This is a genomic window from Paenibacillus sp. 453mf, assembly GCF_900116105.1.
Lineage (GTDB): Bacteria > Bacillota > Bacilli > Paenibacillales > Paenibacillaceae > Paenibacillus > Paenibacillus provencensis.
In genome coordinates, this window is record NZ_FPAC01000008.1 from 37,614 (window position 1) to 135,980 (window position 98,367).

A 98,367-nucleotide genomic window follows, 5' to 3' on the forward strand; every position below is an offset into this window, starting at 1 on the left:
TTGTTATGTATGTATACTCAACAATTCAACCGGACCTGGTTCTGAAGATCATTAAAGAGGAGGTATGTATCTCATGAGCGAAAATAACGAACCTCGCAAAATCAGTCTGGCTGATGCTGTAAAGCAAAAGCTCGCCCAGAAAAAAGAGCAAAACAACGGGAATCGCGGCGGCTTCCAAAATAATGGAACCAAGAAATTAGTAAGCCAAAACAACAAAAAGCCGAATAATCAACGTCGTCGTACTGGCGGGTCCTAATATTGGTTATCCTCCAATTAATCAACTGCCGGTGGCAAAACGTAAAAAGTCCGTATTCCGAATGAATTGTAACAATTCAATTCATGGAATACGGACTTTTTATATTTCAGGATTTTAAGCTTCTACTGGATACATTTGAGAACGCAGCTGCTTCACTTCATCATTCTCAAGGTATTCATCATAGCTCATTTGACGGTCAATAACACCCGCCGGGGTAATTTCAATAATGCGGTTCGCGATCGTTTGAATGAACTGATGGTCATGAGATGTAAACAGGATCGTTCCATCAAAATCAATCAGACCATTATTCAGCGCTGTAATCGATTCAAGATCCAAGTGGTTCGTAGGCTCATCCAGAATAAGCACATTGGCACCGTTCAGCATCATTTTGGCAAGCATACAGCGAACTTTTTCTCCACCTGACAGCACACTTGCTTTCTTGAGCGCTTCTTCTCCAGAGAACAGCATGCGTCCAAGGAATCCACGCAGGAATGTTTCTTCCTGATCCTTGGAATACTGGCGCAGCCATTCAACCAGATTCATATCTACACCTTCAAAATATTTAGAGTTATCTTTCGGGAAGTATGCCTGCGATGTCGTGACACCCCAAGTATATTCACCGGAATCCGCTCCGGTCTCACCCATCAGCACTTCAAACAGGGTTGACTTCGGCAATCCGTTAGGTCCAACAAAGGCAATCTTGTCGCCCTTGTTCACCACGATGCTGAGATCGTTAAGAACTTGCTCGCCTTCAACGGATTTGCTCAGACGATCAATCGTTAGAAGCTGTTTACCTGCTTCACGCTCAGCCTTGAAGTTGATGAACGGATATTTACGATTCGATGGACGAATATCGTCCAACTGAATCTTTTCAAGCTGCTTCTTACGGGAAGTCGCCTGCTTGGACTTGGATGCATTAGCAGAGAAACGCTGAATGAACGCTTGCAGCTCTTTCATCTTCTCTTCTTTTTTCTTGTTCGCGTCACGCTGCAGGGCAAGCGCCAGCTGACTGGATTCATACCAGAAATCATAGTTACCTACATACAGCTGAATTTTGCCAAAATCAATGTCCGCAATATGCGTACATACTTTGTTTAGGAAGTGACGGTCATGGGATACCACGATAACGGTACCTTCATAATCCATCAGGAAGTTCTCCAGCCATTGGATGGATTCCAGATCCAGATAGTTGGTAGGCTCATCGAGAAGCAGATTGTTCGGGTTACCGAACAAAGCCTGTGCCAAGAGGACACGCACCTTCTCGTTGCCGCTCAGGTCGGCCATTTTCTGCTCGTGCATCTCACGAGGAATTCCGAGACCAATCAGAAGCGCTGCTGCATCCGGTTCTGCGTCCCAGCCGTTCAGCTCCGCGAACTCGCCTTCGAGCTCACCTGCACGCAGACCATCCGCTTCGGTAAAATCAGCTTTGGCATAGAGCACATCTTTTTCCTTCATGATTTCATACAAACGAGTGTGGCCCATAATGACCGTCTCAAGTACCGGATACTCATCATAAGCATAGTGGTTCTGCTTCAGAACAGCCATCCGCTCGCCTGGTGTCATGTGTACTTCACCTTGGTTTGCTTCAATTTCTCCGGACAAAATTTTCAAAAACGTTGATTTCCCTGCTCCGTTAGCCCCGATAAGGCCGTAGCAGTTCCCTGGGGTAAACTTGATGTTCACATCTTCAAACAATGCGCGTTTACCGTAGCGGAGCGTTATGCCGCTTGTACTGATCATTCAACATACCATCCTTTATATATAAATTAAATTGTTCATAATTGGCCTGCATCAGCATCTTGCATCCGTTCATTCCAAGCCGTGATATAAAATCCTCGTACAACTGTCTATGATGGACTGGATAGTGAAAGCCTTTTTCTACCCGTATGGCAACATATTATAGCATAAATAACGTGGAAATTCCCAATAAACAAAGAAAGACCGTCAAAATGATGAAACCAGCCGTTTAATCCGTTACAATAATATTGTACAGTGATAATTTCATGCAAAATAGGAATGAAATATTTGGCTACAATAAATAAAGAACAATGAACGGAGGTCTTCGATCTATTTATGAAAATTACATCCATTGAACCTACACCGAGTCCCAATACGATGATGCTGCATCTTGACGAACAGCTTGAAGCAGGGATTCGTCGAACCTATACACTGGATAACGAGCGTTCTGCTCCTGCTTTTATCCGCCAGATGCTTCATATTCCAGGGGTCAAAAGCGTGTTCCATACGGCCGGATTTGTCGCATTGGATCGTAAAGGCAATGCAGACTGGTCTGCCATCCTCGGAGAAATTCAGGAGAAGCTGGGTCAGGAAGGCGCGCAGCTGCAGTGGGCTGAGGCAGATGCAGCAGACGGAGAACACTTCGGCGAAGCTCAGGTATTCGTGCAATTCTTCCGTGGAGTTCCAATGCAAATCCGGGTCAAAGCAGGCGCACAGGAAGAACGTATCTCTCTGTCTGACCGGTTTGTAAAGGCAGTGACTGAGGTTGCATCTGCGACGCTGATCAAGGAACGTAAGCTGACCGACTATGGTGTTCGTTACGGCGAATTGGCTGACATTGCCCGCGAAGTTGAACAGGAACTGGAGGCCGCCTATCCTCCGGAGAGACTCCAGAAAGTGATTGAGCAAGCCATTGCTCACGGCACCAACCAAGAGGAATTTATTGAGCAGCGCAGAGATCTAACTGACGAGGAAATCCGGACAGCACTGCAAAACGACGACTGGCGCGTTCGCTATGCAGCACTTGATCAGATGGAACCTACGCCAGAGCGTATAGACCTGATTCATACGGCCCTGAAGGATGACAAGATGCAGACACGCCGTCTTGCTGTCGTCTACCTTGGTGATCTCAAGACGCCGGAGGCTCAGGAATTACTATATGAAGCAATGCAGGATAAATCACCTGCCGTACGGCGGACTGCAGGTGATACATTGTCCGATATCGGGGATCCGGCAGCCACTCCGGTCATGATGACTGCGCTCAAGGACACAAGCAAGCTTGTACGCTGGCGTGCAGCCCGCTTCCTATATGAAGTAGGTACAGAGGATGCGAGAGAAGTGCTTGAGGTTGCAGCAGATGATCCTGAATTCGAGGTGAGTCTCCAGGCAAAAATGGCGCTCGAACGGATTGAATCCGGGGAGCAGGCGGCTGGAACAGTATGGCAGCAGATGGCTGGACGTAAGCGGGATTAATCTTCATTGAATCCTCACACAATAAGGAAGATTGTACCATTGCCATCCAAGCAGTTCTTGCTATATACTGAAGTCTGTTTTTAAGCTAATTGAATATAAGATACACCTCATCATACACAGGTGAGGTAGAGGTCGCGGTTACGATAAGTAAACCGGAAGAGGCATAAGAGCTGCCGTTTGGATTCCGTGTTGAAAGGCGTACCCGCCGAAATCTGCTTGAGTACTGCTCTATGAAACGTACTCCAGGTTGGGGCTGCTAGATCCGAAAGGAGCAGAACTGTCATAGCGTAAGCTATGTTGAGCTATCTTAATGTTTAGAGTATGGTGCGGATGTTAAAAATATAGACCGCCGGTACACAAGCCAGCGGTCTTTTTTTATTATTTCCCGGCATACGAATCCATTCCATATTTCCTTAAAGAGTTATGAAATGGATGCATACGTAAGACCAAATAGAAGGAGTGTACAGAAGAAATGCAGCATCAAGAGACAACGGGCCCTAGCTTGAACAAAGGCCTTAAGACAAGACATATGACAATGATTGCCCTCGGAGGCTCCATCGGTACAGGATTGTTCCTCGCCAGCGGTGGTGCTATCGCGAATTCTGGCCCAGGCGGTGCACTCATCGCTTATGCTGCGGTGGGCATCATGGTTTACTTCCTGATGACCAGCCTTGGAGAGCTTGCCACCTTCATGCCGGACTCCGGTTCATTCAGCACTTATGCTACGAGATTCGTAGATCCTTCCCTTGGGTTTGCCCTGGGGTGGAATTTCTGGTACAACTGGGCGATTACGATTGCGGCCGAGCTGTCAGCAGCAACGATTATTTTGAAATATTGGTTCCCGGACAGCAACTCAGCACTGTGGAGTCTCGTATTCCTGCTCTTGCTCATCGGACTTAATGTCTTGTCCGTTAAGGGTTACGGAGAATCCGAATACTGGTTTGCACTTATCAAAATTGTACTTGTCATCGTATTCCTCATTGTTGGTGTGATGATGATCTTCGGTATTCTGGGTGGAGAAGCAACCGGCTTTGAGAACTTTACCGTAGGGGATGCACCACTGCACGGCGGGTTCTTTGCGCTACTGGGTGTATTTATGGCAGCCGGGTTCTCTTTCCAAGGAACAGAGCTAGTCGGGGTCGCTGCTGGAGAGAGTGAAAATCCGCGTAAAAGTGTTCCACGTGCCATTCGGCAAATTTTCTGGCGGATTCTGATCTTCTACATCCTGACGATTCTGGTTATTGGTCTGATTATTCCTTATTCCGATCCAAACCTGTTGAACTCAGATCTGGAAACGATCAGCGTCAGCCCGTTTACGCTCGTATTTGAGAAAGCAGGATTGGCCTTCGCCGCTTCCGTTATGAACGCGGTCATCCTGACTTCTGTATTGTCTGCCGGTAATTCAGGGATGTTCGCTTCAAGCCGTGTGCTGTACGCACTGGCCAAGGATGGCAAAGCCCCGCGTATTTTTGGAAAGCTGAACAAACGAGGAATTCCTGTCTATTCCCTGCTCCTTACAGCGGCCATCGGAATGCTGGCATTCCTGGCTTCCATGTTTGGTGATGGTGTGGTTTATACCTGGCTGCTTAACGCATCCGGAATGTGCGGATTTATTACCTGGCTCGGAATTTCCATCAGCCACTACCGTTTCAGAAAAGCCTATGTCGCTCAAGGCAGAGATCTAAAGGATTTGCCTTTCAGAGCAAGATGGTTCCCATTTGGTCCCATCTTTGCATTTGTGCTCTGTATGATCGTTATTCTCGGTCAGGCCCTTACACTTGATCTTAGCGATGTAACCTGGGTCGACTTCGCAGCCACTTACTTTACGATTCCATTGTTCCTTGCGATTTGGCTCGGATACAAGTGGAAGCATAAGACTAAAGTAATCCCGCTGAAAGATTGCGACTTTAGTACAGATCAATCCGTTTCATAATCCCCTGAGGATTCAGATCAAGATTAAAAGCCTATCCTTGCTACAGCAGCAAGGATAGGCTTTTCTTTATGCATTGGACCCAGATCTTATTGCGAGCTTTATCTTACTAGCTTCCAGTTTACTTTCACCTTTAAATCTCCGGTATCCTCAAAATCAGATACATAATAGGATATGGATCTAATTCCGAGACTGTACAGCTCCTTAAGTGCTTGAAACAATTCATTCTCTTCACCATCATAACGGAATATAACGAAATTGGCCTCCTCATTCATCTTGGATTGAACCCGTTCTCTCAGCTCTGCTGATGTTTGAATAATTTCATCCTCATTGTACAAACCATAATTCAGCGTTTCGTACAGACGCTTATAAGCAGCATATTTATCATCATTTTTTTGCATCAGCACATGAATGGCTTCACGATATGGCGTCGCCGCGGCAGGATATTGCTCCTCCCAGGTATGGTCCTGCCCCATTTCTTCATCCGTCAGCAAATAGTAATTGTAACTGACCTTGCCCGGTTGATCCGGTGTAGGATCGTCCCAGGTTGTGTCCATGTGATACCAGACTCCATCCAATAACAGCAGGTTCCAAGCATGCAGTTGACCTCCAGCATGCCCTTCTATGATCCGATTCGTAATGCCTGCTTCTGTAAGCATTCGATAAGTAAGAAGCGAGTAGCCTTGACACACAGTGCTTCCCGTTGAAAGTCCGTCGTAAGCTGTATACTTCTGCATTGTTTCATCATACGCCAGATTCAGAACCACATAGTTGTGAATGGCCTCCACCTTCTCATGATCGTTCATGCCCGGCTTAATGATGTCAGCAAGTATTTGGTCCACTCGGGAATTAACATAGGCAGTCTGCTCTAAGGATTCCCTAAATTTAAACTCAATGTTTACTTCAGCTGAAGCGTTCGTTCCCTTGTAATGATAGGCATAGCTCTTGAGAGTGTACTGAATGTAAGAATCACTTCTCATCGCCTTCTCTATGGCTTCCTGCAATGTGGCTTTTAAGACTTTTACTTTACCTATATAGGTAAATTGAAATTGATCTGTCCTGTTTGCCATGGCAGTCGTAAGCACCTCATGTAATTCTTCCGAAGTGATTGCGTTTTCATTAGACGCGGCGTATAACGTATGCAAATGAACTGACCGGGGAATGGCTCCTATAAGCACGATACCTAGCAACATGACAATAAATAATCCAAATCGGCGTTTTCTCATTGATCATCCTGCCTCCCTTCCGGTAATCAACTTATGTCTGGCAGAAATATTGTAGCATAAACAAGCTTCTGCTCCATGTTCTTGTTTTGTCGACGAGACTCGAAAAAAGCTTCCCTTATCAGGGAAGCCTATTCTTATACATATTCACTTTGTCTCCATTTAGTTCTTAGCCATATTAAAAATTTAATAATATCGATACGACCACTTATCACTCGTAAAATAATCCAGTTTATTCTGGAGTCCAGCAAGCCGGTCTATCACCTCTGCAGCCTCTGACACGGATACAGGACGGTCCGGGAGAAATCTGCCTTCAATAAGAGGAAGAATGCCCAGTCTGATGGCCATGGAAGCGGCTCCTTTATTATCAATCTGTGCAGCATCTGCCACATTTGGCAAATCGGTTCCCTGCTGATAGAACCTAGCCAGCTTGTCGTACCCCAGCATGGCGATAATCAACTCAGACAGCTGACCTCTCGTGATTGAATGGTTTGGGGCAAAGGTTTCTTCTGCATCTGGCTCAATCCATCCCTGCTCTGTCAGCCGGCTAAGCACCGTATAGTAAGGACTGTCCATATCAATATCAGCAAACAGCTTCGCCGAGTTGTTTGAATAATAACCATTCGTCTGCACATGTGGATCAAGGGCCCGCGCCAAATACATATACCAGTCACCCTTCGTTATGTTCCGCTCCGGCTCGATCTTACCTTCAATATCAGGAACGAGCACTCCATGGGTAACCATCCGCTGCATGACGGCTTCCGCCTCATGTCCGGCAATATCAACCACCAGGTCATTGGCAGGATTTGTGCCAGACGAGTACATATCCCGGAGCTTGCCTGTTGTTCCATCAATAACCTTGGAGGCATATAGCTGAGCTTCTCCCTGAGACGGCATATATACCAGCTTAATCGGCGGGATCTCTTCACCCGTGTTATTGTAGTATCCGTAAGATGCTTGGTAACCAAGCACCATCTCAGTAGCGTCCAAATAGGATGTTTGTGCTTCGTCTTGAGTAATGCTGGCTTCCTTCGCCTCTGGCAGTTCGTTAGTCTCCGCACTTAAGGTTGTATAAAATGTGTTCACTTGACCGGACTTTGTCATAGATATATTCACGTTATCCCCTATGACCCGAAGCCCATTCAGATAGCGGCTATAAACAAAGTTATACCCGTCTTCCATGGAGATCATCTGGCTTAATCTAAGCTCTGTCACTGCGTTAGGAACAAGAGATAATACCAGATCAGCAGCTTGTTCTTTGGCAGCTTGCTCTGAAATCCCTTCGCTGGACGCACCCTGATTCTTACTGCTGCTATGATACCATTCATAATAGTCCGTCACTCGACCTGTTTCTGCATCGACTTGAACATTGATGTCGCTGGCTTCATTACCGCTTTGATTCGTAAATCTTACATTCCATACTTTCTTCACGGCTCCGCGCTGAGAATTCCGGTTAAGGGACACATCGGTGACCGTGTAATCTTTTAATGAAGGAAGTTTGTTCTTAATGAGGGCAACAACCTCATCGCGGGCTGGCGGATTCGCTGCAGGCTCAAAGCTTAAATTCTTCTTAGGCAGCGGTTCATCTAATAGAGATTTATCCGATTCCTCAGAAGTATACACATCGACAACCTTGCCCGTTGCTGCATCCACAATAAATTCCCCAGGAATAGAAGGCACATACGCCAAATAGTACTCCCTGCTGCCGCTGTTATTAGCATAATTTACGGGAACATAAGCCAGCTGCAGGTTGAGATGTTCTTCGAACCGTTCCTTGGCTTCCTCCTTCGTCACCTTAGGAACCGGAGAAGGATAATTGCTCTGTCCTGATGTGCGATTATAACTGATAACCTCACCGCTGTCGTTTACACTGACATAAACTACGTTTCCAACAGCAGGCAGGCCATTTACTTTCAACTGATATGAGAATGAATATTCGGTTCGTCCAAACAGAGGACTGATTCCCTGATCCATATTCACGAGAGATGTGTATTCTCCTTCCTTGAGATCAGGTATTGCTTCATGCAGGAATGCTTCGCTGATCTTAGCAGCCGCCTCTTCTGACATACGCTCTTCGGAATCGGCCCTCTGAATGAAATATTCAGGTAAATACGCTGATAATACCTCACCTGTCTGGCTGGATACGGAAGCGCTGAAGCTCGAGGTAGAATTCCCTCTTGTTACTGTATAAGACAGTTCCCATACCTTCTCTTCAGCAATAGGGGAGGTTCTGTTCAATCCCAATTGAACCGAAGTAATAGTTGCCTTTGAAAGTTTGGGAAATAGTTTAAGGATGCTTTTATGCGCTGCTTCGGAAGAAATTTTTGCTCCCTTGGGAATGGTGTTGTCCGTTATGCTCACTGCCGGTTCTTCACTAACGGATACTTGAGCAGCCGATACTTCCTGAATGGCTCCTTGTGTATGTACACTCAGCATTACAGCAGCAACCGCTGCCGCCACTCTCGTCATCGAGGGTGATTTTTTATTTTTATTCTGATTCAATCCTCTAACGCTCCTTTCTTATTTCCAATCTGTGCCATTATATCATAATACAATCTATGAAATTCCTGATTTACCCAAAATTAAAATTCAAACTTTTTTGACTATATAACGTTCCTTGCAAAAAAGAAAAGCCAGCAAAAAAGAAAAAAGGCTGAACGGCAGCCCTTCTTCCCTATACATGGCTTTATAGGTACGATCTCATCATCTTTACTGTAACATACAACTTATCTCACTCTACCATATCTTTTTCTAACGCAAAACCCCGTTCTGCAATTTTTCTTTCAAATACTGCTGATTATAGAGCATGCTCGGATGCGTGGGATGGTACCTGAGAGCCAGCTCATTATGGTAATTGGCCTGCTCGTGATCACCCAGACGGTCATAGCAGACACAGAGCTGCAGGTGCGGAATCCATGTCCATGATGGCTCATCGATGTTCGCTAACGGGTCTTCCGGCCGCTTCAGCGATACAGCCGTCTCAAACCAATGAATCGCTTTATTCCACTCCATACGCTCTGCAAACCAGGCTCCGATCCGGCAGCATGCTTCCGCGCGAGGAATCTCATAGGTAAATGACCTAAATAAGGCTGCAAGCTCCTGCTCCTTCATCCCCTAGCCTTCCCATACATTCGGCCAGCTTCATGCATGCCAACAAGTTATCTTCGATCCAGCCATGCCCCGAGTCGAGGAACCTCGTATACCATCGAACGGCTTCTTCATTCAAGCCATGATCTCGAAGCTCATTTGCATAATAATACTGATCTCTGGCAGTAAATGCCTCTCCCTGTTCTTCAAGTCTTTTGTATATCCGTAAATTACGGTCTGTATATTCCTTGTCTTTTTTGTGAGTTACCGCGATGTTCGTATGAATAATGTTGCCGGAGACAGCCAAATATTCATGCACAGCACCATGCCACTCAAAGCCTTTATCTCTTCGGACCAGACGATTTCTTCTCAGCTTATGGCTCACATTGCCGGATCCGTCAAAGGCCAGATGATATTCCATCGACAGTCCATCAATGGACGAATCAAGCCTTTCTCTCCAATCAAGCAGCTGCTGCCGGTCCTTCTCCTCAAACACATCATCCGCATCAAGCCATAAGATATACTCTCCTTCAGCCTGACTGAAGGCAAAATTTCGGGCATCCCCAAAGTGATCCTTCCACGCATAGTCTACAATTCTGCAATTGTAATCCTTCGCAATCTCGCGAGTACGATCCGTTGACCCCGTATCCACAATGACGATCTCATCCGCTATTTCCCTCACCGAATCGAGACATCGCGCCAGCGATTTTTCCTCATTCTTCACAATCATACACAGACTAATGAGAATGTGCTTGCTCCCCTCTGTTCCTTCTCCCGTATGCTTTGAGGCAGACTGAAGAAAGGCTGTGACCCCGTCCAAATCCGAATCCCGATAAATATGGTAAGCCGGGTAATGAGTATCCACATGCAGCTTGACTCCTAGCGCCTGAGCTCTCACACAGAAGTGACGGTCCTCACCCCAAAGCGTGAGATTCTCGATACGTGCAAATCGTACTCCCTTCTCAAGCGCAGATCTACGAATCAAGGTACAGGCTCCAAGCCCGCCTACTTCGTACCTTCCCTTCTTGCGCAGCCTTCGCATAAAATCGGCGCTTCGTCTCTGCTTCTCTTCTTCCGTAAGCTGCTCATTTCGACTCTCTTCATATAATGTATATTCATCTCGCAGCCATACCTGCGGCATTTCAATCGTTCCCGGCTGCCAACGGGTCCAGAAGAGGTTCGCCACAATTTCCTCCTCACCGTTCAAGAGCTGCGTCAGTGTGGCTGGATGAAGCACCAAATCGGAATCCAGCAGGAATAGGGCATCAAACGCTTCCTCTATTGCATAAGAAAGAATCCAATCCTTCAAGGCTGCTACCCGCCATATATATTCTTCAGGCCAATAATGACTGTATTCATTCCGGGTGTAGACCTGCGTATTCTCATTTACACGTGGGTCATCCTCTGCGGTTGAAACGGTCACAATGGATTCCTGTAAACTGGAGATTGATGCCTCCACCTTGGATATTTCTGTCCGTGGCGTCTCTACTATCGACATCTCCAGAGTACCTGCCGTATCTTCTGCATTTACTGATACAGATGCTGCTCCTGCTCGGCTCCGCTGGATCACTGTTTTTTTTGGCTTCTCGATCGCTTTTGCCTTTACCACTCTTCCGCCATGCTTCCGTACAAAGGCTCTTAACTGTTTAGACGAGGCCTGAACCTCATTGTCATCAATGAATACATAGCTTACCTCGATCTCATCCTCCCGGATGGAGAGTGAAGACAAAGAGCTCAGAAAGGCCTTTAACACATTCGGTGATTGACGTACAGGACTTGCGATCAGGATACGCTGCAGAGCTGACATAGAGCCTTCGTCCTCCTTTTAATGAGATTTCCATGCTACAAGGGAAGGGGCCGTATCCAGAATAGATTCATACTGCTCCTTCCATCCATATTTCGCCTCAGGGTCCAGCTTCCTGTACCGGACATATTTATGCAAACGGTCCTCCCGTCTGGCCCAGCCGAAATGCTGAATACGAGCTTGATGACATATGTAAGGAAATTCAAATATATTCAGCGGGAATCTTCCACAGTGCTGTGGAGTTTCTTTCCATCTATACATCAGAGCCGGGTTGAATTTGACTAGAAAAGGCCGATAGATCTGGTGAGCACGCCAATATAGGTCTTCCCGGTAATGCGTTTCGTCCCACATATCAAATAGTCGAAAATAAACAGCCTCATGAGGCCCCTTCGTTATCTCATGCAAGCCCTCACCCCATCGATCCTCCAATATTTCATCTGCATCCAGATTAAGAATCCATTCAGCTCCTGCCTGAGCAGCTGCCTCCCATTGCTGCTTGCGGAGGGATACTTCATCGGAGAAATGAGACTGCTTATTACGGATTAGGACAAGCTCCACTCCCTGAAGGAGCTCTTCACACAACTCCGGCGTTCCATCCGTGCTTCTATCATCAATGATGACCGCTTGATCAATCCAGGGACGGTGCTGTATCAAAGCACGTTCCAAATATCGATCTATCTCATTTCTCACGATCATGGACAACGTAATTTTGCCAATCACATGTTTCCCCTCCTACCCAGCCAAACTGCCTGTTGATTGTCCTGAACCAGTCAGCATCCTCCATTTCCAATTTATTCGTGAATTTCTGCCGATATTCGGCTTACTAGTATCAATTTCATAATACCTTTAGCTGCTTAGATTAAGGGTATATATAGATTCAAATTCACCTTTTTAATGAGTTGTGAAATGGTATCCCTATTACGAGAGAAAAATAAAAAGCCACCCGCCTTATAAAAGACAGATGGCTTGTGCTCAGCATATTCACAACTTTTATTATCTATACTCAGCAAGCTTCTCATTCAGCTCACGAGTTTGTCCATATACTTCCTGGTACAACGCAAAGAGTTTGTCGTAAGATGCCGCCGTTTCCGGGTTCGGCTCATAGGTTTTGGCTGGACGGATAAATTCTGCGGCAACCTCCTGCAGCGAATCAAACCAACCGCAGCCATATGCGGCAAGAATTGCAGCACCCATGGCAGGACCCTGTTCACTTTCGAGCTTGATGATCTTCGCATTAAAGATGTCGGCCTGCATTTGCAGCCAGGTCTCATTCTTGGCGCCGCCTCCGATGGAGATGACCTCGCTAATCGTCTTGCCAGCACCGCGGATAATATCAATCGACTCTCGAAGAGAGAACGTAATTCCCTCAAGCACAGCACGACCAAAATGCTGAAGCGTATGGCTTGCATCCATACCGATAAAGCTGCCGCGGATATTTGCATCAGGATGCGGGGTACGCTCACCAACGATGTATGGAGTAAACAACAGCCCGCCGCTTCCTGCAGGAATCTGGTCAATGCCTTGCAGCAGCAAATCAAATGACAAGTCCTTTGCGAAGGTTTCCTTGAACCAGGTCAGGCTGTAGCCAGCTGCCAACGTAACACCCATAATGTAGTAGGCATCCTTCTCGGAGTGATTGAAGAAGTGAACCTTCCCTTCAAAATCGAGGTTCTTGCGTTCCTCCTCATAGGATAGAACAACTCCGGAAGTACCAATACTGCTCATCGTCTTCCCTTCACTTAAGATCCCTGCACCAATGGCGCCGCAAGCATTGTCGGCTCCGCCGGCAAATACTTTCGTTTGAGGTGTAAGTCCCGCTTCTTCTGCAACCTCTGGCAGCAAAGTGCCAACCAGATCAAAGGACTCCACCAATTTCGGGCATAAGGAGAGCGGCAAGGAGAAGGCGTTCGCGATCTGTTTGCTCCACGATTTGGCCGCAGGGTCCAAGAGCAGCGTTCCAGCTGCATCCGAATAATCCATCGCATAATCGCCAGTCAACCGGTAGCGTACATAATCCTTAGGCAGCAGGAACAGCGCTGCTTGGCCCAGAATTTCAGGCTCATTCTCCTGCACCCACAAAATTTTAGGCAGTGTAAAGCCTTCAAGCGCACGGTTGCGTGCAATGGACAGCAAATCCTGACCTAGTGTATCCTCAATCTTGCGGCACTGTGCTGTCGTACGTGTATCATTCCACAGAATAGCCGGACGGAGAACGCTTCCTTCTGCATCCACAAGCACAAGTCCATGCATTTGTCCTGAGAAGCTGAGACCTTCAACTTCAGCCGGATCAATACCTGATATCTCCATCAATTTGCGCAAGGATACAATCGTTTGCTGTACCCAATCCTCAGGATTCTGCTCACTGTAACCAGCCTTGGGCTGATACAGCGGGTAAGCCTCCGATGCTTCATATAATACATGCCCGCTGCGATCGACTAGAACCGTCTTTACGGCGCTGGTTCCCAAATCTACACCAATGACATAACTCATCTTATCTCCTCCTCTTCTTCTAAAAAAAGAAACGTCCCCATGCCCTTCGCTTACGCCAAAGGCCGGGGACGATCCGAAAGTCTCTTTAAAACGTCCTATTGGCTCTTAAATGTTGCTTGTATAGCTTCAACCGCCGGGACGATTAGTCAGCCAAGATGTATTGGTTAAGAGTTGCCTTGAGCAGCTCTTGACGGCCGGATTCATTCTTGCGAGGTGTTTCGTTGTTCAGTGCATATTCAGCCAGGGAAGCAAGTGTCGCTTTGCCTTCAACGACTTCAGCACCGATGCCTTCACTGAAGCTGGAGTAGCGTTTCTCGATGAAATCATCGAATACGCGATCTTCGATCAGTTTTGCTGCAACTTTGAGACCTTTCGCATACGTATCCATACCTGCAATATGAGCCAGGAACAGATCTTCTGCTTCGAAGGAAGCGCGACGAACTTTCGCGTCAAAGTTCACGCCGCCTTTACCAAGGCCGCCGTTCTTCAGAACTTCGTACATTGTGAGTGTTGCATCATAGATGTCTACAGGGAACTCATCAGTATCCCATCCGATCAGCAGATCGCCTTGGTTTGCATCCAGGGATCCGAGCATGCCGTTGATGCGGGCAACACGAATTTCGTGGTCAAATGTATGGCCAGCAAGTGTTGCATGGTTTGCTTCAAGATTCAGTTTGAAGTGCTTGTCTAAGCCGTACTTTTGCAAGAACGCGATAGATGTAGCAGCATCAAAGTCATATTGATGTTTTGTCGGCTCTTTTGGCTTAGGCTCGATCAAGAATTGAGCATCAAAGCCGATTTCTTTGGCATAATCAACGGCCATATGGAACATGCGAGCGATGTTGTCCTGCTCCAGCTGCATGTCTGTGTTCAAGAGTGTATCATAACCTTCACGGCCGCCCCAGAATACATAGTTCTCAGCGCCAAGGCGTTTACCCACTTCAAGACCTTTCTTAACTTGAGCTGCTGCATGTGCATATACATCCGCGTTGCAAGTTGAAGCAGCACCGTGCATGAAGCGAGGGTTAGTGAACATGTTTGCCGTGTTCCAGAGCAGCTTCTTGCCTGTTCCTTTCATTTGGTCTTCAATCAGGTCAACAATCGTATCGATGTTGCTGTAGAATTCACGAAGCGTGCTTCCTTCTGGAGCAATATCCACGTCATGGAAGCAGAAGTAAGGAAGGTTCATTTTCTCCATGAATTCAAAAGCAGCCTCTACGCGGACTTTAGCCAGATCCATGCCGGAATATTTATCATAAGAACGAACTGCCGTATTTGTACCGAACGGGTCGGAACCGCCGGCTGTAAGTGTATGCCAGTAAGCCATACCGAAACGGAAATGCTCTTCCATTGTTTTGCCGGCTACGACTTCTTCGGGATTATAAAATTTAAATGCGAAAGGATTCTTGGACTCTTTACCTTCATAAGCAATTTTATTAACGGATTCAAAATAGGCCATGTTACAAAGCCCTCCTCAAAATTAGTTTAAAACTGTTTCGCGAAATCGTTTACACCGTTATACTATCACACTCGAAATACTTTGTCTATTGGTTAAACAAAGTTTGTTTTTTGAAATGATTTTCGTTACAATAGTCTTTATATCATCACAAGGGATGTGCTTTATCCATGGCAATTACCGGAGATCAAGCTCTGGTCAAGAAAATAAATAAGTCCATTATTCTGAGCACGATCCGGGAACATGCCCCGCTCTCCAGAGCAAGAGTATCGGAGCTCACCGGACTGAATAAGGCTACCGTTTCCAATCTGGTGACGGAGTTAATTGAGAATCATCTCGTCACAGAGCTTGGCCCAGGCCAATCAAGCGGCGGACGCAAGCCGCTCATGCTTCTTTTTAATAATACTGCAGGTTATGCTGTCGGCATTGAGCTGACTGTTGCCAAGCTTCGTGGTGTTCTCACCGATCTTGCAGGAAATATTCTGCATGAAACCTCTCTGGCTCTTAGTAGTCACGACATTCCGTCCGTCACTGCCAAGATCATCACAATGACCACACAGCTGCAGACCAAGGCTCCCTTGTCTCCGCATGGGGTCATAGGCATAGGTGTAGGCGTGCCGGGAATGGTTGACGAGGCGGGTACGATACTCTTCGCTCCGAACCTTGGCTGGAATACGGTGCCACTCGCGAGTATGCTGGAAGAAGCGCTCGGACTTCCTGTAACGATAGACAATGAAGCAAATGCCGGCGCTTCCGGCGAGCTCCATTTTGGAGCAGGCAAGGGAATGCGGCACCTCATCTATATCAGTGCAGGCTCTGGAATTGGCTCTGGAATCATGATTGATGGCAAGCTGTATAAAGGAGCTTGGGGATATGCAGGTGAGACAGGGCATATGTCCATTGATGCAGAAGGAAAACAGTGTACCTGCGGAAATCGGGGCTGCTGGGAGCTCTATGCTTCAGAGAAGGCGTATGATGAACCGAATCTTCGGCTTCCGGCAGCAACAACCGGCGAGCTAGTAGCTTATGCTGAACAAGGCAATTCCGCTGTGCTTGAACTGTATCGAAGCATCGGGCATCGGCTGGGCATCGGCATTACGAATATCGTCAACAGCTTTAATCCGGAACGAATTATTGTGGGAGGACCGCTGTCCGAGGCAAGAGAGTATATGGAAGATTCGCTCCAAGAGGTCGTTGCACAGCGGACACTGCCGTATCACATGCGCAGTCTGCAGATCAGCTTCGCACAGCTCGGAAGCAAATCAACCCTGATCGGTTCCGCATATGGAGCGATCTCTCAATTTCTAGGTCACGTTCGGGTAAGTGCGTAAGATTTCTACTTATACGATATGATTTTACGATAAGCAGATCACATCTCTGTACAATATTTGCTAATTCAGACAAAAAATCGTCCCATTTTGAAGTCGCACACACTCCATTTCAAGGTATAATGAATCTAATTGTGTGTCATTTATCACGGCAGAGTCTTACCTTTGTGTGTATACCTTACGTACGAAATGGAGAGAATTCGTGTGACTTATGTGGATACATCTGATATTTCAGCCGCGATGTTTATTTCTGTCTTGTTGTTCCTTATTGTAATCGCTCCTTTGGCTAGTCTAGGTATCCTCAGACTGTTTCAAGGCAGGAAGAAACAAGCCCTTTGGTATATCGTATCCGGAGTAGCCGTTTACGGTATATTCCAGTGGTTTATGTGGTATTTCTTCTAAGCAGCAATAATAGGCATCATCACGTAAAATGTACCCTGTGGGTTATGACTCTTAAATAAAGTCTAGCCTGCAGGGTATTTTCACGGATGATGCCTTACTTTATTTACATCAGGATTTTGCATAATTTATCGTTCTATTTGGGATATATGCATAATCCTCATGTGCTATTTCTTTAACTGGCCGGCGATCTGCTGATGTTCACTTGATCCCACGACCTGCAAAGCCGATTCCTCCACCGGCTTATTCGTTAGTTCGTATTTATATTTCAGCGTTAGAATCCGAAGCACCTTCCGATCAATATCTGCGGCCGAGAGCTCCCCCTTCCGAACAGCCTGTAAGAGCGTGTTATAAGCCTTTTCCGCTTTCGCTGGTGTATGTCCAAACAGTACGATGTCCGCCCCCGCCTGGATAGCCATCAATGCCGCCTCTCCTGATCCGTAATTTTGCTGAATTGCACCCATTTCAAGATCATCTGTAATGACAACCCCATCATATCCCATCTCTTCACGTAAAAGAGTACTGAGCATAACCTTAGACAAGGAAGCAGGCCGAAGCGAAGCATCAATCTTCGGATATTGGATGTGCGCAGCCATCACCATGTCGGCTCCGTCACTTATTGCAGTCTGAAAAGGAACCAGCTCCAGCTCAGCAAGCTCTTCCTTCGTCTTCTGAACAACCGGCAAGCCAACATGGGAATCCACCGTCGTATCCCCATGACCCGGGAAATGCTTTACAGCCGGGATGATGCCGGCTTCCTGCATCCCTTTCATTGTGGCAATGCCCAGCTCAGAGACCGTTTCCGCCGAATCTCCAAACGAACGGTTTCCGATCACTCTATTCTCCGGATTGCTGAAAATATCGAGTACAGGTGCAAAATTGAGATTAAAGCCGAACGCACCGAGCTCTTCTCCGATTACACTTCCGATTTGGGCAGATAAGTCAGCATTCTTATATTTCCCTATCTGTTCATTCGTTGGAAATTCTGTCTTTCCTTCAGGAAGCCTAGAGACCCGTCCCCCTTCTTCATCCACGGAGATGAATAAAGGAATATGTTCTTCTCCATTGCTCTTCTTAACATCATTGGTCAGAGATTGAAGCTGTTTCGGATTGCTGATATTCGGCCCAAATAATATGACGCCGCCCAGCTGTCCGTTACGAATTAACTCCTCTGCTTCCGTGTCCAGCTCCGTTCCAGGGAAACCGGATATAATCATTTGTCCGATCTTGTCCTCGATTGACAGGTTCGCGAGCTGCTCTATGGCTGCCTCCTGCTCAGGTAATAGATCATCATGCTCCGGCTGTATAGATGAGTGACCTTCCCCGGACTCAGAGCCCGACTCTTCTCCAGGCTGTTCCTGTCCTTGCTCCTGCGGTTCTGACAAGGATGTACCTGAATCTGCCCTAGTGCAGGAGGTGAGCAGGACAGTCATCAGCATGATTAAGATGTAGTAAAACGATCTTCTATGTCCAAAGAATCTTCTTTTCAATTCGGCTTCGCCCCAATTCAGTACATTTTTAATCACAACACTATACTACCCAACTTACGGCAAAAAGAAAAACCGCACCCATCAGCGGCTGTGTCCCTTCAATCGTTTAACCAAGAACAAATCCATCTTGTCGATGTCTCTCTTCTCTATTAGGTAAGGGAACAACTACCACACAGGGTGCGGTTATTTCATGACTTTTTATCTTATCCTTGCGGATTAAGCGCCTTGTGGAACTGCAATTTGTTCATGCCAACGATACGGTGCTCGCCCAGCACGGTTACCGGTACTGCACGAAGACCCATATCCCATACTTGCTGTGCATACTCGTCGCTTTGCTCAATGTTGCGCTCTTCATACTCAATGCCATTCTCTGTGAGATAGCTCTTCACCTGACGGCAATGCGGGCAGTTGGTAGAAGTATATACAATTGCTTTATCCATGATATTCACCTCGTAGAAAGAAATTATAAGTACGTTCAAAACGATAGTTCAGCTATATATCAATTAGTTGGCAACCGCGCTATGCTCCAGGCTCTCAATGAATTTCTCAGCATCCATCGCTGCTTTGCATCCGCTGCCTGCTGCAGTAATCGCTTGTCTATAACGTGTATCCTGTACATCACCGCAAGCGAATACGCCAGGAATGTTGGTTTCGCTCGTTCCAGGATTTACTACGATGTATCCATTGGAGTCGATTGTTACTTGTCCGTTCAAGAAGCCCGTATTCGGATTGTGACCAATCGCTACGAATACGCCGCTTACTTCAATCATCTCTTCTTCCCCTGTAGCGTTGTTAAGCACTTTAACGCCCTTAACTCCACCTTCACCAGCAACAATCTCAATCGGTGTACGGTTGAGCGCCCATTCGATCTTCTCGTTGCTGCGGGCACGGTCCTGCATGATCTTCGATGCACGAAGCTCTTCACGACGGTGTACCAGTGTTACTTTGGAAGCGAAGCGAGTCAGGAAGTTCGCTTCTTCCAGAGCGGAATCGCCGCCGCCGATAACTACAATTTCTTTGCCACGGAAGAAGAAGCCGTCGCAAGTCGCGCATGTGCTGACACCATAACCTACGTTCTCCTGTTCCCCAGGAATACCAAGATATTTAGCAGAAGCTCCTGTGGACAGAATAACGGTTTCGGATATGATCTCGCCTTGTCCTTCAACCTGAATCTTGAAAGGACGCTGTGCCATATCAATGCTGTTAACCCATCCAGTACGGAATTCAGCACCGAAACGCTCGGCTTGTTTACGCATATTATCCATAAGCTCTGGTCCCATAATGCCTTCTGGGAAGCCAGGGAAATTCTCTACTTCAGTCGTCGTCGTCAATTGACCTCCCGGTTCCGGGCCTTCAATGACAAGTGGACTCAGATTGGCACGAGCCAGATAAATCGCTGCTGTCAGACCCGCAGGGCCTGTACCGATAATGACTGATTTATACATTTAAATAACCTCCCGCTACTATCCGCAAATTGCTGCAATATACATACTTTGAATGAACCAGTGTCAAGCAAACATACAATATGTATTAGAACCTGAAATACAACATAAACTCAAAAAAGAGTTGTCCCCACAAAAAGGATCATGAATAATGTATTGAATGGCTCCACTTGTTCATGAAATCGTCGCCTTTACGGAAATGCAATACATAATTTATAATAATTCTAATCTAGTCATCATTATGAGCAATTTCAAAGTCGATGTCAATGCTCATTTGTCAGTTGATGTCGCCTGAATTACTACATATGCAGCATTGAGGAGGGAATAGAAAAAGATATGGTTGAGGCATTAATAGGAAGTGTTATATCGGCCTTGTCTACAGGACTTGGCGCCATCCCGATCTTGTTTATGAGCAAGGTCACACACCGGCTCCGGGACATTTTGCTGGCCTATGCGGCCGGGATTATGACCTCAGCTTCACTCTACAGTCTCATCCCGGAAGCACTAGGTCAGTCCAATCTGCTGGTCCTATTCATAGGGATCCTGGCGGGAAGTATCGTTCTCCTCGTTCTGGAAATGTATATACCGCATATTGATCTGGAAAATCCAGAATCGCGGCCCTTCAACATTGAAGGCAAAGCGTTTCTAATCATTGCTGCAATAACGATGCACAACTTGCCAGAGGGCTTGTCTGTCGGTGTCAGCTATGCCAGTTCAGATGACAGCTTAGGCAACCTGATCGCGTTGTCCATCGGTCTGCAAAATGCACCGGAAGGTTTTCTCGTTGCCCTATTTCTCGTTAATCAAAATATCGGTCGCTTCAAAGCACTGGGTATTGCCACCTTGACAGGTGCTGTAGAAATTGTAACCAGCATTATCGGCTATTCACTGAGCAGTGTCGTTGATGGACTCGTACCCTATGGCCTTGCCTTCGCAGCGGGAGCCATGATGTTCATCGTGTATAAGGAGCTTATTCCAGAAAGTCATGGAGACGGGAACCAGCGGGTGGCGACGATCTCTTTTATTCTGGGACTTGTTACGATGATTACACTTACCGAGGTATTCTGATCCAAGGTAGATCTTAGATCATCCTCGCTACCTGCATTGATCCTTTGAAAAACTAGCTTAACGCTATATAAAAGCAAACGCGTCGCTTGCCCAAGGCCTGAAGCCTAGAGAGCAAACGACGCTTTTTTATTCCAATTGCTTGTCTTCGATACAAGGTTACCTTAATAATCGAAGTCCATTTAGAATCACAAGAATTGTACTGCCCTCATGCCCGATCACACCTAGAGGGAGCGCCAGCTCCGAAATGAAATTACCTGCAATCAAAATGGTGATTACGCTAATGGCAAACACGATGTTCTGCTTCACAACGCTTGCCGCACGTCTTGACTGAGTGACACTCCACGCGATCTCTTCAATATTATCGTTCATCAGCACCACGTCTGCGACCTCTATGGCAGTTCCGCTGCCCGACATTCCCATTCCCATACCTACCGTCGCTGCAGCCAGTGCGGGCGCATCATTAACACCGTCGCCAACCATGACGACATGGCCATATTGCTCACGCAGGGAACGAACCCTCTCTACTTTTTGCTCTGGCAGCAGCCCGGCATAGACGAGATCAACTCCCGTTTCCTTCGCAATGACATCAGCGGTAGCCTGACGATCGCCCGTCAGCATGGCTACCTTGATACCCAGCTCTTGCAGCCGTTTCACTGCCTTCATCGCTTGAGGACGAACCGTATCCCGCAGCGCGATCAGACCGGCAATCTGATCTCCTTGCATAATAACGGAGACTGTCTTGCCCTCATGCTCGAGTTCTGACCTGAGCTGTAACCACGCCGGATCAGTATCCGCCTGATCCAACACATCTGTTTTGCCTACCTTCCATAACTCTCCGGCAATCCTACCCTCAATGCCCCAGCCCGTGATCGCCCGGACGTCCTCAGCCTGAATAAGCGGTGCTCCAGCTGCAATCGCCCTTGCTGCAATGGCCTCTGCCAGTGGATGTGTAGACTGACTTTCCACTGCTGCTGCGTGGGATAGAAGGTTCATCTCGTCATATCCAGAAGCAGCGATCAAATCGGTAACTTCAGGAACGCCTCTCGTCAAGGTTCCTGTCTTATCAAAGGCCACCACTGCCGTCTTCGCCATATTCTCTACATGAGCTCCACCCTTAAACAATAGTCCTCTTCTTGCACTGCTTGAGATCGAAGACAGCATAACAGGCATGATGGAAGCAACCAAGGCACACGGAGAAGCAACAACCAGGAATACCATCGCCTTATAAAAAGCGTCTCCCCAGGCGATGCCAAACAACAGCGGCATTGCTAGAACAAGAACAAGAGTAATCAAGACGACCAGTTTGGCATAAATCCCTTCAAATTTCTCAATAAACCGCTGAGAAGCCGGCACTTCGGATTGCGCTTCCTCTACCAATCTGATGATCTTCGAAAACAAAGTATTATCGGCTGGCTGAGTCACTTCAATATACAAGGCCCCTTCGCCGTTCATTGTACCGGCATAGACCTCATCTCCTGCGCTCTTCTCCACTGGAATCGATTCTCCTGTAATGGAAGCCTGGTTCACAGCTGAGTAACCCTTGTATACTTTACCGTCGGAAGGTAATATTTCGCCTGGCTTAACCAGCAGCAAATCTCCGGGCTGAAGCAGCTCAATTGCGACCTGTTCCACTGTGCCGTCCTGTAACCGCAGCGCTGTCTCAGGCTTCAAGCCAATCAAGGAAGAGATATCTTTATGACTGCGTTCCGTAGTGTAGCTCTCAAGCGCTCCGCTGAGCGCAAAGATAAAGATAAGCATCGCCCCTTCATTCCAATATCCGATCGCTGCCGCTCCTATGGCCGCAGCAATCATTAGAAGGTTCACGTCCAGATCCCTGTCTTTGACGAGTGTCTCCACACCTTCCTTGGCTTTGGCCCATCCTCCTATCGTATAAGCTGCAATATACATCACGATAGAAATAAGCTCATACCTTCCTGAGATCCCCCATGCTGCCAGCATCATAATCCCGCTGCCGAGAGCCGCCTGCATCTCCCGGTTCTTGAGCATCATCTTGAAATTCGGGCCTCTCTTGCGCCCGGGACGCTTAGGAGATAGTCTGTGCTCATCCACTTGTGCCGCTGTACTAATTCGTGGCTGAATAGCCTTCATATTCATCACAATCCTTTCTTCATCGCTTACCTTCTAATTGAGAATGAGAGCCATTGTTAATGGCCTTAAAATGACACATGCTGCTTCGGGAATCCCGAAGCAGCATGGTTTTTCGTAAAAATTGCATTGTGACATCACTGAGAATGATAATCATTTTTGCGTCTATACAATAATTTTTGTTTAATGCAACTTTTACTGTATTATATACCTGGCTCACAGAAATTGTAAATAGAAATATTCCTATCTGCTCCTCGGTATAAACGTTTCCAGATGTCGGTTTCTGTAATGTAGCCATAACTCTTAAAAAAGTAGTTTTACCCGCATGGTATTTTCGCGCGGTTTCGATACGGTAACGAGATGGTCTAAGAAAAAGTTTGATTACACAAAAAAATCTCCTCTCATTTTGTTACATGAGAAGAGATTTTATGAATCGAGGGTTTTGCATAAACCGGAAAACCAATAATTAATTAAAAACCCTAATATCTAAAAGTGAATTAGTTGTCAGCATGCCATAAGCGCCGTAAATAGGCCGCCGCATCATCTGCCTGTTCTGCTGTTACACCTTCCAGGGAGATGTCGATATGAGGCTTATACGCTTTGAGCAATTCAAAGAACAAAGGATAATCCAGTATGCCCTCGCCGGGTACAGGATTGTACTTCTTCCCGCTCACATCAAAAGCGACATCCTTGGCATGGATGGCGATCATTCGATCGTACAGCTGATCAAACACATCTCGCAAAAAATCCGCCTGATCCACGACATGCTCTACCTTTATAAGATTGCAAGGGTCAAACAGCAGCCCGACACTCGATGACGGAACCTCCTCAAGCAGGCGCTGCATATGCTCTCTCGTATGTAAGGTATGGACGGACACGGGCTCGATAGCCACATGAACACCCCATTTGTCCGCTTCCTCTGCCAGTTCAAGCACTGATTCACGCAGCACCTGAAATCCCTGCTCCTCATAGGAAGTCGGATGAGTCTCTTTGTACGTTGTAACACTTCCTGTTTCTGTGGCTACGATGCTGCAGCCAAAATCACGAGCATAACGCAAGTGCTCTTTAAATCGTGCCAGTTCAGACTTCCTCACAGCAGCATCCGGATTTACCGGGTTAATATAACACCCCAGCACAGCGATCCTTATGCCTTCATTGTGGAATTGCTCCCCTACCCAATTGGCCAAACCAGGGCTCAGTTTACCATTAGAAGAATCGATATCTGACAATGCCTTGGCCAGTGCAAGCTGAACCGATGTGAACCCGCTGCCGGCGATGCGAGCTGCCAGACTTGAAGTGGGCTGTTTACCAAACGTATGCGCCAGGACTCCCAGTTTCATGTTCTCGTATCCTCCTTCTCAAGTGAGCATTATCGAGCAAGCCAGCCTCCATCTACATTCAGAACGTGTCCATTCAAATAATCTGAAGCGGAGGAAGCCAAAAATACCACTGGCCCTTTCAGATCCTCCGGCGTTCCCCAGCGTCCTGCTGGAATCCGGGCTGTAATATCCTTATAGCGGTTCTCATCGTCTCTAATTTGCTGGGTGTTGTTCGTCACCATGTATCCTGGAGCAATAGCATTGACCTGAACCCCTTTGCCTCCCCATTCATTTGCCAGTGCTTTGGTTAAGCCTGCTACCGCATGCTTGCTGGCTGTATATCCGGGCACATTGATACCGCCTTGATAAGACAGCATAGAAGCAATACTAATAATCTTGCCGCTTCCGCGCTCAATCATATGCCTTCCGGCCAGCTGACTTAAGAAAAATACGGTATTCAGGTTGAGGTCAATGACATCATGCCAGTCCGAAGCTCCATGATCAGCTGCCGGCGTACGGCGGATGATGCCTGCATTATTGACAAGAACATCAATTCTTCCCTGAAAATGAAGTGCCTGTTCGAAGACCGATGGCAGCTCTTCCTCTTTGCTTAGATCAGCCTGAATACCCACTGTCTTACGGCCCAGCTGCTCGATTGCCTGCACCGTCTCTGTCGGCATGGAATGGGATACAGCGATGATATCGGCACCAGCTTCTGCAAGACCGATGGCCATGCCTTGACCCAACCCTCCGGAGGTACCAGTAACCAGCGCTACTTTTCCACTGAGATCAAAACTGTTCATATTTCTCTATGCCTCCCGCTAATTATCAATCTTCACTCCTATGCTTTCATATGGAGCCTTCAATTCATCCGTAAGTGCTTTGTCGCTTATAATCACATCGACTTCTCCACATGATGCAAAAGTACGCAGAGCAAATCGACCAAATTTATAATGATCCACTACAGCATAGACATGTTGGGCCGTGTGGATCAGCGCCTTTTTGAGAGAGACCAGATCCCCCGTATATATAGAAAAACCGAATTCAGGATGCAGAGCCGTCGTCGAAATAAAAGCCTTGTGGATGTTCAGACTGGATATAAATCGCTCTGTCTCATCACAGACCAGCATATTCCTTACTCTTGAGCCACCTGGCACCACGAGACGAATCTGATCTTTACGAGTCAGCTCAGAAATGATGAGGAGGTCATTGGTAATCACCGTCAGTGGAATATTCTCCAGCAGACGTGCCATCTCAAGTGTCGTGCTTCCTCCGTCAAGGGCGATGACATCATACGGCTCAATGTAAGTAATCGCCCGCTCTGCGATTTCGATCTTCTCTGGATTGTGCTTCTCCAGCGCACCCATGCTGGTCAGAATGCCATATTGATCATTCTGGGCTAGCATGGCTCCCCCGTGCACCCGCACGAGGAGACCCATGCTCTCCAGCTTATCCAGATCTTCCCTGATAGTCTTTCCAGTCACTTCAAGGAGCTCGCTTAACTCATTGACTGTTACTTCCTGCTTGGCAATGAGCAGCTCCATTATCTTTTCATGTCGTTTCATTGAGTTCATATTTCATTCAACTTTCTTATGATTACTTGGATTGATATTATTCTTTGTTATTCATTGGTTTGTGTTATTTCAGCTCCGTCATCTTCACGCCGTCCATATCATCAAAGGTTTGATTCTCTCCTGCCATAGCCCAGCAGAACGTATAGTTGCTCGTTCCTACGCCGCTATGTATGGACCAGCTCGGTGAAATCACTGCTTGGCCTTGACGGACAACTAGATGCCTTGTTTCTTCAGGCTCACCCATCATATGGAATACAACTCCATCCTCCGGAAGGTTAAAGTACAAGTACACTTCAGAACGACGATTATGCGTATGCGCAGGCATGGTATTCCACATGTTCCCTGGATCGAGCTCTGTGATCCCCATGACCAGCTGACAGCTCTTGATTCCGCCTTCATGAATGTATTTATATATGGTTCTTTCATTCGATGTCTGAATACTACCTAAGTGAGCTGGCGTCGCTTCCTGCTGTGTCGCCTTCGTCGTCGGGTAAGCATGATGAGCAGGTGTGGATACAAAATAAAACTGTGGAGCTTCTCCTGATCCTGAATGGAAGATCACTTCCTTCACACCAAGGCCGACATACAGACACTCTTTACTTCCCACCTCATACCGAACCCCATCGGCAGATACCGTTCCATGACCACCGATATTAATGATACCGATTTCACGACGAGCAAGAAAAAAGTCGGTCCCAATATCCTTCAAATTAACTTCCAGCTTGATATCCTGTGACTCTGGAACCGCAGACCCTACGATGTAGCGATCCACATGAGAATACACGGTAACGAGCTCATCTTTTGCAAATAAGTGATCGATCAAAAATTCCTCACGTAGACGGCTGGTATCATAGTTCTTCACTTCATTTGGATGAGCAGCATAACGATTTTGCATCTGATATCAATCCTTTCGTATGTCTTGGTTTATATTGGAAGTTCATATAGGTTTATTTTAGTTTATTTTAATCGATTTGTGTACCCTTTTATCTTTGAAAAATATATCTCTGCTCCAACATTGTATAAATCATGGCGATTCATTGCCTTCTTCTATTAAGAATGTAAAAAAGCGACCCCTCTCGGGATCGCTCATCATTCTAATCTTATATTCGTTTAGTAGCTGCTGTCAGAACGCTCGCCTTTTGCAATCGCAACGCCGCCGCTTGTTCCAATACGAGTAGCTCCCGCCTGAATCATCGTTAATGCATCCTCGCTGCTGCGGACTCCTCCAGAGGCTTTCACGCCAACATCAGGTCCCACTGTTTTACGCATGAGTGCTATATCTTCCTTCGTCGCTCCCCCTGTAGAGAAGCCCGTGGAAGTCTTCACAAAATCAGCACCGGCTTGTACAGCCAGCTCACATGCACGTACCTTCTCTTCATCCGTTAAGAGGCATGTCTCGATAATGACTTTGGTCAGTGCTTTGCCTTTAGCAGCGTTAACAACAGCCGCGATGTCCTCGCGAACATACTCATCATTGCCATCTTTGAGCGCACTGATGTTGATCACCATGTCCACTTCTGTTGCTCCATTGTTAATAGCATCTGTAGTTTCGAAAGCTTTTACCGCAGAAGTTGTTGCGCCTAGAGGAAAACCGATTACAGTACACACTTTAACCTCAGGCGTGTCTTTCAGTACTTCGTAAGCGGCAGCAACAAAAGCTGGATTGACACATACCGATGCAAAGCCATAGGTCTTCGCTTCCTCTGCCAATTTGATGATATCCTCTTTGCGGGCATCGGCCTTAAGCAGTGTATGATCAACCAAAGGAGAAATCGCTGTTTGATTCATATTTATCGTCCTCACTATCGTTATATTCTGTAACTCCACATCTAATCATACCAATACTAACTAGGTTTGCAAAGGCAGGCTAGATCTATTCATATGCGTGAGTAAAAAAGAGCACCTTGCTCGATGGTTAGAAGGGCAAGGTGCTCATTCATTATAGATATCTTAACTTATATAAGCTGTAGCTGCTTATTGTCCTGAAGTGAGGTTTAGTGAGCAGCAAGTTGCTTACTAAGAACTGTACTTCTCTTAGGGCTTAGTGAGCAGCAAGTTGCTTACTAAGAACTGTACTTCTCTCAGGGATTAGTGAGCAGCAAGTTGCTTACTAAGAACTGTACTTCTCTCAGGGATTAGTGAGCAACAAGTTGCTTACTAAGAACTGTACTTCTCTCAGGGATTAGTGAGCGACTTGGTTGTTCATCATGATCCAGATCGAACCTACAACGATTGTAAGCACGAGCAGGATTCCTAGAATCAGACCCATAACGTTCCATTTTGGCTTACCTGCTTCTCCATCACGAATGTGCATGAAGAATAAGAGCTGAACCCCAAACTGCAGTACCGCCATGATCAAAATGATAACCATGTTTACGGTTCTACTAAACATGTCATTCAGAACGACAACAAGCGGAATGATGGTCAGGATAATCGAGATGACATACCCAATGGTGTAAGATTTAAGTGATCCATGCTCTTCATGAGATTCATGTGCATGATTATGCTGTTCTGCCATCTTACATCACCCCCATCAGATAGACGATCGTAAGGAGGAAGATCCATACGACGTCCAAAAAGTGCCAGAATAAGCTAAGGTTCATTACTTTACCACGAATCTCAGGAGTAATTCCGCGCTTCTTCAATTGAAGAAGCAGGCCGAACATCCAGAAGAGACCAAACGTTACGTGAGCGCCGTGAGTACCAACCAAAGTATAGAACGCACCTGTAAATGCACTTGTTGTGATTAGAGCTCCATGATGAACCATTTCATAAAACTCGAAAATTTCAAGACCAAGGAACGTCAGCCCCAGTACAGCTGTGACAATCAGCCAGATCGTTAATCCCTTTTTATCTTCGCGGTTCATCGCAAGAATAGCGAGTCCACTTGTGAAGCTGCTCGTCAATAGGACGAATGTGTTGATAATAATGACCGTCATGTTAAACAGATCCGGCCCTGCTGGTCCGCCTGCCGTATTATCCTTCAACACGATATAGGTTGCAAAGAATACAGAGAACAGAATCAAGTCAGAGATTAGAAATAGCCAGAATCCTAAAGTCTTTAGTTCCTGTGGATCATGATGACCATGATCGTGATCATCATGATGATTATTTACTGCTGTGTGTGCCATTATACCGACCCCCTCAAGGCTGCTTCGGTACGTCTAACTTCTTCAGCCGGGATGTAGTAATCCGTGTCGTACTGGAATGAGCGTGCGAACAGAGTCGCAACCACGCCAAGCAGTCCAGGGATATACATCCACCACCAATCCCATACAAACCCGAAGCCTGCGATAAAGAAGAAGACAGACATCACGATTGGAATACCTGTGTTTTTCGGCATATGAATTGGCTCATATGTTGGCTCAGCTGTTTGTGTTTGATGAGCGCCCGTAGCTTTACGTTGTTTATCCTCCCAAAACTGATCGACAGAATCGACTTTTGGAACGATAGCAAAGTTATATTCAGGTACCGGAGAAGGAATAGACCATTCGAGTGTACGAGCATCCCATGGATCCGCTCCGACCTTGTTTTCTTTGTATTTACGAATACCATCTGCAATTTGCAAGAGCTGGAACAGGAATCCGGCACCCATCAGGAATGCCCCGACAGAAGATACCACGTTCAGCGTTGCCCAGCCTGTATCCCATCCATACGTGTATAGACGGCGAGTCATACCCATTAGACCGAGTGCATATTGCGGCATAAATGTGATATAGAAGCCAATGTTCCATGTCCAGAATGCCCAATGTCCCCAACGGTTCGGCAAGTTGAATCCGAACAGCTTCGGCCACCAGTAGTACATACCAGCAAAGTAACCAAACACTACACCACCGATCAGAACCTGGTGGAAGTGAGCGATCAGGAAGTAACTGTTATGGAACTGGAAGTCAGCCGGCGCAACGGACAGCATAACTCCTGTCATCCCCCCGATGATAAAGCACGGCAGGAAAGCAATGGTCCACATCATTGGAAGTGTAAAACGAATTCGTCCGCGGTACATCGTAAACAGCCAGTTAAAGACCTTGACACCTGTAGGTATCGAAATCAACATGGTCGTGATCGCGAAGAATGCATTGACATCGGCGCCTGATCCCATCGTGAAGAAGTGATGGACCCAAGTAAAGAAGGACAGAACGCTGATAATCAACATGGCAAATACCATTGATTTATATCCGAACAATCTCTTTCTCGAGAATGTCGCCACGATTTCGGAGAAGATACCGAAAGCCGGCAGAACAACGATATAAACCTCTGGGTGACCCCACATCCAGATGAGGTTGATATACATCATCGGGTTGCCCCCGAGATCCAGCGTGAAGAAATGTGTTCCTGCAAAACGGTCCATGAAGAGCAAGAACAAAGTCACAGTCAGGATTGGGAATGCAAACAAAATAATAATGTTCGTTGCAAATACGGACCAGGTAAACATCGGCATTTTCATCCAAGTCATACCTGGAGCACGCATCTTGATAATTGTTACAAGGAAGTTAATCCCTGTTGCAAGGGAACCGATACCGGATATCTGTATCCCCCATATATAGAAGTTCTGTCCTACCCCGGGGCTAAATTCAAGCCCTGATAAAGGCGGATAACTGAGCCATCCGGCTGCAGGTGAACCCCCGATTACGAATGAAAGGTTAAACAGCATTGCACCCAGGAAGAACAGCCAGAAGCTGACAGCATTCAGATAAGGGAAGGCAACATCTCGCGCCCCGATCTGAAGAGGTACAACGACATTAAACAGACCGAACATAAATGGCATCGCCATAAAAAGAATCATGATCGTTCCGTGTGTAGTAAAGACTTGGTTATAGTGATCGGCATGCAAGAATTCCATACCTGGTAAAGCCAGCTGGAATCTCATCATAAGCGCGTCCACGCCACCGCGGAACATCATTAGAATCGCGGCCAAGATATACATGATACCGATTTTTTTGTGGTCAACGGTAGTTAACCAGTTTTTCCAGAGCCAGCCCCATTTTTTAAAATAAGTGAGTCCTACGACGATCGCAAGCGATGCTAGGCCGATAGATACCTGTGCCCCTAAAATGAGGGGATCGCCTGTTACTAAAAACTCTGTCGTCAGAAACTCCCACAAATCACTTAACATGAATGAAGGGCCTCCTTTCGAGCTAATGTTTATTCGTGCGTTGTTTCCGCGGATTCTTCTTTATCCACTACGTATTTTGTAACGATATCGTTAAACAGTCCTTCAGGGAAGGCCGAGAAGTACTGAACTTCCTCAACACTTGGATCTGAGAGCTGGTCATAACCTTCGGCCGTAAGCGGCTGAGAGTTCAGCTTCACTTCGTTAATCCAGTTATTGTAGTCTTCTTCGGAAACGGCATTTACATCAAACTTCATATCTGTGTAATGCTCTCCAGAGAAGTTAGCTCCTGAACCCATAAAGGTTCCCTGCTCATCTGCTTGAAGATGAAGCACCATGGCCATACCAGACATCGTGTACATTTGTCCGCCAAGCTCCGGAATCCAGAAGGAGTTCATCGGTGCATCCGAAGTCAGCTCGAAACGGATCGGTGTGTCTTCCGGAATCGTCAGCGTATTTACAGTTGCTACGTTCGAATCTGGATACATAAACAACCATTTCCAGTCCAAGGAGGTAACTTGAATTGTAAGCGGCTCCTTATCAGACACGAGCGGTTTCGAAGGCTCTGTTGCATACGTATAGCGCACAGTGACTGCACCAAGTACAATAATGATTAGAATAGGAAGTCCCCACCATATCGCCTCGGCAACTGTGCTGTGCGCCCAGTTCGGTGAATATTTAGCTTTGTTTCCAGGTGTGTCACGATATTTCCATACAATAACACCGACTAGTATTAATGTAGGTACAATGATGATCGCACACAAAATGGTTGAAATAATGATCAAATCCCTTTGTGCTTCGCCGATCGGTCCACTTGGATCGAGTACAACGTATTTTCCGTTCTCATCTGCAAACAGTGACCAAATCATAACGCCCAAGGTAACAAGCGTAATCACTACTGCGAGAATGATTTTGGAAAGCGATCTAGGTTTTTTATCCATCTTGATCCCCTCTCCTTTAATGCGCAATTACAAACGATGCTACTATCTTCCCCCTAAAGATATCAGAAATTCATAACAATAAAACGGATGTTAACAAATTTGTCGAATTTGATCACAAATTTTGTGAATTTTTTCTCACAAATGATCTGTTTCCTTGCATTACGCAACAAAAAGAGCCTTAACCCCTCAAACCATTTTTGGTTTGTCAGCTAAGGCTCTTTACCAAATATACAGCTGTTTGAATCAGTCATTTCCCTCTCCCTCATATGCCGGCTTTATTGATCTTCAGACTCTTGATCTTTTCTATGGAGATCGAGAAGTCCCATCGCTTTTCCTATAAAGTAAATGTAGACACTACCCACCAAAAAGCCTATGCCTACCATAATTCCCATGTTGCTGTTCGTGAGTGCATGCAGATTAAACAAACAGATGATCACGCCAGTAATTAAGGCTACCCAGGCCATTACCGTCATCATGAACACCATGCGTACAGCTCGGTCATCCTTCTCTCTGGCAGCGCTGACACGTGCAGGTTTGTTCACAATCATCATAAGTCAACTCCTTCTAAATTTTGTAAGTGCTTACTACATTTAATATATCACACTTCAACAAGAATTGTTCACTATTTGTTCAAAATTTAGTCAAAGATATTTCATTATTTTTGAAATTACAGGACTTTATCCTTATATTTACAATCCATATCTGGTATTTATTCATTGACACTTCACAATTTTGACTTATTTTCGTATATAGTTTCGAATCCGCCTTTTTAATGAGTTATGAAATGGATTCACTCGAGTGAAATTATCCTTCTTTTATTCCTATGCATTTTGAAGAATTGAGGACTAGCACAGCATAGAAAAATAAAAACCGATGCAGTTAAAAACTGCGGCGGTTTAAATAATGAAGGAACCTTCAGATCAGCTATTTTAATTATACGGGTCTCGTTTCAAGCCAGTTGTTTCTGATCACATTTTGATACCAGTAGAAGCTCTCTTTAGGTGTTCTTACCAACGAGCGATAATCAACATGAACAAGCCCAAATCTCATGCGATAACCCTCTGCCCACTCGAAGTTATCCATCATGGACCATGCCATGTATCCTTTGACCTGAATGCCATCGGTTATAGCGCGGTGGATTTGTGCGATATGCTGCTGTAAATACGAAATACGACGGAAGTCTTTAACCTGCCCGTTCTCCACTTCGTCATTGATGCATGCACCATTTTCCGTAATGTAAATATCGATGTTTCCGTATTTCTGCAAATAGTGCAGTGCTTCGTACAATCCACGGGATTCAACCGGCCAGCCAATATCGGTTTGTATAAGTCCCATATCCACCTGTTCGAATCCAAGTACACCGGAATCTGGATTGTAACGATCTACACTCATTGTATAGTAGTTGATTCCTAGATGGTCAATTGGCTGAGAAATGATCTCCATGTCTCCTGGCTTAACGTCTACCTTAGCACCGGCTTGCTCAAACCAGTCCACCATAAATTGAGGATATTCCCCTTTGAAGACCGGGTCGAGGAACCAGTCGGCAAACCATGCGATGTGGCGTTCGCTTGCTGCTTTATCCGCTTCTGACTTGCTGTAAGGAACAGCCCATTCCATATTTGGAGCGATACCGATCTTACCTTCTGTACCCAGCTCACGGAACTTCTTAACGGATTTGCCGTGTGCCAGCAGCAGACCATGACCAACATTAAGTGCTGTCTGCAGATCTCGATTACCTGGTGCATGTGCACCCAGTAGGTTGGATAAAAATGCGATACACCATGGCTCATTAAACGTGAGCCAGCTCTTGATCTTACCATTAAACTCACGGTACATAATTTCTGAGAATTTCACAAAGGCGTCAACCGTTCTGCTGCTCTCCCAGCCGCCTGCGTCTTGAAGCGTTTGAGGCAAGTCCCAGTGATACAAGGTACAGAACGGCTCAATCCCATTCTCGAGCAGTTTGTCTACGAAGCGATGATAATAATCAAGACCGGCTTGGTTGATCTCACCGTCTCCATCTGGAAGAATACGTGACCAGGATACCGAGAATCGGTAGCTCTGAATACCTAGCTGGTTCATTAGTGCAATATCTTCTTCATAACGATGATAGCTGTCGCAGGCGATATCGCCGTTATCTCCATTAAATACTTTACCTGGTGTTTTAGCGAATGTATCCCAGATGGACGGTCCTCTGCCGTCTGCTGTAGCTGCTCCCTCGATCTGATACGCTGCCGTAGCCGTACCCCATTTGAAATCTTTAGGAAATTGAAAAATTGTCATTAGAGTCCCCCCGTTATTTACAGATTACTTCGAAGATTTACATTTTCTCTAAAACGTTTTCGATTAGATCAAAAAATAAAGCTAACTGATCAAAATATCAATTAACTTCTTGATGTAAGTGCTTACACATTTTCATAAAAATTATAGTTTATAATTACCGGAAGGTCAATGAAATAACTCTAGATTTGGGCAAAAAAACAGAGAGAAGATTATCGGAGCAAAATCTTCTCTCTGTGAGGTACTACCTAATGATATGAAAATGAAAACTGATTACAGATCTTTACCTGTCCACAATTCTACACGAGCCTTAACCCACTCTGTATATTGCTGCTCCATTTCAACGGCTCCGGCTTTATCGATCTCTTGTAGCATAGAGTCATAGATTTCATCGAATTTGTCTGGAGTAGAAACGATCGCCTCAGGAATACGTTTTTGAATAATGTCCTGTGTCTTCTGGAAGGTTACATTGTAATCCGAACCGGAAGGTACTGGCATATTGTAAGCTGCTCCCCACTCTTTAACCGGGAATTCATCCTCGGATGGGAACAGATCCTTCCAAGTCTCTACACCATACCCAGCAAGTGTTTCCTTCTCGGCTTCATTGTAGTTCTTAACAATCTCCTCAGGGAAGTTTGTTGTGTAGTAGTTGCCGGATGGATCTTTCACCCCGTCACCATAGTGTGCACTAAATACAGTGTAGAGGCTGATTCCTGTTTCTTTTGTAAAGTTTGCATTGTCATTGTTCTTACGATCTTGAACTTCGGCTGGGATCTTGCGAACACCATCTTCTACAACATAATGTTCACCTTCAATTCCCCAGTTAAGAAGAACTTGAGCTTCATCAGAAGCGAGCCAGTCAAGGAATTTGATCGTGCGTACTGGATCCTCATTACTTACTGTAATACCAATACCGTAAGCATCCAGACCAATATCCTGAAAGTCAGCACGCTTGTAATTCTCATCAAGGCTTACTGGATAATGACCGTATGTCTCGTCGAACTTACCTGCAGATTTCAAAGCATTCTCTGCATCTCCATATGCCCATCCTTGGTCAATCAAGCCAAGTACACGACCGCTTGCGATTTTTGCTTTGTATTGATCATCTTTTTGGATAAAGCTGTCTTTATCGAGAAGACCTTCATTATACATTTTATTCAACCAGCGGAAATATTCTTTCTCTTCTGGACGTTTGTAATGAAGCATCGCTTCATAAGTTTCTGGATTGATGTAGTATTCACCATCGTCAGGAGCACCTGTTGCGGCAAATGCTGGGTTTGTAACCGTAATCATAATTCTCCAGCCGTCTGCACTGAGTGTAAGTGGAATGGTTGGCTGTCCATCTTCCGTTGTTGGATGCTTCGCATAGTACTCGCGCAGCGCGTTTTCGAAATCTTCCAATGTTTTGATCTCTGGATATCCAAGTTCTTTAACGACCTTGTGCTGCAGGTTGAAGCCGCCGCCTGCATCAAAGTAAATTTGACCTACACCCGCATTCGTTGGAATTGCGTAAATTGCTTGGTCCTCGTTGCTGTATTTCAGCCGGTCCATTTGACCTTCATAGAGCTTCTTCAAGTTAGGTGCATGTTCCTCAATCAGATCTGTCAAGTCGATCATTGCACCGGCATCAACCAGCTTAGACAAATTACCTTTAGGGAAAATCAGGTCAGGATAGTCTCCGCTCGCTGCCATAAGGGCGATCTTGTCGTCACCGCCGCCGCTGGAAATATCATATTCTGCATTAATGGTAACGCCCGTTTCTTCAATAATCTTTTGACCCACAGCATCCTGCATCTTGTTCCAGTTTGGACTTGCATCCGCACCGAAGAAAGTTAATGTTATTGGCTCAGTAGAGTCCGAAGTACCTTCTGTTCCTGTGCCTGAACCCTCATTTGTATTTCCGCAGGCAGCAGTAAACAACATTGTGCTTGCAAGCAGCAACATAGCGATTGTCTTTGGCGCTTTGTGCTTCATTTGCTGTAATCCCCCTTAAAAAAATCTTTGATATGCATAACAGGTTGCCCTGTATATACCGATAATGAAAAAGAATGAACTAACATTAATTATTAAATATTACAAATAAAGCGCTTCAATAAAATCGGAAAAATGGATTAAGAAATTAATAGTTGTGTTGCTTGTGAGGAAAAGTTTAATAATTGAGTTCAATCTAAGTTGAGGATAACGTTTTCGAAACTAGGTAATGTAAGTGCTTTCAATATATTCATTGTATGAAATTCCCTTTAAGAAGTCAATCTATTTTTTTAATTAATATATACTTTTTTAAATGAAAGTTCTCTATTAATTCACATCAAAAATCTTTAATCTTAACCCACTTCTTCTGTTGATCCAGCTATTTATACTAACATAATTGCCAGGAAGGTGGTGTCTGTCTATCGTGATCCAACACATTTAAACGTTTTCGGTTTATTTCTCCTCATTTTATTAATATCTAATTACTTTATATGTAAATCATAGTAGTGATCCATCTGTAATGTAAAATTTTAATGAAATTAGAATAAAGAGACTTTTATAAAACTATAAAAGCCTCTTCCTTCTTATCAATTGCGCAGCATTTGCTTAAATTATCTAACAATAAACATTATTCTGCGGCTGCGTTACTTCCGTTCCACAGCTCTACTCTTTGCTTAATCAGCTCAGTATACTCTGCTTCCATCTCGGTTACGCCGGCTTTGTCCAGCTCAGTCAGCATTGTCTCGTACACGGCATCAAACTTGTCCGGTGTAGTCAAGATCGCTTCTGGGATACGTTTTCTAATAATATCCTGTGATTTCTGGAATGCAACACTGTAGCTGGATCCGGATGGTACAGCCATATTATAAGCAGCACCCCATGGTTTTACAGGGAATTCGTCTTCTTTCGGGAACAGGTCCTTGTAAGTCTCAGCTCCGTACTGCTCCAGCGTTGTCTTGTCTGCTTCAGAATAGGAAGCAACGATTTGCTCTGGATAGTTAGCTGTGTAGTAGTTGTCAGTAGAATCCTTCACGCCGTCACCATAGTGTGGTGCAATGTTCGTGTACAGTCCAATACCTGTTTCTTTTGTGAACGGTCCGGCATTGTTGTTCTTCTCATTCAGTACTTCTTCAGGGATGACACGTTGGCCATTCTCATCTACGTTGTAATGCTCGCCTTCAATACCCCAGTTAATGAGAACCTGCCCTTCTTCAGAAGCCAGATAGTCAAAGAACTTGATTGTACGCACCGGATCTGGGTTCGTTGTAGAAATTCCTACACCCCATCCAGATTGGAATCCTGTATCCTGGAATGTATGATCCAAGATGTCCTCAGACATGGTTACAGGGAATGTTGCATAAGTTTGATCGTATTTGCCTTGTGTTTTCAGAGAGTTCTCCGCATCAGCATAACCCCACTCTTGGTCGATCAGACCAAGCACGCGGCCACTTGCAATTTTGGATTTGTATTGATCCGATTTTTGTACAAAGCTTTCATTATCAATCAAACCTTCGTTATACAGCTTGTTCAGCCAACGGAAGTATTCTTTTTCCTCTGGACGTTTCACGTGCAGCATTGCTTCAAAAGTATCTGGATTGATGAAGTATTCACCATCATCATGAGCGCCTGTTGCCCAGAACGCCGGGTTCGTTACTGTAATTTGAATTCTCCAGTCGTCTGCATCCAGCGTCAGTGGAATAGTAGGCTGTCCATCCGTTGTCGGATGAAGCTTCATGTAATCCTTCAGAGCTTTCTCAAAATCTTCTGTTGTACGGATTTCAGGATATCCAAGCTCCTCAAGAACACGATGCTGAAGCTTAAATCCACCTGTTGCATCAAAGTATTGTTGGCCTACACCAGCGTAGGTTGGGAGTATATAAATGGACTCATCCTCTGTGCTGTATTTCAGGCGATCCCAGTACTCTCCATACAAGGCCTTAATATTAGGCGCATATTCCTCAATAAGGTCTGTCAAGTCGATCAAAGCACCTGCATCGACGAGCTTATTCACTTCACCTTTGGCAGAAATGATATCTGGATACTCACCGCTCGCTGCCATAAGTGCAACCCGGTCTTGTCCTCCGCCCGTTACTGCAAACTCACCATTCAGAGTTACCCCTGTAGCTTCAGTAATTTTCTTACCAACAGCATCCTGCATCTGATTCCAGTTTGGTGAAGCATCTGCACTAAAGAAGTCAAATGTAATTGCTGAAGTATCATTACTTGTATCCTCATATTCACCACTGCCATTGCTTCCTCCGCCGCATCCTGCCGCCAGAAGAGACATTCCAAGTAAAGGTACAATTGCAAATTTCGTTGTTTTGCTAGGCATATCTAAGTTCCTCCCCATTTAATTACACAATATCTTTTTGATCCAATCCAACAAGTTATATTTATCTCTATTTCTATCTCTATTTTCTCTAATAATTTTGATAGAAGGGAATCAATTTCAAAACAACTATACAGGTATTTATGAAATGGATCCCACGGATTAAAGCTTCTTATTGTTTAACTGCTGAGATTGATGCATTTAGAGTTCATATTGTTCGGTTTCTTTACTTCAATCTATCTAGATTGAGTGTACTAGGCTTTTACTGCACCCAGTGTCATACCGCCAACGAAGTACTTCTGAAGGAACGGATAGACCATAAGGATTGGAACAGTAACGACAATAGTGATCGCCATTCGGATGGATTCCGGTGAAATATTGGCCATTTGCTGTGCCATATCATTCGCGTTAACTGTAGAACCGCTGCCTTGCTGTGTACTTTGAAGGACCTTCATAAGCTCGTATTGAAGGGTCGTGAGCTCTGGCTTCGAACCATTGTACAAGTAAGTATCGAACCAGGAGTTCCACTGTCCAACGGCCAGGAACAATGCAATCGTCGCAAGTACCGGCTTACAGAGCGGAAGGATGATTTTGTAATAAATTTTAAAGTCATTGGCTCCATCGAGCTTGGCCGATTCTTGAAGCGCATATGGAAGACCATCAATAAAGGAACGAATAACGAATACGTTAAATGCACTGATCAGAGCTGGGAAAATGTAAATCCAGAACGTACCGATCAGGTTAAGATCTCTCATCAAGATGTATCCTGGAATCAAACCACCAGAGAAATACATCGTAAGCGCCAGGAACGTGGACACGAATTTCTTCGCTCTAAAGTCAGGACGAGCGAGTGTATACGCTACCATGGATGAACTCAAGAGGCCAAGCACGGTTCCGACAATCGTTCTAGCCAAGGATACCTGAGCACCTTGGATCAGACCGTCATATTGGAAAATCGTCTTGTAGTTCTCAAGTGTAAATTCACGAGGCCACAAGTAGATTCCGCCGCGAACAGTATCCGTTGATTCATTGAGTGAGATGGCCAGTACGTTCAAGAACGGATACAGAGTCACTATAAGAATCAAAGCCATAACAACGTAGTTTGCTACGTCAAAAACCTTCTCCGAAGTTGTGGCGTTAAATGCTTTGTTAGCTTTAGACACGCTTCCTTCCCCCTTTCTACATGATGCTCTCTTTAGTGAATTTCTTGAAGAGACCGTTTGCAGTGAACAACAGGATTACGCTAACCACAGAGTTGAATATACCTATTGCCGTACCGTATGAGTACCTGCCCATCTGCAAACCATAATTCAGAGCATATAGATCGAGTACTTCCGAGTAGTCCGTTACCAAGCTGTTTCCGAGCAAGAATTGTTTCTCGTAACCAATACTGATCAAGTGACCGATCGACATGATGAACAGTACAGAGATTGTAGAACGGATACCAGGCAAAGTGATATGCCACATTTGTCTCCAGCGGCTTGCACCATCGACCCGGGAAGCTTCATACAGCTCCTGATCGATACCTGTAATCGCTGCCAGATAAATGATCGCGTTCCATCCCATTTCCTTCCACAAATCGGAAGCGGTTACAATGTACCAAAAAAGATTCCCCTGCGCCATAAACTGAATAGGCTCATCAACAATATTAAGTGCGACCAAGATATCATTGATAATACCGCCATCCGTGGACAGCATTTTCGTTATAATCCCGGCTACAACGACCCAGGATACAAAGTGAGGTAAGTATGATACCGTTTGCACGGTTCTCTTAAAAAATTTGCCGCGAAGCTCATTGAGTAGGATAGCGAAGAATATCGGGAATACGAAACCGACAACTAGTCCCATCAAACTCATAGCCAATGTATTTCTTAGTACAAGGTAGAATCGATCGTCACTGAACAATTCGACGAAATGTTTGAACCCTACCCAATCCTGCTCAAAAAAGCCTCTTGCTGGCTTAAAGTCTTGAAATGCCATGGTCCATCCCCATAGCGGCAGGTAGTTGAATACGAACACCCATGCAACGAAAGGCATGGACATCAGCAGCAAATACTTTTGGTCTTTCACTGTCTTCCAAAAGTTATTAGGCCCTTTCCGCTTCGCTTTCGCAGCGGGTGACTCCTTGGAATCCGTGGAAGCGGGCTGTGTTAGCGTTTCCATGAAATGACCCCTCCTCTGTTTGATAACTTAATGATACTCCAACATTTTGAAGAGAAATACCCATTGGATTTAATATAATTTCATATAAAAATTAGAGGTGTGTCGTCGAATTGTTATATAATATGTCTAAAAATGAGGGTATCAAATGAGCTGTTTGAACGACTACATTTTAACAATAACGTTTTCTATTTCCATGAAAAGGCCACTTAGCTTTGATCCCTGGATTGCTCCCGGTAAGCAGACGGTGAAACACCAACATACTTTTTAAATTTGCTATGAAAATAATCCACATTCGCATACCCAATGGTAGCAGACACTTGATGGACCTTAAGACCCTCTGACAGCAGTTCCTTCGCACGCTCCATGCGAACTTTGTCGACAAATACGTTAAATGATTCCCCCGTATAATTTTTGAACAGTTTGCCTAGATAGCTGCTATTGTAATTGAAGACTTCGGCAAGCACTTCAAGCTTAAGGTGATCGCCTGGATTCCGTTTAATGAAATCAATCATTTGCTTAATCACAGTATCCTTGCTGTTACCGCCCAGCTGGGAAATGACTTTCACAAATTGAATATTGAGTGTCTCTAACAGATCATACAGCGTTGGCTGCCGATATAGAGCCGCTAGCATGGCTGTATGCTCTGTTACGATGCTTTTGGCTTCTTCATGATTCAGAGACAGCTTATTCAGTGCCAACGCCGCTATTTGAGCCGTTATTTTTTTGATGTCACCTTCGGTGAAACGGTTGTTGGTTACGGTCTCTTCCATCTCCGACAATACCCGGGTAAGAAGATCCTTGCTTCTAATGTCCAGCGCATAATACAGCTTATCAGCCAGTTCATGTTCATTCATCGTCCCCGCATGTTCAGATTCATCATCCGGCTCATACACATCGGATAGAAGCAATATGCTTCTTTCTTTAGCGAAGAATCTCCGCTCTATTGTAATTAATGCCTCACGGTAAGACTGTTCAAGTTCACGAACACTATCGACAGAACTACCTGCAGCAATATATATCATCGAAGAGTATCGTTTGAGTACCGTTACGATCCCTTCATATAAACGACGGGCATCTTCTTTGGAAAGCACTGGCTCCCGGAGCAATAGCCCGACATATTTCCTAGCATTAAATACGACTCCGCGCTGTGTGCCGTTTAGCATCTCTGCGATTTCCCGTTTGACTTCTGTTAGAAATAAGGTCGAATCATTATACAACTCAAGGAGAAGCACTTGATAGCTTGAAGAATAAAGCCCCCATTCCTTCAGCTGCTCATCCTCCCAGACTTGTCCGTCAAAGATAATGGACTCGATGAGATGCTCTCTGTAAAACAGCTCTTCGTTTGAAGTCCGTTGCTTGATCTTCTCCTCTTTGTCCAGCATTTTCTTGATTCGATCCAGTTCTTCCATCATTTCTTCTTCATCTACCGGCTTAAGCAAATAACCATCTACGCCGAAGCTGATTGCCTTCTTGGCATAATCAAAATCGGCATGGCCGCTTAAGATTAGAAAGTGTCCTTTTTTACCTTCCTGAAATAGCTGTTCTATCACTTCAAGACCTGTCATTCCAGGCATGCGGATATCAAGTATCATCAGATCCGGCTGAAGCTCATGATATTTCTCTACAGCTTCTCTTCCATTAGAAGCCGTATCAATGACTTCATAACCCCGATCTTCCCAATCAATGATCGTCTTCAGCCCTTCTCTGATCATCGGTTCGTCATCTACAAGTATTACGCTATACATTCAGGCTGCCTCCTTTGGAAACAGTAAAATAAATTTCTGTACCTACACCATATTCGCTATGGATATTAAGTCCATGCTCTTCTCCATAAGACAATGTCAACCGCTGATGAACGTTTCTAAGGCCAATACGGCTCTTTTCTTCCTCATCTGGACCGGCAATGGAAGCTAACACTTCTGCAAGTCGCTCCTTGGTTATCCCGACGCCATTATCTGTCACGCCTATTCTAAGCAGCTTCTCATCCAAATTCTGAATTTTGACTTCAACCTTAACGTCCTCTTCCTGGTTCTCGAGCCCATGTACAATCGCATTCTCAACGAGAGGCTGGATAATCAGCGGAGGGATGTATGTTTTATCAGCAGACTTGTCCAGCCGCAATTCGAAATCCAATCGATCTTCGTAACGGAATTTTTGAATGAGCAGATAAGATTGAACAATTTCCATCTCGGCTTTGACGGTCGTATGCCCGCTGCCGATCTCCAAATTTTTGCGCATCAGCTTACCGAGCAGCCGAACAATATTCGCTATTTCGACCTCTCCTCTAATATGTGCTTTCATCCGTATGGACTCCAGCGCATTAAAAAGAAAATGCGGATTGATCTGGCTAGCCATCATTTTGAGCTTAATTTCCTTCTGCGCGATCTCGAGCCGGTTATTCTGCTCACTTGTCTCAACGACTTGCGTCATCAATTGATCAATGCTCGATACCATCGAATTAAATTGCCTTGACAGCTGACCTATCTCATCATTTCCATCAATATTGGATACAACTTTCAAATCCCCTAGGGCGACCCGGTTAATCTGGCGGCTTAACCCAAGCATACGCTTTGTCGTTAAGAACGAAATAACATAGACAAAGACCAGCGCCACCAGCAGCACTAAACCGATAAATAGCATGCCAATTAAGCTGATCTTGTTCGCATCATTAACGATGCTTTTGTTGGAGAAGACCGATACAATCTGAAATCCATTCATGCTCGAAGCCGGGAGCAGCTCATCGACAATAATTTTGGAAGGCTCATTCTTGACATCGGTATCAATAATCCCCGTCCCTTGGCTGTTAAGATCCACTTCAATGTCCAAATTATCAAAGGTTTGTCCAACCAAACTTATATCTTTCGCTGCGACAATGTATCCCTGACTGTCTACAACCATCGTGTCAAAAGGTTCCTGGCTTAATATGTTGTTAATCTCAAAGCGATTAATCAGCACCATCAGCACACCTTGACTTTGATATTCAGGAAAATGCACCCTTCTGACCAATGCCAAGGCATCCGCCGGATTATCGGGTGTCGAAGGCACATAGAACCAACCGATACTTCTCGCGTGAATGGCTTGATCAAACCACTCGGTATCTTCAATTTGTTCCGTCACCGGGATAAATTCCAGATTGTTCACAAGTGTAGGATTATAGGTAAAGAATCGGATCGCGGACAGCTCCCGGTATTGCTGAAGATACTCATTGAACAGATCGAAGGCATGATAAGTCTTCGTCAGCTCGAGGATGCTGGAATATTCGGTATTTACAACAGTCTCCAGTTCCTTGTTGAACAGCAGGAGATTAGATATATCTGTCGGCACCCTGAGAAATGTGGAGGCCTGATTTTTAATTCGATCTACGTTGTTTCTAGCTTGCTCTATTGCTTGATCCATCGCCTGCTGCCGAAAATAATAAGTCACACCTATACCGATAATCAGCACAGGAATCATGACGACAAGAACGTAACTGATCAGAAGCTTGTGCTTCAGCTTCGTATTATTGTTAAGCCGTACAAGCCATGACAGCAAAGAATTCACCTCTATTTCTATTCTAAGCGCTTACATAAATGAGCTTGCTTCACCTATCATATCACAAAATGAAGACAAGCAAAGTGACTAGTTTCGACATAAATCAACATTTACTTTTGGTTCTGTCTGACAGATAAGACGAGTAGTATATAAAGATCATTTCCTAATGTGAGTCTGTATTAAAACATCCCAAGTGATCTTAAGGAGGACATGCCGTGGATATTTTATCTTCCATTATTATGGGGATTATTGAAGGCCTGACCGAATTTTTGCCTGTGTCTTCAACCGGACATATGATCCTGACTGCTCACTTGCTTGGCTTATCTACCGATGAGGAAAGTGTAAAAACCTTCGAGGTTGTTGTCCAGCTTGGTGCAGTGCTTGCTGTTGTCGTCTTATATTGGCGGACTTTTATTGATTTATTCAGAATCAAGCCCTTAGACCGCACAGTTCCGCGGCTGAGCCTGCTCCATATTTTTCTCGCCATGGTGCCTGCAGGTGTTGCCGCCGTACTGATGCGAGATGTCATCAAAGCCTACTTGTTCGGACCCGAAACGGTCGTTTACAGTCTGGTTGCCGGAGGTCTGTTGATGATTGCTGCAGAAAAATGGCACAGGAAGCCCACTGCGGTTACGATCGACGATATTACTTACAAACAAGCGTTTACGATCGGATTATTTCAGATTCTCGCATTATGGCCCGGTTTCTCAAGATCCGGTTCAACGATATCCGGCGGGCTTCTAGCCAGAGTCAGCCATACCGCAGCAGCAGAGTTCACATTTCTTGTTTCGGTCCCCATTATGTTTGCAGCAACAGCTCTGGATCTGCTTAAGAGCGCCTCCTATTTGTCTGTCAGCGATATTCCTTATTTTGCAGCCGGACTGATTACTTCTTTCGTTGTCGGCATGCTCGCTATAAGAACCTTTCTTCACTTATTAAAAAGACTCAAGCTATCAACCTTTGCCTATTATCGTTTCGGACTTGCTCTTGTCATCTTCGTGTTTGTGCTGTAAAAAAAGCCCTCTCCTGCTGTTCAATCGGCAGCATGGAGGGGCTCCTTGTAAGGAGAAAAAAATCTGCTGTTTCACAGCTTAGATTCTAGTGTTTCAAGATATTCCGACACCTGAGCAGGTGTCTTTGCCCATTTACTATGCAGATGAGCAATCTTCTCTCCGTTCTTGAATACGAGCAGGCTTGGAATACCCCGGACCTGGTTCTCGTCGGCTACCGGCATAAGCTTCTCTGCATCAATTGCGTAGAACGCTTTGTCTTGATGCTGATCAATGACGTCTCCAATAAATCGGTCCATATTTTTGCAATCTGGACACCATGTCGTATCGAATTTGATAACGGTCAGCTTATCTCCTTGAATAAGCTCTCTGTATTGTTCTTCAGTTTGTATTCTCTCCATTTTATAAACCCCTCTCTTATTGTGTTCTGATTATATAATATAACAGCTTTCCATTAACGGTGCTGCGTATAGAGGTTAGCGTTGGTCATTTCTTGAAGCAGTTGATATTCCTCCTCTGTGAGCGAAGGTGTATCTGCGACACCGATATTCTCAAGCAGCTGTTTGCGCGAGCTTGCCCCCGGAATTACAGTCGCCACCGCTGGATGATGGAGTGCATAACGAATAGCCGTTTGAGACATGCTCCGGTGCTCATTCACTAGAGGACGAAGCTGATTTCGAATTTTGGTAATCTGATCCCCAGAATAATTCAAAAAGCCTTTTGCAGCTTTATCATCTCTGCCATCTGCAAGCGCACCACTCGCAACGGGGCCTCTCGCAATCACACTAATTCCATGTTCATCGAGCAGAGGATAAACCTCCTCTTCACCACGACGATCCAGCAGGCTGTACTGGCTCATGACACTTACGATCTGAGCACGCTGAACATATTCTCTAATCACGTTGGGCCGAATGGAAGAGATTCCGTAATAACGAATAACCCCTTCCTGCTTCAATTGTTCGAACGCTTCAATCGTTTCTTCCATGTTGTCCTCAATCGTTCCTCCGTGCAGCTGGTATAAATCTATATAATCCGTCTTAAGTCTTCGCAGGCTCTCTTTGACCGCGGAGAAGATATGCTGTTTGCTTGGATCCCAAGTTAAGCCGGACTGTCCGGGGACACGAACATTCCCTGCTTTCGTAGCCAATACAATATCTTGTCTGCGGCCTTTCAGTGCAGTGCCTACGATTTCTTCATTTCGCCCATCATCATAAATATCCGCTGTATCCAGAAAATTAACCCCGCGATCAAGTGCTTCATGAATAAGCGGTACCGCTGTATTCTCATCCGTCCCGAGCGACATGCAGCCTAGTCCAATTTCACTCACTAAAAGATCTGACGAACCGAGTCTGTTCTTCTTCACGGCGCGATTTCCCCTCCTCTATGACTAACACAATCAATGCCTCTCTATTGTAGCATGTCCCTATTATTAAACAAAAAAGACCGGTGCCTCCTCACAAATCGAAGGAAATTCCGGTCTCTGCTTATTCTTTATTCATTAATAATAAGGTGCCATAAACAAATATACGATAACCCCGGTGATACTTACATAGAGCCAGATTGGCATCGTCCAGCGTGCAATCTTCTTATGCTTCTCGACCTGCATCGTCCAGCCCCATACCAGAGAGAACAGGGCTAAAGGGACAATAACAGCAGCCAGGAAGCTATGGGTAATTAGAATCGTAAAGTAAATAGGCCGAATGATTCCTTCTCCTCCGAACTTGGCAGACTCAGGCGATATATAGTGAAACGTTAGGTAGGTTACCAAGAACAATAGTGTGGATGTGAATGCAGCAAGAATAAAGCCCTTGTGAATTCTAATGTTCTTCTTCATAATCGCAATCAGAGCCGCAAGCAGGAAAATAAAGGTAAAGCTGTTCAGCACAGCATTAATTCTTGGAAGAATCGTATAATCAAAACTAATTTCACCACTGTAGCCGACGGGACCGAAGAAAAGTACCAAAATAATGATATTCGCGATAAGGGAAACGGTTAAAATAATCCCGGCAAAATTTTTTTTGCTCGTCGGGACGTATCCGCCTTCCTTGAGATTTTTGCTCATACTTACGCGTATCCTCCTCTATGAGTAAATGCTATTTCTAATTATATACTCCCATACTCAAGGTGTTAAGTGACAACACTTCGAACAATCATACCTTATAACTCTAGCTTCTGTTACGAAGTCTTCAAATATACTTCTCATATATCTTAAACGAATGATCAATCAGACGATGTAAATGCTGGGTTATGTATATCTTTCCATAAACATGTCTTTTCAATCTCGTTTTTAAGCAGTATAATAAGCTAAGTTATTGCTCACAATCACATACGTTGTTTTTATAGGGGGAGTCTGGCACATCAGGTATCTCTCTGTCTTTTTGAGGCATATCAACGGCTCCTTGCGCCAGATATGTCTTTTTTCTTGTCCTAATTGGGTTACAACCGATGTCGTCCGGACAATATATCTTAGTAATAACTTCGTTGTGATTCGTGCACTACAATATATGACCCAGAAAGGAGATCACTATGGAGTTTATTCTGCATCTAGTACTCATTCTTATCTTTACCAAATTGGCAGGGCATCTGTCAGTGAAGCTGGGACAGCCATCTGTACTGGGGGAATTGATTGCCGGGGTTATTCTCGGACCCGCAGTACTTGGATGGGTGCACCAGACCTCATTCATACAAGAGTTTGCCGAGATCGGGGTGCTTGTCCTCATGTTCATCGCAGGTCTGGAAACCGATCTGGATCAGCTGAGAAAAAACTGGAAGGTTGCTTTTGCCGTTGCGGTCGGCGGGGTCATTATCCCCTTCTTTGGCGGCTATGGATCAGCTATCGCCTTCGGCATGGATCAGCATCATGCCCTGTTCTTCGGTTTGCTCTTCTGTGCAACCTCAGTCAGCATTTCCGTACAAACGCTTAAGGAGATGAACAAGCTGAGTTCCAGAGAAGGGACGACCATTCTGGGTGCTGCCGTTGTAGACGATATCCTGGTCGTTGTCCTCTTGGCTGTAATGATGAGTGTGCTCGGAGCCGGAGAATCCGTCAGCATCGGGACACTGATCGGCAAGAAGGTTCTGTTCTTTGTCGTTATTATTGCAGCAGCCATCTGGGCTGTTCCACTTCTCATGAAATGGCTGTCGAAGCTGAAGGTCGCTGAAACGGTCATCTCTGCCGGCGTCATTATCGCTCTTGCGTTTTCGTATTTTGCCGAATGGATGGGCGTTGCGGGGATTATCGGCGCCTTCGCTGCAGGCATTGCCATCTCGCAAACCGACTACAAGCATACGGTGGAGAATAAACTGGAGCCGATCGCGTACAGCTTGTTCGTTCCTGTATTTTTTGTCAATATCGGGCTCAACGTCAACTTCGAAGGAGTCGGATCTCAGATCGGATTTATTATTGTAATCAGTGTGATCGCGATTATAACCAAGCTGCTTGGAGGCGCGCTCGGCGCAGGTCTGACCGGGTTTAACCGACATTCCTCCTTTGCTGTAGGAACAGGCATGATCTCTAGAGGAGAAGTTGCTCTCATCATCGCAGGAACTGGACTCAGTTCGGGACTTCTTGCTACCGACTATTACACCTCGGTCATTATCATGGTTATCGTGACAACACTGGTGACACCGCCATTCCTTAAGATCATGTTCTCCGAGAAACGGGAGAGCAAGAAAGAAACTTCAGTTTCATAATACAGGATAAGAATTTGATACATTTAATTGCAAAATCCTGAATAATAAAAAGAGCAGAGGGTGCGCATTTCACGCTTCCCTCTGCTCTTTTTATACCCGCGTATTTTATAGTGAGAACACTATGAATGATGATTTATGGATTGTCATCGAGATACTGCTCATATTCGGAATTCAATCTCTTCTCCTTACAGTGGATTGATCCGCAGTTCGAATAAAAAACCTGTACACGATTTGTTTCCTGTACGCCAAGCTCATTGTGACAGTCCCGGCATAAAATAACACCCAGCGGAATTGAACCCTTATTGTTCTCCACTACAAGTACCTCCTTGATTGTAAAGGTGAGGATTGATGCGGCTTCCTCCGAGTATAAAGCATTCTTGACAGATACCGGAGTGTTGCATTACCTCTTACTTCATTATATATAGTAAGCGTTAACAACATTTATGCCTGAAATTAAATTAAAGACCTCATTCCCAATGTGAATATTTATTTTTGATGTTCTCAGGTGAGATAAAGCCCTTCTGTAAGATACTTGTGGGAACCATGAGATTATATTTCTGTATTTTAAGATTGATCGTATCGATTTCTTCGTTAACTTTGTTTTTCTCACCGTTATTCTCCATAATTTCAAGAGTTGCAAGAATATGAGCTCTAATTTCTTTCTGCAATTCGATCCATTTTGGTAGATAATTAGCATTTTTCATCATTGAGTCTACGACACTGCCATCAGAAATTTCGAGGGGTTTTCCTTGACCCTTCAAATTATCCATGCCGCCTCTTTCAGCGAAATCATTATAAATGCTATCAATATGGTTCACATAGTTAGTAGTATATTGAACAGGCTTACTTGAGTATTTCTCTTGCTCTGGAGATACCTTGGGATCATTATTTTCATTGTCTCTGTTATCCAAGCTTGCTCTACAGCTCCTCTCTTTTTTTGAAATTACACACTAATTTTGTAAAAAAGGAAGGTCACTGGAAATTTATTCGATAATACATATTGGTTATCCTCCTAATCATAAACAAAAAAAACGATCCGAGCTCTAGGAAGAGCCCGAATCGCCGGATAACGGTATGCTGTTATTTATTCACATCTCCAGGCATTACACAGGAATCGTCGGTACATACAGCAGCATCCTCTGTATTGCCGATCACCTGCAGCGGCTGGCCTTCGGACCAAGCCTGGGTGAGTGCCTGACTAAATACAGAAAGCGGCTGTGCGCCGGAAATGCCATACTTGCGGTCAATAACGAAGAACGGAACACCTTGAATGCCAAGCTGCGCCCCTTCTCTCTCGTCCGTGCGAACTTCCTCGCTGTATTGATCTCCTTCCAGAACAGTACTAACTTCCTCGCCATCAAGCCCAATCTCTGCTGCCAGCTTCACCAGTACTTCTCTGCTGCCCACATGCTGTGCCTCTACAAAATAGGCAGCAAGGAGCCGCTCCACCATTTCCTTGTCTTTGCCCTTGGTCGCTGCATAATGAGCCAGACGATGGGCATCAAATGAATTCGTCGGTTTAATCCGATCAAAATTATAGTCCAATCCTACACTTTGCGCCTGCTCAACGACATTCGCAGTCATTGCTTTGGCTTGCTCAACCGTTGTTCCATATTTGCTTGCCAGCGCTTCATACGTTGTCTGATCCGTGTCCACTGCTTCATTTGGATTCAGTTCAAAGCTGCGGTACACCACTTCTACGGATTCGCGGAACGGAAGAGATTCAAGCGCCTCCTCAAAACGGCGTTTACCTATATAACAAAAAGGACACATAAAGTCCGACCAAATTTCTACTTTCATGCTGCAATACCTCCTAATATTCTGTTACTTACTATTGGTAACCAAATGATAGCATACACATGGAGTGATGTCCAACTACCTCCTATTTTCAATAATATGTAAGTTGTTTGAGTATCTCTGCCGATAACAACCTAGTATCATACCTATTTTCATACATAAGGGGGAATTAAGCGTAACATGAACATTTTCACCAAAACATACGTCAAAAAATCAGCTGCTATTCTGCTTACGAGTGCATTAGCCCTGGCTGTGTCTGTCTCCTCAGGCATTTCTTATTCTGGAATAGCACAAGCGGCAAGCAGCCAGACAACAGCCGTGGACCTAACTTATCCGTCCAAATCCATTACATTGTCTTTGGATAAACGTGAGCCGATTCAAAACAAGCTTAAGTTGTCGGATAAAGTGCAGGTCGTCTATTCTTCAGGCAACAAAGCCATCGCCCGTGTCAATCAGGAAGGCGTTGTTATTCCTGTAAAGCAGGGTTCTACGAACATTCTGATCCAGGTCGTCACTCCAGGCTACAAAGGTCAGCTTAAGCTGCCTGTGACTATCACACAAGGAGCCTCTAAAGCCAAGGCCGTCTATGCGACGAAAAAAGTCAGTGTATCGGGCAAATCATTCAGCGTGAAGACTGTGACACTACCAAAAGGAACACCAGTCACTGCCGGTCTTGCCAATCAGAGAGTAGGCGCAGTCAAATCGCTGTCCTCCATCGCGGGCGCATATAACGCATCTGCCGCCATTAATGGTACCTATTTTGAAGCTTATGGCGGAGTTCCCGATCCTTATGGCATGATCATCAGCGATGGAGTTATAGAGCATATTGGCAATACAGGTACATCCATCGGTTTCAAATGGGATGGCTCTGCCGTCATGGATACACTTCGCGTTCGAGTTCGCGGCACCGTCAAGGCTCCCGAGGAGAGAGCGCAGAGCTGGTATGTCTACTTCGTTAACCGTACACCGACCAAAGGGAAAACATCAGCTGTTATGTTTACACCGAAACGTGGAGCAAATGTCGGCTTCTCCTACGGGACAGCGATTACGGTTCGTAAGGGAATTGTCACGAAAGTCGCTCCAAACCAAAATGCTACGATTCCAAGTGATGGGTATGTGCTTGTATTTACAGGCAAGGAAGAGGACATGCTTGCCACTCGCTTCAAAAAAGGCAGTTTTGTCGACTATAGCATCAGCTACTATAACGAGAATAATAAAGATATCAACTGGTCCAATGTCCATACGGCTATTGGAGCAGGGCCGAGACTTGTAAAAGACGGCAAGCTGGCCGTAAATCCGGCAGCCGAAGGGTTCGGTAGCTCCAAAATTTTAACAGATGGCGGTGCAAGGAGCGGAGTTGCCATCAAGAAGGACGGGAGTATTGTCCTTGCAACCGTCCCTGGAGCCACGATCAAACAGTGGGGCAGCATCATGCTGAAGCTGGGCGCTTATCAGGCCATGAATATGGATGGTGGGGCTTCCTCGGGCATGTATGCAAATGGTAACACGGTAACTTCGCCGGGAAGATTGATCAGTAACGGTCTCGTGTTCGGAAGTTCATTAAAGTGGTAGCATGAAATAAGCAAATCAGAACTTGAAGAGCTCCTTGCCATCGGGCAAGGAGTTCTTTTTATAGAACAAGATTACAACCGCCTTCAAATACGCCTTCCATAATGAATGCCTCTATCACCATGGAAAATGGATAATACCGCCTCGACTGTAACAATTACCTATAATGATCCTTCGAGCCAGCTTCTGCAGCAGATTCATCCTCTCCACTCCCTCTGGTCATTCCAACGTTGATCCGTAATCTATAATCTCCAGATCTACATCATAAGTAACTGGGATTTCACTAAATACTTCATCCCAACGGTCCTTCACCTTGTTGTAATATCTTGGGTATTTAATTCGTACCTCCTTACCAAAGCCGACCACATCGACACGGTATGTATGCTGCAGCTTGACTAGAAGTGTTTTAATTTCATTTTTCACGGTTTCGTTAAATTTCTCTTCCTGCTCTTCAATATATGCCGAATCCGTGGATTCTTCAGGATAGCTCCAATCCTCAATCAGTCTTCCCTTTGACTGCACATCAATGTGAATAGAGAGCTCGTCTCCCTCCAGCTTAGGGGTGATTTTGCTGCTAATTGAAGCGATCTCATATACAATCGTATCGCCTTCGTCCGTATAAGCTTTGAGCACCCCGCCCGGATTCCCTTCAATCCAGGAGATCGCTTCAACATCCACTTGATTCAGCCTGCCAATATATTTATTCGTATCCCCTTCAAAAAGCGCCCCGCCGACAAATTTTAATTCATTCTCCGCCATGATGACATTTTGCAATACAAAGCTTTGTCTGGACTGCATTAAGCCCTCCAGCTTCCCGAGCGAAATGGCAGGCAGAATTCGGTTCGTACGCTGGCGATTGCGGATAAGGCCTCTCAGATTAAAGGCTGGAACTTCGCCCGGCTGATTGGCACTCAGCACATCGATAGCTTTCTGCTGGCTGATCAAGACAAGAGCACTGGGCCTGATATCATTGTCGCGCAAAATAAAATCAAGCAGCTGCTCAAGACTATACTTGGTCGCTAATTCACTAGAAATGACAATAACCTTCAAATGGTGGCCGATTAGAGGACGATCTCTTCGAAGAGAGAATTGCCTGAATATTTGCAGCAGAGAATCGCCGGTGAGCCTTTCATTAAGATACGATTCACCTGCCTGACCGCCTTGTCCTTGAGCTGCCTGCTCTTTCGTTCCTGGCACGATTTGTACGGTCGCCGTCAGCACATTCTTTTTAGGGTAATGCCCTCCGCGCTCATTCACCTTTTTTTCAAATTTGGTTTCATCCGCCACATCCAGTCCAACACCGACGTATACTCTCAAATCCTCAATTTCCCTGCTGTTCCAGCAGCCGGTCATACAGACTGTCAGGAAGAAGATAGCCATCAGCTTGATCGTTTTACGCAGGTTGTTCACTTTGCTTACCCCCTTTCTTACGGATGAGGCTAATGATGAGAAGAACTAGCGGAAGTCCGCAGAACAGCACCAGTGAGAAATTGCCCAATATATCACCAAGGATGAACGTTTCATTAATGTCCTTCGGCAGCAGGGCAATGATATAGTTGACCGGCAGGAGCAGCAGCAGAAAAGGCGTAATTTTCCGTCCTTTAAACAGCTGGGCCCCGCCAAGCGACGCAGCATAATGAGTAATGGTAAACGTAGAAAAAATCTGCATGATCCAAATGACCAGCAGCAAGGATTCAAACCTCTCGAAGATGAGACCTTCGGCTTCGAAGCTGCGCAGGAGGTCAAGCGTCGGCCAGGTTTTCGTTACGGTTCCTTCCAGTGACAAACCGCCAATGACCATAATGACGGTAATTAAATAAATGACCAGCGGTACAGATATTCCGTAAACGACCGCCTTTACTCCCTGCTTCGGATATTTCATGTAGGCCATGACGACAAACATCGCTTCAAACCCAGTAAATGACAACAATGAGGGCTTGATACCATTAATAACCGGCATGATTCCCATCCCGAGCACAGGTCTAAGGTTGTTGATATCAAATAAGCGGACACTGAGCAGGATGATGACGACAAAAATGACCAGTGTAATCGGAAGGATGATCTCATACAGCCGAGCGATGGGATTAATGCCGCCGATCACCAGATAGAAGCCCACCCACATAAAGATCATGACATAGGACCATACAGGGGTTGCTTCCAGCAGATACAGCCGGGTCACTTCCGCCATCACCCGGATTTCAAAGGCGGAGATGGTGACAAAGTAGCTAATAATTGAAAAGCAGATGATATAGGCAATCCATTTTCCCGTGATCTCACTCGTGAACTGAAACACGGTCTTACCGGGAAATCTCATGCATAAACGAGCTATGATGATACCTGCAGTAAAGGTAATCACACTCGACAAGAGGACTGAAATCCAGACATCCGGTGTCCCAACCGCCTTTGCCATCGTCCTCGGCATCGTCAGGATTCCGGCGCCAAGCATGTAGTTGATTACAATTACAGCAGCCTGGGTTGTGGTGATTTGATCTTCTGCCTTATTCAGATTGCTGCTCATTTTAGGCCATCACTCTTTTCTATTCGCCAAAGTTTATGATTTCATGCGATCCCGGTCCCGGCCCCTCGTCGTGCTGGGCCTCTTTCTCATCATGAACATGGGAGCGCGCACGACAAAGTCCTTCCAGTCGGCAGGCTTGTAAGAGATCATAGGGGCGGTATAAGGAACACCGAAGCTCTTGAGTCTCACAAGATGACTGCATAGCAGCAAGAAGAACATAATGACCCCAAACAGCCCAAACAGGGCTGCGCTGAACATCGCAGCGAATCGGAGCACCCGGATTGTAATGCCGGCACTATACATCGGTATGGAGAACGAGGATATCGCCGTTACCGCTACGATAATGACCAGGAAAGGACTGACAATACCTGCCTGAACAGCAGCTTCTCCGATAATGAGACCGCCGACGATGCCCATCGCCGGTCCAACCGGCTTGGGCAGACGTATTCCTGCTTCTCTCAAGATTTCAATAGCTATCTCCATAATCAGCGCTTCTATAATAGAAGGAAACGGAACACCCGCCCTCGTATTGATAATCGTGAGTGCCAGCTTGGTGGGAATGAGTCCCGGATGAAACGAAATGAAAGAGATATACATCGCTGGTCCAAACAAAGCGATAAAAGTAGCCAAATAGCGAATGAGCCGGATGAAGGTTCCCCAAACCCAGCGTTCATAATAATCCTCTGGTGACTGCAGCAGCATGCTGAACGATACCGGTACAATTAAAGCAAAGGGAGTTCCGTCCAGCAGAATAGCGACGCGTCCCTCCAGAAGAGCGCCAATTACTCTGTCAGGTCTTTCCGTGTTTTGAGTCTGTTGAAAGGGACTGAGCCAGTTGTCTTCAATTAATTGCTCAATATATCCTGATTCGAGCGGATCATCAATGCTGATTTGTTCGATTCGTTTGTGAACTTCTTCTATCAGCTGGGGATCAGCAATGTCGTTCATGTAAGCTATGACAATATCCTTCTTCACCCGATTCCCTACTTCAAGCTGAGTGATTTGAAGACTGCTATTTCGGCCATGTAACCGCAAAAGTCCTGTATTCTCATTCAATTTCTCCGTAAAGCCGACCCTTGGACCTCGAAGCAGCGCTTCTGACAAAGGCTCTTCAGCACTCCGCTGCTTACCCTTGGGCGAGCCTACAATCATCACGCCGCAAGCTCCGTCAACGAGGAGACCGGCGTAGCCTGCCAGCATCTTCTCCACAGTAGGGACGAGCTGCTTCGACTCCATCATTCCTATGACCGGAAGCTGTTTTTGCTGCAAATATTTCTCCAGATCTTCACTTGAATGAAGTTCCTCTGCTTCGGCTTGCGGTATTCCATCTCTCATTAATGGAGCAAGAACATGAGTGTTGATTAGATCAGTATCTGTCAGTCCATCTACATAGATAATGGCAGCACGGCTGTTCAAGCCCTTAATGACAAATTCCTTGATATGCACGTCCGAATTGTCACCAATACTCTTTTTTATAAGCTGAATATCCGAATCGTAGTTGCCTGTTAGCGGCTGACCGGATTCTTGTTGTGACTGATTAGCGTCTTTACCCTGACCGGAACTGTTGTCTTGCTCAGGAGAGCTGCTTACTTCTCCGGAGGAAGTATTCGCCTTCTTGCTTCGGTTCGTTGCTTTAACATAACGATTAAGGTCAGCAGCAGCCTTCATCAGTACAACGGGAATGACGAATACGACAACCGCCTGGATCCAGATACCCCAGTCGGGGAAATAGGACAATAGGGTTTCCCACAATTTAAAAAAACTCCCTGCTGTGTTGGATTGTAAAGGATCGATTGTATTTTAACCCCATTCCCTCATAATCATTCTTTATTTGCCAGCAACAGCTTCTAATCAGCCTTGCAATCGGCCTTATTGACGATTTCCCCTGTTCATTTTCGGGTATTAACTCTAAACAATACTCATTAGAATGCGAAAGGGGTATCTCATGCATATCAAGTACAAAAAAGCTTGGAAACAGAATATCATTTACGAAATTTATCCTCGCAGCTTTAAAGACAGTAACGGGGATGGAATCGGGGATCTGCCCGGAATTATATCCAAGCTTGATTACCTGCAGAGTTTAGGAGTAACTGCCCTTTGGCTGAACCCCATTTACCAATCACCGGACATCGATCATGGCTATGATATTACCGACTATTATTCGATCCAGCCTGAATACGGCACAATGAAGGATTTTGAGCTCCTTCTGGAAGAGGTCCATAAGAGAGATATGGGACTTATCATGGATCTGGTTCTAAACCATACTTCTGATCAGCACCCCTGGTTTAAAGCGTCTCGCTCCGACAAGCATAGTCGATACCGGGATTACTACATTTGGAGACCTGCCGGAGCAGATGGCGGCCCCCCTAATAACTGGACTTCTTATCTTGGCAAATCCGCCTGGACCTTCGATGAGGAGAATCAGGAATTTTATATGCATCTCTACAACTCCACCCAGCCGGATCTGAATTGGGACAATCCTGATCTGCGCGAAAGCATGTATAAGATGATGCGATTCTGGCTGGATAAGGGAATCGACGGATTTCGTATCGATGCAGTAAATGCGATCTCCAAGGATCAGACCTTCCCTGATTCGGATCTGTCCAGACTGCAATCGAACGGCGAACCCTTCATTAAGAATGGTCCATATATTCACGATTATTTACAGGAAATGAATGAAAAAGTGTTCTCGCAATACGATATTTTCACTGCTGGTGAAATGTCCTATATCAGTGAGCAGGATGTACTCGACTATACACATCCAGATCGCAAAGAATTGTCCATGGTTATCTCACCTGAAGCAAGTACGCTCGGTAATCTTCCTGAAGATGAATTTCAACAAAAAGAATGGTCTCTTGACGATTTGCGGGAGGTGATGCAGAAATGGCAAAAAAACGTAGGCGACCCCGGAGGATGGTTCGGTCTTTACTTCAGCAATCATGATCAGCCTCGACTGGTCAATACCTTTGGCAATCCCGGCGAGTATAGGGTTCAATCCGCCAAAATGATCGGAACAATGCTGCATACGTTGAAAGGAACACCCTTCATACTGCAAGGTGATGAACTAGGTATGACCAACAATCCCAAGCTTCATTCTATCGATGATATTAAAGAACAACAGGCGCTTGCCTATTACGATGTCATGGTCAATGAACGAGGAGAAGATGAAGAGAAGATCATGCAGCGAATTCGAAGAAAAGCAAGAGATCACGCACGAACCCCTATGCATTGGGATGAGAGCAATCATGCCGGATTTACTACAGGAGAGCCTTGGCTTCCTGCAAATCCCAATTACAAGGAGGTTAACGTCAAAGAACAGGAATCATATCCATATTCCGTGTTAAATTATTATCGACGGCTTATTGAGATTCGTAAAAACAATCCTGTACTTACTTATGGAGAGTATAAAGCCATTCTAACAGATCATTCTCAAATATTTGCATATCTACGTTTATTTATGGATCAGACTTGGCTCGTTTTGCTTAATTTCTCAGAGGAAGAAGCAGCTTACTCCCTTGATCCTAATGATATCGAACGATTGGCTGACGCTCGTCTTCTTATTGGGAATTACAAAGAGTCTAATGAAATTATTGATCTTAAAAGCGGTAATCTTAAGCCGTATGAGGCTATTGTACTGGCACCTCCACTTCACTTTCATGAATGAGGATATTGCATAAATCCCAAAGTGAAATTATCTAAACTAAATACCATCAGCCCGGAACCAAATCTTATGCGAATGGAACCATCCTCTGCTCGGCGTTCTGTCCTGAGGATTACATAAATCAAATCAAGAAGGAAATGGTTAAGCAGCTGGGGCATATTATCGACTCCTACATCGAGGAGCTCCGGGTTAATCAGAAGGCTATTAAGGAATGCGCTCCAAAAGATATTTACCTAGGCTAACTATATTACAAACAAAAAGAAGCTCTCTCCACTATGGAGAAAGCTTCTTTTTGCTTGGACATTGACTGGTTCCTGTTCAGTAGTCCTCATAAATTAACCTTTAATACCTGAGTTCAGGTTAATGGACTGCATAAAGTACTTCTGTGCAAAGATAAATAATATAAGTGTAGGAATAATCGCCAGCATCGCAGATCCCATGAGTTGTCCAATCAATCGATAGTTACCATAAATATCTTGAAGCAAGAGCAAGCCTGCTGTAATTGGCATCTTCTCTACATCCGTGTATACGATAACCGGCCATAGGAAGTCGTTCCAGGAACCGATGAATGAGAACAAGCCGCAAACGACCAATACCGGTTTAACCAACGGCAGAATGACAGAGAAATAGATTCTGAAATCACTCGCTCCATCCACGCGTGCAGATTCATCCAGATCGTGTGGAATGCCTTTCATAAACTGCCTTACCAAGAAGATGTTCCCCATTCCCGCAAGACCCGGAATAATCATCGCCCATGCAGTGTTTACCCAACCGAGAGTTTCAATGATCTTGTATGAAGGAATCAAGTTTACGACTGCTGGAAAGAACGAAATTCCGAGCAAGGTAAAGAATAAAGTGTCTCTTCCCTTAAAGTTCATGCGTGTATAGCCATAGCCTGTGATTGATATTATTACAATAACCAGGGCGGTGTGCGAAATCGCAATAAATAAAGAGTTCATTAACCAGCGCAAGATCGGAGCAGTGGACGTATTCTCCAATATGGTCACATAGTTATTGAAGTCCCAGTCAACCGGCAGCAATCTGAAGCCGGTCGAAACCACTTCCGTCTGGGAACGAAACGATGTCGTAATCCCAAATAGAACAGGAATCGCCCAAATGACACAAATCGCTATAAGAAATAGGTATGATATATATTTCGAAATATTGATTTTCTTTTTCATTTTGAACCATCTGCCCCTTCCGTATCCACTTCCTAGTTCGCATTTCGGTTCATTACATAATATTGCAATGCCGAAATAACCAATATAACGAGACCCAGCAGCACTGCCATTGCAGATGCCATACCAGCCAAGGATTCACCTGAACCGAATGCGAGTTGTCTGATGTACATCATAAGTACGTGTGTGCTCTGTTGCGGTCCGCCGTCAGTCATCATGAGTGGCTGACCAAATACGTTAAAGGAGCCGGCAGTTGTCATAACAAAGGTATAAATGAGCGGGAAACGAATAGACGGCAGCGTTATGCTGAAAAATCTGCGAACAGAACCTGCTCCGTCCATCTCGGCAGCTTCATATAAATCCTTGGAAACACCATTGATAGAGGCACGATAAATAATCATATTACCGCCAACCCCGCCCCAAACCGTAATAACAATGATAATAATCCAGGCGTATGGCTGAGTTGCCGCCCAGACCGTCTCCGATCCGAATACATTACCGGTAACACCTAGCTGTTTGTTGAAGATCAAAGACCAGATCAGTGCAGCTGCAGAAATAGAAATGAGGCCTGGAATATAAATGATCGATTGAATGGTCCCCTTCAATTTCACTTTTTTATGCTCCAGTGCCACAGCAATCATCAGAGGGATCACGATCAAGATCGGAACACTCAGAAGAACAAAGAGCAGGGTATTCTTCAAACCATTATAAAATTGATAATTAAAAGTAGATTCGCTATCAAAAAGAATCGTTTTATAGTTATCAAGACCAACCCAAACCGGGTCATTAATTAAATTCCACTGAGTGAATGAAGCATAAATACCGTAGATCGTCGGTATTAGAATAAATATCAGAAATAAAATAAGATGGGGCCCAACAAAGAAAACAGGGGCAAAGGATCTCTTCTTCATAGCCTTTCAATTCTCCTTTTGGAAAAGTAATGTGCCATAAATGGCACATTACTTTTGTACTAAATCGATGTACTAAAGATTAATGTTGAACCCTGAGTCATCTTCAATTCATCTTATATATTCTCGTCTTGACGTCTGCTTTACTGAGCCCCGGTACTGCCTTGAGCAATTTTATCTTCGACTTCTTTTTGCATCGTCTGTAGGGTTTCATCCATATCTACGTTGCCTCGAATAATATCATTAGAGTATTTATCTACCACTTCAGCTACATAAGGATAATATTCGTAAGTATAGATGTACAGAGATTCAATTTGCTTCTCGTCTGTCGTAAAAAAGGATTGCATATAATCTTGGTATTCAGGACTTTCAAATACTTGTTTACTTGCTACGATCTGACCTGCTTTAGCCCATTCAATGGAGTTCTGGCGTATGAACTCCAGGAAGCTGCCGATTCCTGCTTCCTTCTCATCTGTTCTTGCTTCGTTATTCAGCATGGCGAACAAGTGGGAAGAAGAGCGGTTTGTAAATTTATCAGGACTAGCAGAGTAGACGTTCGTCACACCGAAGTTCAAACCTTCCACCGCTGCGTGAGCAGTCGAGCTCCAAGTTCCATCTGTGGAGAAGAGAACGTTGCCGGACTGGAACATCAGGTAACCGTCTTCACCAAATGGAGTCATCAGGCCTGCATCGGCAATTTGCTTAACGGACTCATACGCTTGTTTCATTTCAGGTGTATTTACTGCCGGCTGACCATCTTGCTGTACATCGCCGCCTAAGTTCTGCAGCTGTCCAAGCATAGCCCACCCAAGAAGCGCATCGTTAACTACATAGTCTCCCTCTTCCATTTTTCCTTGAAGAGACAGGATTTCTTCCACTGTTACATTGTTATCATCAAGGAAGGATTCTGCACCGTACTTCGCAAGCAAATCCTTGTTGTAGTACATTACGTTAGCGTGGATATCAAGAGGTACTGTGTACTGAGTTCCATCGATCGTACCTGTTGACCATGCTTGAGGCAAATAGTTGCTTTCATTAATTTCAGGCTGTGCGGATAGAATTCCTGTCATTGGCTCAAGTACATTTTGCTTCACATAGCCAGGTACGCGGTCAGCATGGATAATGGTCAAATCTGGAATACCTTTACCGGAGTTAATTACTGTGGATAGTTTCGTATACATATCAGAGGTAATCACATGTTTTACTTTCATTTCAGGTTCAGTCGCATTATATTCTTTAACGAGCTGATCCATATAAGCCCCGTCTTCACCAGTCAGCGGTGTCCAAAATGTAATTGTGTTCTTATCGTCACTGCTGCATCCAGCGAGAACGATAACAAACAGAAGCATAGAAACGATTGTCAAAAGACCTTTTTTACGATTCATTTAAGAACCCCCCAGTGCTTTTCAAAATCAATGTTTTCATGAAACCGCATTCAAAGATTTAAATCATGGGCTGCCTTTTACTCCAACTTTCAAACTTGCTGATCTGCTGTCGAGGAGCTTGCCTAGGAGTGCTCCCGTACAGGCATAAAAAACATTGATAACATTTACATTAATCATTAATGTTTTTGCAAACATATCATAATTCATAGCGCTTTCATTGTCAACCACTTTTATCCATTCCGCTCATATTTATTTGCAAGCCGCCAGTTTAGCGGTTTACAACCCCTCCATCGGGGACAGGAACACCAAAGTCAGGCAGCCCGTCTTCGTTCCAGCTAAACACTTGGGCACGCGCATGACGATTCGGATCGTAGAGAGGATCCCCTTCAATATCTTTATAATTTCTTGCGTGATAAATGAGAATATCCTGAGACCCATCCGGAGATACGGTGAAGCTGTTATGCCCCGGTCCGTATTGCCCTGTCTCTTCATTGGTTACAAACACGGGATCAGGCAGCTTGGTCCAGCTGTCCGGTGACAGAAGATCGCTGTCTTCATCTGCATAGATCAGTCCCATAGCATAATTATAGTCTGTAGCACTAGCAGAAAAGGAGACGATAATTCTGCCATTTCTGTGTAGCACAGCAGCTCCTTCATTTACTAGAAATCCGATCTTCTCCCAATCATACGTCGGCTCGGCAATCATAACCTGTTCTCCCTTAAGAGTCCATGGATTCTCCATCTCAGCAATATACAGATTGGAGTTACCGACAATATCAGGGTCCTTCTGAGCCCACACGAGATAGCGCTTACCCATGTGCTCAAAAGACGTAGCATCCAGCGCAAAAGACTCCCACTTCGTCTTGATCTGCCCCTTCTCTGTCCATTCGCCTTCTAATGGATTCTCTGAAGCATTCTCCAAAACAAACATCCGATGATCGAATAGTCCTTCCACCGTCTCCGTTGTTCTGGCTGCGGCAAAATAGATATACCACTTATTATCTATGAAATGAATCTCGGGAGCCCATATATTAGCGCTCATCATGCCTTCATCATATTTGCGCCACACCACAACCGGTTCAGCCTTACCCAGCTCCTGAATCGTCTTGGCTCTACGAACTTCAATTCTGTCATATTCTGGAACGGAGCCTGTAAAATAGTAGTAGCCATCAGAATGTTTGTATACCCAAGGATCAGCCCGTTGAGGTATAATAGGGTTAACAAATTGAATTTCATTTCCCATGGATGTCAATCTCCTGTCTCATCGAATTGATTTACACATTTGTTTATTAATTCACAAATTTATTCATTAATTCACCTAAATATTAGAATGAATTGTTTCTCCTGTCAATTACATTTTCGTTATTAATTCATATATTCATTAACCTTTTGAATATCCATATAGAATATAGATATTTATCTCCGTTCATCAAACATTCTCTTTCGTTCTATTTCGTTGAATATATAAAGCTATCATCGCTGGATAAACCGCTGCTCTGGCGCGATTATCCTCACTGCCATCACGTCGACAGCAGATTATCTTATCTTTTTTAGTTGAATAATACCTTGTGAACGTGCGGAGAATCATATATTATAAAGTTCTACATGTATGATTTACATATACATTAATAAATCATCGCCGTTCGGAGGAATAACATTGAGAATTGAATTAGCTGAACAGAATTTGCATATATTTGAGGCTATCTCCAGCAATGTACGGATTCAAATCGTTCATCTCTTGTCACAGAAATCAATGAACATTAAAGAATTGGCAGAAGCGCTAGGACTTAGCAGTGCGATCATGACTATGCATGTAAAGAAACTAGAGAAGGCCGGAATCATCGAATCGACGATGGCCCCAGGCAAGGGCGGCGCTGCCCAGAAGGTATGCTCCCTTAGTATGGATAATCTTGAAATCGCATTCCCGATTAAAGATGTCATTCCGAGGGAGATTCGCAAAACCGAAATATCCATTGGTCACTTTACTGATGTACATATCCAGCCTACCTGTGGAATATGCACACGAGACTCCGTCATCGGAATCTTTGATGATCCACGCTACTTTCTCGATCCGGATCGTCTCAACGCAAAAATATTGTGGTTTGGACAAGGTTATGTCGAATATAAAATTCCGAACTATCTGATGGGTGACGAGGTTCCAGAAGAACTGGAAATATCAATGGAGATCTCTTCTGAAGCTCCGCTTACCAATAATCATTGGCCATCTGATATTACATTCATTGTCAATGGTGTCGAGGTAGGGATGTGGACAAGCCCTGGAGATTTTGGGGGCAAAGGCAAGCTGAACCCGCCTTGGTGGTTTGAAAGTGTGAATCAGTACGGCTTATTGAAGCATCTCATCATTAAAAAAGAAGGAACATTTATGGACGGCATCAAGTTGTCGGACGTCACGATTGATGATATCGGCATCCGCAATAGTTATTGGTCCTTCCGTATTGCTGTCAAAGAAGATGCTGAACATATTGGTGGTGTGACGCTGTTCGGCTCTGGCTTCGGTAATCATAATCAAGACATCATCTTCCGTCTGTACTACACGACAAATAACGAGAAACCGGAATAATATGTTTTAGAACTGCTTCTCTTTCAAACAGAAAGACATCGATTGAATTGGCATTTACCATGCGAAACTCGATGTCTTTTTTTATAATTTCTATTACATCTGCACAAACAATTAACGGCGGCGGGAGTTCTCGCCGCCGTCTTCATCCGTTATCTCCTGCAGATTCGTTTTATAACCCGTAATAACCGCAAACCACGTGTCCCACTGCTTTTACAGCAATTTTTGAGATAATCAGCAACCTGCTGTGTTAATTCAGGAGCATTATAAAGCAGCGGATAGTCATTCTTGTACGTTAGTTCGTATGTCACGCCAAACTCCGCCTCGATTTATAGCTAACCACGAAGGTTTAGAATCACAAAAAAACCCTTTGAGCTATACTCAAAGGGTCCCTTCGCATACTACTATTGAATTTACAGTTTGATGATCTGACCTGTCTTCTGTGATTCGAATGCAGCAAGAATGACATTCAGTGATTTCAGTCCCTCTTCTCCAGAGATAGATGGCGGCGTATTTGTCACGATGGATTCAACAAAAGCGTCGATCACGCCACTTGGTACTTGTTTTTCATTCGTTGCCATTGCGCCGACTTTGTACGTCTCAACCGTACCATTCGTCAGCTCAACAATGACCTCATCACCTTCAACTGTACCGATCTTCATCACGCCGTTCTCGCACCACAATACGGTACTGTTGTCTCCGCCTTTGTACTGGGTCCAGCTGGCTACCAATGTGCCAACCGCTCCGCTCTTCATACGCAGGATGCAGGTTGCATTGTCGTCCACTTCTGTGCCTTCCTTATGCAATGTGCTGATAAAGCCGGCAACTTCGGACACTTCATCGTTCAGCAGGTAACGAATAAAGTCAGATTTGTGCACGCCAAGGTCGCCCATTGCGCCCATGATTGCTTCTTCTTTGCGGAAGAACCAGCTGCCAGCACCGTCCACGCTCCATGCTTCCGGACCCGGATGTCCAAAAGAAGTACGGAAAGTTAGTACTTTGCCCAGTTTGCCTGACTCAAGCAATTCCTTGGCCTTCACGTGAGGCGGCATGAGACGCTGGTTGTGTCCTACCATGAGGAACACCCCATTTTTCTTCGCTGCTTCAATCATTTGCTCGCCTTCTTCAGCTGTACATGCCATCGGCTTCTCCACAAGCACATGCTTGCCTGCATTTGCTGCTGCAATCGCCATGGAAGCATGCAAATAGTTCGGTGTACACACGCTGACCGCATCTACTTCCTCATTGGCAAGCAGCTCTTCATAGCTCGCATAGCCTTTACCACCGTAGGTTTCAGCCATTTTCTCGGCACGCTCAATAATCGGATCTGCAAATGCAACGAGCTCTACTTGTTCATTTGCCGCGTATTCCGGAATATGTCTACGCTCAGCAATCGCACCACAGCCGAATACGGCAACTTTAATTTTTGTCATGTCGAATCTCCTTTAGTGAATTTAGTTAGTTTATTAGTTTGAATAGACGAAAATGAACGGTTAGCCCAATTTACTAAGATAATACTCTTTTACCCAGTTGTAGCTGTTCTCAATGCTTTGAAGCGGTGGATTCTGACAGACATCCTGTTCAACAATCAGCCACTGTACTCCTGCTTGATCCGCAGCGTCAATAACAGCTGGCAGATTCACAGAGCCTTGACCCAGCTCAAGTGTTTTCATTTGACCCTGCCCATCTTTGCTGAAATCCTTCAGATGGAGCAGTGGCAGGCGGTCTGTATACTTACCGATATACTCGATTGGATCTTGACCTGCGAATTGTACCCAGCATACGTCCATCTCAACTTGAACCGCTGCAGGGGAAGTCTCAGCGAACATCGCGTCAAAAGCATTGCTGTCTCCAACCGTGCCATGGAATTCGAAGTCATGATTATGGTAGCCAAAGATCAGGCCTTGCTTGCGGACCTCATTACCAATCTGCTCAAGCTCAGTGAATAATGCCGTCCAGCCTTCTGCCGTTTCCGGGCGATCCTCCGGCATTAGGAATGGACAAATCATATACTCAGCACCGATCGTTTTGAGATAATCAATTTCCTTCTGCAGGTCAGCACGCATCGCATGAAGGGAAACGTGACTGCTGAAGCCCTTAAGACCCAGATCGTCCAAAAGCGCTTTCATTTCTTCAGCAGGAATGTCACCATAGCCGGCAAATTCAACACCTTCATATCCAAGGTCAGCCACTTTCTTGAGTGTTCCTCTGAAATCCGCTGCGGTCTCTTCACGAAGTGTGTACAACTGTAGCCCGATATTGATCTTTCTCATCATCTATTACCTCTTTCTGTAGTAGGATTACGAACTTTAAACATCTGCATATGCACTAAATCGCTAATTTTCACAAAGGTTCGTATCAAACCTGCGGTATTTACTAAAACCCTTTCGTGAATCCGGGTCGCCAGCATCCGTTTGAATCGAACTAGTTACATTGTAAGTCGAATTGGGCTAAAATGAACATATCCAATATGATCATAACATGAACTATTTGCTCATTATTTTGACAGGAGGCCTAGAATTCCGTGGATACAACCCTTCTCCTATGTGATTATTCCTATCATTACAAGCCGTTCATTCAAAATACAAAAAGCGGATTACCCCACTATCTTTTTCGGCTGCAAACGGAGGGAAGCTGCAAAGTTTATTCGCTGGGTCAAGAGCACACGCTCACAACCGGAGATCTTCTGCTTCTGAAGCCAGGTGATGACTATCACCTTGTCGTAGAAGAGCCTGCGAACGAGGGTCGATTGTCCAGTGGGGACTATTATCTGTTCTGCCAAGGACCCTGGATTGATGACTGGTGGAACAGAAGAAGATCGAGGCCTGCGGTCAGCCGGGTTGGGCTGGATGAGAAGCTCATCGGACTATGGCGCAATCTGCTGTTAGAAAGACGACGGGGTTCATTAGAGGAAAACACGGAGCTGGAGGATGTGCTGCTTCGCGGACTATGCTTATATATTGACAGAGCGATCTCTGAACATGTCCAGACAGGGCTCAAAGGAACCTCAACCCTGAAGCTAAAGCGATTCATCGAGGAGCATGCGACAACCACCTTCAAGCTGGAAGAAGCAGCGAGCTATGCGGGTCTCAGCTTATCCAGCGCAGTTCGTTTATTCAAAGAGCATTATGGAAAAACAATGGTCCAATATGCCATTGAAATCCGGCTTAAAGCTGCCGTGGAGCAAATGAAGTATAGTAACGAAATGACACTTGAGCATATTGCCGAGATTTGCGGCTTTGCCAGTTATTCTTATTTTCACCGGGTATTCCGCACGCATTTCGGCATTTCTCCAATTGAATACCGTTCCCGAATTGTTAACTCACACATTTAAATATTTTTAAGATGAACGACTTATCCGCGATATTGAATCCCGTTTTTTTGAGTGGAGCACATATGAAACTAGACAAAGAAACAATGGCTCGAATTGAAGAAGATAACCGGACCGTATTTGCATTGCTGAGCCAATACCTGAACCAAGCGCCTGACCTTATCACCACAGAGGGGATTCAGGAGATTACGGCCTACGGTGTTTCCGAAGATCGAAACGATGAAGGAGCCTGTTGAAGCGGCCTTTGGCAATGCGCTTACCTTCGGTCTTGGCCTTGGCTATTATGCCTATATGGTTTCCGAGAAAGATAATGTGAAGAGCGTCACTGTCGTCGAAGCAAATGAGCATGTCATTAGACTGTTAAAAGAGCATATCCTGCCGCAGTATGCTGTCTGTAATGCAAAATAGCGACCGTCTTCAACTTAGAAGATGATCGCTGTTGATTTATATGCGCCCGTTATATCTCCCCGGTATCTACGGTCGCAATCGCCAGGTATACACTCCCCAATCCGAGCAGACACAGTACGGCGTTTACTAGATTCGTATGCAGATCCATATCCAGTAGAAATCCAAAATTTTGAAATTGCATAAGAAATATGGCTACCAGCAGGATTCGTTTCTGCATTCGAACACATCCATTCGCTTGAAATGACCCCTAAGTTAGACAATCTAACTAGAGGTCCAATTCATCTCAGCTGGTTCTTTGCTTAATGAGGGCTCTCTATCCTTCTCTTCTTATGAATGTCTTCTGTTCCGGCATCGAGTGCGGTCTTGTAATACAAGCATTTATGTTCAATAACTTCCATCGTCTTCTTCAGTTCTTCCATTTGTGCTTCTACCGTGGCTCTTCGTTCGATGAACATATCATGTCTCTGCTGTAATGTCGCATCTCCATCAGAGCACCAGTCAATAAAGTCTTTAATTTCTTTGATCGGCATTCCGGTCAGCTTCAGACATTCAATTACTTTTAAGGCGTCCATGTCGGACTCCTTAAACAATCTTCTTCCACCCGCTGTCCGTTCTACAAATGGCAGCAGACCCTCCTTATCGTAATAACGCAACGTATAGGGTGTAAGGTTCAACTCTTTGGCTACTTCACTAATGGTATATGTCTTCATGCGATCTTCTACTCTCCTATCCTCTTAAACATACACTTCGAGTTAACTCTAGGTATTCTATCAAGGACTATTAATGATGTCAAAGCAAGACCATTTCATGCGACTTAGGTACGATTTTAGTAAAAATCTATCGATGTGGCTTGACTTAGAGTTAACTGTAACATTTAACATGAATTTGCAAGAGAAGTTTCTAGGGTAGGGAATGGATTGAGGATATTTTAAATCGATCAAGCATGATTTCCTTTCTTACCGGAATACTTCCTTTCTCATGAACAATAAAACTTTAACTCTAGGAGGTTACATTTATGATAACAGCTAAAGCACGAGCTGTAGATGGTCCAGATCAATCATTTCGAACAGCTGAAATTGTACGACGGGATCTCGATACACAGGATGTCCTGATTGAAATTAAATACGCGGGGATATGCCATTCTGACATCCACACCGCTCACGGCGAATGGGGAGAAGTGAACTACCCTCTCGTACCTGGACATGAAATTGCAGGAATCGTAACCGATGTGGGCTCCGAAGTAACCAAATATAAAGTAGGCGACCGGGTAGGCGTTGGCTGTATGGTGGACTCCTGCGGGGATTGTGTGAACTGTCGTAAAGGAGAAGAGCAATACTGTCTCAAAGGGAACATTCCTACTTACGCGGGTGTAGACAAGTATGGCGAACCGACACAAGGGGGATATTCTTCCCATATTGTCGTAACTGAAGACTTTGTCGTCCGAATTCCAGATAACATTGAACTTGACGCAGCAGCCCCACTACTCTGTGCAGGGATTACGACTTATTCACCGCTTCGCCGCTGGGAAGCTGCTCCAGGCAAGAAAGTCGCTGTGGTCGGCATGGGTGGCCTTGGTCATATGGCGGTTCAGATTGCACATGCCATGGGTGCCGAGGTAACCGTTCTGTCCCAATCTCTGAAGAAGAAGGACGATGGCTTGCAGCTTGGCGCAGACAGCTACTATGCTACAAGTGATCCGGAAACCTTCGAGAAACTAGCGGGATCCTTTGATTTAATTATTAACACGGTAAGCGCCAGCTTGAATATGGATGCTTATTTCTCACTACTCACACTGGACGGAACATTGGTGAACGTCGGTGCGCCTGGAGAGCCGCTGTCACTTCATGTCATGTCTCTCATAGGACATCGCCGTTCATTCGCAGGCTCCATGATTGGAGGTATTCGTGAAACCCAGGAAATGCTGGATTTCTGCGCAGAACATAATATCGCTCCGAAGATTGAGGTTATATCCGCTGATGAGATTGATGAAGCCTACAAGCGGGTCCTCGTTTCGGATGTGAAGTACAGATTCGTTATTGATACGAGCACGATGTAAGTAGCCATAATGAGGATCATATCTTATCAGGGTCCGCTCTGTGGAGATAAAATAGGCCGTCCTACGATCATGTAGGACGGCCTATGATTTATCCTATACAGCTGACGAACAATGGCTCAATGCGGCAGTTCCCCAGCTTCATTTTTCACGAGCTCTGCTTATTTGACGATGACTTTAGATAGATCTGCTTCCATTCCTTTGAGTGCGGCATAAGTCAATTTGTCCATCACCGCATTGTCAAAACAAATCGTCTTCATCATACGGTAATATTTCTTAGTCAACGTAAATCCTGGCTGGAAGGAAACATCTCGCAAGCACGCACCTTTAAAGGAAGCACCAGTTAAAGCACACTTCTCGAATCTGACACCGGTAAAGCTCTGTCCGTCAAGACAAAGACCGGTAAGGTCAGAATTTTTGAAGTCTACTCCAACGAAGATACAGTTCTCAAACGTCGTCTTCCTAAGATCGGTCGTGCTAATCTTGACGTCTGTCAATCTCGCCCCAACAAACCTCACACCGTTCAAGCTGGAAACGTTGAAATTCGTTCGTACCAACACCGATGTATTAAAGCTCGCATTCGAAAGATCCAGTGATGAGAAGTTGCAGTCCGTCAGGTTCGCTCCATCAAAATTTGCATCCCGTACATCGCTGCTTGAGAACGTACTTCCCGTCAAATCTGCATTGGAGAAGTCAGAGCCCTGTAATGCACTCGACGCAAATTTCCCTTTATGTACCGTTACATCAGCAAAGTCGCTCTTCGGTAAATTACTCGCACTAAAGTTCGTGAGCACCTGCCTCTCCAGCGTGCGTGACAGGCTTGCAACCTCCTGTACCGTTTGTTCGATGTCACCAATACTATCGATGGTCATCTTGAAGGCCGTTTCCTCATCCTTGCCCTGCTCTTGGAGTTCCCGATACCGGTCATTCAGATCATGGAGCAGATCACTCTTCAGTTCCTCAACGCTCTTAACTCCATCATACGGTGCGAACACTGCGTTTAAATAATTGACCAACTTCTCATCCATAGGATCGATCAGCTCCTCATAATAAGTCCTTAAGAACTCGCTTCGCATATTCCCAGTTTTCTATATTACGATGATAAGTTTCTCTGCCCTTCTCTGTGATCCTAAAATATTTCCGTCTTCCGCCCTGCGATTCATCGCCCCAGTACCACTCAATATCACCCTCAACCTCAAGCCGCCTAACACTGGAGTACATCGTGGCTTCCTTTAGTTCATATTCTCCGCCTGAACGTTCTGCAATCAACTTCACGATCTCGTAACCGTAACGATCCGCCTCGGATAGTAAGCGTAATATCATCGTATCGGTATGTCCGCGCAGCAGGTCGGATGTTATTTTATTTTTACTCATCTCAACACCCCCACTATTTCATGATAGTTTATACTACTGTGACTGTAAAGGTAATAGGGATAGGGATATATAAACCGACCTTTCAACCTCATTCATTTGAGTCCTAAATTGAATTTCATGTTATACATCGAAAGAATCAAGACAAACAAAAACAGCCCGATATAAGTTAAATATCAGTCTGCTCTCGATTTGAGGATAAATGCTGTGTATCGTTTATTTTAACACTGGCTTAGGTAAAATCCTTGAGCGTACTGATTCATTAACGTGCAGAATCGGCGATTATGCCCAATAAAAAAGGAAGACGGATCATATCGTTTCCTCGAGGGCTCGTATGTAACAAGCAAACGGTGTCTCATACGCTCCATGGAATACTCAATAAACGACTCTGTTTTCTTAGAGGTGATGAATGTGATGTAAGCATAGAGGGAATGGTTCTCCGGCTCATCCAACAGACTGACGCCAGCACAAGAGAACTCTGTCTGTATTCCCGCCCGTTTGAAATACGTTAATGCAGGAAGTAGTTCTGCGTCAAATTCAGCATCACCTAGCCAAACCGTCTGCTTATCTCGTTTTCTGTGCTTAGTCATCGCCATCCATTCCCTTAATTCTACCTCTCTCCCGGTGCCACTGTTCTCTACTGTGCGTACTTATCACTTGTTCTATCTCTTGGTTGGCACTTCTCGCATGTTCAGCCATATATCTGCCCTCCTCTCAAGCGGCTATCTTCTTAAATCTCACTTCTGCTCATCGCTTTTAAGGGTTCTCTTCGTCTTCGCAATCCATACAGTATCCGAACACATCAATCTTGTAATTCATGGATCTAAACTGTTCAGGCTTCGGCAACTTCATCTGTTCCGGGTCAAAAGTTAACGGGATGGTGTGCTTACAGTCCATACAAATAAAATGCAGCTGTGGCCTGATATGATCGATGACACGATAACGCAGTTCATTACCCAGTGCGAAAACCTCAATGATCCGATATTTTTTATAAAGCTCAAGATTCCGATAAACCGTCCCATAACTCAATCCAGGAAAGCTTTTTTCCATCATTTGATATACCTCTATGGCTGAGAACGGACGATCTAACCTTACGATTAAATCAAGTAAAAATGTCCGTTTGGCCGTAATTCGGACGCTGTTCTCAGCCAGGAAGGCAATCAAATTATCGAGCTTCGTGCTTGGTTCCAACCTAATCACCTGCCTGCTATTTACATACATAAAATGAATAGATGTCACACAACTTGAGCACATAAAATGCCATATTGGACTGACTTCGAGAAGTAATTTAATACCGTCGAATAACCTGAACCCCAGATATCCGCTAGGTCACGGGTACTCGCCTTTGAGTCTTTCAGCTTTTTCCTTTAAATATATATGGGCTCACGAAATTATTCGTAAGAATTACGATTTATACTCGATAATATAATTCCTTTTATTTAATATGTCAAATACTAGATGGCAATGGGTAGGAAATTATATTCAACTTCATTTTTATTAATTGTAATAATTACGATTTAAAGAAGCATATATCTACTAATAGATTTCTATCAACGCTTAAAAGTATGTAATCCATAAATTAGAGAGGATGATTCTTGTGCGAATTCCGACCTTTATCTTAAGTGGCTTTCTGGGCAGTGGCAAAACAACACTGCTTCTACAAATGTTAGAGGAAACAAAAAAACGGGGGTTACAACCTGGCGTAATAATGAACGAACTGGGTCGGCAAGATGTAGATGGTCAACTGATCAGCGAGCAAAGCGAGGTGCAAATTGAAAGACTGTTAGATGGATGTGTCTGCTGTGACAAAAAGGCGGAATTGGACGGGGCCTTGCGCCTGCTGCTGCAAAGACAGCCTGATTTCATTTTTATTGAACTTACGGGCGTTGCGAACCCTGAAGAAATTGCTGATATACTGGCAGAGTCGTTTCGCAACGAAGTTGAAAACAAACGAATTATCACCGTATTGGATGCCGAGCATACGCTCGACTATAATAGCATTTTTGCTGCTGACCGCCAGCTTGTTCGAACACTTCGCCGACAAATTGAAGTAGCCGACCTTATCGTTGTGAACAAGAAGGACTTGGCTTCTTCACAAGCTTTAGCCAAGATTGAAAAAGTGGTTCGTAAGCAAAATGAACATGCGGAAATTCTTTATACTGTGCATAGTGAGATCAATGTCGCTTCACTGCTCGAAGGGATCACACCTCATAAAAATCTTACGAATCCTGCGGAGGAATTCACTAATACACCTATCCTTGAACCCTCTTATTCTCACATTAAATCGATTACTCTTCCTATTCCTGAAGCCATATCCTTCAATAAAGCTGAATTGGAACAATTCCTTCGTCATTGGTGTCCACAATTGGTTCGAATGAAGGGCTATATTCGTATTGATGAAAAAGTCGAATTGTTTCAATTTGCAGGGGGCAGGATGAATTGGACAACTTCCGTATATCCAGGTACCCCCTATTTAGTTGTAATAGGCATGCAATTGGACAAGAATCAAATGCTTGCGGAATGGACCGCTTTTTGTGAATCCATGAATGTTACGATGAAGTCTTCTTAAGATCCAGCACCATTCGTGTGTACTCATCATGTTTACGATCATAAACGCTCAACCGTTACAAGATGAGGAGTAATTAATGAAACCTTCTAACAATAGACCCATTCTCCCTGCGAAGCCGGAACGACATCGGCGCTTCGGCTCCACGGATCCCATTCCAGGAAACAAACCAACAACAAAAGAACAAATGGCTGATCTTCAAAATAGTCGAGAAGACTACTTGTTCCCCATAGATCATGTCGGGATCTCTGCGGTCAAGCACCCCATACAGGTTCATTCTGATCTAGAGCCCCGGCTCCAAACCAGTATTGCTGCGATCTCGCTTGCAACCAGCCTGCACCGAGAATCGAAGGGTATCAATATGAGCCGGCTCACTGAGCAATTGGAGCGATATCGTCAGAAGAGCTGGTCGGCTGAATTACCCGAATTGATTGAATTTGCCCAAGAGCTTGCCAATGATATGGGTCAAGACCGATCCGAACTAACGATGACCTTCCCTTGGTTCTACGAGCGCTCCGCCCCGGTCACGGGAAGAACAGGACTAAGTCATGCAGAGGCTTCCATTCAGATAAGCTATGAAAAAGAAAAGCAGCCAACCATCACGCTGGGCTTGCGTGTGGCAGTAACCACTTTATGTCCATGTTCCAAAGAAATCAGCGAGTACAGTGCTCATAACCAGCGCGGCACCATCTCAATAACAGCCGAGGTTAATCCGGATCCGGATGCATACTTTGTACAGGATTGGAAAACGGCGTTTCTGGAAGCAGCAGAATCCAATGCAAGCTGTGCACTACATCCGATTCTAAAACGTCCAGACGAGAAAGCCGTGACGGAGAAGGCATATGAGAACCCTCGCTTTGTAGAGGATATGGTACGCCTTGTAGCTGCTGATTTATATGAAATGAACGCTGTATGGGCTTTTACAGTAGAGTGTCGGAACGAGGAATCCATTCATTTACACGATGCCGTAGCAAAGATTACTTATGATAAAAGAAAGGAAGAGGCGGCAACCTAACACCCCTCTTCCTTCCCCCAATAATTTATGCATGAGTTACTACAAGTGCATTAAACTTGCCACTGCAATATATACTAGTGTGCACATACTCAATCATTTATGTCCCCTGAACCCATGATATTCACTGGTTCGTTTTCCAATTGGAGTTCACTGAGACGATCAACAAAGTCCTTAAATTTTTCTTTTTCACTTATAGTCAGCTCAATGTTGTCTGCTTCTTGTATTGTATCTTTAGATTTCTTGAATTGACCCAATGAATTAAAAATCTCTGCCTGCAGCACTAATGCTTTGAATAAAACCTCATTTGATATCTCTCCTTCGAGCTTATGGAATGCGACTTCCAACGTATTTCTTGCTGCCAAAAAATCTTCTTTTGAATAAGCAAAACGGTAAGCCTGCTCATATGCCCGTTCAAACTTCGATTTAAGGGTCTTGTCTCTTTCGTCTTCTCCTTCCTTTAATGGAATTGAATCCCCAATGCTCTCTCCAATTATGATGTAATTCCCACTAGCATCCGTAATATTTACTCTCCAGTCTTCCGCTGTTTTATTTAGCCTTGAGACTCTAGGCATACCTTTTGATGGAATTTTTCCGTAATAGTCTTTTAGCTTTACCTTGAATTGTTCATACACTTCTCGAATGTTTGGTACAACGACATAACATCCTCCGGTATTCCCCTCTACTTTAAAATTTTTTACACCATAAAAGCTGAATTCTCCAATACCTTCCTTTCTTACAGAAGCAAAACGGTAAGGAGCCTTCTGATAATACACAATATTGAATCCTAGAGCTGTATAAAATTCTAAATGGTTATCAAATAAATCATAGTCACAGTCAAAAATCGGAATGATTCTATTGCGGTTTAATTCTACTTTTTTCACTTAACCCACCATAGATTCCCGAACGGATCAACAAAACCACCCATATTCCCTGTTTCTTCTGAAGGTTCCATTAGAGGTGTTGCTCCTTCTGCAATTGCCTTTTTATAAGTATCAGCAACATTTTCAACAAATATATACATCTGGATCGGAACAAGTCCTTCTGTATTTAACTCCCCACACACTCCTGGTCCGCAGCTTCCGTCAGCAGATGTATCAGCAAAGTAGATGGTGCTGTTTCCTATTCTCATTTCTGCATGTATTACACCCTCCGTGTCTTCCAGTCTTACAATAGTTCCTACTTCGGCATTGAAAACATTTTGAGTATAATGAATGAACTTGGATGCATTTAGTACCATGAAATACGGTATAATGGTTTGCTCTACTTTTAGATTAGTCATCTGATTCTTCTCCTTTGTTTTAAAAACTAAGTAAGGTAAGTCGAATAAAACCCACCTAACATTTTAATCGTACAACATGCATGCAAATGCTAAGGTTTAATAAATACATATACTGTCATTATTGAATTATAATAAAGGAACCCGTCATCTGCTTTAACTATAAATTGTAGGGTAGAATAAGGAGAAATGTAATGAAAGGCATTGAAATCGCTAAGAAATTAAATATAAGCACAAGTGCATTAAGACATTATGAATCATGGGGACTTATTCCAGAAGTAGAGAGAGCAGAAAATGGATATCGGATCTATACAAGTAAGCATGAGGCATATTTTCAATGCATACGTGCACTAAATGCTGGATTCGGAATGGACTTGGTTAAAAAGGTGATGCCTCTGATCATAAATAGCAAAATACATGATGCCTTATGGCTAATTAACAAAGCGCAGGTTGACCTCCATGCTGAAAAGGAAACAGTGCAAAGAACAGCTAAAATACTTGATTCAACGGAATTAACGGAATTAACCAATATTCATAAATACAATCATAAAAGTAATTTCACCATTGGAGAGGTAGCTAAAGAAGCAAACGTATCTGCTTCATCCATTCGTCATTGGGAAAAGGAAGGTTTAATAAATCCTGAACGGGACAAAGATAGCGGATTTCGTATATATTCCACAGCTGATATTAGAAGAGTACATATCATTCGAACCATTCAGCGCGTCGTTTACTCCTTGGATATTGTTCGTGAGGTATTAGCGGATATTGATAATAGTAACGTGCTTCAGGCTAAGGAGATGATCCTCCAATCTCTCCAATATATTGATAATGCACTTGTTGAGCAGGTTCGAGGTATCGCCGCGCTTCAACACCTGTTGGACACCAAGTCAAAGTAACAACTACAACTTTCAAACAAAGGCTGCCTAAGAAAAAAGTCGAGCGAAATCAGGAGTGGATACCTGAAATTCGTTCGGCTGTCGTTTTGCATTACAGTTGTGTTCTAGATTTTTAGAACACTTCAAAATTAGACTATTATCTTTAGTAATCTTAATCTTGCCATATAAGGTTCCCTCCATCGCCATTTCTGGTTTTCGGTCTCTGGTTGCATTTTTGAGCAAATTATTGTGAGGGTATCCACACAAGCTTCAGATCGTTTCTTCGGCTGATTTGATAAAGGCTTGAGGTATTGGGAGAGATGTATTCCATGGGAAGCTGGTGAATTACAGCTCAATGGAACGGGATGAGTTGTAGAAACGGGTGGCACTTGCATGAGAAGTGGCAATAAAATCAGGAGGCAGCCGGCTGACCAGCTGCTTCCTTCTGTTTCAAATTCGCGATCAGAGCATTAAGTTTGCGGATTCCAACGTCCCCCTGTCAGAATAGCCTGCTACACCATCGCGCGCAGTCGTTTCATATCGGCGATCGGCGGCAGGCCGAACAACCTTGCATACTCACGGCTGAAATGGGAGGGACTATCATAGCCTACCTGAAAAGCGGCTTCCGCCGCATCAGCAGTTTCGGATAACAGCAGGCGCCGCGCTTCCTGCAATCTGATTCTTTTTTGATACTGCAAAGGGCTCATCGCTGTGACCTCTTTAAAATGTCTATGCAACGATGAAGGGCTCATATTAGCCAGCTCGGCCAGCTCCTCGATTCGCAGTGGCTGGGCATAATTCTCCTTGATTTGCTCGATGACCTCCTTGATCCGGTAAGCGCTGCTTCCCTCCACAGCAATCTGCTTCAGCACATCCCCCTGCTGCCCTTTCAAAATCCTGTACAAGATTTCACGAATGTACATCGGCGCCAAAGCTTTAATGTCCTCAGGTGTCTCCAATAACCGTACAAGCCTTATAGCGGCATCAAGAAGGGAAGTGCTTGTTTGGCTGATAAACAGCCCACGCCTGGATTCCCCTGGTTGAACCGCGCGAAGCTCGGACTCCTCCAGAATCTCTACAATTTGAGTAGGCTTAAAATCAAGCCTGAAGCACAAGTACGGCACATCGGATGAAGCTTCAATAATCTGCCCCGATACCGGCAAATCAACCGAAACCACAAGATAATCCGAAGGTCCGTATTGATATCTCTCCTCTGTCAGCATCACTTCTTTTTTACCCTGAGCAACCGATACATAAAGCAGGTTCATGAACTCTATAGATTGGCTCGGTGATCTTCGAGCTTCGAATACAGTATAAGGATGGTATGTCCGTCGCGTGAGCCCCTTCCCCGGGCGAGAACCGGTCAATCAGCTTCGCGAGTTCTTTCTGTTTTTGTATAAGGTTTGTTGTTTTCGGCACGTTTTCCCCACCTTCCATCTCAGAACACTTACTATAGTTATTATAGCCTTTTCCTTCTGTATCGATTAGTTGCTTGAAAGGAATGAGCAATCTTTTGCGATGAATCTTCTATCTGTCCATTTTTCAAGTGCCTCATAATATCCATAGCGGCTCTAAATGATTAAAGGAGAAGATTGCTTATGAAGATAAACACTGATTTAACAATAGTCTCCGGGAACAACAACCCGTATGTAGGGATGTGGGTTACGGCGGACGGATATATTCGTCATGAACTATTGCCGAACGGCCGGTATGACGAGGCGCGCGGCAACCGAAAAAGCGCCTACACAGGCAGTTACACAATCACGGGCAACCATATCGATTACGTCGATGATATAGGCTTTACCGCTGACGGGGAATTCCGGGACGGAATTCTCTATCATGCCGGTATGATTCTGTATCGGGAAAGCAAGGAGGATTGAGGACATTTGGATAGAAGAGTCTGGATTTTAACGATTGCCGCCTTTGTCGTCGGTACTGTCGAGCTGGTCATTGCAGGCATTATCGAAATGATTGCCCGGGACCTGCAGGTTTCCGTTGCGGCCGCGGGACAGCTCGTTACCGTATATTCTCTTGTGTTCGCCTTCGGATCACCGGTAATTATTACCTTGACGGCCAATATCGAGCGGCGCAGGCTGCTCATTATCGCGATGTGGGTGTTTTTTGCGGGGAATATCCTGTCCATTATTAGTCCAAATTTTACCCTGCTCCTTATTTCCAGAGTAGTGCTTGCCGCAAGCTGCTCTGTCATCATCATTTTGTCCATTACATTAGCGGCCAGCATCGTGCCTCCGGCATTAAAAGGCCGCGCAATCGGCATTATATTCATGGGTTTAAGCGCGGCCCTGATGCTTGGCGTGCCGCTCGGCACATGGATTGGCGATCGCTGGGGCTGGAGAATGACGTTTGTCTTAATCGCCGTACTTACATTGATTGTGGCTTTATGCGTTCAGCGCTTACTGCCTAAAACACCGCCGCAACCGTCAGTTTCTCTCCGGACACAGCTTGGTACGTTGAAGAGCTCCAAGATTCTCTCGGCCCATTTGGTTTCCATACTGCAGATGACAGGTCAATTTACGATCTATGCATATATTACGCCTTATCTGCAAACAACAATGGGCTTATCCGCACCTATAATCAGTCTGGTGCTCCTGGTTTACGGCCTCGCCGGAATTGCCGGAGGCTGGATCGGCGGCTGGTCCTCCGACAAGCTGGGGCCGCGGAAGACGATCATCCTCACGCTTGTGCTGCATGCCGCAGCGATTCTCCTGCTGCCTTACGCCGTATCCAACATGTTCAGCTTATTACTGGTGGTCGCCGTCTGGTGTACCTTCAATATGGCGCCCAGCCCGGCCATTCAGAGCTATCTTATCGAGACAGCTCCCGAATCAGCGGATATTCAGCTCGGCTTCAATACTTCGTCGCTTCACATTGGAGTCGCGCTCGGCTCCATGATAGGTGGCTTCGTAGTGAGCCAATACAGCATTTCCATCAATCCTGTAGCAGGCGGGTTGATTATACTCTTATCTATCCTCTCCGCCCTCTACTCGATGACAAGAAAGGAAAAACGCGATGCTGTAGAGCAAGCCGTTTAATATAAAGTGGTTCAGTAACACTTCGAGGGAGTGATGACACGATTCTACAAAATCAAGGAATGACAGAAGGGACGATCCGTTCACGTCGAACGGTGTCCTATCCTGATTTACGTTCGTCCCACCCCCAGAAGTAAATAAAAACGGGGCCACCCGAAGGCAGCCCCGCACTGGAGTCATGTTGTTTAATCTGGATGTCAATTCTGTAGACTGTAGAAGAGCACCTAGTAGTATTTTCTCAGTCTACAACTTTATTTTCCCGGTTTATCAAGACCTAGATTTAGGAAAGTCAGATATAATAAAGGGTTCCACATATTATACATGACTAATATGTGGAACCCTTTATGCTTAACTATCGTACTCCTTTAAAATTCCTGAGGAACGAATATTTTAAGTCACATTGTTACTCATATCGCATCTTGTCCATATCCATATACAACACATTCCATCGATGGCCGTCCAAATCGGCGAATCCGGCACCGTACATCCACCCGTCCTTGTATCCGGGCTCTCCATATACAGTACCACCCGCGTTAACAGCCTTGCGTACCATTTCATCTACTTCTTCCGGGCTTGCCGCATCAATGGAAAACAACACCTCACTCCCATATCTATTATGCTTTCAGTCATTTTTGCTCCTCCTTATACCTTCATTGTATTGAATTCATCAACTCATAGTAATATTTAGAATCACTAGTCTTATTAAGGCTATACCAGGCGTCTAATGTTTTTGGAGAAAACACATCCAAAGCTTTCAAGATGTGTGCAGAAAATTCCAACGGAGCTATTCCAGATGCTGTGATCAGTTTTCCATCAGTTACAGCAGACTCCATTTTGTAATACTTTTCTCCTGTATAAGTGGGACAGATCATTTTAAGGTATTCCAGATCATTGCTTGTATGCCCACGTGAATTCAGCAATCCTGTCTGGGCAAGTCCCATTGTAGCACCACAAATCGCTGCAACCCATATACCTTCCCTTAAACACCTCTCAGCGATTTTTAAGAGGGGGTGGTGAATGGTTTCTGTCCATGTATCTCCACCGGGTAAAATCAATAGATCTGATCTTTCAATGCTGCACTCATCCAATTTGATGTCAGGAAGTATTTTCAATCCGCCCATTGTAGTTACTGGAGTCTTATCAATTCCCATGGTAACTATTTTTGATGGGGCCAGCCCCTTTTTATAATATCTTCCCGAGTTCAGTTCGGCAGTTAAGTAGCCTATTTCCCAGTCTGCCATTGTGTCAAACACATAAAGATATACCGTATTATTCATTTGCAAGTTCTCCTTGATTTTACAATTCATCAAGTGATACCAACCATCCATCGGTAATCAATGATTATCATCATTATAAAATGACTTCACTGACATCCGCTGTCAGTGAAGCTATTAAAGTTGATAATATTCCATTAACTCCGACACAACACCAACAAGTTTTTCCTTCAAACTCTGTGGTTCGATTACTTGAATGGATTTCCCGTAGGATAAGAGAAAATAAGGAACATAGGTATGCATTGATTTTTCCTCAAGTAAAAAGATTGCTTGATTTGATGTACGCTCTTTCAGATGATGCCCCAAAAACCAATGCAGGCATAAGTCATCCAACGCCTCTGACCTACCTTCGATAATTAAAGCAATTAACCCGTCCTTGCCGACTAAATCAGGTAATAGATTTCGCACAAAAAATTCCCGAGCCGAAAAAGCTTCGGAACGCTTAAATATGTTTTGAGTACGCTTGATTTGTAAAATCCGTCCTACCCGAAAGCTGCGGATCTCATTTCTCAGGTGGCAAAATGCAACAATATACCATTTATTGTTCCAGTAAACCATTCCATAGGGATCTATCACCCTAGTCTTGGATTGATCATCACGACGTGTGCGATAATCAATTTCTACAGAGAATTCGTTTGCTACAGCTTGCTCCAATTCCGCCAATACTGGCTGAATAGAAGGGTCTCCCATACGGTTTATAACTTCAAATCCGGCTAAATGACGGCTGAGAACACTTTCCTGTTCCTGATTCGAATACATTTTCAATTTGGATGTCGCATTACCTAATGCCTCACTCAAAGGGTATCCGGCTTCTTTTGCAAAAACAGCAGCATGAAGAAGTGCTTTTTTTTCTTCAATATCAAATAGCAGAGGTGCTCTGATAAAATTATTCAGCAAGCTATACCCGCCATTATGACCAGTGTCGGATATTATAGGCACTCCACTGGCACCTAGCGCATCAATATACCGATAGACTGTCCTTATATTTATTTCTAACTTTTCGGATATTTGTTTTGCGGTCATTTTAACGCCCGAATTTAGCATCCATAGGATTGCCAGCATATTATCGTTTTTTGGCATCACATATACCTCATCTTTTATTAGGATCGCACTAAATTATTAGCTTTGCGAATCGCCTGCATCCCTTTATTCATCAATCTTTCAGCCTTTCAATCCTCACGTAGCATTCAATGTGTGTCGACTCCCGTAACTTAAACAACAATCTGCAATTTTTAACATTGCTGCTTATACTCTCAACTCAACTTTCTGCTTTACCACAACTTGTGATACAGTTCACGTCGCCATGACGGCTGACGGATACTGTACCGTCTCATACGCTGTCGCAAGCTTGACGATTCCCGCAGCGACGTCTCCGGATTGTTCGTAATAAGCTTGCCAAATGGCATAATATTGAGCGGGCGGTACGACCGGTCCGTTAATTATGGTTATCGGAAGATTCAATTGGCGCAACGTCAATCGGTTCTATCCGATTTCTCTCAGGCTCGTCCAGAAGCCTGGAGCGATTTTGATTCGATCTGTAAAACGCGCGTTCATGGCTGCCGACCTCCTGAGACAATATCCAATTGCAAATGGTCCACGGAGCCCGTGGACCATTGCTTCTACTGATTATAGTCTAGCCGTCGAGCAGCGTCATCTGTTCTTTCATATAACGCGTGCCGTGAACGACATTCTTGGGGCTGACCTGATCGATTCGTTCGAGGTCCTCCTTCATGAGAAGGATATCAGCCGCGGCCGCATTTTCCTCCAGGTACTTGATACGCTTCGTACCCGGGATAGGCAGCGCCCCGTTGGCAATCGTCCAGGCAATGGCCAATTGGGATGGTGTACAGTTCTTCTCCATCGCGATCTCCTTAATCTTGTCGACAACCTCAATGTTCTTCCGGAAGTTGTCTCCTTGGAAGCGCGGCATCCATCTGCGAAGATCGTCGGCGGCCAGATCCTCGAAAGTGCGAAGCTCGCCGGAGATAAAGCCCCTGCTCAGTGGACTGTAGGCCACATGGGTAATCCCCAGCTCTCTTACGGTAGGGAGTATCTCCTCTTCGATGTCACGGCTCCAGAGCGAATACTCACTCTCTAGCACGGAGATCGGATACACGGCATGAGCGCGGCGAATGGTGGAAGCGGAAGCCTCGGACAGGCCGAGCGCCCGAACTTTGCCTGCCTTGACCAAGTCTGCCATCGCTCCGACCGTCTCCTCTATCGGGATTTGCGGATCGACGCGGTGTTGGTAGTATAGATCGATGTAATCCGTATTCAAACGGCGAAGGCTATCCTCCACTACTTTCTTAACGTAATCAGGATGGCCACTGATGCTCTCGTAATTTGGGGTGTACGAGAACTTGGTGGCGATAATGGCTTGCTCGCGGCGCCCTTGAAGAGCACGGCCGAGCAGCTTTTCGTTATGCCCGTTCCCGTACACGTCCGCGGTATCGAACATCGTGACGCCTATGTCCAAAGCGCGATGGATCGTTTGGATCGACTGTTCGTCGTTAGTCTCCCCGTAAATGCCTGGAGACATTCCCATAATTCCCAGTCCGATCGAAGAGACGAGGATATTGCTATTGCCTAAAATTCTTTGCTTCATTTGTTAATCCCTCATTCTATGTTTGTTGACGCTCTGACTCCTCCATGTTGATTAACAACTGGCTCTCGGAAGGGATTCTCCCTTTCTCGATGTCTTCGTATATCGACAGTTTATTATTGACGGCGTCGAGCGCTTCGGCCAATTCGTTCTGGCGGCGAAATAAATCTTCCTTGTACTGGTTCAAGATCGCTTTGCGCTGTGGAATCGTGGAATCACCATCGAGCGCAAGATCCACCATCTCCTTCAGCAACGACAGCTTCATCCCTGTCGCCCGGAAACATGTCATCAGCCGGATCCAATCTAGGTGGTCTTGTTCGAACAGTCGATTCCCGTTCTTATCTCTCTTAATGTAAGGGAGCAATCCCTCCTTCTCGTAAAAACGAATCGTATGAGCCGGGCAACCAAGCCGCTCTGAAGCTTCTTTGATCGTGAATGCCATTGGCCGGATCGCTCCTTATCGGTTATTTTCAGACGGAATCGGCTCGTTCTTCCTCATCCTAAACCTTAAAGTACACTTTAAGGCAAGCGTTATTTTGGGAGACAGCTGTTAACGTCTGAACTACTGGTTATCATTATAATGCTCATCATTCACGTATATCTTCATCCGATGGATGGACATACATGTTCATAATTTCATCACAGGCCAACTGGAACACCTGCCTCATCCAACAGCAAATATCTCTTTTTATTACCATTAAGAATTACTTCTTGTACTCTCACAACAGCACTCCCAACGAAAGGCTTTTATCCTCAATATATTAAATAATTTATACTAAGCTTTAAAGCCATAATTAATATTTCTTTTAAACAAAAAATAGAGGAGATTAGCTCATATAATGAACTAACCATCCTCTATTTACGTTACTACAATTAACTCAGTCTAATACTTTATTTTCACTGAACAGATAAAACAAATTATTCCACGGTTACGCTCTTCGCCAGGTTACGTGGTTTATCCACGTCAAGACCGAGGGCAAGAGAAGCGTAGTATGCCAGAAGCTGAAGCGGCACGACGGAAAGTGCTGGTGTCAGGATTGGCAATGTTTTCGGAATCGCATAGGCTTGATCTACGGATTTAAGCAGGTTAGCTACATGCTCTTCGTGCGTAATGACCATAACGTCTGCACCACGTGCTTTAACTTCCTTGATGTTACTTACGGTCTTCTCAAGAACGTCCTCTTGTGTTGCCAAGGCAATCACCGGAATACCGTCCTCGATCAGAGCCAGCGTACCGTGCTTCAATTCACCTGCTGCATAAGCCTCAGAGTGGATGTAAGAGATCTCTTTCAGCTTAAGAGAGCCCTCTTGAGCAACTGCGTAGTCTACGCCACGGCCGATGAAGAACAGGTTCTTGTGGCTGGAGATTTGCTCAGCATAATCCTTGATCGTCTCTGCTTGATCCAGCATTTTCTCCACTTGCTCAGGCAGAGATTGCATCGCAGCAATGATGCCTGCTACCGTCTCTTCGGTTTGTGTTCCACGTACTTGAGCAAGATACAAGCTGAAGAGTGCAAATGCGATCAGCTGAGAAGTGTATGCCTTCGTAGAAGCAACCGCAATCTCTGGACCAGCCAGTGTAGCAAGCACATCGTTCGCATCACGAGCAATAGAGCTGCCCACCACGTTAGTGATCGCCAGTACATGAGCACCGTTTGCTTGCGCTTCACGGAGTGCTGCTAGAGTATCTGCTGTTTCACCCGATTGGCTGACGACGATAACGAGCGTATCGGAGTTCACGATTGGAGAACGGTAACGATACTCGGAAGCAACGTCAGTCTCTACTGGAATGCGAGCCAGATGCTCAATCATGCTGCGGCCAACAAGACCCGCATGGTACGCTGTACCACATGCGATAATTTGGATGTTCTTAATATTTTTAATTTGCTCTTCCGTCATGTTCAAATCAGGAAGCAATACTTTTTTGTGATCTGCAGAAATCCGGCCCAGCATCGTTTCACGATAAGCTTTAGGCTGTTCGTAGATTTCTTTCAGCATGAAATGATCGAATCCGCCTTTTTCAGCTGTAACAGCATCCCAGTCGACACGAATCATTTCCCGAGAAATAAAATTCCCCTCAATTGTCATCAGTTCGACAGAATCCTGCGTCAGGACTGCCATTTCGCCGTCATTCAAGATGTACACGTTGCGAGTGTATTCAAGAATAGCTGGGATATCAGAACCGATAAAGTTCTCGCCTTCACCAATACCGATGATCAGCGGGCTTGCTTGACGAACCGCAACCAGTTTATCTGGCTCATATTCCGTCAGAACGCCGAGAGCAAATGCACCACGCATGTATGTGATTGCTTTTTGAACAGCCTTCACGATATCGCCGTCGTACTCACGAGCAACCAGGTGAGAGATAACCTCAGTATCTGTCTCCGATGTAAATACACAGCCTTGGCTGATCAGCTCATCCTTCAGCTCCAGATAGTTTTCAACAATCCCGTTATGCACAACGGAGAATTTGAGGCTGTTATCTGTATGCGGGTGAGAGTTCTCATCCGATGGTTTACCGTGAGTTGCCCAACGTGTATGTCCAATTCCTGCGCTTCCTTGAAGTGGAGCTGTTTCAAGCTTAGCTTCAAGGTTAGCAAGACGACCGATTGATTTTGTAATTTGCAGACCTTCTGGAGTGAATACGGCAATACCTGCAGAGTCATATCCACGGTATTCCAGCTTCTTCAGTCCTTCGATCAACACATTTTGCGTATTCTTAGTTCCAATATATCCAACGATTCCACACATAGGTAAAATTCCTCCGATTCGAATGATTGAACATGACCGGGAGAAATGCACCATCAGCATGTAAATAGACATGAGTAAACAATAGTCTGATATGCGGGTGACTAACCCTTTACGGCAAGCTACATAGCACGAACCAGTATAATGTTCTGGAACTGTCCTGATCATTAGATGGTCTTTATACGTATGAAAAGACTTCCGTCTTATCCTATGATCCATGTCACGATGACGCATATCATCACTCATGTATAGCTGAAGTATGCTCTCCTCGTGCACATTCTAATTTTGTATCACCCATCGATTCGTTGTAAAAACAGTCGCCTGTTTCTTTTCCGTTCTCGATTTACGGTATGGTGGATTACCGGGAGGTCCCCGCCGAACAATCCGAACACCCCCACCTCGTCAACTTGACCATTGTCCATTGTTTTACATAACAATGGTTCCGTACACTGGAACAAGTTCTGGCGCTTGTCATACTGTTGTAACCTCGATCCTCACTTTCTATGTCTGAATCACACAACTCATTATATGCATCTGATGTCAGTTTTGCAATGGAGCAATATACCTCCAAGCAAATTTCATCATAAATACCCAAAAAACAAACCCGTGAAACTTGACTCTAGTTACACGGGCTTATTTTAAGAGCAGGACAACCAGCTTACCCCGCCAGTTCCTTCTTAACTATACCCGCGATATGATCAACGAACTGCTCAAGCTCAATACGATCCGGTCCTTCTGCCATAACACGAATTAGAGATTCTGTCCCCGATGGTCTTACCAGTACACGTCCATTGTCACCCAGCTTGTTCTCGATCATGGCGATTGCTTCCTCAATAACCGAATTGCCGTCGTACTTGCTCTTGTCTTCGACACGAACATTAACCAGCACTTGCGGATATTGCTTCATCAGCTCTCTAAGCTCACTCAGCTTCTTGCCCGATTCTTTAAGCGTATTAATTAACTGAATGGCTGTCAGCATCCCGTCTCCCGTCGTGTTGTAGTCCAGGAAAATAACATGACCGGATTGCTCACCGCCCAGATTGTAACCCCCACGGCGCATTTCTTCCATCACATAACGGTCACCGACCGCCGTCTTTGCTGTCTTCAATCCTAATTTTTCAGTCGCTTTGTAGAAGCCGATATTACTCATTACGGTAGACACAATGGTTCCATCATTCAGCTTGCCCGCACGGTTCATCGCATCGCCGCAAATGCACAGAATAAAGTCTCCATCCACTTCGGCTCCCGTCTCATCAACAGCGATTAGCCGGTCTGCATCACCGTCAAACGCAAGTCCTGCATGCGCCCCATGTCGAATGACTTCTTCCTTGAGCTTCTCAGGGTGTGTCGAACCACATTGCTCGTTAATATTGAGTCCGTTAGGCTCAGCACCGATCGTGATGACTTCTGCTCCAAGATCAGCGAACAGTTTTGGAGCCAGCTCATACGCCGCACCGTTAGCACAATCGAGTACAATTTTCAGACCGTCAAAACGGGAAGAAACGGTTGTTTTTAAGTAATCAAGATAGGCAAACTTCGCTTCTTCGTTGACAGTAACCGTACCCAGACCGCTGCCAATTGGACGAGGAAGTGTATCTTCATACGCATCCATCAATTCCTCAATCTTATTCTCTGTTTCATCCGACAGCTTGAAGCCGTCTCCGCCAAAAAATTTGATCCCATTATCCTCCACCGGATTATGAGATGCAGAGATCATGACTCCTGCGTCTGCTTTAAGTGTGCGTGTCAGATACGCTACGCCTGGAGTCGAAACCACGCCAAGGCGAATGACATCCGCACCAATCGACAAGAGACCTGCAACGAGTGCTGATTCCAGCATGAGCCCTGAAATACGTGTATCCATCCCGATGACCACTTTCGGACGGTCTACGCCTCCTGCGAGTACATAACCTCCACAACGGCCAATACTATAGGCCATCTCTGCCGTTAATTCTTTATTAGCAACCCCTCTGACTCCATCAGTACCAAAATATTTCCCCATGCTCCTAAACTCCTTTTTGTCATATGTGAATAGTCAATTAGCAAGCTTGCTTTAGAAAAATATAAATCCAATTCAAATTCGTGCAATGCATAATGTTAAATAATAATGGCTGATACATTGTTACTGTAAAAATGGTAGTAAGCTCTTGTTAAGATGCTGGATTGGTTGCATCGGTCTCTGCACCGGAATCACCCGGGTCACCGTTCCCTTCCTGGCTCGGATCTGACTCGTCTTCATTGTCCTCCCCGTTCGTTGTACCACTGTTCTCCTCTTCCTCTCCCGATCCTGCATCGGGTTCTGTTGGCGGAGTGGTCGCTTCGGTAGAGGTGTCCTTCACCTGAACCTCGATGGTGAGGTCAGCCGATGAATTCTTGACCGTTACGTAATCCGGTGCACTGACTTGCAAGGTCACTTCATGTGTCCCTTCCGCCAAATCACTTGCATCTGCAATTAGCTCCAGATCCGTCGCGTCTATGTTATCAAGCATATTGCTGGGTCCGGAAATGGTGATATCCTTTAAGCCGTCTCCTGGCCTTGTAACAGCCGCTTCCAGACTGCCTCCTGGCTCTTCAATTACGATAGGGACATCACGTATCACCTTTTCCGTATCCTGCACCTCGTCGGATAATGCAACCGTCACCTCTAATTGCACGGAGCTCGGCTCGATTTTCTCAAAACCGGAGGGCGGCGTCAAGTCCACGTTAACTGTATGTGTTCCCGCCTCCGAGATCTGGCTAAGGTCCAAAGTCACTCCATTATAGTTCTCGACTCCTGCCAGCAACTCCTGACTTCCATATAAAGTGACTTCATTTACATTCGGCTCCACTTGAGATAAGGTCAGACCGTCCGGAAGCTGTCCGGTGTAATGCACCTTAAATGGGACATTGGTAAACTGCTCCGTAATCGGCACTTCGACGGCAACCGATTCAGGCTCTATGACAGCTCCTTCAATCTCATTACCATCCAGATCGAAGGCTTTGAGCCGCACTCTCTTCTCACTTACCGTATCTGTTGCACCTTCAATATCAATAGTCCCTTCGACTTTGCCTACGGCCGCAAGCTGGCTCTCGGGAAGCGTCACCTTAACAGGCTCCGCAGGTGTAACTACCGGGTCTTCAGCCAAGTATCCTGCAGCAGGCTGACCAGTAGGTACGATGCTCACATCGAATGTATTCGTTCCCAGCTCTTCCACAGTCACCGTCACCGTAGAAGGCTCCATCTTAACGAACTCAACTCCATTTGGCACAACATGGCTTAGCGGTAATGTGCTCGTCCCTGGCCCTACATTGCTAAGATCCAGCCGGACTTTATATTCATCTGTAAAAACAGAAGTCAGTACCGACCGTTGTCCCCTGACCTGCATCTCGACTTCTGTTGCATCTACAGACGTAAGTACATACTTGGATGAATCGATGCCATAGGGTTCAATTGTAATATTATCAATCACACGAGGCTCTACAGATGCGGTTGTCGTTGGTGTGGGAGTAACATCGTTCGAATGAACCATCGCCCACAGCAGCAAACTGATAGCCAGCGCCAATATTTTGGTAAAATTGTTATTATTGAACCATTTATCCATTACCTTGGCCCCCCTTCCGTTTCCAGATCGAGTGCCTCTTTTCTTTAAGCGTTGAAGAAGGACGAAGCTCTTCATGCAGTTTAGAGATCAAAGATTCCTCTTTAATATCCCTCACCACTTGTCCATTAATCGCTAAGGATACTTGCCCTGTCTCTTCAGACACCACAATCGCTACTGCATCTGCCACTTCGCTTACCCCTATCGCTGCACGGTGCCGCGTTCCGAGTTCCTTGCTGATAAAAGGGTTCTCTGACAAAGGCAAATAGCAAGCAGCGGCTGCAATCTGTTTCCCTTGTAAAATAACTGCTCCATCATGAAGCGGTGTATTTGGTATAAAGATGTTGATTAGCAGCTCGGAGCTCAGAACAGAATTCATTTTGATTCCTGATTCAGTATATTCATTCAACCCCGTTTCGCGTTCAAACACAATGAGAGCTCCAATCTTGCGCCGAGAGCAATAATTCACAGCCTTAATAATTTCATTCGTAAAACGACTGAACTCCTCGTCATCCGCTGTGATCCGGTTAAACCATTTGCCACGGCCCAATTGCTCAAGTGCACGACGAAGCTCCGGTTGGAAGATAATAAAGAGTGCCAGCACCCCGAAAGTAAATAACTGGTTCATGAGCCACTTCAGCGTGTAGAGATTGAACCAGGTGCTGACTACCCACACGACTACTAGCAGTAGTATGCCCTTCAACAGCTGTACAGCACGGGTCCCGCGAACAAGCAGGATAATGTGGTATATGATATACCCTACAATTAAAATATCTATAATATCCTTAATGGCCTCTTGCCATGTCAAATCCGCAAAATAGTTCATGCGATTGCCCCCGATATTCCCTAGTTGAGTAATGTCCACATTCGTATATCTGTAATATAGATTGAACTAAGCTCGTTATAGTCCTTTAAGGTTTATAAGGGCCCAGGCATGATAGGTGTTCCATCATTCGCTCATTCTATAGAATTAGTTGTAGTATGTTCTTCATCATATCTAGGTTATAACGATAAAGTGCAAGTTGCAAGCAAGCTCGTTATTCCTTTCCCAATTATTATCATTATACCCTGAAAATATTAAAAAAAGAGCCCTCATAACAGAGGCTCTCTGGTTTTATAAAGGAAACGTTCTACTATTGTAAACATTTATTAGCGGTAAGCTACGACATTCATCACATCTGTTAACTTATACCAAATCCAGTCCAGCGCTTGATCTATACTCTTGATTTGTCCTGAAATATGAGCTGTAGAGGCCGTCATATAATGACCATCAATAATCGTAAGGTTACCCTCCACATTACCGTATACTTTCGCAGTCCCATTCTCGACCGTCAAATTCCCTGTAATCGACTTGCCCTCGGGTACAATGACATTGCTCCCTTCGATTACAATCTGGTCTAGATCATCTCCGCTGACAATCAACTGGTTACTCTGGTCCCAAAAGCTGATTGTACTGGAAAACATCACGATTACAAAAATGGCTGCAGCAGTTAAGGCCGGGTGTCTTTTGACCCACTTCAGCCATGGCTGCTGTTTCTTTGGTTGTGGTACAGCACTCATGATCCGATCAGTCAGCTCATCTGAAGCAGACGGTGAATAATGTCTCATTGCGAATAATAACATATCCGTCTGTTCTAACTCTTTAAACCGCATGCGGCAGTCGGGACATGTCGACAGGTGACTCTCGAGCCCGCTCTTTTCGGACAACGATAGTTCATCATCTAAATATTCATGCATTAAAGAGGTGGTTTCCTTGCAGTCCATATGAGCATATCCTTTCCTCTAGATCTTTGAAGTCTTATTCGCCATATAATTATACAGACATAAGACTTGCTTCAATTAAATACGAAGCATATTTAAGAACGTTTCAATAATTTATGCATCATTTTTAAAAAAGGAGCCGAATCAATTTCATAACCTCTTTGATAAAATAAGAAATTGATTCGCTACAATTTGAATTCTAATTTCTTGCGCAAAAATTCACGACCTCTATGTACTCTTGTCTTAATGGTTGTGACAGGCATCCCCAATACATCACTGATCTCCTGAAGAGATAGATCCTGTAAATAACGGAGCACCATGATCGACTTGTACTTTGCAGGCAGTGTTTCAATTGCATCACGAATAATCCGCTGCGTCTCAGACAACAGCGCTTCACTCTCAGGGGTCCGGTTATCGCTTGGAATCATGGCATACCCATCTGTCCCCTCCTGATCTCCGAGCTCGGCATCGAGTGAGTAGGAGGGTTTCTTTCTACGGAGTCTATCGATACATAAATTGGTTGCAATTCGATATATCCATGTCGAGAATTTCTGCTCTGGATCGTATTTCTCCATATTCCGGTATACTCTCAAAAATGTTTCCTGCACAATATCTTCAGCTTCATGTCTATTGTTCAGCATCCGATAAGCCAAATGAAACAATTTATCCTTATACAATTCCACTAGTTCAGCGAAAGCCCGTTGATCACCCTTAAGTATTAGATTGACCAACCTATTCTCCAAATTATCCACCATTTATTCCCCCAGACTTGCTGATGGGTCTTTCGTACCGTTTATATCCCAAAAAATACATCATTCAAATCGTAAATCATGTGCAGTTAAAAATCAATCATTTCTACTATCAATTGTCAAAAAAAACGGGAACTCTCCTACTTAAGATAAGAGAGTTCCCGAAGATTGAACCCAGTTCAATATTAATGGGTTTCATCAACCCGTGTTCCGCATTCCTGAAGCAATGCCGTTAATCGTAAGCAGCACTTCGCGTAGCAATTCAGAGTCATCTCCGTTTTGTTCACGCAATGCACGAAGCTCAGTGAGCAGTTGCACTTGCAAGTAGCTTAGCGGATCAACGTACGGATTACGCAAGCGAATGGATTCTTGGATCACAGGAACATTATCCAGAATATCCTGCTGTCCTGTAATTTTTAGAAGCAGATCCTTCGTCAGTTCAAACTCTTCTAGTATTTTGCCTTTGACACGGGCACGGATTTCATCATCTTGTACCATGGACGTGTACTGCTTCGATATATTCATATCCGCTTTGCCTACCGCCATCTGCACGGTATCAATCAATGTACTGAAGAACGGATAGTTCTTATACATACCCTGAAGCACCTTCAGGTTCTCCTCTTTGCCCTGGTAGAAGCTCTGTAGGCCTGTACCAGCCGCGTACCATGCAGGGAAGAGATAACGGCTCTGTGTCCAAGCAAACACCCAAGGAATGGCGCGCAAGTCCTCAAAACGGTTACTGTTCTTTCGTTTAGAAGGTCTGGATCCAATATTAAGCTCACCAACCTCAGGTAACGGCGTAGACTCCTTGAAGAAATTGAAGAAGTCCGGATCATTGAATACAAGATCTTGGTACTTCTTAAGAGAAGCTTCTGAGATCGATACGATAATCTCCTTCCAAGCCTCTTCTTCAATCGGTTTCTCCACACTTGCAACCATAGCAGACGTCAGAAGAGCAGATGTCGCCTGTTCAAGACTTCGATAAGCGATTCCATGGAGGGAATAACGTGAGGAGAGAACTTCTCCTTGTTCCGTAATCTTGATGCCTCCACCAATGGTATGAGGCGGCTGTGCCATAATACTGCGGTTTAGCGGCATACCGCCGCGACCAAGCGCTCCTCCACGTCCGTGGAAGAACTTGAGTTTTATATTATATTCCTGGCTCACTGCTGTAATTTCATTCATGGCTACTAGCAGCTCCCAGTTTGCTGTAACAACTCCGCCGTCTTTGTTGCTATCCGAGTAACCCAGCATTATCTCCTGCATATCCTCCATCGCAGATACACAATTACGATATACCGGCAATTCGAATAACCGTTTCATTATCGCCGGTGCTTCATGCAAATCCTCAATGGTCTCGAACAACGGCACAGATTGAATCGTACAAACAATAGAGCCATCTGGTTCTCTACGGTAGAGACCTACTTCTTTGGCAAAGACCATTACTTCTAGCAGATCACTAGCACCTCGGGTCATACTGATCAGATAGCTGTTGATGCAGTTTCTACCGTATTCCTTCTGGGCTCTATAGATCGTGCGATATACTTCAAGACATTCCCGCGTGCTATCACTGTAGCTGAAATGTGAAGAGGTCAATGGTCGTGGATCACTTAACAAGCCGGCAAGCAAATCGATCTTTTCTTCCTCAGACAGAGCAGAATAATCTTCCACAATGTTCATATGAGCCAAGATTTCCTTCATGGCATTCTCATGCTCTTGGCTGTGTTGACGAATATCTAAAGTCGCTGTATGGAACCCGAACAGCTCCACTTGGCGAATAATCTTTTTAACATAAGTGTCTGCGACATAATCGGCATAATGATATCTCAAGCTGCGATCAATTAGCTTCAGGTCGTTAATCAATTCCTCCGGTGAAGCGTAACGGTCTGGCTGGCCGATTTTGTTGTCATCAAGCACATTGTTCAGCTTGGAGATCATGTAGGCGATTTTAATGCGATAAGGTTCTTTCTCATTCCGCCATATATCCGCTTGCTTAAGAACAACCTTCTGACGATCTTCTTCGATAGAATTCATGAGCTCTTCTGATACTGTAACGATATTCGTGCTGAAGCTCAGTTTACCCATTAATTCAATCAAGATACGCTGATATTCACGCAGGGCGAGCTTACGCTGCATTCTAAGGGTCTCCCAGGTAACGTCAGCCGTTACAGATGGGTTCCCATCACGGTCTCCGCCAATCCAGGAGCCAAAACGCAAATAAGTAGGTACATGCCAGCGATGTTCTGGATAATACTTCTCTAGACAGCGTTCAAGCTCTTCATAAACATCCGGCAATACATGGAACAGCGTTTCGTGGAAATAATACATTCCATTCCTTACTTCATCAAGCACGGTAGGTTTGCGATCACGTAGTTCGTCTGTTTGCCACAGCGTAATGACCTCGTTTAGCAGCTTCTCACGAAGCTGTTCACGTTCGCGATGCGTAAGAGTTGGATTATCCAAGAGCATAACATCTTCAGATATACGTTTATGTATATCAAGAATAACTCGACGAGAGGCTTCTGTTGGATGTGCGGTCATGACCAGCTCCAAGGACATTGTTTCCAAAATGCTCTGTACCTCGGTATAGCAAAACCCTTTATCCTTCAAAGATTGCACAGCCTTTTCGATAGAACCTGGTTGTACAGCCTCTCCCGCAGAACGCTCGTAATCCCGTTTACGGCGGATTCGATGATTCTGCTCTGCGATGTTCACCAATTGAAAATAAATCGCAAAAGCACGAATAACTTGATGACGTCGATCCGAATCAAGCCCCTGTATCATGCTAATAAACTCCTGGAACAATTCAGGTGTATTCTCAGCCCGCAAGGCCTTACTCGTCTCACGAATCTTCTCAACAACGTTCAGGAGTTCGTTCCCTCCTTGATGTACCAGAACCTCACCAAGTATATTACCTAGAAACCTCACATCCCGACGCAACAAATTATTTGAATTGTTTTTGTTCGCGGTTGCCATAAGCTCTGTCATGCATATCCTCCTATCTCCAGCTGAATACAAAGTTAATCGTCCGTCATAATTGACACCTTCATAACATGATACAATAAAAATCAGTTAAAATCTTTAGTTTTGTGATAGAAAATACAGGTTTTTTGACATTTTTCGAATAGAATATTCAGTTATACTTCGTATTTCTACACCCTTATCTTCACATCAACGCGCCTGAAGTAGAAAATGCATTCTGATTCTAATTATAGATAATTTTTACATCAAGTGCTTATGAAAAATAGACCACGCGCGTGACCCAACGGGAGTAAATATACAAAAAAAAGCCCATCCAGAAGATCAGGCTTTACAATAAGTATAATGAAGCGGGTGATGGGAATCGAACCCACGCTACCAGCTTGGAAGGCTGGAGTTCTACCATTGAACTACACCCGCAAATACAATCGGGATGACACGATTTGAACATGCGACCCCCTGGTCCCAAACCAGGTGCTCTACCAAGCTGAGCTACATCCCGATAGTAAATGGCGCGCCCTGAGAGATTCGAACTCCCGACCTTTTGATTCGTAGTCAAACGCTCTATCCAGCTGAGCTAAGGGCGCAAAATATGGAGCGGACGACGGGAATCGAACCCGCGACCCTCGCCTTGGCAAGGCGATGCTCTACCGCTGAGCCACGTCCGCAAAAAATCAATGCGCGTGAAGGGACTCGAACCCCCACGTCAAAGACGCTAGATCCTAAGTCTAGTGCGTCTGCCAATTCCGCCACACGCGCATATGATTAACTGGTGAGCCATGAAGGACTCGAACCTTCGACACCCTGATTAAAAGTCAGGTGCTCTACCAACTGAGCTAATGGCTCATATAAATGGCTGGGGATATAGGATTCGAACCTATGCGTGACGGAGTCAAAGTCCGTTGCCTTACCGCTTGGCTAATCCCCAACATTTTATATGATGATTATTTTCTTCATATAGTATATCCAATATTTACGAAATAAATAATGGTGGAGACTGAGGGGATCGAACCCCCGACCCTCTGCTTGTAAGGCAGATGCTCTCCCAGCTGAGCTAAGTCTCCTTATTAAAGTGACCCGTAGGGGATTCGAACCCCTGTTACCTCCGTGAAAGGGAGGTGTCTTAACCCCTTGACCAACGGGCCTTGCAATATTTAAGCTCTCAACCGGGATCGAACCGGTGACCTCATCCTTACCATGGATGCACTCTACCTACTGAGCTATGAGAGCATATGGCTCCCCGAACAGGACTCGAACCTGTGACAACTCGATTAACAGTCGAGTGCTCTACCAACTGAGCTATCAGGGAATATTAACTAGTAGTCAACACATCTCTCAGTATTAAAACTGAGTAAGGATGTTTGCTTGGCGGCGTCCTACTCTCCCAGGACCCTGCGGTCCAAGTACCATCGGCGCTGGAGGGCTTAACGGTCGTGTTCGGGATGGGTACGTGTGGAACCCCTCCGCTATCGCCACCAAACGAGCATTTGTGCAACAAATGCGATCCGCGTTGGTTTCGGTACATCACATGAGTGTGTATGATTCTATAAGTGTGAACTTTTCAATTCAAGGATTTACTCCCTAAAAACTAGATACGAAACAATCTGCGATTTATTGCTTTCCCTGTTATTCTCGGGGTCCCCGCAAAGTATTCGGAATTTACTCCGGAAGCATTCGCTTCACTTTGTGGGGTGTTTTTTTGGATAAGCCCTCGACCGATTAGTACTGGTCAGCTCCATGCATTGCTGCACTTCCACCCCCAGCCTATCTACCTCGTCGTCTTCAAGGGGTCTTACTAGTTGGGAAATCTCATCTTGAGGGGGGCTTCACGCTTAGATGCTTTCAGCGCTTATCCCGTCCGTACATAGCTACCCAGCGGTGCTCCTGGCGGAACAACTGGTACACCAGCGGTACGTCCATCCCGGTC

Annotated in this window: 82 protein-coding genes, 11 tRNA genes, 2 rRNA genes, 3 pseudogenes and 1 riboswitch; of the genes and pseudogenes, 20 read left to right on the forward strand and 78 right to left on the reverse strand. The window is 45.0% G+C overall.

The window, feature by feature from the left end:
- Window positions 1-73: 73 nt before the first annotated feature.
- Window positions 74-256 (forward strand): hypothetical protein, encoded by a 183-nt coding sequence (locus tag BM415_RS21885; protein WP_076315378.1) that lies wholly within the window; start codon window positions 74-76, stop codon window positions 254-256.
- 114 nt (window positions 257-370) lie between these two features.
- Here the strand turns inward: BM415_RS21885 and BM415_RS21890 are convergent, their stop codons facing one another.
- A complete protein-coding gene (locus tag BM415_RS21890) occupies window positions 371-1,996 on the reverse strand; it encodes an ABC-F family ATP-binding cassette domain-containing protein (protein ID WP_091161325.1) in 1,626 nt (541 codons plus the stop codon).
- 333 nt (window positions 1,997-2,329) lie between these two features.
- Between BM415_RS21890 and BM415_RS21895 the strand changes: the two genes are divergently transcribed.
- Window positions 2,330-3,466 (forward strand): virulence factor, encoded by a 1,137-nt coding sequence (locus BM415_RS21895; RefSeq protein WP_091161327.1) that lies wholly within the window; start codon window positions 2,330-2,332, stop codon window positions 3,464-3,466.
- A 118-nt stretch (window positions 3,467-3,584) separates the two neighbouring features.
- Window positions 3,585-3,779: riboswitch (Lysine riboswitch) on the forward strand.
- A gap of 159 nt (window positions 3,780-3,938) precedes the next feature.
- The gene (locus tag BM415_RS21900; protein ID WP_091161328.1) at window positions 3,939-5,399 is read left to right on the forward strand and encodes an amino acid permease; all 1,461 of its coding nucleotides are present in this window, start codon (window positions 3,939-3,941) and stop codon (window positions 5,397-5,399) included.
- A gap of 98 nt (window positions 5,400-5,497) precedes the next feature.
- On the opposite strand, the gene BM415_RS21905 is transcribed toward BM415_RS21900, so the two are convergent.
- The 6 genes and pseudogenes from BM415_RS21905 to xylA all read right to left on the reverse strand — a co-directional run bounded on the left by BM415_RS21905 (window position 5,498) and on the right by xylA (window position 15,459).
- Window positions 5,498-6,622: a transglutaminase domain-containing protein gene (locus BM415_RS21905; RefSeq protein WP_091161330.1), complete on the reverse strand. Its 1,125-nt coding sequence runs from the start codon at window positions 6,620-6,622 to the stop codon at window positions 5,498-5,500.
- Between the two features lie 183 nt (window positions 6,623-6,805).
- Window positions 6,806-9,121 (reverse strand): YcdB/YcdC domain-containing protein, encoded by a 2,316-nt coding sequence (locus tag BM415_RS21910; protein ID WP_091161331.1) that lies wholly within the window; start codon window positions 9,119-9,121, stop codon window positions 6,806-6,808.
- A 249-nt stretch (window positions 9,122-9,370) separates the two neighbouring features.
- Window positions 9,371-10,436, reverse strand: a pseudogene (locus tag BM415_RS21915) (glycosyltransferase family 2 protein).
- Window positions 10,437-11,531: 1,095 nt separating this feature from the next.
- Entirely contained in the window at window positions 11,532-12,230 is a 699-nt protein-coding gene (locus BM415_RS21920; protein ID WP_244533669.1) for a glycosyltransferase, read from the reverse strand.
- 273 nt (window positions 12,231-12,503) lie between these two features.
- A complete protein-coding gene (gene xylB / locus BM415_RS21925) occupies window positions 12,504-14,000 on the reverse strand; it encodes a xylulokinase (protein WP_091161333.1) in 1,497 nt (498 codons plus the stop codon).
- Between the two features lie 142 nt (window positions 14,001-14,142).
- Window positions 14,143-15,459 (reverse strand): xylose isomerase, encoded by a 1,317-nt coding sequence (gene xylA, locus BM415_RS21930; RefSeq protein ID WP_091161334.1) that lies wholly within the window; start codon window positions 15,457-15,459, stop codon window positions 14,143-14,145.
- A 167-nt stretch (window positions 15,460-15,626) separates the two neighbouring features.
- Between xylA and BM415_RS21935 the strand changes: the two genes are divergently transcribed.
- Window positions 15,627-16,787, forward strand: a complete 1,161-nt coding sequence (locus BM415_RS21935) for an ROK family transcriptional regulator (protein WP_091161336.1) — start codon at window positions 15,627-15,629, stop codon at window positions 16,785-16,787.
- A gap of 201 nt (window positions 16,788-16,988) precedes the next feature.
- The gene (locus BM415_RS21940; RefSeq protein ID WP_091161338.1) at window positions 16,989-17,186 is read left to right on the forward strand and encodes a hypothetical protein; all 198 of its coding nucleotides are present in this window, start codon (window positions 16,989-16,991) and stop codon (window positions 17,184-17,186) included.
- 164 nt (window positions 17,187-17,350) lie between these two features.
- Here BM415_RS21940 and nagZ read toward each other — a convergent pair whose 3' ends face one another.
- From nagZ to trxB, 3 genes are all read right to left on the reverse strand, one after another.
- A complete protein-coding gene (gene nagZ / locus BM415_RS21945) occupies window positions 17,351-18,709 on the reverse strand; it encodes a beta-N-acetylhexosaminidase (protein WP_091161340.1) in 1,359 nt (452 codons plus the stop codon).
- A gap of 167 nt (window positions 18,710-18,876) precedes the next feature.
- Entirely contained in the window at window positions 18,877-19,113 is a 237-nt protein-coding gene (locus BM415_RS21950; RefSeq protein ID WP_091161342.1) for a glutaredoxin family protein, read from the reverse strand.
- 63 nt (window positions 19,114-19,176) lie between these two features.
- On the reverse strand, window positions 19,177-20,118 hold the full coding sequence (gene trxB, locus BM415_RS21955) for a thioredoxin-disulfide reductase (protein ID WP_091161343.1): 942 nt from the start codon (window positions 20,116-20,118) through the stop codon (window positions 19,177-19,179).
- A gap of 333 nt (window positions 20,119-20,451) precedes the next feature.
- Here trxB and BM415_RS21960 point away from each other — a divergent pair, with 333 nt between their 5' ends.
- A complete protein-coding gene (locus BM415_RS21960) occupies window positions 20,452-21,183 on the forward strand; it encodes a ZIP family metal transporter (RefSeq protein WP_091161345.1) in 732 nt (243 codons plus the stop codon).
- A gap of 156 nt (window positions 21,184-21,339) precedes the next feature.
- Here the strand turns inward: BM415_RS21960 and BM415_RS21965 are convergent, their stop codons facing one another.
- The 18 genes from BM415_RS21965 to BM415_RS22050 form a co-directional block, all read right to left on the reverse strand.
- Window positions 21,340-23,301 carry a heavy metal translocating P-type ATPase gene (locus BM415_RS21965; protein ID WP_244533671.1) on the reverse strand — a complete coding sequence of 654 codons (1,962 nt, stop codon included), beginning with the start codon at window positions 23,299-23,301 and terminating at the stop codon, window positions 21,340-21,342.
- A 485-nt stretch (window positions 23,302-23,786) separates the two neighbouring features.
- The gene (locus tag BM415_RS21970) at window positions 23,787-24,629 is read right to left on the reverse strand and encodes a sugar phosphate isomerase/epimerase family protein (protein ID WP_091161346.1); all 843 of its coding nucleotides are present in this window, start codon (window positions 24,627-24,629) and stop codon (window positions 23,787-23,789) included.
- Between the two features lie 29 nt (window positions 24,630-24,658).
- On the reverse strand, window positions 24,659-25,411 hold the full coding sequence (gene kduD / locus BM415_RS21975) for a 2-dehydro-3-deoxy-D-gluconate 5-dehydrogenase KduD (RefSeq protein WP_091161348.1): 753 nt from the start codon (window positions 25,409-25,411) through the stop codon (window positions 24,659-24,661).
- Between the two features lie 18 nt (window positions 25,412-25,429).
- The gene (locus BM415_RS21980) at window positions 25,430-26,182 is read right to left on the reverse strand and encodes a DeoR/GlpR family DNA-binding transcription regulator (RefSeq protein ID WP_091161349.1); all 753 of its coding nucleotides are present in this window, start codon (window positions 26,180-26,182) and stop codon (window positions 25,430-25,432) included.
- Between the two features lie 64 nt (window positions 26,183-26,246).
- Window positions 26,247-27,077, reverse strand: a complete 831-nt coding sequence (gene kduI / locus BM415_RS21985; protein ID WP_091161351.1) for a 5-dehydro-4-deoxy-D-glucuronate isomerase — start codon at window positions 27,075-27,077, stop codon at window positions 26,247-26,249.
- Window positions 27,078-27,292: 215 nt separating this feature from the next.
- Complete coding sequence (gene deoC, locus BM415_RS21990; RefSeq protein ID WP_091161352.1) at window positions 27,293-27,970, reverse strand: deoxyribose-phosphate aldolase; 678 nt, start codon at window positions 27,968-27,970, stop codon at window positions 27,293-27,295.
- 394 nt (window positions 27,971-28,364) lie between these two features.
- Window positions 28,365-28,700: a cytochrome o ubiquinol oxidase subunit IV gene (gene cyoD, locus BM415_RS21995; protein WP_047913708.1), complete on the reverse strand. Its 336-nt coding sequence runs from the start codon at window positions 28,698-28,700 to the stop codon at window positions 28,365-28,367.
- Between the two features lies 1 nt (window position 28,701).
- Window positions 28,702-29,313, reverse strand: a complete 612-nt coding sequence (locus BM415_RS22000; protein ID WP_091161354.1) for a cytochrome (ubi)quinol oxidase subunit III — start codon at window positions 29,311-29,313, stop codon at window positions 28,702-28,704.
- On the reverse strand, window positions 29,313-31,295 hold the full coding sequence (locus BM415_RS22005; protein ID WP_091161356.1) for a cbb3-type cytochrome c oxidase subunit I: 1,983 nt from the start codon (window positions 31,293-31,295) through the stop codon (window positions 29,313-29,315). The genes BM415_RS22000 and BM415_RS22005 overlap by 1 nt, the downstream gene beginning before the upstream one ends.
- A 29-nt stretch (window positions 31,296-31,324) precedes the next feature.
- Window positions 31,325-32,233 (reverse strand): COX aromatic rich motif-containing protein, encoded by a 909-nt coding sequence (locus tag BM415_RS22010; protein ID WP_170862587.1) that lies wholly within the window; start codon window positions 32,231-32,233, stop codon window positions 31,325-31,327.
- Window positions 32,234-32,508: 275 nt separating this feature from the next.
- Entirely contained in the window at window positions 32,509-32,784 is a 276-nt protein-coding gene (locus BM415_RS22015; protein WP_244533673.1) for a hypothetical protein, read from the reverse strand.
- Window positions 32,785-33,166: 382 nt separating this feature from the next.
- Window positions 33,167-34,516, reverse strand: a complete 1,350-nt coding sequence (locus tag BM415_RS22020; protein WP_091161357.1) for a GH1 family beta-glucosidase — start codon at window positions 34,514-34,516, stop codon at window positions 33,167-33,169.
- Window positions 34,517-34,786: 270 nt separating this feature from the next.
- Window positions 34,787-36,487, reverse strand: coding sequence for an ABC transporter substrate-binding protein (locus tag BM415_RS22025; RefSeq protein ID WP_091161359.1), 1,701 nt, complete (start codon window positions 36,485-36,487; stop codon window positions 34,787-34,789).
- 625 nt (window positions 36,488-37,112) lie between these two features.
- Window positions 37,113-38,816, reverse strand: coding sequence for an ABC transporter substrate-binding protein (locus BM415_RS22030; RefSeq protein ID WP_091161361.1), 1,704 nt, complete (start codon window positions 38,814-38,816; stop codon window positions 37,113-37,115).
- 251 nt (window positions 38,817-39,067) lie between these two features.
- On the reverse strand, window positions 39,068-39,976 hold the full coding sequence (locus BM415_RS22035; protein ID WP_091161362.1) for a carbohydrate ABC transporter permease: 909 nt from the start codon (window positions 39,974-39,976) through the stop codon (window positions 39,068-39,070).
- A 16-nt stretch (window positions 39,977-39,992) separates the two neighbouring features.
- Window positions 39,993-40,976: an ABC transporter permease gene (locus BM415_RS22040; protein WP_091161364.1), complete on the reverse strand. Its 984-nt coding sequence runs from the start codon at window positions 40,974-40,976 to the stop codon at window positions 39,993-39,995.
- 206 nt (window positions 40,977-41,182) lie between these two features.
- Window positions 41,183-42,721, reverse strand: coding sequence for a response regulator transcription factor (locus tag BM415_RS22045; RefSeq protein ID WP_091161365.1), 1,539 nt, complete (start codon window positions 42,719-42,721; stop codon window positions 41,183-41,185).
- A complete protein-coding gene (locus BM415_RS22050) occupies window positions 42,714-44,507 on the reverse strand; it encodes a cache domain-containing sensor histidine kinase (protein ID WP_244533675.1) in 1,794 nt (597 codons plus the stop codon). Before BM415_RS22050 ends, BM415_RS22045 begins: the two co-directional genes overlap by 8 nt.
- A gap of 239 nt (window positions 44,508-44,746) precedes the next feature.
- Here BM415_RS22050 and BM415_RS22055 point away from each other — a divergent pair, with 239 nt between their 5' ends.
- Window positions 44,747-45,520, forward strand: a complete 774-nt coding sequence (locus BM415_RS22055; RefSeq protein WP_244533687.1) for an undecaprenyl-diphosphate phosphatase — start codon at window positions 44,747-44,749, stop codon at window positions 45,518-45,520.
- A 71-nt stretch (window positions 45,521-45,591) separates the two neighbouring features.
- On the opposite strand, the gene BM415_RS22060 is transcribed toward BM415_RS22055, so the two are convergent.
- The 3 genes from BM415_RS22060 to BM415_RS22070 all read right to left on the reverse strand — a co-directional run bounded on the left by BM415_RS22060 (window position 45,592) and on the right by BM415_RS22070 (window position 47,579).
- Window positions 45,592-45,918, reverse strand: a complete 327-nt coding sequence (locus BM415_RS22060; protein WP_091161369.1) for a thioredoxin family protein — start codon at window positions 45,916-45,918, stop codon at window positions 45,592-45,594.
- A gap of 53 nt (window positions 45,919-45,971) precedes the next feature.
- Window positions 45,972-46,880: an aldo/keto reductase gene (locus tag BM415_RS22065; protein WP_091161370.1), complete on the reverse strand. Its 909-nt coding sequence runs from the start codon at window positions 46,878-46,880 to the stop codon at window positions 45,972-45,974.
- A 135-nt stretch (window positions 46,881-47,015) separates the two neighbouring features.
- Entirely contained in the window at window positions 47,016-47,579 is a 564-nt protein-coding gene (locus BM415_RS22070; protein ID WP_091161372.1) for a DUF420 domain-containing protein, read from the reverse strand.
- 464 nt (window positions 47,580-48,043) lie between these two features.
- Here BM415_RS22070 and BM415_RS22075 point away from each other — a divergent pair, with 464 nt between their 5' ends.
- Window positions 48,044-49,210 carry a cation:proton antiporter gene (locus tag BM415_RS22075; protein ID WP_091161374.1) on the forward strand — a complete coding sequence of 389 codons (1,167 nt, stop codon included), beginning with the start codon at window positions 48,044-48,046 and terminating at the stop codon, window positions 49,208-49,210.
- Between the two features lie 133 nt (window positions 49,211-49,343).
- Here BM415_RS22075 and BM415_RS22080 read toward each other — a convergent pair whose 3' ends face one another.
- From BM415_RS22080 to BM415_RS22090, 3 genes are all read right to left on the reverse strand, one after another.
- The gene (locus tag BM415_RS22080) at window positions 49,344-49,523 is read right to left on the reverse strand and encodes a GapA-binding peptide SR1P (protein ID WP_090727442.1); all 180 of its coding nucleotides are present in this window, start codon (window positions 49,521-49,523) and stop codon (window positions 49,344-49,346) included.
- A 154-nt stretch (window positions 49,524-49,677) separates the two neighbouring features.
- Window positions 49,678-50,121 (reverse strand): DnaJ family domain-containing protein, encoded by a 444-nt coding sequence (locus tag BM415_RS22085; RefSeq protein WP_091161376.1) that lies wholly within the window; start codon window positions 50,119-50,121, stop codon window positions 49,678-49,680.
- 169 nt (window positions 50,122-50,290) lie between these two features.
- A complete protein-coding gene (locus BM415_RS22090) occupies window positions 50,291-51,010 on the reverse strand; it encodes a DsbA family oxidoreductase (RefSeq protein ID WP_091161377.1) in 720 nt (239 codons plus the stop codon).
- A gap of 177 nt (window positions 51,011-51,187) precedes the next feature.
- On the opposite strand from BM415_RS22090, the gene BM415_RS22095 reads away from it, so the two are divergent.
- Window positions 51,188-52,579 (forward strand): phosphodiester glycosidase family protein, encoded by a 1,392-nt coding sequence (locus BM415_RS22095; RefSeq protein WP_091161379.1) that lies wholly within the window; start codon window positions 51,188-51,190, stop codon window positions 52,577-52,579.
- Window positions 52,580-52,795: 216 nt separating this feature from the next.
- On the opposite strand, the gene BM415_RS22100 is transcribed toward BM415_RS22095, so the two are convergent.
- The 3 genes from BM415_RS22100 to BM415_RS22110 are packed head-to-tail and all read right to left on the reverse strand — an operon-like array spanning window position 52,796 to window position 56,846.
- The gene (locus BM415_RS22100) at window positions 52,796-53,986 is read right to left on the reverse strand and encodes a Ger(x)C family spore germination protein (protein WP_244533681.1); all 1,191 of its coding nucleotides are present in this window, start codon (window positions 53,984-53,986) and stop codon (window positions 52,796-52,798) included.
- A complete protein-coding gene (locus tag BM415_RS22105; protein WP_091161381.1) occupies window positions 53,970-55,094 on the reverse strand; it encodes a GerAB/ArcD/ProY family transporter in 1,125 nt (374 codons plus the stop codon). Before BM415_RS22105 ends, BM415_RS22100 begins: the two co-directional genes overlap by 17 nt.
- Window positions 55,095-55,127: 33 nt before the next feature.
- Window positions 55,128-56,846 (reverse strand): spore germination protein, encoded by a 1,719-nt coding sequence (locus BM415_RS22110; RefSeq protein ID WP_091161383.1) that lies wholly within the window; start codon window positions 56,844-56,846, stop codon window positions 55,128-55,130.
- 193 nt (window positions 56,847-57,039) lie between these two features.
- On the opposite strand from BM415_RS22110, the gene BM415_RS22115 reads away from it, so the two are divergent.
- The gene (locus BM415_RS22115; RefSeq protein WP_244533683.1) at window positions 57,040-58,758 is read left to right on the forward strand and encodes a glycoside hydrolase family 13 protein; all 1,719 of its coding nucleotides are present in this window, start codon (window positions 57,040-57,042) and stop codon (window positions 58,756-58,758) included.
- Window positions 58,759-59,090: 332 nt separating this feature from the next.
- Here BM415_RS22115 and BM415_RS22120 read toward each other — a convergent pair whose 3' ends face one another.
- The 4 genes from BM415_RS22120 to BM415_RS22135 form a co-directional block, all read right to left on the reverse strand.
- Complete coding sequence (locus BM415_RS22120) at window positions 59,091-59,936, reverse strand: carbohydrate ABC transporter permease (RefSeq protein WP_091161386.1); 846 nt, start codon at window positions 59,934-59,936, stop codon at window positions 59,091-59,093.
- Between the two features lie 32 nt (window positions 59,937-59,968).
- Window positions 59,969-60,844, reverse strand: a complete 876-nt coding sequence (locus BM415_RS22125; protein ID WP_091161387.1) for a carbohydrate ABC transporter permease — start codon at window positions 60,842-60,844, stop codon at window positions 59,969-59,971.
- Window positions 60,845-60,984: 140 nt separating this feature from the next.
- Window positions 60,985-62,226 (reverse strand): extracellular solute-binding protein, encoded by a 1,242-nt coding sequence (locus BM415_RS22130; protein WP_091161389.1) that lies wholly within the window; start codon window positions 62,224-62,226, stop codon window positions 60,985-60,987.
- A 268-nt stretch (window positions 62,227-62,494) separates the two neighbouring features.
- Window positions 62,495-63,469, reverse strand: a complete 975-nt coding sequence (locus tag BM415_RS22135; RefSeq protein ID WP_091161390.1) for a glycoside hydrolase family 43 protein — start codon at window positions 63,467-63,469, stop codon at window positions 62,495-62,497.
- A gap of 414 nt (window positions 63,470-63,883) precedes the next feature.
- Between BM415_RS22135 and BM415_RS22140 the strand changes: the two genes are divergently transcribed.
- Window positions 63,884-64,807, forward strand: a complete 924-nt coding sequence (locus tag BM415_RS22140; RefSeq protein ID WP_091161392.1) for an ArsR/SmtB family transcription factor — start codon at window positions 63,884-63,886, stop codon at window positions 64,805-64,807.
- A gap of 410 nt (window positions 64,808-65,217) precedes the next feature.
- On the opposite strand, the gene BM415_RS22150 is transcribed toward BM415_RS22140, so the two are convergent.
- Window positions 65,218-66,237, reverse strand: a complete 1,020-nt coding sequence (locus BM415_RS22150) for a Gfo/Idh/MocA family protein (protein WP_091161394.1) — start codon at window positions 66,235-66,237, stop codon at window positions 65,218-65,220.
- 60 nt (window positions 66,238-66,297) lie between these two features.
- Window positions 66,298-67,077: a sugar phosphate isomerase/epimerase family protein gene (locus BM415_RS22155; protein WP_091161396.1), complete on the reverse strand. Its 780-nt coding sequence runs from the start codon at window positions 67,075-67,077 to the stop codon at window positions 66,298-66,300.
- Between the two features lie 251 nt (window positions 67,078-67,328).
- Between BM415_RS22155 and BM415_RS22160 the strand changes: the two genes are divergently transcribed.
- The 3 genes from BM415_RS22160 (at window position 67,329) to BM415_RS22165 (ending at window position 68,543) form a co-directional block, all read left to right on the forward strand.
- On the forward strand, window positions 67,329-68,138 hold the full coding sequence (locus BM415_RS22160; protein WP_091161397.1) for a helix-turn-helix domain-containing protein: 810 nt from the start codon (window positions 67,329-67,331) through the stop codon (window positions 68,136-68,138).
- Window positions 68,139-68,200: 62 nt separating this feature from the next.
- On the forward strand, window positions 68,201-68,371 hold the full coding sequence (locus BM415_RS25265) for a hypothetical protein (protein WP_170862588.1): 171 nt from the start codon (window positions 68,201-68,203) through the stop codon (window positions 68,369-68,371).
- On the forward strand, window positions 68,334-68,543 hold the full coding sequence (locus tag BM415_RS22165; RefSeq protein ID WP_139237049.1) for a hypothetical protein: 210 nt from the start codon (window positions 68,334-68,336) through the stop codon (window positions 68,541-68,543). The genes BM415_RS25265 and BM415_RS22165 overlap by 38 nt, the downstream gene beginning before the upstream one ends.
- A gap of 49 nt (window positions 68,544-68,592) precedes the next feature.
- On the opposite strand, the gene BM415_RS25270 is transcribed toward BM415_RS22165, so the two are convergent.
- Entirely contained in the window at window positions 68,593-68,760 is a 168-nt protein-coding gene (locus BM415_RS25270; RefSeq protein ID WP_170862589.1) for a hypothetical protein, read from the reverse strand.
- Between the two features lie 82 nt (window positions 68,761-68,842).
- Window positions 68,843-69,253, reverse strand: coding sequence for a MerR family transcriptional regulator (locus BM415_RS22170; protein WP_091161400.1), 411 nt, complete (start codon window positions 69,251-69,253; stop codon window positions 68,843-68,845).
- Between the two features lie 305 nt (window positions 69,254-69,558).
- Here BM415_RS22170 and BM415_RS22175 point away from each other — a divergent pair, with 305 nt between their 5' ends.
- Complete coding sequence (locus BM415_RS22175) at window positions 69,559-70,599, forward strand: NAD(P)-dependent alcohol dehydrogenase (RefSeq protein ID WP_091161402.1); 1,041 nt, start codon at window positions 69,559-69,561, stop codon at window positions 70,597-70,599.
- A 158-nt stretch (window positions 70,600-70,757) separates the two neighbouring features.
- Here BM415_RS22175 and BM415_RS22180 read toward each other — a convergent pair whose 3' ends face one another.
- The 4 genes from BM415_RS22180 to BM415_RS22195 form a co-directional block, all read right to left on the reverse strand.
- Window positions 70,758-71,624, reverse strand: a complete 867-nt coding sequence (locus tag BM415_RS22180; protein ID WP_091161404.1) for a pentapeptide repeat-containing protein — start codon at window positions 71,622-71,624, stop codon at window positions 70,758-70,760.
- Window positions 71,625-71,640: 16 nt separating this feature from the next.
- On the reverse strand, window positions 71,641-71,970 hold the full coding sequence (locus BM415_RS22185) for a PadR family transcriptional regulator (protein ID WP_091161405.1): 330 nt from the start codon (window positions 71,968-71,970) through the stop codon (window positions 71,641-71,643).
- A 218-nt stretch (window positions 71,971-72,188) separates the two neighbouring features.
- A complete protein-coding gene (locus tag BM415_RS22190) occupies window positions 72,189-72,557 on the reverse strand; it encodes a hypothetical protein (RefSeq protein WP_244533685.1) in 369 nt (122 codons plus the stop codon).
- A 166-nt stretch (window positions 72,558-72,723) separates the two neighbouring features.
- Window positions 72,724-73,158, reverse strand: coding sequence for a Fur family transcriptional regulator (locus tag BM415_RS22195; RefSeq protein ID WP_170862590.1), 435 nt, complete (start codon window positions 73,156-73,158; stop codon window positions 72,724-72,726).
- A 406-nt stretch (window positions 73,159-73,564) separates the two neighbouring features.
- On the opposite strand from BM415_RS22195, the gene BM415_RS22200 reads away from it, so the two are divergent.
- Both BM415_RS22200 and folE2 read left to right on the forward strand, forming a co-directional pair.
- A complete protein-coding gene (locus BM415_RS22200; RefSeq protein WP_091161408.1) occupies window positions 73,565-74,536 on the forward strand; it encodes a CobW family GTP-binding protein in 972 nt (323 codons plus the stop codon).
- 76 nt (window positions 74,537-74,612) lie between these two features.
- The gene (gene folE2 / locus BM415_RS22205) at window positions 74,613-75,548 is read left to right on the forward strand and encodes a GTP cyclohydrolase FolE2 (RefSeq protein WP_091161409.1); all 936 of its coding nucleotides are present in this window, start codon (window positions 74,613-74,615) and stop codon (window positions 75,546-75,548) included.
- A gap of 89 nt (window positions 75,549-75,637) precedes the next feature.
- On the opposite strand, the gene BM415_RS22210 is transcribed toward folE2, so the two are convergent.
- Both BM415_RS22210 and BM415_RS22215 read right to left on the reverse strand, forming a co-directional pair.
- On the reverse strand, window positions 75,638-76,429 hold the full coding sequence (locus tag BM415_RS22210; RefSeq protein WP_091161411.1) for a hypothetical protein: 792 nt from the start codon (window positions 76,427-76,429) through the stop codon (window positions 75,638-75,640).
- Window positions 76,426-76,827 (reverse strand): VOC family protein, encoded by a 402-nt coding sequence (locus BM415_RS22215; RefSeq protein ID WP_091161412.1) that lies wholly within the window; start codon window positions 76,825-76,827, stop codon window positions 76,426-76,428. Before BM415_RS22215 ends, BM415_RS22210 begins: the two co-directional genes overlap by 4 nt.
- 191 nt (window positions 76,828-77,018) lie before the next feature.
- Here BM415_RS22215 and BM415_RS22220 point away from each other — a divergent pair, with 191 nt between their 5' ends.
- A complete protein-coding gene (locus BM415_RS22220) occupies window positions 77,019-77,720 on the forward strand; it encodes a MerR family DNA-binding transcriptional regulator (RefSeq protein ID WP_091161414.1) in 702 nt (233 codons plus the stop codon).
- A 491-nt stretch (window positions 77,721-78,211) separates the two neighbouring features.
- Here BM415_RS22220 and BM415_RS22225 read toward each other — a convergent pair.
- A pseudogene (locus BM415_RS22225) lies at window positions 78,212-79,136 on the reverse strand (AraC family transcriptional regulator).
- A 161-nt stretch (window positions 79,137-79,297) separates the two neighbouring features.
- Between BM415_RS22225 and BM415_RS22230 the strand changes: the two are divergent.
- Both BM415_RS22230 and BM415_RS22235 read left to right on the forward strand, forming a co-directional pair.
- Window positions 79,298-79,579 (forward strand): Atu4866 domain-containing protein, encoded by a 282-nt coding sequence (locus BM415_RS22230; protein WP_091161416.1) that lies wholly within the window; start codon window positions 79,298-79,300, stop codon window positions 79,577-79,579.
- A gap of 6 nt (window positions 79,580-79,585) precedes the next feature.
- Window positions 79,586-80,752, forward strand: a complete 1,167-nt coding sequence (locus BM415_RS22235; RefSeq protein ID WP_091161417.1) for an MFS transporter — start codon at window positions 79,586-79,588, stop codon at window positions 80,750-80,752.
- Window positions 80,753-81,152: 400 nt separating this feature from the next.
- On the opposite strand, the pseudogene BM415_RS22240 reads toward BM415_RS22235, so the two are convergent.
- From BM415_RS22240 to BM415_RS22360, 26 genes and pseudogenes are all read right to left on the reverse strand, one after another.
- Window positions 81,153-81,356: pseudogene (locus tag BM415_RS22240) on the reverse strand (extradiol dioxygenase); the annotation flags it as partial.
- Between the two features lie 43 nt (window positions 81,357-81,399).
- Entirely contained in the window at window positions 81,400-82,026 is a 627-nt protein-coding gene (locus BM415_RS22245) for a type 1 glutamine amidotransferase family protein (RefSeq protein ID WP_091161420.1), read from the reverse strand.
- Window positions 82,027-82,140: 114 nt separating this feature from the next.
- Window positions 82,141-83,103: a helix-turn-helix transcriptional regulator gene (locus tag BM415_RS22250; protein WP_091161421.1), complete on the reverse strand. Its 963-nt coding sequence runs from the start codon at window positions 83,101-83,103 to the stop codon at window positions 82,141-82,143.
- Between the two features lie 213 nt (window positions 83,104-83,316).
- On the reverse strand, window positions 83,317-83,499 hold the full coding sequence (locus BM415_RS24845) for a hypothetical protein (RefSeq protein ID WP_139237050.1): 183 nt from the start codon (window positions 83,497-83,499) through the stop codon (window positions 83,317-83,319).
- 157 nt (window positions 83,500-83,656) lie between these two features.
- Window positions 83,657-84,628 (reverse strand): aldo/keto reductase, encoded by a 972-nt coding sequence (locus BM415_RS22255; RefSeq protein WP_091161423.1) that lies wholly within the window; start codon window positions 84,626-84,628, stop codon window positions 83,657-83,659.
- 16 nt (window positions 84,629-84,644) lie between these two features.
- The gene (locus BM415_RS22260) at window positions 84,645-85,067 is read right to left on the reverse strand and encodes a MerR family transcriptional regulator (protein WP_091161424.1); all 423 of its coding nucleotides are present in this window, start codon (window positions 85,065-85,067) and stop codon (window positions 84,645-84,647) included.
- Between the two features lie 476 nt (window positions 85,068-85,543).
- Window positions 85,544-87,376, reverse strand: a complete 1,833-nt coding sequence (gene glmS / locus BM415_RS22265) for a glutamine--fructose-6-phosphate transaminase (isomerizing) (protein ID WP_076315789.1) — start codon at window positions 87,374-87,376, stop codon at window positions 85,544-85,546.
- Between the two features lie 655 nt (window positions 87,377-88,031).
- Window positions 88,032-89,375, reverse strand: coding sequence for a phosphoglucosamine mutase (gene glmM / locus BM415_RS22270; RefSeq protein WP_091161426.1), 1,344 nt, complete (start codon window positions 89,373-89,375; stop codon window positions 88,032-88,034).
- A 148-nt stretch (window positions 89,376-89,523) separates the two neighbouring features.
- On the reverse strand, window positions 89,524-90,954 hold the full coding sequence (locus tag BM415_RS22275; protein ID WP_170862591.1) for a CdaR family protein: 1,431 nt from the start codon (window positions 90,952-90,954) through the stop codon (window positions 89,524-89,526).
- Window positions 90,947-91,777, reverse strand: coding sequence for a diadenylate cyclase CdaA (gene cdaA, locus BM415_RS22280; RefSeq protein WP_047913657.1), 831 nt, complete (start codon window positions 91,775-91,777; stop codon window positions 90,947-90,949). The genes BM415_RS22275 and cdaA overlap by 8 nt, the downstream gene beginning before the upstream one ends.
- A 323-nt stretch (window positions 91,778-92,100) precedes the next feature.
- Window positions 92,101-92,715, reverse strand: coding sequence for a zf-HC2 domain-containing protein (locus tag BM415_RS22285; protein ID WP_091161430.1), 615 nt, complete (start codon window positions 92,713-92,715; stop codon window positions 92,101-92,103).
- 182 nt (window positions 92,716-92,897) lie between these two features.
- Window positions 92,898-93,464, reverse strand: a complete 567-nt coding sequence (gene sigW / locus BM415_RS22290) for an RNA polymerase sigma factor SigW (RefSeq protein ID WP_170862593.1) — start codon at window positions 93,462-93,464, stop codon at window positions 92,898-92,900.
- A gap of 195 nt (window positions 93,465-93,659) precedes the next feature.
- The gene (ppc, locus tag BM415_RS22295; protein WP_091161431.1) at window positions 93,660-96,449 is read right to left on the reverse strand and encodes a phosphoenolpyruvate carboxylase; all 2,790 of its coding nucleotides are present in this window, start codon (window positions 96,447-96,449) and stop codon (window positions 93,660-93,662) included.
- A gap of 340 nt (window positions 96,450-96,789) precedes the next feature.
- Window positions 96,790-96,860: transfer RNA gene (locus BM415_RS22300), tRNA-Gly, on the reverse strand.
- A gap of 8 nt (window positions 96,861-96,868) precedes the next feature.
- Window positions 96,869-96,942 (reverse strand) — tRNA-Pro (locus BM415_RS22305).
- 8 nt (window positions 96,943-96,950) lie between these two features.
- Window positions 96,951-97,027 (reverse strand) — tRNA-Arg (locus tag BM415_RS22310).
- 6 nt (window positions 97,028-97,033) lie between these two features.
- Window positions 97,034-97,108: transfer RNA gene (locus BM415_RS22315), tRNA-Gly, on the reverse strand.
- Window positions 97,109-97,118: 10 nt separating this feature from the next.
- Window positions 97,119-97,199 (reverse strand) — tRNA-Leu (locus tag BM415_RS22320).
- Window positions 97,200-97,210: 11 nt separating this feature from the next.
- Window positions 97,211-97,286 (reverse strand) — tRNA-Lys (locus tag BM415_RS22325).
- A gap of 7 nt (window positions 97,287-97,293) precedes the next feature.
- A tRNA-Gln gene (locus BM415_RS22330) sits at window positions 97,294-97,368 on the reverse strand.
- A gap of 60 nt (window positions 97,369-97,428) precedes the next feature.
- Window positions 97,429-97,504: transfer RNA gene (locus BM415_RS22335), tRNA-Val, on the reverse strand.
- A 9-nt stretch (window positions 97,505-97,513) separates the two neighbouring features.
- Window positions 97,514-97,585, reverse strand: a tRNA-Glu gene (locus tag BM415_RS22340).
- A gap of 12 nt (window positions 97,586-97,597) precedes the next feature.
- Window positions 97,598-97,670, reverse strand: a tRNA-Thr gene (locus tag BM415_RS22345).
- 3 nt (window positions 97,671-97,673) lie between these two features.
- Window positions 97,674-97,749, reverse strand: a tRNA-Asn gene (locus BM415_RS22350).
- Between the two features lie 54 nt (window positions 97,750-97,803).
- Window positions 97,804-97,920: ribosomal RNA gene (rrf, locus tag BM415_RS22355) — 5S ribosomal RNA — on the reverse strand.
- Between the two features lie 219 nt (window positions 97,921-98,139).
- Window positions 98,140-98,367 (reverse strand): 23S ribosomal RNA (locus tag BM415_RS22360); the annotation flags it as partial.

Coding starts and splice junctions, on each gene's coding strand:
- BM415_RS22155 (WP_091161396.1), bottom strand. CDS start 67,077: ATGAGAAAGATCAATATCGGGCTACAGTTGTACACACTTCGTGAAGAG.
- BM415_RS21885 (WP_076315378.1), top strand. CDS start 74: ATGAGCGAAAATAACGAACCTCGCAAAATCAGTCTGGCTGATGCTGTA.
- BM415_RS22170 (WP_091161400.1), bottom strand. CDS start 69,253: ATGAAGACATATACCATTAGTGAAGTAGCCAAAGAGTTGAACCTTACA.
- BM415_RS22060 (WP_091161369.1), bottom strand. CDS start 45,918: ATGGAGAGAATACAAACTGAAGAACAATACAGAGAGCTTATTCAAGGA.
- BM415_RS22220 (WP_091161414.1), top strand. CDS start 77,019: ATGAAAGGCATTGAAATCGCTAAGAAATTAAATATAAGCACAAGTGCA.
- BM415_RS22260 (WP_091161424.1), bottom strand. CDS start 85,067: ATGGCATTCACGATCAAAGAAGCTTCAGAGCGGCTTGGTTGCCCGGCT.
- BM415_RS22015 (WP_244533673.1), bottom strand. CDS start 32,784: ATGATGATTGTGAACAAACCTGCACGTGTCAGCGCTGCCAGAGAGAAG.
- BM415_RS22075 (WP_091161374.1), top strand. CDS start 48,044: ATGGAGTTTATTCTGCATCTAGTACTCATTCTTATCTTTACCAAATTG.
- ppc (WP_091161431.1), bottom strand. CDS start 96,449: ATGACAGAGCTTATGGCAACCGCGAACAAAAACAATTCAAATAATTTG.
- BM415_RS22055 (WP_244533687.1), top strand. CDS start 44,747: ATGGGGATTATTGAAGGCCTGACCGAATTTTTGCCTGTGTCTTCAACC.
- cdaA (WP_047913657.1), bottom strand. CDS start 91,777: ATGAACTATTTTGCGGATTTGACATGGCAAGAGGCCATTAAGGATATT.
- BM415_RS22105 (WP_091161381.1), bottom strand. CDS start 55,094: ATGAGCAGCAATCTGAATAAGGCAGAAGATCAAATCACCACAACCCAG.
- BM415_RS22150 (WP_091161394.1), bottom strand. CDS start 66,237: ATGACAAAAATTAAAGTTGCCGTATTCGGCTGTGGTGCGATTGCTGAG.
- kduI (WP_091161351.1), bottom strand. CDS start 27,077: ATGCAAAATCGTTATGCTGCTCATCCAAATGAAGTGAAGAACTATGAT.
- BM415_RS22180 (WP_091161404.1), bottom strand. CDS start 71,624: ATGGATGAGAAGTTGGTCAATTATTTAAACGCAGTGTTCGCACCGTAT.
- BM415_RS22045 (WP_091161365.1), bottom strand. CDS start 42,721: ATGTATAGCGTAATACTTGTAGATGACGAACCGATGATCAGAGAAGGG.
- BM415_RS22230 (WP_091161416.1), top strand. CDS start 79,298: ATGAAGATAAACACTGATTTAACAATAGTCTCCGGGAACAACAACCCG.
- BM415_RS22115 (WP_244533683.1), top strand. CDS start 57,040: ATGCATATCAAGTACAAAAAAGCTTGGAAACAGAATATCATTTACGAA.
- BM415_RS22190 (WP_244533685.1), bottom strand. CDS start 72,557: ATGACTAAGCACAGAAAACGAGATAAGCAGACGGTTTGGCTAGGTGAT.
- BM415_RS22030 (WP_091161361.1), bottom strand. CDS start 38,816: ATGCCTAGCAAAACAACGAAATTTGCAATTGTACCTTTACTTGGAATG.
- BM415_RS22020 (WP_091161357.1), bottom strand. CDS start 34,516: ATGACAATTTTTCAATTTCCTAAAGATTTCAAATGGGGTACGGCTACG.
- BM415_RS21970 (WP_091161346.1), bottom strand. CDS start 24,629: ATGAAACTGGGAGTCCTGGCGCATACGTTTGGTAAACAGCCCACTTCA.
- BM415_RS22285 (WP_091161430.1), bottom strand. CDS start 92,715: ATGGACTGCAAGGAAACCACCTCTTTAATGCATGAATATTTAGATGAT.
- BM415_RS21895 (WP_091161327.1), top strand. CDS start 2,330: ATGAAAATTACATCCATTGAACCTACACCGAGTCCCAATACGATGATG.
- trxB (WP_091161343.1), bottom strand. CDS start 20,118: ATGTATAAATCAGTCATTATCGGTACAGGCCCTGCGGGTCTGACAGCA.
- BM415_RS22215 (WP_091161412.1), bottom strand. CDS start 76,827: ATGACTAATCTAAAAGTAGAGCAAACCATTATACCGTATTTCATGGTA.
- BM415_RS21890 (WP_091161325.1), bottom strand. CDS start 1,996: ATGATCAGTACAAGCGGCATAACGCTCCGCTACGGTAAACGCGCATTG.
- BM415_RS22090 (WP_091161377.1), bottom strand. CDS start 51,010: ATGAAAGTAGAAATTTGGTCGGACTTTATGTGTCCTTTTTGTTATATA.
- BM415_RS22095 (WP_091161379.1), top strand. CDS start 51,188: ATGAACATTTTCACCAAAACATACGTCAAAAAATCAGCTGCTATTCTG.
- BM415_RS22125 (WP_091161387.1), bottom strand. CDS start 60,844: ATGAAGAAGAGATCCTTTGCCCCTGTTTTCTTTGTTGGGCCCCATCTT.
- BM415_RS21960 (WP_091161345.1), top strand. CDS start 20,452: ATGGTTGAGGCATTAATAGGAAGTGTTATATCGGCCTTGTCTACAGGA.
- BM415_RS22025 (WP_091161359.1), bottom strand. CDS start 36,487: ATGAAGCACAAAGCGCCAAAGACAATCGCTATGTTGCTGCTTGCAAGC.
- BM415_RS22005 (WP_091161356.1), bottom strand. CDS start 31,295: ATGTTAAGTGATTTGTGGGAGTTTCTGACGACAGAGTTTTTAGTAACA.
- BM415_RS25270 (WP_170862589.1), bottom strand. CDS start 68,760: ATGCAGAAACGAATCCTGCTGGTAGCCATATTTCTTATGCAATTTCAA.
- BM415_RS22135 (WP_091161390.1), bottom strand. CDS start 63,469: ATGGGAAATGAAATTCAATTTGTTAACCCTATTATACCTCAACGGGCT.
- kduD (WP_091161348.1), bottom strand. CDS start 25,411: ATGAACAGTTTTGATCTCAGTGGAAAAGTAGCGCTGGTTACTGGTACC.
- BM415_RS22070 (WP_091161372.1), bottom strand. CDS start 47,579: ATGAGCAAAAATCTCAAGGAAGGCGGATACGTCCCGACGAGCAAAAAA.
- BM415_RS21905 (WP_091161330.1), bottom strand. CDS start 6,622: ATGAGAAAACGCCGATTTGGATTATTTATTGTCATGTTGCTAGGTATC.
- BM415_RS21900 (WP_091161328.1), top strand. CDS start 3,939: ATGCAGCATCAAGAGACAACGGGCCCTAGCTTGAACAAAGGCCTTAAG.
- xylB (WP_091161333.1), bottom strand. CDS start 14,000: ATGAGTTATGTCATTGGTGTAGATTTGGGAACCAGCGCCGTAAAGACG.
- glmS (WP_076315789.1), bottom strand. CDS start 87,376: ATGTGTGGAATCGTTGGATATATTGGAACTAAGAATACGCAAAATGTG.
- BM415_RS22040 (WP_091161364.1), bottom strand. CDS start 40,976: ATGGAAACGCTAACACAGCCCGCTTCCACGGATTCCAAGGAGTCACCC.
- BM415_RS22250 (WP_091161421.1), bottom strand. CDS start 83,103: ATGCCAAAAAACGATAATATGCTGGCAATCCTATGGATGCTAAATTCG.
- BM415_RS22275 (WP_170862591.1), bottom strand. CDS start 90,954: ATGGATAAATGGTTCAATAATAACAATTTTACCAAAATATTGGCGCTG.
- BM415_RS22130 (WP_091161389.1), bottom strand. CDS start 62,226: ATGAATCGTAAAAAAGGTCTTTTGACAATCGTTTCTATGCTTCTGTTT.
- cyoD (WP_047913708.1), bottom strand. CDS start 28,700: ATGGCAGAACAGCATAATCATGCACATGAATCTCATGAAGAGCATGGA.
- BM415_RS22255 (WP_091161423.1), bottom strand. CDS start 84,628: ATGAAGCAAAGAATTTTAGGCAATAGCAATATCCTCGTCTCTTCGATC.
- BM415_RS21950 (WP_091161342.1), bottom strand. CDS start 19,113: ATGGATAAAGCAATTGTATATACTTCTACCAACTGCCCGCATTGCCGT.
- BM415_RS22175 (WP_091161402.1), top strand. CDS start 69,559: ATGATAACAGCTAAAGCACGAGCTGTAGATGGTCCAGATCAATCATTT.
- BM415_RS22185 (WP_091161405.1), bottom strand. CDS start 71,970: ATGAGTAAAAATAAAATAACATCCGACCTGCTGCGCGGACATACCGAT.
- BM415_RS22000 (WP_091161354.1), bottom strand. CDS start 29,313: ATGGCACACACAGCAGTAAATAATCATCATGATGATCACGATCATGGT.
- folE2 (WP_091161409.1), top strand. CDS start 74,613: ATGAAACCTTCTAACAATAGACCCATTCTCCCTGCGAAGCCGGAACGA.
- BM415_RS22120 (WP_091161386.1), bottom strand. CDS start 59,936: ATGAAAAAGAAAATCAATATTTCGAAATATATATCATACCTATTTCTT.
- BM415_RS21935 (WP_091161336.1), top strand. CDS start 15,627: ATGGCAATTACCGGAGATCAAGCTCTGGTCAAGAAAATAAATAAGTCC.
- BM415_RS21980 (WP_091161349.1), bottom strand. CDS start 26,182: ATGAACTCAATGAAACGACATGAAAAGATAATGGAGCTGCTCATTGCC.
- BM415_RS22010 (WP_170862587.1), bottom strand. CDS start 32,233: ATGGATAAAAAACCTAGATCGCTTTCCAAAATCATTCTCGCAGTAGTG.
- deoC (WP_091161352.1), bottom strand. CDS start 27,970: ATGAATCAAACAGCGATTTCTCCTTTGGTTGATCATACACTGCTTAAG.
- xylA (WP_091161334.1), bottom strand. CDS start 15,459: ATGGCCTATTTTGAATCCGTTAATAAAATTGCTTATGAAGGTAAAGAG.
- glmM (WP_091161426.1), bottom strand. CDS start 89,375: ATGGGGAAATATTTTGGTACTGATGGAGTCAGAGGGGTTGCTAATAAA.
- BM415_RS25265 (WP_170862588.1), top strand. CDS start 68,201: ATGAAACTAGACAAAGAAACAATGGCTCGAATTGAAGAAGATAACCGG.
- BM415_RS22245 (WP_091161420.1), bottom strand. CDS start 82,026: ATGAATAATACGGTATATCTTTATGTGTTTGACACAATGGCAGACTGG.